The sequence below is a fragment of the Allorhizobium undicola ORS 992 = ATCC 700741 genome, from assembly GCF_000621665.1.
GTDB classification, from domain to species: Bacteria; Pseudomonadota; Alphaproteobacteria; order Rhizobiales; family Rhizobiaceae; genus Allorhizobium; species Allorhizobium undicola.
This window is the reverse complement of record NZ_JHXQ01000015.1, coordinates 1-115,343: the sequence shown is the minus strand read 5'-3', so window position 1 is coordinate 115,343 and position 115,343 is coordinate 1. Positions and strand designations below refer to the sequence as shown.

General features: G+C 58.4%; 87 protein-coding genes and 1 pseudogene (1 of these 88 running past the window's edge). 44 read left to right on the top strand and 44 right to left on the bottom strand.

Annotated features, from left to right (window positions below; all coding sequences use genetic code 11):
• Together T424_RS0113830 and T424_RS0113825 are read left to right on the top strand one after the other, a co-directional pair.
• Positions 1-330: the 3' portion of an ActS/PrrB/RegB family redox-sensitive histidine kinase gene (locus T424_RS0113830; protein ID WP_084268505.1), read on the top strand. 1,002 nt of this gene lie to the left of the window's left edge; 330 of the gene's 1,332 nt are visible here — the last part of the coding sequence; its start codon lies off the left edge, out of view; the stop codon is at positions 328-330.
• A 55-nt stretch (positions 331-385) separates the two neighbouring features.
• Entirely contained in the window at positions 386-967 is a 582-nt protein-coding gene (locus tag T424_RS0113825; protein WP_027488261.1) for an ActR/PrrA/RegA family redox response regulator transcription factor, read from the top strand.
• Positions 968-1,034: 67 nt separating this feature from the next.
• Here T424_RS0113825 and T424_RS0113820 read toward each other — a convergent pair whose 3' ends face one another.
• Positions 1,035-1,514 (bottom strand): MmcB family DNA repair protein, encoded by a 480-nt coding sequence (locus T424_RS0113820; protein ID WP_027488260.1) that lies wholly within the window; start codon positions 1,512-1,514, stop codon positions 1,035-1,037.
• Between the two features lie 179 nt (positions 1,515-1,693).
• Between T424_RS0113820 and T424_RS0113815 the strand changes: the two genes are divergently transcribed.
• Positions 1,694-2,398, top strand: a complete 705-nt coding sequence (locus T424_RS0113815) for a L,D-transpeptidase (protein WP_027488259.1) — start codon at positions 1,694-1,696, stop codon at positions 2,396-2,398.
• Between the two features lie 263 nt (positions 2,399-2,661).
• On the opposite strand, the gene T424_RS0113810 is transcribed toward T424_RS0113815, so the two are convergent.
• The 7 genes from T424_RS0113810 to hslV all read right to left on the bottom strand — a co-directional run bounded on the left by T424_RS0113810 (position 2,662) and on the right by hslV (position 14,513).
• On the bottom strand, positions 2,662-4,830 hold the full coding sequence (locus tag T424_RS0113810) for a malate synthase G (RefSeq protein WP_027488258.1): 2,169 nt from the start codon (positions 4,828-4,830) through the stop codon (positions 2,662-2,664).
• Between the two features lie 183 nt (positions 4,831-5,013).
• Positions 5,014-5,946 (bottom strand): O-fucosyltransferase family protein, encoded by a 933-nt coding sequence (locus T424_RS0113805; protein WP_027488257.1) that lies wholly within the window; start codon positions 5,944-5,946, stop codon positions 5,014-5,016.
• 82 nt (positions 5,947-6,028) lie between these two features.
• Positions 6,029-6,943 carry an O-fucosyltransferase family protein gene (locus tag T424_RS0113800; RefSeq protein WP_027488256.1) on the bottom strand — a complete coding sequence of 305 codons (915 nt, stop codon included), beginning with the start codon at positions 6,941-6,943 and terminating at the stop codon, positions 6,029-6,031.
• A gap of 458 nt (positions 6,944-7,401) precedes the next feature.
• Complete coding sequence (locus T424_RS0113795; RefSeq protein ID WP_154664910.1) at positions 7,402-11,205, bottom strand: glycosyltransferase; 3,804 nt, start codon at positions 11,203-11,205, stop codon at positions 7,402-7,404.
• Between the two features lie 248 nt (positions 11,206-11,453).
• Positions 11,454-12,395, bottom strand: a complete 942-nt coding sequence (locus T424_RS0113790) for a DUF1402 family protein (RefSeq protein ID WP_027488254.1) — start codon at positions 12,393-12,395, stop codon at positions 11,454-11,456.
• Positions 12,396-12,614: 219 nt separating this feature from the next.
• The gene (gene hslU / locus T424_RS0113785; RefSeq protein ID WP_027488253.1) at positions 12,615-13,922 is read right to left on the bottom strand and encodes an ATP-dependent protease ATPase subunit HslU; all 1,308 of its coding nucleotides are present in this window, start codon (positions 13,920-13,922) and stop codon (positions 12,615-12,617) included.
• A gap of 30 nt (positions 13,923-13,952) precedes the next feature.
• The gene (gene hslV / locus T424_RS0113780; protein WP_027488252.1) at positions 13,953-14,513 is read right to left on the bottom strand and encodes an ATP-dependent protease subunit HslV; all 561 of its coding nucleotides are present in this window, start codon (positions 14,511-14,513) and stop codon (positions 13,953-13,955) included.
• Positions 14,514-14,688: 175 nt separating this feature from the next.
• Here hslV and hisB point away from each other — a divergent pair, with 175 nt between their 5' ends.
• The 7 genes from hisB to coaA all read left to right on the top strand — a co-directional run bounded on the left by hisB (position 14,689) and on the right by coaA (position 19,597).
• Complete coding sequence (hisB, locus tag T424_RS0113775) at positions 14,689-15,285, top strand: imidazoleglycerol-phosphate dehydratase HisB (RefSeq protein ID WP_027488251.1); 597 nt, start codon at positions 14,689-14,691, stop codon at positions 15,283-15,285.
• Between the two features lie 14 nt (positions 15,286-15,299).
• Complete coding sequence (gene hisH, locus T424_RS0113770; RefSeq protein ID WP_027488250.1) at positions 15,300-15,950, top strand: imidazole glycerol phosphate synthase subunit HisH; 651 nt, start codon at positions 15,300-15,302, stop codon at positions 15,948-15,950.
• Between the two features lie 240 nt (positions 15,951-16,190).
• Positions 16,191-16,748 carry a hypothetical protein gene (locus T424_RS21010; protein WP_051558982.1) on the top strand — a complete coding sequence of 186 codons (558 nt, stop codon included), beginning with the start codon at positions 16,191-16,193 and terminating at the stop codon, positions 16,746-16,748.
• A 12-nt stretch (positions 16,749-16,760) separates the two neighbouring features.
• The gene (gene hisA / locus T424_RS0113760) at positions 16,761-17,495 is read left to right on the top strand and encodes a 1-(5-phosphoribosyl)-5-[(5-phosphoribosylamino)methylideneamino]imidazole-4-carboxamide isomerase (RefSeq protein WP_027488249.1); all 735 of its coding nucleotides are present in this window, start codon (positions 16,761-16,763) and stop codon (positions 17,493-17,495) included.
• The gene (gene hisF, locus T424_RS0113755; RefSeq protein WP_027488248.1) at positions 17,492-18,274 is read left to right on the top strand and encodes an imidazole glycerol phosphate synthase subunit HisF; all 783 of its coding nucleotides are present in this window, start codon (positions 17,492-17,494) and stop codon (positions 18,272-18,274) included. Before hisA ends, hisF begins: the two co-directional genes overlap by 4 nt.
• Positions 18,275-18,284: 10 nt before the next feature.
• Positions 18,285-18,608, top strand: coding sequence for a phosphoribosyl-ATP diphosphatase (locus T424_RS0113750; RefSeq protein ID WP_027488247.1), 324 nt, complete (start codon positions 18,285-18,287; stop codon positions 18,606-18,608).
• Positions 18,605-19,597: a type I pantothenate kinase gene (gene coaA / locus T424_RS0113745; RefSeq protein WP_027488246.1), complete on the top strand. Its 993-nt coding sequence runs from the start codon at positions 18,605-18,607 to the stop codon at positions 19,595-19,597. The genes T424_RS0113750 and coaA overlap by 4 nt, the downstream gene beginning before the upstream one ends.
• A gap of 59 nt (positions 19,598-19,656) precedes the next feature.
• On the opposite strand, the gene arfB is transcribed toward coaA, so the two are convergent.
• Together arfB and T424_RS0113735 are read right to left on the bottom strand one after the other, a co-directional pair.
• Entirely contained in the window at positions 19,657-20,091 is a 435-nt protein-coding gene (gene arfB / locus T424_RS0113740; RefSeq protein ID WP_027488245.1) for an alternative ribosome rescue aminoacyl-tRNA hydrolase ArfB, read from the bottom strand.
• Between the two features lie 106 nt (positions 20,092-20,197).
• Positions 20,198-21,808 (bottom strand): phosphoenolpyruvate carboxykinase, encoded by a 1,611-nt coding sequence (locus tag T424_RS0113735; RefSeq protein ID WP_027488244.1) that lies wholly within the window; start codon positions 21,806-21,808, stop codon positions 20,198-20,200.
• 315 nt (positions 21,809-22,123) lie between these two features.
• Here T424_RS0113735 and T424_RS0113730 point away from each other — a divergent pair, with 315 nt between their 5' ends.
• The 12 genes from T424_RS0113730 (at position 22,124) to trxA (ending at position 40,284) form a co-directional block, all read left to right on the top strand.
• Positions 22,124-22,846: a response regulator transcription factor gene (locus tag T424_RS0113730; RefSeq protein WP_027488243.1), complete on the top strand. Its 723-nt coding sequence runs from the start codon at positions 22,124-22,126 to the stop codon at positions 22,844-22,846.
• 104 nt (positions 22,847-22,950) lie between these two features.
• Positions 22,951-24,735, top strand: coding sequence for a sensor histidine kinase (locus T424_RS0113725; protein WP_051558981.1), 1,785 nt, complete (start codon positions 22,951-22,953; stop codon positions 24,733-24,735).
• On the top strand, positions 24,725-25,183 hold the full coding sequence (locus T424_RS0113720; RefSeq protein WP_027488241.1) for an HPr kinase/phosphorylase: 459 nt from the start codon (positions 24,725-24,727) through the stop codon (positions 25,181-25,183). Before T424_RS0113725 ends, T424_RS0113720 begins: the two co-directional genes overlap by 11 nt.
• A 222-nt stretch (positions 25,184-25,405) precedes the next feature.
• Positions 25,406-25,807, top strand: coding sequence for a PTS sugar transporter subunit IIA (locus tag T424_RS0113715; protein ID WP_027488240.1), 402 nt, complete (start codon positions 25,406-25,408; stop codon positions 25,805-25,807).
• Positions 25,808-25,819: 12 nt separating this feature from the next.
• Positions 25,820-26,095: an HPr family phosphocarrier protein gene (locus tag T424_RS0113710; RefSeq protein WP_027488239.1), complete on the top strand. Its 276-nt coding sequence runs from the start codon at positions 25,820-25,822 to the stop codon at positions 26,093-26,095.
• 159 nt (positions 26,096-26,254) lie between these two features.
• Entirely contained in the window at positions 26,255-27,655 is a 1,401-nt protein-coding gene (gene ahcY, locus T424_RS0113705) for an adenosylhomocysteinase (protein ID WP_027488238.1), read from the top strand.
• 547 nt (positions 27,656-28,202) lie between these two features.
• Entirely contained in the window at positions 28,203-30,743 is a 2,541-nt protein-coding gene (locus T424_RS0113700; RefSeq protein WP_027488237.1) for a sensor histidine kinase, read from the top strand.
• On the top strand, positions 30,740-32,251 hold the full coding sequence (gene tsaE, locus T424_RS0113695) for a tRNA (adenosine(37)-N6)-threonylcarbamoyltransferase complex ATPase subunit type 1 TsaE (protein WP_027488236.1): 1,512 nt from the start codon (positions 30,740-30,742) through the stop codon (positions 32,249-32,251). The genes T424_RS0113700 and tsaE overlap by 4 nt, the downstream gene beginning before the upstream one ends.
• 79 nt (positions 32,252-32,330) lie before the next feature.
• On the top strand, positions 32,331-33,077 hold the full coding sequence (locus tag T424_RS0113690) for a nucleotidyltransferase family protein (protein ID WP_027488235.1): 747 nt from the start codon (positions 32,331-32,333) through the stop codon (positions 33,075-33,077).
• 3 nt (positions 33,078-33,080) lie between these two features.
• Positions 33,081-36,260, top strand: a complete 3,180-nt coding sequence (gene addB / locus T424_RS0113685; RefSeq protein WP_027488234.1) for a double-strand break repair protein AddB — start codon at positions 33,081-33,083, stop codon at positions 36,258-36,260.
• Positions 36,253-39,798, top strand: a complete 3,546-nt coding sequence (gene addA / locus T424_RS0113680) for a double-strand break repair helicase AddA (protein ID WP_027488233.1) — start codon at positions 36,253-36,255, stop codon at positions 39,796-39,798. The genes addB and addA overlap by 8 nt, the downstream gene beginning before the upstream one ends.
• A gap of 165 nt (positions 39,799-39,963) precedes the next feature.
• Entirely contained in the window at positions 39,964-40,284 is a 321-nt protein-coding gene (trxA, locus tag T424_RS0113675; protein WP_027488232.1) for a thioredoxin, read from the top strand.
• Positions 40,285-40,420: 136 nt separating this feature from the next.
• On the opposite strand, the gene T424_RS0113670 is transcribed toward trxA, so the two are convergent.
• The 8 genes from T424_RS0113670 to T424_RS0113635 form a co-directional block, all read right to left on the bottom strand.
• Positions 40,421-41,764, bottom strand: coding sequence for a bifunctional folylpolyglutamate synthase/dihydrofolate synthase (locus T424_RS0113670; RefSeq protein WP_027488231.1), 1,344 nt, complete (start codon positions 41,762-41,764; stop codon positions 40,421-40,423).
• A 119-nt stretch (positions 41,765-41,883) separates the two neighbouring features.
• A complete protein-coding gene (gene accD / locus T424_RS0113665; protein WP_027488230.1) occupies positions 41,884-42,792 on the bottom strand; it encodes an acetyl-CoA carboxylase, carboxyltransferase subunit beta in 909 nt (302 codons plus the stop codon).
• 40 nt (positions 42,793-42,832) lie between these two features.
• Complete coding sequence (trpA, locus tag T424_RS0113660) at positions 42,833-43,672, bottom strand: tryptophan synthase subunit alpha (protein ID WP_027488229.1); 840 nt, start codon at positions 43,670-43,672, stop codon at positions 42,833-42,835.
• 1 nt (position 43,673) lies between these two features.
• The gene (gene trpB, locus T424_RS0113655; protein WP_027488228.1) at positions 43,674-44,894 is read right to left on the bottom strand and encodes a tryptophan synthase subunit beta; all 1,221 of its coding nucleotides are present in this window, start codon (positions 44,892-44,894) and stop codon (positions 43,674-43,676) included.
• Between the two features lie 23 nt (positions 44,895-44,917).
• Positions 44,918-45,565: a phosphoribosylanthranilate isomerase gene (locus T424_RS0113650; protein WP_027488227.1), complete on the bottom strand. Its 648-nt coding sequence runs from the start codon at positions 45,563-45,565 to the stop codon at positions 44,918-44,920.
• 44 nt (positions 45,566-45,609) lie between these two features.
• Positions 45,610-46,374, bottom strand: coding sequence for a M48 family metallopeptidase (locus T424_RS0113645; protein WP_037067683.1), 765 nt, complete (start codon positions 46,372-46,374; stop codon positions 45,610-45,612).
• A gap of 90 nt (positions 46,375-46,464) precedes the next feature.
• Positions 46,465-46,893, bottom strand: coding sequence for a DUF2852 domain-containing protein (locus tag T424_RS0113640; RefSeq protein WP_027488225.1), 429 nt, complete (start codon positions 46,891-46,893; stop codon positions 46,465-46,467).
• Positions 46,894-47,026: 133 nt separating this feature from the next.
• Complete coding sequence (locus tag T424_RS0113635; protein WP_027488224.1) at positions 47,027-48,307, bottom strand: polyhydroxyalkanoate depolymerase; 1,281 nt, start codon at positions 48,305-48,307, stop codon at positions 47,027-47,029.
• A gap of 366 nt (positions 48,308-48,673) precedes the next feature.
• Here T424_RS0113635 and T424_RS0113630 point away from each other — a divergent pair, with 366 nt between their 5' ends.
• Positions 48,674-49,270: a nitroreductase family protein gene (locus T424_RS0113630; RefSeq protein ID WP_027488223.1), complete on the top strand. Its 597-nt coding sequence runs from the start codon at positions 48,674-48,676 to the stop codon at positions 49,268-49,270.
• A gap of 222 nt (positions 49,271-49,492) precedes the next feature.
• Here the strand turns inward: T424_RS0113630 and gyrB are convergent, their stop codons facing one another.
• The 5 genes from gyrB to T424_RS0113605 all read right to left on the bottom strand — a co-directional run bounded on the left by gyrB (position 49,493) and on the right by T424_RS0113605 (position 54,860).
• Positions 49,493-51,928 (bottom strand): DNA topoisomerase (ATP-hydrolyzing) subunit B, encoded by a 2,436-nt coding sequence (gyrB, locus tag T424_RS0113625; protein ID WP_027488222.1) that lies wholly within the window; start codon positions 51,926-51,928, stop codon positions 49,493-49,495.
• A gap of 199 nt (positions 51,929-52,127) precedes the next feature.
• Entirely contained in the window at positions 52,128-52,493 is a 366-nt protein-coding gene (locus tag T424_RS0113620) for a helix-turn-helix domain-containing protein (protein WP_027488221.1), read from the bottom strand.
• The gene (locus T424_RS0113615; RefSeq protein ID WP_027488220.1) at positions 52,490-53,053 is read right to left on the bottom strand and encodes a Smr/MutS family protein; all 564 of its coding nucleotides are present in this window, start codon (positions 53,051-53,053) and stop codon (positions 52,490-52,492) included. The genes T424_RS0113620 and T424_RS0113615 overlap by 4 nt, the downstream gene beginning before the upstream one ends.
• The gene (mltA, locus tag T424_RS0113610) at positions 53,047-54,171 is read right to left on the bottom strand and encodes a murein transglycosylase A (protein WP_027488219.1); all 1,125 of its coding nucleotides are present in this window, start codon (positions 54,169-54,171) and stop codon (positions 53,047-53,049) included. Before mltA ends, T424_RS0113615 begins: the two co-directional genes overlap by 7 nt.
• Positions 54,168-54,860: a Tim44/TimA family putative adaptor protein gene (locus T424_RS0113605; RefSeq protein WP_027488218.1), complete on the bottom strand. Its 693-nt coding sequence runs from the start codon at positions 54,858-54,860 to the stop codon at positions 54,168-54,170. Before T424_RS0113605 ends, mltA begins: the two co-directional genes overlap by 4 nt.
• A 120-nt stretch (positions 54,861-54,980) precedes the next feature.
• Here T424_RS0113605 and T424_RS0113600 point away from each other — a divergent pair, with 120 nt between their 5' ends.
• Complete coding sequence (locus T424_RS0113600; protein ID WP_051558980.1) at positions 54,981-55,487, top strand: FxsA family protein; 507 nt, start codon at positions 54,981-54,983, stop codon at positions 55,485-55,487.
• 93 nt (positions 55,488-55,580) lie between these two features.
• On the top strand, positions 55,581-56,039 hold the full coding sequence (gene secB, locus T424_RS0113595) for a protein-export chaperone SecB (protein ID WP_027488216.1): 459 nt from the start codon (positions 55,581-55,583) through the stop codon (positions 56,037-56,039).
• Between the two features lie 191 nt (positions 56,040-56,230).
• Here the strand turns inward: secB and dnaQ are convergent, their stop codons facing one another.
• From dnaQ to T424_RS0113570, 5 genes are all read right to left on the bottom strand, one after another.
• The gene (gene dnaQ, locus T424_RS0113590; protein WP_027488215.1) at positions 56,231-56,941 is read right to left on the bottom strand and encodes a DNA polymerase III subunit epsilon; all 711 of its coding nucleotides are present in this window, start codon (positions 56,939-56,941) and stop codon (positions 56,231-56,233) included.
• 2 nt (positions 56,942-56,943) lie between these two features.
• Positions 56,944-57,534 (bottom strand): dephospho-CoA kinase, encoded by a 591-nt coding sequence (gene coaE / locus T424_RS0113585; protein WP_027488214.1) that lies wholly within the window; start codon positions 57,532-57,534, stop codon positions 56,944-56,946.
• The gene (locus T424_RS0113580) at positions 57,531-58,391 is read right to left on the bottom strand and encodes a shikimate dehydrogenase (protein ID WP_027488213.1); all 861 of its coding nucleotides are present in this window, start codon (positions 58,389-58,391) and stop codon (positions 57,531-57,533) included. Before T424_RS0113580 ends, coaE begins: the two co-directional genes overlap by 4 nt.
• Positions 58,388-58,984, bottom strand: a complete 597-nt coding sequence (locus T424_RS0113575) for a Maf-like protein (RefSeq protein ID WP_037067680.1) — start codon at positions 58,982-58,984, stop codon at positions 58,388-58,390. Before T424_RS0113575 ends, T424_RS0113580 begins: the two co-directional genes overlap by 4 nt.
• Positions 58,985-59,100: 116 nt before the next feature.
• Positions 59,101-59,922 (bottom strand): pyruvate, water dikinase regulatory protein, encoded by an 822-nt coding sequence (locus T424_RS0113570; RefSeq protein WP_027488211.1) that lies wholly within the window; start codon positions 59,920-59,922, stop codon positions 59,101-59,103.
• 401 nt (positions 59,923-60,323) lie between these two features.
• On the opposite strand from T424_RS0113570, the gene hemE reads away from it, so the two are divergent.
• From hemE to T424_RS0113520, 8 genes are all read left to right on the top strand, one after another.
• Positions 60,324-61,358 (top strand): uroporphyrinogen decarboxylase, encoded by a 1,035-nt coding sequence (gene hemE, locus T424_RS0113565; protein ID WP_027488210.1) that lies wholly within the window; start codon positions 60,324-60,326, stop codon positions 61,356-61,358.
• Positions 61,355-61,894 carry a protoporphyrinogen oxidase HemJ gene (gene hemJ, locus T424_RS0113560; protein ID WP_027488209.1) on the top strand — a complete coding sequence of 180 codons (540 nt, stop codon included), beginning with the start codon at positions 61,355-61,357 and terminating at the stop codon, positions 61,892-61,894. Before hemE ends, hemJ begins: the two co-directional genes overlap by 4 nt.
• Before the next feature lie 290 nt (positions 61,895-62,184).
• Entirely contained in the window at positions 62,185-63,450 is a 1,266-nt protein-coding gene (gene rho / locus T424_RS0113550) for a transcription termination factor Rho (RefSeq protein ID WP_027488208.1), read from the top strand.
• A gap of 150 nt (positions 63,451-63,600) precedes the next feature.
• On the top strand, positions 63,601-64,923 hold the full coding sequence (mnmE, locus tag T424_RS0113545; RefSeq protein WP_027488207.1) for a tRNA uridine-5-carboxymethylaminomethyl(34) synthesis GTPase MnmE: 1,323 nt from the start codon (positions 63,601-63,603) through the stop codon (positions 64,921-64,923).
• A gap of 39 nt (positions 64,924-64,962) precedes the next feature.
• Positions 64,963-66,831, top strand: a complete 1,869-nt coding sequence (gene mnmG, locus T424_RS0113540) for a tRNA uridine-5-carboxymethylaminomethyl(34) synthesis enzyme MnmG (RefSeq protein WP_027488206.1) — start codon at positions 64,963-64,965, stop codon at positions 66,829-66,831.
• A 4-nt stretch (positions 66,832-66,835) separates the two neighbouring features.
• Positions 66,836-67,471, top strand: coding sequence for a 16S rRNA (guanine(527)-N(7))-methyltransferase RsmG (rsmG, locus tag T424_RS0113535; protein ID WP_037067704.1), 636 nt, complete (start codon positions 66,836-66,838; stop codon positions 67,469-67,471).
• A 16-nt stretch (positions 67,472-67,487) separates the two neighbouring features.
• Entirely contained in the window at positions 67,488-68,282 is a 795-nt protein-coding gene (locus tag T424_RS0113530; protein ID WP_027488204.1) for a ParA family protein, read from the top strand.
• Between the two features lie 224 nt (positions 68,283-68,506).
• Positions 68,507-69,382 carry a ParB/RepB/Spo0J family partition protein gene (locus T424_RS0113520; protein WP_027488203.1) on the top strand — a complete coding sequence of 292 codons (876 nt, stop codon included), beginning with the start codon at positions 68,507-68,509 and terminating at the stop codon, positions 69,380-69,382.
• 181 nt (positions 69,383-69,563) lie between these two features.
• On the opposite strand, the gene holA is transcribed toward T424_RS0113520, so the two are convergent.
• The 3 genes from holA to leuS form a co-directional block, all read right to left on the bottom strand.
• Positions 69,564-70,604 carry a DNA polymerase III subunit delta gene (gene holA / locus T424_RS0113515; RefSeq protein ID WP_027488202.1) on the bottom strand — a complete coding sequence of 347 codons (1,041 nt, stop codon included), beginning with the start codon at positions 70,602-70,604 and terminating at the stop codon, positions 69,564-69,566.
• A 114-nt stretch (positions 70,605-70,718) separates the two neighbouring features.
• A complete protein-coding gene (gene lptE, locus T424_RS0113510; protein WP_027488201.1) occupies positions 70,719-71,237 on the bottom strand; it encodes an LPS assembly lipoprotein LptE in 519 nt (172 codons plus the stop codon).
• Entirely contained in the window at positions 71,227-73,854 is a 2,628-nt protein-coding gene (leuS, locus tag T424_RS0113505) for a leucine--tRNA ligase (RefSeq protein ID WP_027488200.1), read from the bottom strand. The genes lptE and leuS overlap by 11 nt, the downstream gene beginning before the upstream one ends.
• A gap of 132 nt (positions 73,855-73,986) precedes the next feature.
• On the opposite strand from leuS, the gene T424_RS0113500 reads away from it, so the two are divergent.
• Positions 73,987-74,646, top strand: coding sequence for a YggS family pyridoxal phosphate-dependent enzyme (locus tag T424_RS0113500; protein ID WP_027488199.1), 660 nt, complete (start codon positions 73,987-73,989; stop codon positions 74,644-74,646).
• A gap of 65 nt (positions 74,647-74,711) precedes the next feature.
• Here T424_RS0113500 and pyc read toward each other — a convergent pair whose 3' ends face one another.
• Complete coding sequence (gene pyc / locus T424_RS0113495; RefSeq protein WP_027488198.1) at positions 74,712-78,173, bottom strand: pyruvate carboxylase; 3,462 nt, start codon at positions 78,171-78,173, stop codon at positions 74,712-74,714.
• Positions 78,174-78,372: 199 nt separating this feature from the next.
• On the bottom strand, positions 78,373-79,107 hold the full coding sequence (locus T424_RS0113490; protein ID WP_027488197.1) for a LuxR family transcriptional regulator: 735 nt from the start codon (positions 79,105-79,107) through the stop codon (positions 78,373-78,375).
• Between the two features lie 250 nt (positions 79,108-79,357).
• On the opposite strand from T424_RS0113490, the gene T424_RS0113485 reads away from it, so the two are divergent.
• Positions 79,358-81,109, top strand: a complete 1,752-nt coding sequence (locus T424_RS0113485; RefSeq protein ID WP_027488196.1) for a glucan ABC transporter ATP-binding protein/ permease — start codon at positions 79,358-79,360, stop codon at positions 81,107-81,109.
• 623 nt (positions 81,110-81,732) lie between these two features.
• Positions 81,733-90,234: a GH36-type glycosyl hydrolase domain-containing protein gene (locus T424_RS0113480; RefSeq protein ID WP_027488195.1), complete on the top strand. Its 8,502-nt coding sequence runs from the start codon at positions 81,733-81,735 to the stop codon at positions 90,232-90,234.
• A 218-nt stretch (positions 90,235-90,452) separates the two neighbouring features.
• On the opposite strand, the gene T424_RS0113475 is transcribed toward T424_RS0113480, so the two are convergent.
• Both T424_RS0113475 and T424_RS0113470 read right to left on the bottom strand, forming a co-directional pair.
• The gene (locus T424_RS0113475; protein WP_027488194.1) at positions 90,453-91,832 is read right to left on the bottom strand and encodes an MFS transporter; all 1,380 of its coding nucleotides are present in this window, start codon (positions 91,830-91,832) and stop codon (positions 90,453-90,455) included.
• 45 nt (positions 91,833-91,877) lie between these two features.
• Positions 91,878-96,635 (bottom strand): NAD-glutamate dehydrogenase, encoded by a 4,758-nt coding sequence (locus T424_RS0113470; protein ID WP_027488193.1) that lies wholly within the window; start codon positions 96,633-96,635, stop codon positions 91,878-91,880.
• Positions 96,636-96,995: 360 nt separating this feature from the next.
• On the opposite strand from T424_RS0113470, the gene pdxY reads away from it, so the two are divergent.
• Together pdxY and T424_RS0113455 are read left to right on the top strand one after the other, a co-directional pair.
• On the top strand, positions 96,996-97,904 hold the full coding sequence (pdxY, locus tag T424_RS0113460; protein ID WP_027488192.1) for a pyridoxal kinase PdxY: 909 nt from the start codon (positions 96,996-96,998) through the stop codon (positions 97,902-97,904).
• A 9-nt stretch (positions 97,905-97,913) separates the two neighbouring features.
• Positions 97,914-98,555: a carbonic anhydrase gene (locus T424_RS0113455; protein WP_027488191.1), complete on the top strand. Its 642-nt coding sequence runs from the start codon at positions 97,914-97,916 to the stop codon at positions 98,553-98,555.
• 159 nt (positions 98,556-98,714) lie between these two features.
• Here T424_RS0113455 and T424_RS0113450 read toward each other — a convergent pair whose 3' ends face one another.
• Together T424_RS0113450 and T424_RS0113445 are read right to left on the bottom strand one after the other, a co-directional pair.
• Positions 98,715-99,539, bottom strand: coding sequence for a lytic murein transglycosylase (locus T424_RS0113450; protein WP_027488190.1), 825 nt, complete (start codon positions 99,537-99,539; stop codon positions 98,715-98,717).
• Between the two features lie 166 nt (positions 99,540-99,705).
• Positions 99,706-100,737 (bottom strand): aspartate-semialdehyde dehydrogenase, encoded by a 1,032-nt coding sequence (locus T424_RS0113445; protein WP_027488189.1) that lies wholly within the window; start codon positions 100,735-100,737, stop codon positions 99,706-99,708.
• A 611-nt stretch (positions 100,738-101,348) separates the two neighbouring features.
• Here T424_RS0113445 and T424_RS0113435 point away from each other — a divergent pair.
• Positions 101,349-103,232, top strand: a complete 1,884-nt coding sequence (locus T424_RS0113435) for an MFS transporter (protein WP_027488188.1) — start codon at positions 101,349-101,351, stop codon at positions 103,230-103,232.
• Positions 103,233-103,352: 120 nt separating this feature from the next.
• Here the strand turns inward: T424_RS0113435 and T424_RS21005 are convergent, their stop codons facing one another.
• The 4 genes from T424_RS21005 to T424_RS0113415 all read right to left on the bottom strand — a co-directional run bounded on the left by T424_RS21005 (position 103,353) and on the right by T424_RS0113415 (position 106,704).
• Positions 103,353-104,102 (bottom strand): phosphatase PAP2 family protein, encoded by a 750-nt coding sequence (locus tag T424_RS21005; RefSeq protein ID WP_245269561.1) that lies wholly within the window; start codon positions 104,100-104,102, stop codon positions 103,353-103,355.
• Positions 104,103-104,444: 342 nt separating this feature from the next.
• Positions 104,445-105,554, bottom strand: a complete 1,110-nt coding sequence (gene leuB / locus T424_RS0113425; RefSeq protein ID WP_027488187.1) for a 3-isopropylmalate dehydrogenase — start codon at positions 105,552-105,554, stop codon at positions 104,445-104,447.
• 200 nt (positions 105,555-105,754) lie between these two features.
• Complete coding sequence (leuD, locus tag T424_RS0113420; protein WP_027488186.1) at positions 105,755-106,360, bottom strand: 3-isopropylmalate dehydratase small subunit; 606 nt, start codon at positions 106,358-106,360, stop codon at positions 105,755-105,757.
• 95 nt (positions 106,361-106,455) lie between these two features.
• Positions 106,456-106,704, bottom strand: coding sequence for a hypothetical protein (locus T424_RS0113415; RefSeq protein ID WP_245269559.1), 249 nt, complete (start codon positions 106,702-106,704; stop codon positions 106,456-106,458).
• A gap of 116 nt (positions 106,705-106,820) precedes the next feature.
• Between T424_RS0113415 and T424_RS0113410 the strand changes: the two genes are divergently transcribed.
• Together T424_RS0113410 and T424_RS0113405 are read left to right on the top strand one after the other, a co-directional pair.
• Positions 106,821-107,687 carry an HpcH/HpaI aldolase/citrate lyase family protein gene (locus tag T424_RS0113410; RefSeq protein WP_027488184.1) on the top strand — a complete coding sequence of 289 codons (867 nt, stop codon included), beginning with the start codon at positions 106,821-106,823 and terminating at the stop codon, positions 107,685-107,687.
• Positions 107,688-107,702: 15 nt separating this feature from the next.
• Entirely contained in the window at positions 107,703-107,909 is a 207-nt protein-coding gene (locus tag T424_RS0113405) for a DUF1737 domain-containing protein (RefSeq protein WP_027488183.1), read from the top strand.
• A gap of 162 nt (positions 107,910-108,071) precedes the next feature.
• On the opposite strand, the gene T424_RS0113400 is transcribed toward T424_RS0113405, so the two are convergent.
• Both T424_RS0113400 and acs read right to left on the bottom strand, forming a co-directional pair.
• Complete coding sequence (locus T424_RS0113400) at positions 108,072-108,515, bottom strand: metallopeptidase family protein (RefSeq protein ID WP_027488182.1); 444 nt, start codon at positions 108,513-108,515, stop codon at positions 108,072-108,074.
• A gap of 169 nt (positions 108,516-108,684) precedes the next feature.
• Positions 108,685-110,646, bottom strand: coding sequence for an acetate--CoA ligase (gene acs / locus T424_RS0113395; RefSeq protein ID WP_027488181.1), 1,962 nt, complete (start codon positions 110,644-110,646; stop codon positions 108,685-108,687).
• Positions 110,647-110,906: 260 nt separating this feature from the next.
• Between acs and T424_RS0113390 the strand changes: the two genes are divergently transcribed.
• Positions 110,907-111,602, top strand: a complete 696-nt coding sequence (locus tag T424_RS0113390) for a DUF1013 domain-containing protein (RefSeq protein ID WP_027488180.1) — start codon at positions 110,907-110,909, stop codon at positions 111,600-111,602.
• Between the two features lie 269 nt (positions 111,603-111,871).
• Here T424_RS0113390 and T424_RS21000 read toward each other — a convergent pair whose 3' ends face one another.
• Positions 111,872-113,809, bottom strand: coding sequence for a glycosyltransferase family 2 protein (locus T424_RS21000; RefSeq protein WP_245269557.1), 1,938 nt, complete (start codon positions 113,807-113,809; stop codon positions 111,872-111,874).
• 877 nt (positions 113,810-114,686) lie between these two features.
• Between T424_RS21000 and T424_RS0113375 the strand changes: the two genes are divergently transcribed.
• Positions 114,687-114,959, top strand: a complete 273-nt coding sequence (locus tag T424_RS0113375) for a helix-turn-helix transcriptional regulator (protein WP_027488179.1) — start codon at positions 114,687-114,689, stop codon at positions 114,957-114,959.
• 178 nt (positions 114,960-115,137) lie between these two features.
• Positions 115,138-115,343 (top strand): annotated as a pseudogene (locus T424_RS22955) (IS21 family transposase); the annotation flags it as partial.

Genomic DNA, 115,343 nt, shown 5'->3' with positions numbered 1-115,343 from the left:
CTTGGCAATCTCATCGAAAATGCCGTGGGCTATGCGTCCCACGAAGTCACAATCTCCGTGCAACACGATAAAAATCACGTGAAACTGCTGATCGAAGACGATGGAGAAGGCTTCACACCGGATATATTGTTACGCATCGGCGAGCCCTATGTGACCAGCCGCAAGGGTGACAGCCGCGCGGGCGGGCTCGGCCTTGGGTTGTTCATTGCCAAGACGCTGCTGGAGCGGTCCGGGGCGCAATTGAGTTTTGAAAACCGCGAGGCACCGCAAAAGGGTGCGCGGGTCGGCATCATCTGGCCACGCCATGCCATGGAGATGCACGGGGTTTGACTTTCCCTGCCGGGCGGGTCAGGACAGAGGCAGACAGAACACAGAGACGAAAGACATGACCGACGACAGCTTGAAACAGCACGGCACAGTACAGGACAATGCCGGTCTTGGTCCCGATCCAAGCCTGCTGATCGTCGATGACGATGCGCCCTTCCTGCGGCGTCTGGCGCGGGCCATGGAAAGCCGGGGCTTTACCGTGGAGATGGCCGGATCCGTGGCGGAAGGAATTGCCAGAGCCAAGGCCGCGCCGCCGCAATATGCGGTGATCGATCTGCGGCTGGGCGATGGCAACGGTCTCGATGTGATTCAGGCAATTCGCGAGCAGCGCGACGATACGCATATCATCGTGCTGACCGGCTATGGCAATATCGCCACAGCCGTGACCGCCGTGAAGCTTGGCGCGGTCGATTATCTTTCAAAGCCGGCCGATGCCGACGACGTGTTCAATGCGCTGACGCAGAGACCGGGCGAAAAGGCCGATGTACCGGAAAATCCCATGTCTGCCGACCGCGTTCGCTGGGAGCATATCCAGCGCGTGTACGAAGCCTGCGAACGCAACGTATCGGAAACGGCGCGGCGGCTGAACATGCATCGGCGCACTTTGCAGCGCATTCTGGCCAAGCGCGCTCCGAAATAACTTAACTTTATGCCGGAAAAGGCGGACGTTGCTTGAATGCTGCCGGGTTAGGCAGCGCCTTGCGCTTTCAGGCTCTGCCGCCAGCCTCCCACTCTGCCCTCATCAGACGGGCGGCGGCACTGCGCGCATAGTTGAGCATCAGCGCCTTGCGCGTTGAAGGAGGCAGACGATGCTCGGGAGCATCGCGCATCAGATGGGCACCGTAACCATCGGAGAGAAACAGGCCGCAATCATCCGGAAAAATATCCAGCGGCACATCCGGCAAGGTTGCGAAAAACAGCCGGTCGCAATGCTGGCGATAGTCCGGCCACTTGCGGTCCACGCGAAAGTCCTCGATCGAGGATTTGATTTCGATGATCCATACCTCGCCCTTATCCGAAAGGCTGATGAGGTCCGCCCTGCGCCCGCCGGGCAGTGAAAGTTCCGGCAACACGCAATGACGCATCCCGTCCAGCAGAATCTGCACACCGCGGCGAATCATTAAGGCGCGCTCGGACTGGCGCCCGTCTATTAATGGTGTCTTAACGCCAATACTAAGAATGGTCATAAAAACTGCCCTTCCCGCACCCGGAAATGTTGCAAAAAAGCCATCCTTGCGCAATTTGCGGCGCAAGGCCCGTTGCGGCGCCTTCATGGCCTTGCCAAGCGGAGCTTAATAAAAAATAACCCTCTCTTAAAGATGGTATATCGCGTCATCTCCCGTCCTGTCATTTCAACGAGATCTTCATGCGCATTCGCAATGCATTGACCGTGTTTGGTCTTCTTTCGACCCTGGCCATCACCGGCTGCACCACCACGTCCGAGAACAAGGCCAAGACCGCCGAAGCCGCGCCCGTTGCAGCGCCGGTCAAGGTGGCCGAGGTGGAAACGGCCCATATCTTCTCCGACGCCTATGGCCCGGTGACGGATGCCGGCTATTCCCTGCCCGCCATCCCGATCCAGAAGGTCAATCCGAAGTTCCAGCGCCAGATCGTCGAGTACGACACGCAGGAGCTTCCGGGCACGATCATCGTCAACACGCATGATCGTTTCCTTTATTATGTTCTGTCAGGCGGCAAGGCCGTTCGCTACGGTATCGGCGTTGGCAAGGAAGGCTTTGCCTGGGCCGGTGAAGCGCATATTGCCTGGAAGCAGGCATGGCCCACCTGGCATCCGCCGAAGGAAATGGCCGCCCGCAAGCCGGAAGTGGCCAGATATGTCGAAAACGGCATGGGACCGAGCATCAGCAACCCGCTGGGCGCTCGCGCCATGTATCTGTTCAACGACAAGGGGCAGGATACGCTTTTCCGCATTCACGGAACGCCGGAATGGGCTTCCATCGGCACCGCCGCCTCTTCGGGCTGCATCCGCATGATGAACCAGGATGTGATCGATCTTTACGAGCGCGTGCGTCCCGGCAAGGGCGCGAAGGTTATCGTTCAGCAGTCCTGATCTTTGCCAACGACACTGTCCAAGGCGCTTTTCGGTTGGAAAGGCGCTTTCAAAAAAGCCGCCGGAGTGATCCGGCGGCTTTTTTGTTGGAGCACGTCCAGCGAAATCGCGTTACAGCGCCGTGCGTTTTATCAAACGCACAAAGGACGCTGTAACACTTTAAATCTGCGGCATGATTTTCACCTTAAATCGATTCCGATTTAAGGAATTATGCAGTAGCGGTTTTGCGTCCGGACTGCGTGAAAACAAAAGCGTGGAGCGCGTCAAACCATAACGGCTTTGGCTTCGCGGCGGCGTTTGTGCAGAACGGGTTCGGTATAGCCGTTTGGCTGTTCGCGCCCCTTCAGGACAAGGTCGAGCGCTGCCTGAAAGGCCACGGAACCAGTGAAATCGGCAGCCATGGGCCTGTAGAATGGATCGCTGGCGTTTTGCGCATCGACGATTGCGGCCATGCGCTGCATGGTCTCGATGACCTGCGCCTCACTGACGATGCCGTGACGCAGCCAGTTTGCCATATGCTGCGCGGAAATGCGCAATGTGGCGCGGTCTTCCATCAGGCCAATATTATTGATGTCCGGCACCTTTGAGCAACCGACGCCCTGATCCACCCAACGTACGACATAGCCGAGAATGCCCTGGGCGTTATTGTCCAGCTCGCGCTGGATCTCATCCGCCGTCCAGTTTGGCCGGGTTGCGACCGGCACGGAGAGAATGTCCGCAAGGAGTGCGCGGGGGCGGCTTTTGAGGCCCTCCTGCACGGCGGCCACATTGATCTTGTGATAATGCGTCACATGCAGCGTTGCGGCTGTGGGGGATGGCACCCAGGCGGTATTTGCCCCGGCCTTTGGATGGGCGATCTTCTGCTCGAGCATGGCAGCCATCAGATCCGGCATGGCCCACATGCCCTTGCCAATTTGCGCATGGCCTGACAGCCCGCACGCCAGACCAATATCGACATTCCAGTTTTCATAGGCGGCGATCCAGGCGGCCTGCTTCATATCGCCCTTGCGGATCATCGGCCCCGCTTCCATGGAGGAATGAATTTCATCGCCGGTGCGATCGAGGAAGCCGGTATTGATGAACACCACCCGCTCCCGCGCCGCGCGGATGCATTCCTTGAGATTGACCGTGGTGCGCCGCTCCTCATCCATGATGCCCATCTTGATGGTATTGGGCGCCATGCCAAGCGCCTGCTCGACGCGGGCGAAGGTGTCCACGGCAAACGCCACTTCTTCCGGGCCATGCATTTTTGGCTTTACGACATAGAGCGAACCGGCGCGGGAATTCTGCCGCCGGCCGTTGGGGCCAACATCGTGCATGGCGATCAGGGCCGTAATCATCGCGTCCATCAGGCCTTCGGGCACTTCCTGGCCGTCACGATCCAGTATGGCCGGGTTGCTCATCAGATGGCCGACATTGCGCACCAGCATCAGGGATCGGCAATGCAGCCTGAAGGGCTTGCCGTCCGGAGCGGTGAACTGCAAATCCGGGTTGAGGCTGCGGGTAAAGACGTGGTCGCCCTTGGTGATGATCTCTTCAAGATCACCCTTCATCAGGCCCAGCCAGTTTTCATAGACCAGCACCTTGTCCTCGGCATCGACCGCGGCCACGGAATCCTCGCAATCCATGATGGTCGTCAGGGCCGATTCGAGGCGGATGTCATCGATATGCGCCTTATCGACCGCGCCAATGCGGCCTGTGGGCACGATGCAGATTTCCACATGCAGCCCGTTGCGCTTGAGCAGAATCGAGCCCGGCTGCTGCGCCTGCCCGCCATATCCAACGAATTGCGAGGGATCGGCGAGGCCCGTGGCACGGTTTCCTTCCAGCGTGACATGCAGGGCCGCATCGCTCACCGCAAGGCCAATCACCTCTGCCCATCGGCCCGCTGCCAATGGGACAGAATGATCGAGAAACTCCCGCGCCCAGGCAATGACCTTTTGCCCACGCTTCGGGTTATAGCCCTGCCCCTTTTCAGCCCCATCCTCCTCGGAAATGGCATCCGTACCGTAAAGCGCATCATAGAGAGAGCCCCAACGCGCATTGGCGGCGTTCAGCGCATAACGGGCATTCATGACCGGCACGACAAGCTGCGGCCCGGCAATGGTGGACATCTCAAGGTCTACATTGGCCGTGGAAATCGAAAAATCCGGACCTTCGGGCAGAATATAGCCAATCTCCCGAAGAAAAGCCTCGTAAGCAGCAAGATCGGCAGGCGCGCCATTTTGCCTGTACCAGGCATCCAGCTTTTCCTGAAAGGCATCGCGCTTTTGCAGCAACTGCCGATTGACGGGCGCAAGGTCATGAATCAATTGCGAAAAGGAGCGAAAGAAACCTTCCTGCTCCACGCCCGTTCCCGGCAGGGCTTCCTCCACCAGAAAGTCGTAGAGCGCCTGTTCGAACGCCAGACCAAATTTTTCGACACGCGCCATCACGACCTCCAGTATCCGCTTACAAACGCAGGGGTGCAACCAAAAGTGTGTTTTGTTGCGCCTCACCTTAAGTAGGTAGCATCAATGGTTTTAGGGAAGTGTCAACGGGGCAAAAATGCCAAAAATTTATTCCGGAATGGAAAGAATGTTACAGGGCTATGGCTGAATAGCCGCAGCCGACCGTCACTCCAGCGACCCTTCGTTTCCAATTCTCATGATTGCCCGCGCCGGGTTGATCATTCTGCCACAATCCCATCGACGCTCTATTTTTTCCGAAGCGGCATCAAAAACATAATGCTCGGGAGCGGAAGATATTTCGAAAGCCTTCACCATACAGAGAATGTTGGAAAACGTTGAGCGTGGCGTGCCGACATACTTGTTCAGCTTTAAACATATGCCAAAGTCAATGACACTTCGCTGTAAACGGGACGTGCAGTTTATAACAAAATCCGACTTGAAGATGAGGTCAATACCCCGCTCCTTTGCATCTTGGCGAATCACGTCGGGAGGGATCGTCAAATCATCCTCGTCACAGCACGCAAATATCGTAGTGATGCCCTCCTCAGAGGCAGCGATTTTGTCGAAAATCCGATAATGGTTCAAGACGGTTTCACAGCCACCTTTAACCGCGCCATCCCGCCAGCCCTTTCGTTGGGCGTAAGCCAACCAGTCCCTTTCGATACGCAACTGCATCGCTGCTACTTGAGGCGGAAGACTGTTAGTGATTCTATCAATCTCACCTTGCAATGCAGGGGTGGGCGCAAAGGCCGCAAACGCTTTAGCAACCGGACTTCGTTCAATCCCGGAGCATCCGGCTTCCTGGTCAATCGCCTCTTGTGCTGCCTTGATATAATCAGCATTTCCAAGCCTGATGAAATCACCCTGCCTTGGATGGGTTAGAGCAAACTGGGTAGACATCAGCGCAGGATCAAAAACATCGCAAAGCGGAATATATTGATCGCCTATCCCTTCTTCCGTGGGAGTAAAATCGAAAATCGACTCCGGCAGCGTGGAAATGCCTCCGCTCATAGAGGCGAGATGCGTCATTCCGAAAAAGACCAGCTTTACGTTATTGAGACCGGCAGTTCGGACAGGCGCAATGTAATGAGGGATCATAGAACAGCTCCCAAGCATGGATGCCACCGAATAGGGTTCTTACACCCCTCTACGTGGCTCACATCGTCGGACTATTCTCACTCTAACGGACGATTTCGGCGGGAGAATGGAAACGACCGAAGTCATTGCGGGCAACCGTCACATCGCCGGGCGCATCATAAATAAAGTGATTTGGCTTCCCTTTGATTTCAAAGGATTTGGTCAGACATAGCAGGTTTGAAAATGTGGAAAGGCTCAGGCCTATGTACGTATCGAGCTTCAAGCATATGCCGAAATCAACCAAGCTTCTCTTGAGGCGCGAATCCAAAAAAGCAGTAGATATTTCTGACTTAAAAATTACACTTAATCCAAATTTGCCTGCCATATCAGATATTTCTGATTTTTTATGCATTAGGTCATCTTCATCACAACATAGAAATAATGTTGTAATCTCCCCATCCTTATCATTATTTCTAATTTTCTCAAATATTCTCCGCGGGTTCAAGATAAGCTCTCGACCCGAATCAAGTTTAATTCCACGAGATCTGCGAGAGTTTAAATGGTTTTTCCAGTCTCTCTCCACCCTCAACTGTACACCAGCCGTGCCCTTTGGCATCTCGCCAACCAAACGATTTATCTCACACTGTATATTAGCCACAGGCTTCAACGCGGAAAGAATGCGCGCGGTTTCATTGCACATTAATTCCTCAGGAGGAAGACCACCTTCCTCCTTGATTTTCTTAGACCCGGAGGCAAAACAATCAGAAAATGAAAGTATTGTTCCGGCTATTTCATTTGTTATTTGGATGATTTCTTCTAATTCATCCATTGCATAAACTTCATTGGTTTTTATGAAATTTGTGCCTCGACCCTCAACTGTCGGTGTCCAGTCATGAATTATATCTGGGATATTTACTATACCGTCGTATTTTTTAGCTTCAACAATCAAGCCAAGAATCGACATCTTTTGGTTGTTTAAGCCGCCTGTAATCTTTTCCACGCCAAAGACATTTTTCATCAAACAGATACACCCACAGCAAGCGACTTTCGCAAAACAATCAACCTACGCATCGAAATTCGGTATTCTTTCAGCGTTCAACAAGATTTTTAATCTCTCTATTGAAAAATAAAGAGACAATTCACCTGCTCGCTTAATTTCATCCCATCGCAATTCACCGTTTTCTAAACTACACCATTAAATGCGTTTCGATCAAGCCCTTGAAGGTGTTGGCTTACGATTCGAGCTCTCGGTAAGGAAACAAAGGCGAAGAGGCTACTGACCGAAAACATCACATGACCACGCATCAATGTTTTCCTGAATGCAATCACGAGCAAATCGTATGGTGAGTCTCAAGGAATTGCCGGCAAAACCACAAAGCCCCCAGGTCGCAGCATCGGATATCGCTAACGGAACTATGGCTCCAATGCGAGGGCAGATGCCAGATCCAGATGAAACCATCTTGTTCTGGCATCAAATCAGATTACACGCGCATCACTCAAACTACCAAGCATTGCATCATAGTCCTGCAAACTAGAGTTCAGCATATGCGTGGAAAGCACCCATTTCCGCAAAACCATGCGGATTTCCGGGGAAATCATTCCCTGCTCAATTGCAGACAAAATCGCCTTCTCCCAAGCAGCCTCATCCGCCGATACAAGCTGCAAAAGTGGTGCATCAATGTGATGTTGCGGCATATCGGACGCCAGAACCGGCAGCCCAAGGGCAGCATAGTCCAGAATCTTTAGCGCGCTCTTGCATCGGTTAAAGGGCGTATCGACAAGGGGCGCGAGACCAAAATCGCACTTTGCAGCGATTTTCCGCAGCCACGGCACGAAACGATCATACTCTCTTTGCTCTACAGGTGGATTGACACACTCAATCCACTTATAAGCCGCGAGGCGCTCTGGCTGGCCCGTCACCCCGACAATGGTCAGCCGGAAATTGGCAAAACGTTCAGCAGCCTTCGCGAGGATAGGAAGAATCATCTCCAGATCGGCATCATGAGTCCGCGTCCCCATGTACAATGCCCTTACAACACCATCATCTGGCCTCTGATTCGGTTTGATCCTCCAAAGACGATCGCTCAGACGATTTGGAACGAGCCGAATAGTCCGAGCCATAGGCTCGTAACGCTTTACCAACTCCTCGGTGGAAACGGTGACGACCGCAGCGTCCTGCACGAGACGCGTTATTGAATCTTTATGAGAAGAATATTCGATCTTCGCGTCGGGCCGATTTGCATGAGCCAGCAAGTCGTCATCGATTTCGTAGACAAATGGAATGCTCGCAGAATTCAGCACCGAGACAAGCTCATCCACCAGTTCAGGCGGTATGGCCGTTCTCTGAATGATAGCCGCATCGATAGTTCTCGAGCGCGCCGATGCCAAGAGGGTGTTCGGCAACATTCGCACGTAAACAACGCCCCGATCAGCGCTGTTTATCGTCCTTTCCCAGACACGGATGTAGGTTGAAGCATAAGCCGTTTCCAGCTTGGGATGGGCCGGGCAAACCACGGCAATACGCGGCTTTCGCTGCATTTCTTGCGAAACCGGCTTTCGGGCCAATAAAGCAGAGTAAATTTCGTAATAACGAGAGGCCATCATCCTTGTCGTGTTGGCAGCACCTTCCTCTTTTTGCCAAAGCATAACAGCATCGTCCGCCCGCGCTTGCTCTTCCTCATCGTAAGACACACTTAAAATGGAATTGTACAAGGCTTCTATGTTCGAATGATCCATGACCCAGCCGCCGCCACAAGCGCGCACGCGGCCAGCCAAGGTCGGAAAATCAAAGACGATCGTGGGAATGCCGGCGTGCCAGAGTTCGGTGAGCGTATGGCAGTAAGTTTCGTCCCAGATGGAAAAGACCGCCCCTAGATGCGGTGCAATCGCCTTTACCTTGGATGCGAAGGATTCTCGGGAATAACGTCCGTGCATGACAATACGCGGATGGGGACGCCGGGAAATATTTGGAACACCACCCAGAATATGAAATTCAATCCTGCCCTCGGTATCGAAGTCCACCAGATTATAAATAATCTGCAAACCCTTGCCGTTGTTGATATTCCCCGGCACCAAAATCTTGATGGGCTTGGACTCATCCGGCTGCTGGCGCAGCGAATGGAATTTATCGAAATCGCGGCCATGCGGGATGACAAAGAACCGGTCGCGATCCACATTTGGCAAGGCCTGGCAGATCAATTCCCGGGCATGTTCGGAGGTGGTGACGAAAGCATCCGAAACGCTGACGGCGCGATCGAACTTGCGCCGCCAGGTTTCCAGCCACGTGCCCGTGGGCAGGGGAATGGTGTCTCCCGGCCACAATCCTTCGCGCGTCTGGTTCATTTCCGGCGTGAAGTAATTCCCCAGGAAAACATCCGCGTCGTCGATCAGCTTGATCGTCGGCGTGAGCGTGTAATAATCATGGAAGGACGTAACCGTCTTTCGGCCCAGCCTGCCAGCCAGCGACGGCAGCGAGAGGCTGTGCCAGGCAAGATGGCGGATATGAACGATATCAATGTCATATTCAAACAGCCAGCCAAAGACGACGGCATCATATTCCGCAGAATAGTGCGAAACAGGATCAATAGCCGTTTCCAGACGATGAGACCTCAGGAGCTTGAATTCCCCATCCACAAGATGGCTCAGCTCGATCGTCTGGCGGTCGCAGCGCAGAAGCCAGGCATCGATGGAGCCATTCAGTCCCTGTGCCAGATCCTTGTTTGTTTGCGGTGTTCCGCCCGTGACAGTTGAAATGACGAACAGAATGCGGGGCAGGGTCGTGGCGCCGGTTGCCGCGCTGTTATAGGCAAGCTGCCCATTATAGCGGGCAATGCGAACCTTTTCGCCCTTTTCGAAGACGGCGATGGCCGGTCTATATTCGGGATAACGCGCCCGGATAACCGACGAGCTTTCCGCAAGCAGCTGCGTCTTGGTGTCTCCGAAGCTCTTGGACCGATCATGGAAAACATAGGTCCGGTCGTCGATCACGTGTTTCCAGCCGGCATGAAGGGCTCTCATGCAGAAATCGTTTTCCTCGCCATAGCCCCGCGGGAAAGCGCTGTCATCCAGCATTCCGACCTCATCCAGGCAGGTGCGGCGGATCAACATGCAAAAGCCGTTGCCGGTCGGGACCTCCGGATAGACACCCGCGCTGGCGCGGCGGAAAGAACGGGAGAAGGTGATTTCATCGATGCCCGGAGGCAATTCGTTATCATTGCCGATCTTCGGCGCGGAAAACGCGCCGGCACGGTCCGACATGGCTGTTACCGTTGCAACGCGCGGCGAGGAGGCCGCCGCCATCAACATGCCCTCCAGCCAGCCCGGCGTCACGCGCGCATCAGAATTCAGCAGCAGAACGTCATTGCGGCCAGCTTCCGTGATGCCGCGATTGGCGGTACGCGTAAAGCCCAGATTGGTCTCGTTGTGCAGGATGCGCAGGCGAGAATTATCCGCATGGCGCGCAAGGATCGTCTCGATCTCGGGATCGGTCGATTTATCGTTGATCAGCAGGATTTCGGCATGTTCCGGCGTCCATGCCAAAAGACGCTCGATACAAACCTCCAGATCGCGCGGTGCATTATAGATCGGAACAACGATCGTAACCCCGTTTCTCACAAGATCGTCTGGATGAATATGCCGGGATGAAAGGGGGGCGTCGTTCTGAACGGAAAACCGCTTGGACACCGAGCCGTCCGGCAACCGGAAATGAATATGGTACTGCCCTGGCCGCATGAAGCGGATGGGGTTATCCATTTCAAGGCCGCTGAAGCCCGTGGACATGCCCTTGTTGCGCAAATCCGGTCTGAAGCTATCGGCCACATAAGAGCCAAAGGAAATACCGTTGATGAAAAGCTCAAGCTTGACGGGTGTAGATCTATCGCTAGCGTTGACGCACCAGCCGCGAATCCTCGTATTCGTCAGGGAATCCAGCCGCAGGCGATAGCCCGAAAAGTCCAGTGAATCACTTTCCAACGCCCAGGATCGCCCCTCGGACCTTCCCCACTTGATGTAGTGAAGCAGCGGATTTACCCCGGCGCGGGCAACATCCGGATTTGCGACAAGGTAGCCTTTGGAACTGAATTTCGCGCTCGGATCGCGCCCCTCTCCCGCTCCGAAGCGCAAGTAATGCAGAGCCGCCTTTTGTCGCGCACGCTTCACATCCGGATAGGTTTCCAGATACCAGGCTTCATCAAAGAATTCGCTAGCCCGGATGGCCTCAGCAGCACGCAATTGCTTTAACAAGGTCAAACTTCTGCGAAGGATGCGGCTATATTCCGTCAATGGAAATCAACTCCATAAATTGCGTTAGGGCGCGGATGGCACCCGACCATCCTTCGTTTTACCAGCGGCCCGCATCCTATAGTCACCATGCCGTTGACAGGTGGACTACACTATACCTGATCCTAGCCATCCACTTCATCACATATAAAATAGAGAATAAAGTGCAACCGCTTTGACGGTAACGCGACAAGACCTCAACATGCATTTTACCAACACCAGAGGAGCAGCTCCCCAGAGTTCGCTATCCGTTACAACAGCTTCTCAAGCTCGGGCAACTTGTCGTTGACCAGCCACCCGTAATAATTTTCTTCCGGCCATGAAAATCCACCGCCGGTATTGCGGCGGGCCAGGGCGCGGGCACGCGCGGTGGAATCACCAACGTTGAACAATGTTGCCGTCAGGCCGGGATTGTCGGAAATGTCCACATTGGCGATTTCCCGATAGTCGTCGATGGAGCGGCGAATGATGGCGGCCATATAGGCCAGCGAGATGTCGGGATCCATGATGGCCCGGTAGACATTGCCTGCATCCTTTTCATCCAGCTTCGGATAACCGGACTTTTCATGGACCATGTCGGTCAGCATCATGGCGGTCAGTGGATTGATCTGGCCAAGGCCAAAGGTCTGGCCCGCATAAAATGGCTGGAAAAACACCGCGCTGAAGCGATTATCGGGAAATTTCCTGCCATCCACCTTCTTGCCGCGAAAATCATCGTCCCACACATTTTCACGGCAGGTCCACAGGCGGTAGCTGTCGCTGAATTTCGCGCATTCGGCAAATTGCGGCCTGTCTACAAAGCTGTCGATGTCCTCGCCGTCATAAGCAAAGCGAAAGGAATTTCCGGCGTATGAGGCAGCCTTCACGTAATAGGTCTGCAATGTATCATAGGCATCGACATTATAGGTGTGTTCACCCACCAGCGCTCCAACCATATGAATAGGATCTATGCCATATTGACCGGAGGTTTTCTTGATCTTGGCGATCAGTTGCTTGTCGCGCGAAAGAAGGTCGCGGATCTTTTCGTATTTGGCATCAAAACTGCTCTTGGTTTCACGGGTGCGTTGTTTCGATGCCCCCGGAATGGGCGGCTGGTCGCTGTTCCGGTTCCCCGGAGGCACCACCCGCACATCGGCAAATGCCGATCCCGCGCAAGCGATGGAAACGAAAACGGCCAGAATGAAGCGACGCAGCATACCCAATCCCTGAAGGTGCCAAACGCGAAGGGCAGGAGCCCTGCATGGTAGCGCCGTCTTAACCAAGAAAGCGCGCTGCGTCGACTCCTGCCGTCCTTCATGGCCGAGTTAAGGCAGAAAATCCTGCCTTCATGCATTTTCAGGAAGCCGACAGTCGCCCTGCCGCTCCAGAATGCGTGCCAATAGGAGCGTTAAAGCCCTTACATCCATCAAACCTCACAAAATGAAGCGCGAAAGATCGACATCGGCGGCAATGTCATCGACATGTTCATGTACATAGGCCGAATCAATCATGACCTTCGAACCACCGCGGTCCGGCGCATTAAAGGAAATATCGTCCAGAACGCGCTCCATCACAGTTTGCAGGCGCCGCGCGCCGATATTTTCCACCGACGAATTAAGCTTGACCGCAACATCGGCCAGCGCATCGATGGCGTCTTCCGTGAAATCCAGCTCCAGCGTTTCCGTAGCCATCAGCGCCTTGTACTGACGGATGAGGCTGGCTTCGGTTTCCGTCAGGATGCGGCGGAAATCTTCCTTGGAGAGTGGCTTCAATTCAACGCGAATTGGCAATCGTCCCTGAAGCTCCGGCAGAAGATCGGAAGGCTTTGAAACGTGGAAGGCCCCGGATGCGATAAACAGAATATGATCGGTCTTCACCGGCCCGTATTTGGTGGCGACCGTCGTTCCCTCCACCAGCGGCAGCAGATCGCGCTGCACGCCTTCCCGTGAAACGCCAGCGCCCAGCCCGCCATCGCGCGCGGCAATCTTGTCGATCTCGTCGAGGAAAACGATGCCGTCATTTTCCACGGACCGCACCGCCTCGCGCTGGATGACCTCATTGTCGATCAGCTTGTCGGATTCGTCGCGGATCAGATCCTGATAGGAGGCCTTCACCGTGGTACGCACCTTCTTGGTGCGCCCGCCCATGGCCTTGCCGAACATGTCCGAGAGGTTGAGAATGCCGACATTGGCCCCCGGCATTCCCGGAATTTCAAAACCGGACATGCCATTGCCGCTATCGGCCACTTCGATCTCGATTTCCTTGTCGTCCATTTCACCGGCGCGCAGCTTCTTGCGGAAACTGTCACGGGTGGCGGGAGAGGCCGTGGCGCCGACCAGCGCATCCAGCACCCGCTCCTCGGCGCCTGCATGGGCCTTGGCCTGCACTTCCTGCCGCTTCTTTTCGCGCACCAGGCCAATGCCCACTTCCACGAGGTCGCGGATGATCTGCTCCACGTCACGGCCGACATAGCCGACCTCGGTGAATTTCGTGGCTTCGACCTTGATAAAGGGTGCGCCCGCCAGCTTGGCGAGCCGGCGGGAAATTTCGGTCTTGCCGACGCCGGTCGGGCCGATCATCAGAATGTTCTTCGGCATCACCTCGTCGCGCAGGCTCTCATCCAGTTGCTGGCGGCGCCAGCGGTTGCGAAGCGCGATCGCCACGGCACGCTTGGCGTCGTTCTGGCCGATAATGTAGCGGTCCAGTTCCGAAACGATTTCGCGGGGAGAAAAAGTCGTCATGGGGAATATGTCCTGGGAAATGGAATGGGATCAGGCGTCGGCGTCGAGGGTTTCGACAAGAACGCTGTGATTGGTGTAGACGCAGATGTCACCGGCGATCTTCATGGCCTTGCGGGCAATTTCTTCCGCGGAAAGGTCCGTATCGATCAGCGCCAGTGCCGCCGCCAGCGCATAATTGCCGCCGGAACCGATGGCGATGGTGCCGTGTTCAGGCTCCAGCACATCGCCATTGCCGGTAATAGCAAGCGTCACGGACTTGTCCGCGACCAGCATCATCGCTTCCAGGTTGCGCAGATATTTGTCGGTGCGCCAGTCCTTGGCAAGCTCCACGGCCGCTCTCATCAACTGGCCGGGATATTGCTCCAGCTTGCGCTCCAGCCGCTCCAGCAGCGTGAAAGCATCCGCCGTGGCACCGGCAAAACCGGCGATAACCTGACCCTTGCCGATGCGGCGCACCTTGCGGGCATTGCCCTTCATTACCGTCTGGCCCAGGCTGACCTGCCCGTCACCGGCGATCACCACTTTGCCGCCCTTGCGGACCGTGATGATGGTCGTGCCGTGCATGGTTCCATAGGGATTGTGTTCGCTCATGATCCGTCCATTCGTTTGAGGCCCGGCGCAACGGCTTTGGGCCTTGTGTTGTTTTCTATGTAAGCGGCCATGGCTGAAATGCAAACGCGACAACACCGCCGAGGGTTTTGCAAGGATTGCTGGATATTTGACGGAGCCCCTGATAAGGAGCAGCAGAGTTTCCAAGGAGTAGACAATGGCTGAAGGCCGCACAGCAAATGTTGCCCGCAAGACCAACGAAACCTCGGTGTCCGTATCCGTCAATCTCGACGGCACCGGCACATCGAAAATCTCGACGGGCGTTGGCTTTTTCGACCATATGCTGGAGCAGCTTTCCCGCCATTCGCTGATCGATATGGAGATCGATGTGAAGGGCGACCTGCATATCGACGACCATCACACCGTCGAAGATACCGGCATTGCCATTGGCCAGGCCATTTCCAAGGCGCTTGGCGAGCGGCGCGGCATCATGCGCTATGCCTCGCTGGATCTCGCCATGGATGAAACCATGACCAAGGCGGCCATCGATGTTTCGGGCCGTCCCTTCCTCGTCTGGAACGTCAGTTTCTCGGCGCCGAAAATCGGCAGTTTCGATACCGAACTGGTGCGGGAATTCTTCCAGGCGCTGGCGCAGAATGCCGGGATCACGCTGCATATTCTCAACCACTACGGCGCCAACAACCACCATATCGCCGAAACCTGCTTCAAGGCGGTGGCGCGGGTGCTGCGCACGGCGCTGGAAATCGACCCGCGTCAGGCGGGCCGCATCCCTTCTACCAAGGGCACTCTTTGAGAATTGAAACGACCATGCGTGTAGCAATCATCGATTATGGATCGGGCAATCTTCGCTCTGCCACCAAAGCCTTCGAGCGCGCCGCCCGCGAACTGGGCCTTGATGCCGAAATCGACCTGACAGACAAGGCCGAACGTGTCGCCTCCGCCGATCGCATCGTGCTGCCGGGCGTCGGCGCCTATGCCGATTGCAAGGCGGGCCTCGATGCCGTGCCGGGAATGCATGAGGCGCTGAGTGAAGCCGTTACCGGCAAGGGCCGTCCTTTCCTCGGCATCTGCGTCGGAATGCAGCTCATGTCGGCGCGCGGGCTGGAAAAGACCGTGACGGAAGGGCTTGGCTGGATTGCCGGTGACGTCCGGGAAATGACGCCTGCCGATCCGGCCCTCAAGATCCCGCAGATTGGCTGGAACACGCTGACGCTGCACCACCCCCACCCGCTGTTCGATAACATCCCCACCGGCCCCGACGGGCTGCACGCCTATTTCGTGCATTCCTACCATCTGGCTGCGGAGAAGCCGGAAGAGGTGATCGCCACCACCGATTACGGCGGCGCGATGACCGCCTTTGTCGGACGCGACAACATGGCAGGCGCGCAATTCCATCCGGAGAAAAGCCAGGCACTTGGCCTGCGGCTGATCGCAAATTTCCTGCGCTGGGCGCCCTAATCCACTTTGAAGCAATACTTGTCAGATTATATATTGATACAAGGCAGGCTTGCGCACGGAGAACGAGATGGAAAAAAAGGGAACAAATAGCAGTATATCTTATACGATAAAACCGACGAAGCCCGGCAAAGCAACATTTTCAAATGTTGTTCTGCCTAACGGCCAGATCATACGTCATGTTGACGAGCAAGTTCACAAACGAGCCCTTTCCAATGCCTCTAGAATTTATAAGGAAAAGGCATGAATTCTTCGCATGATCTTTCAGAAGATTTAAATTCTGAGAGTGCCAGGGAGGCTGGCTACAACAAAGTTCTCGAGTACTATATTGAGGATTTTGGTTCTGGTGAATTGGATCTGGTCGGCATCCTGGCCTATGGTCTCTACAAACGGCAAAAACGGGATTGGATCGTTCAATATAAAACCCTGAACGCGGGTCGCAAGCCTTCGACGCAAGAGGTTTACGCCGTGACCAGCAGCTACCTTACTGAAGATTTGAAAAACACACTTCGTAATCGAGCATCTGACATCTTGAGTGGCTACGCTGACACATATGTTCAGGCGATAGACCCTCAAATCAGGATTGATGCTCTAAACTCCGAGGCGCTCAGACAAGCTAGAGATATAGAAACTGCCATCAAAAATCAGTCTACATTCTGGTCACAGGTCTGGGTCGGTATTGTTTCTACAGCGATATGGACGCTCTTCATCACCGCCATTGCTCTGACCGTTGCTTTTTTCGGTTCGGACATTCTGGATGCAATTAAATCCATCCGCGATACCGTAAGCTCAAACCAATAAAGCAGTTATGACATGATCCTATTTCCCGCTATCGATCTGAAAGACGGCCAGTGCGTTCGCCTCAAGCTTGGCGACATGGACCAGGCCACGGTCTATAATCCCGACCCTGCCGCGCAGGCCAAGGCCTTTGAGGATCAGGGCTTCGAATGGCTGCATGTGGTGGATCTGAACGGTGCCTTTGCCGGTGAAAGCGTCAATGGCGCGGCGGTGGATGCCATTCTCAAAGCCACGAAAAATCCCGTGCAGCTTGGCGGCGGCATTCGCACGCTGGCGCATATCGAAAGCTGGCTGGCGCGGGGACTTTCCCGCGTCATTCTCGGCACCGTGGCGGTGCGTGATCCGGCTCTGGTCATCGAGGCCTGCAAGCTGTTTCCGGGCAAGGTCGCGGTCGGCATCGACGCCAAGGGCGGCAAGGTGGCCGTGGAAGGCTGGGCGGAAGCCTCCGAGCTCGGCGTGATCGAGCTTGCGAAGAAATTCGAAGGCGCCGGTGTTGCCGCCATCATCTATACCGATATCGACCGCGATGGCATCCTGACCGGCATCAACTGGGATGCGACACTGGAGCTGGCCGAAGCCGTTTCCATTCCGGTGATCGCCTCCGGCGGCCTTGCCTCGCTTGACGATATTCGTCGCATGGTCATGCCGGACGCCCGCAAACTGGAAGGTGCGATTTCCGGCCGTGCGCTTTATGATGGCCGGATCGATCCGAAAGAGGCGCTGGCCATCATCAAGGAAGCTGCGAAATGACACTCAAGGCACGCATTATTCCCTGTCTCGACGTGAAGGATGGCCGCGTCGTCAAGGGCGTCAATTTCGTCGATCTCATCGATGCCGGTGATCCGGTGGAGGCGGCGAAGGCCTATGATGCGGCAGGCGCCGACGAGCTTTGCTTTCTCGACATCACCGCCTCTTCCGACAATCGCGACACGATTTTCGACGTGGTGGCGCGCACGGCGGATCACTGTTTCATGCCGGTCACGGTCGGCGGCGGGGTTCGCGCCGTGGCCGACATCCGCAAGCTGCTGCTTTGCGGGGCGGACAAGGTTTCCATCAATTCGGCTGCCGTGAAAAATCCGGATTTCGTGGCGGAGGCCGCCGACAAGTTCGGCAATCAATGCATCGTCGTTTCCATCGACGCCAAGAAGGTGTCGGCTGCGGGGGAGACGGATCGCTGGGAAATCTTTACCCATGGAGGCCGCCAGCCAACCGGCATTAACGCCGTGGAGTTTGCCATTCGCATGGTGGAGCGCGGCGCGGGCGAATTGCTGGTGACATCCATGGACCGCGATGGAACCAAGAGCGGTTATGACCTCACACTCACCCGAACCATTGCCGATGCCGTGCGGGTGCCGGTGATTGCGTCCGGTGGCGTTGGCACGCTGGATCATCTGGTGGATGGCGTGAAGGAAGGCCATGCGACGGCTGTTCTGGCTGCTTCCATCTTCCACTTCGGCACCTATTCCATCGGCGAGGCCAAGGCCTACATGGCCGAACGGGGAATAGCCATGCGGCAGGATCAGGCATAAGAGATCGACGATGACGACATTCACCCTTGCCGATCTTGAACGGATCGTCGCAACCCGCGCCAAGGCCGAACCGGACCAAAGCTGGACAGCAAAGCTTTTTGCGGCCGGGCAGGACAAGGCCGCAAAGAAGCTGGGCGAAGAAGCCATAGAGGCGGTGATGGCGGCGGTGAAAGGTGATCGCGCCAATCTTGTCTATGAAAGTGCTGATCTGCTTTATCATCTCATGGTCGTATTGAAAATTGCGGACATACCGTTAGAAGCGGTGATGGAAGAGCTTCAACGACGCACAGGCCAATCCGGCCTCAGCGAGAAGGCAAGCCGGCAGGACCCATGACGACAGCGATCAAGGAATTCGAGGCGGAGGAGACCCTTGATCATTTCCAGGCGGGAAGCTACTCGCCCTATCTTTTCTTTTCATCGGAAGAATGGGCGCATTTTCGCGCCGATACGCCGCTGACCCTCACACTGGACGAGGTGCACCGGCTGCGGTCTCTGGACGACCCGATCGACCTTGCCGAAGTGCGGCGCATCTATCTGTCGCTTTCACGGCTTTTGTCGGCGCATGTGGAATCGTCGCAGCTTCTGTCCAAGCAGCGTAATCGTTTCCTCAGCACCAATGTTGAAAAAACGCCGTTCATCATCGGCATTGCCGGATCTGTGGCCGTGGGCAAATCCACCACCGCCCGCATCCTCAAGGAATTGCTGGCGCGCTGGCCCTCGAGCCCCAAGGTGGATCTCGTGACCACCGACGGCTTTCTCTATTCCAACGACGAACTGGTGAGGGACAACCGGCTGCAACGCAAGGGTTTTCCCGAAAGTTACAATACGGGGTCGCTGCTGCGTTTTCTCTCGGCGATCAAGGCGGGACAGCCGAATGTCAAGGCACCGCTTTATTCGCACCTCACCTATGACGTGCTGCCGGACGACTATCGCATCATCGACCGTCCGGACATTCTGATTTTCGAGGGCATCAACGTGCTGCAATCACGCGATCTTCCGCGTGACGGCAAGATCGTGCCAATGGTGTCCGATTTCTTCGATTTCTCGATCTATATCGATGCCGAAGAGACGCTGATTCACAACTGGTATGTGAAGCGCTTCATGAAGCTTCGGCAGACAGCCTTTCGCGATCCGAATTCCTACTTCCATCGCTACGCTTCGATCAGTGAGGAAGAGGCGCTGACCATTGCCGAAACACTGTGGGCCAACATCAATCTCATCAATTTGCGGGAAAACATTCTTCCCACCCGCCCGCGCGCCGACCTTATTCTGCGCAAGGGCGAGAATCACCTGATCGAACAGGTCGCATTGCGAAAACTTTGATGAAGTGTCGGCCGGATTACGCTGGAACCTGACCGACCTTGTATCAAGGATTATCTTCACTAATCCTTGTCAGGCTTGGAACGCATCTTCTTGATCTCCCCCCTGCCCGACTTTTCCTTGAGCCTTCGCTCTATCGAGCCCCTGGTGGGTTTTGTCTTGCGCCGCGGCGGAGGTGGTGGTTTCGCGGCCTCCAGAATCAATTCCTTCAGGCGCTCGCGCGCATCCTCCCGGTTACGCTCCTGGCTACGGAAGCGGCTGGCCTCGATCATCAGCACGCCCTCCTTGGAGAGCCTGCGCCCGGCCAACCTGATGGCACTGGCCTTCACCCTTTCTGGCAGATTGGGCGAACTTGCCAGCGGAAAGAACAATTGCACCGCTGTCGAAACCTTGTTGACATTCTGCCCGCCGGGTCCTCCGGCCAGCACGAATTGCTCGGTCAGTTCCCAACCGGCAAGGGTAATCCTGTCATTGATGTAAAGCGGGTCACTGGCCATGAGGCTTCATAGCAAAGACCGCCGGAAAAGGAAAATCCGGCAAATTGCTTTGCCGGATTCCCGATAAACTATCGATCCATTGCCGGATAGACCGGCAAAGATAGGCTTATTCAGCAGCCACGCCCAGAACCGGGGCTGCATCGCGGACGTTGCTGTCCACATGCGCCTCGAACTTTTCGAAATTGGCGATGAACATGCCAACAAGCTTCTTGGCCTGCGCATCGTAATCCGCGCCGTTCGCCCAGGTGGAGCGCGGGTCGAGGATCTTCGTATCGACGCCTTCGACCGAAACCGGCACGGCAAAGCCGAAATTGGCATCTGTGCGGAATTCGGCCTTTTTGAGCTCGCCCGAAAGAGCAGCCGTCAGCAAGGCGCGCGTTGCCTTGATCGGCATACGATGGCCCACGCCATAGGCGCCGCCGGTCCAGCCGGTATTGACCAGCCAGCAATCGACATTGTGCCTGGCGATCAGTTCCTTGAGCAGATTGCCGTATTCCGCCGGATGGCGCGGCATGAAAGGCGCGCCGAAGCAGGTGGAGAAGGTTGCTTCCGGCTCGGTCACGCCACGCTCCGTACCGGCAACCTTGGCGGTGTAGCCGGAAAGGAAGTGGTACATGGCCTGCTCAGGCGTCAGCTTGGCAATGGGCGGCATGACGCCGAAGGCATCCGCCGTCAGCATGATAATGGTTTTCGGATGCGGGGCGCGCCCGGTTTCCGAGGCATTCGGAATGAAGTTCAGCGGATAGGCACAACGGGTATTTTCCGTCTTCGAGCCGTCGTTGAAATCCGGCACGCGGTTTTCATCGAGAACGACGTTTTCCAGCACGGTGCCGAAGCGCTTGGTGGTCGCGTAGATCTCGGGCTCGGCCTCTGCGGAAAGGCGGATGGTCTTGGCATAGCAGCCGCCTTCAAAGTTGAAGATGCCGTCTTCGCCCCAGCCATGCTCGTCGTCACCGATCAGCGTGCGCGACGGATCGGCCGAAAGCGTGGTTTTGCCGGTGCCGGAGAGACCGAAGAATACAGCCGAATCGCCTGCCGGGCCCACATTGGCCGAGCAATGCATGGGCATGACCTGCTTTGCGGGCAGGAAATAATTGAGCGCGGTGAAAACCGACTTCTTCATTTCACCGGCATAGAAGGTGCCGGCGATCAGCACGATCTTGCGGGTGAAATCGCAGGCGATCACCGTTTCCGTGCGGCAGCCATGGCGGGCGGGATCTGCCTTGAAGCTCGGCAGATCGATGATGGTGAAGCTCGGCACGAAGGAGGCAAGCGCCTCACGCGCGGGGCGGATCAGCAGATTGCGAATGAACAGCGAATGCCAGGCAAGCTCCGTGACCACGCGGGTGGGCAATGCATTGGCCGCATCGGCGCCGCCGATCAGATCCTGCACGAAGAGTTCCTTGCCGGCCACATGCGCCAGCATATCCTTGTGCAGGATGTCGAAATGCTCAACCGAGAGCGGCTTGTTGTTGTCCCACCAGATCTGGCTATCGGTGTTTTCGTCGCGAACGACGAATTTGTCCTTCGGCGAACGGCCGGTATGCTGGCCGGTCTCGGCGCAAAGGGCGCCGTCAGCCGTCAGTACGGCTTCGCCCCGACGGATCGAATGCTCGTAAAGCGCGCTGGGAAGAAGGTTATAATGGACGCGAGCGGCCTGTCCGAGACCGATTGCTTCCACGCCGACCCCGGGATTTTTCACTCCAAGCTCCTCCATAACGCACTTCCTTTCATCGAAACGGGAGAGATGAACTGGCCTGAAACTAGAGAACGGATTTTCAAAATGCAAGCCGTTAATTTCTGAAATATCTAATAAATTCAGGTATTTAATCGTTTTAAACTGATATGCCAGATTTTAAATCGTTTCGCGATTGGCTCGATTTCTCATGCTGCACTGCACTGTCTGGCTGTAGCCTCCATCAACCACCCTTTATCTTTGCCACAATTTGTTCCACCTTTACCCTCATGAACATGGTCCATGGCAGCGGACAAGGCGCCGCCTGCCCGCCAAACAGGACGGAGAACATAAGCAATGCAGACGATTGCCCTGGTTGACGACGACCGGAACATCCTGACTTCCGTATCCATCGCGCTGGAAGCTGAGGGATACAAGGTCGAGACCTATACGGACGGGGCTTCGGCACTGGACGGCCTTCTGGCACGCCCGCCGCATCTGGCGATTTTCGACATCAAGATGCCGCGCATGGATGGCATGGAGCTCTTGCGCCGCCTGCGGCAGAAGTCAGACCTGCCGGTGATTTTCCTGACCTCCAAGGATGAGGAGATCGATGAACTGTTCGGCCTGAAAATGGGCGCGGACGACTTCATCACCAAGCCCTTTTCCCAACGCCTGTTGGTGGAACGGGTGCGCGCCATCCTGCGCCGTGCCGCCAATCGCGAGCTTGCCGCCACCGGGCAGGGACAGAAGCCCGGCCAGGAAGTGCAGGCCCGCAACCTCGAACGTGGCCAGCTCGTCATGGACCAGGAACGCCATACCTGCACCTGGAAGGGCGATCCGGTCACGCTGACCGTCACGGAATTTCTCATTCTCCATTCGCTGGCGCAGCGCCCCGGCGTGGTCAAGAGCCGCGATGCGCTGATGGATGCCGCCTATGACGAGCAGGTCTATGTGGACGACCGCACCATCGACAGCCACATCAAGCGGCTGCGCAAGAAGTTCAAGATGGTGGATACGGATTTCGACATGATCGAAACCCTCTACGGCGTTGGCTACCGCTTCCGTGAATCGGCGTGACGTTTGCGCGGCTTTGCGGCAAGGAGATTTGCAAGTAAAAGCCCGTTGATTCGGCGCGGCAAGGCTGCCGCGTCCGTGAAAGGTTGATCTTGGCAAGGCTGGATATGGACAGGGATATGGAGGCAGGCGACGCTCCGCGCGCATCGCTGCGCCTTTCCTTTTCGCATCCCTTCACGCTTATTCGCCGGATTTTCGGTAATGCCGTCTTCTCAAGCCTGACCCGCCGCATCGTTTTCTTCAATCTGGCCGCATTGATCGTTCTTGTCGGCGGCATCATGTATCTCAACCAGTTCCGTGAAGGCTTGATCGACGCCCGCGTCGAGAGCCTCACGACACAGGGACAGATCATTGCGGGCGCCATTGCCGCCTCCGCTTCGGTGGATACGAATTCCATCACCATCGATCCGCAGAAACTGCTGGAGTTGCAGGCGGGCGAAAGCATCACGCCGATGCCCAACAATAATGAGGAAGATCTTGACTTCCCCATCAAGCCCGAGAAAGTGGCGCCGGTGTTGCGGCAGCTCATCTCGCCCACCCGCACCAGGGCGCGTCTTTTCGATGCCGATGCCAATCTGCTGCTGGATTCGCGCCATCTCTATTCTCGCGGCCAGGTGTTGCGCTATGATCTGCCTCCGGTGGATTCAGAAAGCAGCACCGTCACCGGCTGGTTCATCCGGCTGTTCAACCGCCTGCTGCAACCGCGCGGCGTCGGGCTCTATCGGGAGGCTCCCGGCGGCGATGGCTCCATCTATCCAGAGGTGACGAACGCCCTGTCCGGGGTCAGCGGCTATGTGGTGCGCATCAACGAACAGGGCGAGCAGATCGTCTCCGTCGCCGTGCCGGTCCAGCGTTTCCGGGCCGTGCTGGGCGTGCTTCTGCTCTCGACGCAGGCAGGCGACATCGACAAGATCGTTCATGCGGAGCGCCTGGCTATTCTCAGGGTTTTCGGCGTGGCGACGCTGGTGAACATCGTTCTGTCGCTGCTTCTGTCTTCCACCATCGCCAATCCCCTGCGCAGGCTTTCCGCCGCAGCGATCCGGGTGCGGCGCGGCGCCAAGGAGCGCGAGGAAATTCCCGATTTTTCCGTCCGCCAGGATGAGATCGGCAATCTTTCCATTGCGCTCAGGGAAATGACCACGGCGCTCTACGACCGGATCGACGCCATCGAGAGCTTCGCGGCCGATGTCAGCCACGAACTGAAGAACCCCCTGACATCGCTGCGCAGCGCGGTGGAAACCCTGCCTCTGGCCAAGACGGACGCCTCCAAGCAAAGGCTTCTGGATGTGATCCAGCATGACGTGCGCCGCCTGGACCGTCTGATCAGCGACATTTCCGACGCATCCCGCCTGGATGCGGAGCTTGCCCGTTCCGACGCCAAGCCCGTCGATCTCGAAATTGCCCTGACCAATCTGGTGGAGATTTCCCGCCAGATCAGCAGCGCGAAAAAAAAGGTGGAGATAGAGCTGAAGGTCGAGCAGAAACCGGGCCTCAAGCCGCGCTTCATCGTAAACGGACACGACCTGCGGATTGGCCAGATCGTTACCAACCTCATCGAGAACGCCCGCTCCTTCGTGCCCGAGGGCGAGGGCCGGATCACCGTGAAGCTGTCGCGCACCCGCACCCGCTGCGTGGTGCAGGTGGAAGACAATGGCCCGGGCATTCAGGCCGAAGACATCGACCGGATTTTCGAACGCTTTTATACAGACCGCCCCGAAGGCGAAAGCTTCGGGCAGAACTCGGGACTGGGATTGTCCATCAGCCGCCAGATCGCCGAAGCGCATGGCGGCTCGCTGCGCGCGGAAAACGTGAAGCGTGAGGAAGACGGCACCATCACCGGCGCGCGTTTCATTCTCAGCCTGCCCGCTGATCCCTCCACCCATGAAAAATAAGTGGCCCAATATTCACGCCACGGCAATCGAGATCGGCGGCTGCGGCTTCCTGATCTGCGGACCGTCTGGAGCGGGCAAATCGCGTCTTGCCCTGGAGCTTCTCAGTCTTGCCGCCATGGCAGGGGTGGAAGCGGCGCTCGTGGCCGATGATCAGGTGCTTGTCGAGATTGGCGGGCAAGGTGAGGTGATCGCCCACCGGCCCGCTGCTATTGAAGGGCTGATCGAAGCCCGCTTCACCGGGATTCTTCGCCTCCCCAGTATTCCCTCAAGCCGCATCGGCCATGTCATCCTGCCCCTGAAAAATCCGGGGGATGCCGACAGGCTGCCGCCGGAGAATGAGCGTTTCGAAGTGGTACAGGGTGTTTTCCTTCCGGTCATCCGGCTGCTTCCGGGCATGATCGCCAATCTGACGGTTCTTCGCCTGCGCGCCGGATTCCATGACCATTGAAGGGTAGGATGCGATTTTTGGCTTGCACTTCGGACGTTCATGGCCAAGATGGCCTTCCCGTTGTATTGCGGCTGCGAAGGCGGGAGGCAAACAGGCCTCCCTTTGCGCAAATGCCGGCGGAATGAGGATTGCGGGCGCGGATCTTTCAGAAAGGCCCTGTGTAGACGAAGTCGTCGCAGTGCGCTAAGGGGCGCTCGGAATTGATGAGGGAGCTATAAGCGAATGATCGGACTTGTGCTTGTCACCCATGGCAAGCTGGCTGAAGAGTTTCATTCTGCCGTGGAGCATGTCGTTGGTCCGCAGAAGTTCATCGAGACGATCTGTATCGGTCCGGAGGATGACATGGACCAGCGGCGCCAGGATATTCTGGATGCCGTGGGCCGCGCCGATGACGGCAGTGGCGTCATCATCCTCACGGACATGTTCGGCGGCACTCCTTCCAACCTCGCCATATCTGCCATGAGCGCCGGACGCATCGAGGTGATTGCCGGGATGAACCTGCCAATGCTCATCAAGCTTGCTGGCGTGCGCGGCGAAAACGACATGGAAAAGGCCCTTGTCAGCGCCTCCGATGCCGGTCGGAAGTATATCAATGTGGCCAGCCGCGTGTTGAGCGGCAAATAGGATCCACCTCCCATGTCCAGTTTTTCCCGTGAATTGCTGATCATCAACAAGCGCGGACTGCACGCGCGGGCCTCTGCCAAATTCGTTCAAACCGTGCAGACCTTCAACGCCGATGTCAGCGTCAGCAAGGACGGAATGACCGTGGGCGGCACCTCGATCATGGGATTGATGATGCTGGCCGCCAGCCCGGGATGCACCATTGTGGTTTCCACCAGCGGCGAAGAGGCCGAAAAGGCGATTGACGCGCTTGAAGCGCTGGTGGCCGACAAATTCGGCGAGGAAATGTAAACCACGTCTGCACATAAAGATATAAAGACCTCTTTATGTGATTATTGCTTCCTTTCCGTTTCCCTGCTAGACAGGTGTGAGGATGCGCGTTTCGCGCGCGCCGAAGTTTGCTGCCGCCCTTGCGGGTATTGCGGCGTTTCACAGCTGTTTGGAGACACCATGAGCACGGACAAGGATTACATCGTCGCGGATATCGGCCTGGCTGATTTCGGTCGCAAGGAACTCGACATCGCCGAAACGGAAATGCCCGGCCTTATGGCAACGCGCGCCGAATTGGGCGCGGCGCAGCCGCTGAAGGGCGCGCGCATCAGCGGCTCCCTGCACATGACGATCCAGACCGCCGTTCTGATCGAAACGCTGACGGCGCTGGGCGCGGACGTGCGCTGGGCCTCGTGCAACATCTTCTCCACGCAGGACCATGCGGCTGCGGCCATTGCCGCGTCGGGCGTGCCGGTCTTTGCCGTGAAGGGCGAGACGCTGACGGAATACTGGGATTACACCGACCGGATTTTCCAGTGGGCAGATGGCGGCTTTTCCAACATGATCCTCGACGATGGCGGCGATGCCACCATGTATATCCTGCTGGGTGCCCGCGCCGAAGCTGGCGAGGATGTGCTTTCCAATCCGCATTCCGAAGAGGAAGAAATCCTTTTCGCGCAGATCAAGAAGCGTCTGGCTGCCAGCCCCGGCTGGTTCACCAAGCAGCGCGCCGCCATTCGCGGCGTTTCGGAAGAAACCACCACCGGCGTCAACCGCCTCTATCAGCTTGCCCGTCAGGGTCTGCTCCCCTTCCCGGCCATCAATGTCAACGATTCGGTCACGAAGTCGAAGTTCGATAACAAATATGGCTGCAAGGAATCGCTGGTGGACGGCATCCGCCGCGCAACCGACGTGATGATGGCTGGCAAGGTCGCCGTCGTTTGCGGCTATGGCGATGTCGGCAAGGGTTCCGCCGCCTCGCTTCAGGGTGCGGGCGCGCGCGTGAAGGTGACGGAGATCGACCCGATCTGCGCCCTTCAGGCCGCCATGGACGGTTTTGAAGTTGTCCAGCTCGAAGACGTCGTGTCCAGCGCCGACATCTTCATCACCACCACCGGCAACAAGGACGTGATCCGCCTTGAGCATATGCGCGCCATGAAGGACATGGCCATTGTCGGCAATATCGGCCACTTCGATAATGAAATTCAGGTTGCCGCGCTGAAGAACCTGAAGTGGACGAACATCAAGCCGCAGGTGGACATGATCGAATTCCCCGGCGGCAACCGGATGATCCTGCTGTCGGAAGGCCGCCTGCTGAACCTCGGCAATGCCACGGGCCACCCCTCCTTCGTGATGAGCGCCTCCTTCACGAACCAGGTTCTGGCGCAGATCGAGCTGTTCACTAAGCCGGATGCCTACAAGAATGAGGTTTACGTCCTGCCCAAGCATCTGGATGAGAAGGTCGCCCGCCTGCATCTGGCCAAGCTGGGCGTGAAGCTCACCGAGCTCTCCGACGAGCAGGCCGCCTATATCGGCGTTACCCCGGCGGGCCCGTTCAAGTCGAACCACTACCGCTACTGAGTTTTCCTCAGAGCCCTACGAAATGTGGTGGCTGTGGCAGAATTTCTGCCGCAGCCCTTTCGGGCACGAATTTTCCTCCTCCCACGTCTCCGCGGTTCAAGCGGTGAGCTTTCTCCCTTTAAATTCAGGGAGTTCATGGCCCGCTTACCCCCGCAATGCCAGGCGGGACCGTTTCTCTCTTCCCGCTCCATCTTATCCACAGTAATGTTTTCTCACTTGATTCGAACATGGTTAAGACAATGCCCGCGCAAGCGGCGTGTGGTTTCATAACGGGACGAACAAGCTTGAAATGTCTATCGAGAATGCGGTTTCGATGGCGGGAGGCATGAAGATGCCTTCAATCCTGCCGGCTCCGATCCCTCTGACATTTGCTTGCGGCAAATGGGATCAAGCCGTTTCATCGGAGAAAGGCTTCACGCCCTGACCGATGAAAAAGCATTTCGCGGAATTGTGTGCGGCGGTTTCCGGCCGGAATGCTCGAAAGTAACTTTGGGTTCAGGCGCGGGGGCAAGATCGCGGCGGAACCCGGCACGGAGACAGACCGGAAATGGCACTTTGGAACTTCTATCCGCTTATACGGGGAAAAGCGGATAAGGCAGGCTGCGCGGCCTTTGCGCGCCACGGGGTGAAAAACACGCTGAAGCGTCTGACGCTTCGCGCCAGCACCATGCTGACGGCATTCAACGCCTCTGCCGCATTGGCGCAGGACAGCAATGCGGCCGGTATCGCTACGCTCTCTTCGTCGGAAATGGTCGGCTTTGCGCTGGTGATCGGCGCGATTTCCGCAACGCTTCTGTCCACGCTCTGGCTTGTTCGCCAGCGAAACAGCATCGAGGTCGAGAGCCGGGAGATGCGCTCCGCTCTTTCCGATGCCAACCAGCGCATCTCCCGCTATCAGGCGCTGATTGCCGATAAAAACCGGCGCATCGTCATCTGGGACGGCAATGCCGAGCGCGCAGAACATCTGGGCCAGTTGCCGCTGGAAACCGGCGCACCGGCCTCTGAAACGGATTTTCTGGCCTTTGGCCGCTGGCTGAAACCCGCTTCCGCAGCGGAGCTGGATACAGCCATCGAAATGCTGCGCTTCAATGCCCGCAGCTTCGACCTGATCGTTGAAACCTACCGCGATGAAGTGCTGGAAGTACAGGGCCGGGTTTCGGGCGGACGCGCCTTTGCGCGCTTCGTGGCGCTGAATAACCTGCGCGCCGAACTGGCCGAACTGAAAATCGAAAAGGCCCGTCTTTCCACCGCAATCCATACGTTTGAAAGCCTGCTGGAAGCGGTGGAGCAACCCGTCTGGCAGCGCGATGCAGCGGGCCGCTTGCTCTGGGTCAATCAGGCCTATAGCGATGCCGTGGAAGCCTTGACGCCGGATCAGGCCGTGCATGAGGGCCGTGAAATCCTCAATACCATCACGCGGGAAACGATCCGCGCCACCGTCACGCCGGAATCGCCCTATCACGAAACCGTTTCCACCGTGGTGCACGGCAATCGCACCTTCTACGATGTCGTCGATACCAAGACCCCCACCGGGTCATGCGGCATGGCTGTGGACGTTTCGCGCGAGGAAGCACTGCGCGAGGAACTGAACCGCACGCTGAAGAGCCATGCCGAAACGCTGGACCATCTCGCAACCCCGGTCGCGATTTTCGACGGCGAGCGGCGGCTGCAATTCTATAATCAGGCCTTCCAGCAGCTCTGGGGCCTCGATCTGGGCTTTCTGGAATCGCGTCCGGATCACGGCGAATTGCTGGACCGGCTGCGAGCGGCTGGCAAGCTGCCGGAACAATTGAGCTGGAAGAGCTGGAAAGAAAGCATTCTCGCCGTCTACCGCTCGATCGATACGGAAACGGCATTGTGGCACCTGCCCAATGGCCAGACGCTACGGGTGATTGCCTCTGCCCATCCGCAAGGGGGCGCGACCTGGGTTTTCGAAAATCTCACCGAACAGGTGGACCTCGAAACCCGCTACAATACGCTGGTGCGCGTTCAGGGCGAGACCATCGATCATCTTTCCGAAGGTGTCGCGGTCTTTGGGCCGGATGGACGCATTCGCCTGTCCAACCCCGCCTTCCGGGCGCTTTGGGGCATCACCGAAGCCGAGGCCGCGCCCGATACCCATATTCGCGCCATCGAAGCCGCCTGCGCACCGTCCTACGACAAGCCGGATGGCTGGCGCGCCTTCGGCCAGATGATTACCAGCTTCGAGGATGAGCGCCCCTCCAGCCAGGGAACGATCGAACTTCTCTCCGGTCTCGTACTGGATTATGCGGTCATCCCGCTGCCCAATGCCCAGACCATGCTGACCTTCGTGAATATCACGGACAGCGTGCGCGCCGAACGTGCCCTGCTTGAAAAGAACGAAGCACTGCGCAAGGCCGACGAACTGAAAAACGATTTCGTTCAGCACGTATCCTATGAATTGCGCTCGCCGCTCACCAACATCATCGGCTTCACCGATCTGTTGAAATCAGAGGCCATGGGGCCCCTCAACCAGCGGCAGGCAGAATATGTGGACCATATTTCCACCTCTTCCGCAGTCCTTCTCACCATCGTCAACGATATTCTCGATCTCGCCACCGTCGATGCCGGGATCATGCGGCTCAACTATTCCGAAATCGACCTGACCGATCTCCTGGATGACGTCTCCATGCAGATGACCGATCGCTTGCAGGAAGGCGGGGTGACGCTGGACATCATCGCTCCCAACCAGCTCGGCCAGATTGTTGCCGATCAGCAGCGGTTGAAGCAGATCCTGATCAAGATCCTGACGAATGCCGTCAATTTCTCGCCGGATGGCGGCGCCGTGGTGCTGAAATGCTGGCGCGACGGTTCGGATTTCGTTTTTTCCGTCACAGATACGGGTTGCGGCATCCCTGAGGACCTGCTGCCTTCGGTCTTCCAGCGTTTCTCCTCCAGCCCGAAGAGCGGCAAGAAGTCCGGCGCAGGTCTCGGTCTTTCCATTGTTGAAAGCTTTGTGCATCTGCACAAGGGCACCGTTTCGATCAACAGCGTTCCCGATCAGGGCACCACGGTCCTTTGCCGGATTCCAACCGGCACGATCGTCCAATCCGTCGCGGCAGAATGAGCGGGATCGCTTACACCCTTTCCGTGGACCTGCCCCATGAAGCCGCGACCCGGCAATTGGGCGAGGATCTTGCGCTGGCGCTGACCCGTGGCGACTGCCTCGCGCTTGAGGGCGATCTGGGAGCTGGCAAATCGACGCTCGCCCGCGCCATGATCCGTGCGCTGGCGGGCAATTCGGATATGGACGTGCCAAGCCCCACTTTCACGCTTGTGCAGCTCTATGACCTGTTGCCGCCCGTGGCGCATTTCGATCTTTACCGGCTGGGCGATTCCTCCGAACTGGATGAACTCGGCTTTGATGACGCGCTGGAGGACGGCATATGCCTGGTCGAATGGCCAAAGCGGGCAGAAGACCGGCTGGGGAAAGGCGTCATCTGGCTCTCCTATGACTTTACGCCCGATGGCGGCAGGCGCGTCACTTTTACCGGGGCAGAGGCGAAAATAAGCCGGATTCGGCGCACTCTCTCAATTCGCCAATTCCTGACCGAAAACGGCATGACCGGTGCCGAACGGCGCTTCCTGAGTGGCGATGCCGATTATCGCGCCTATGAATATATCAGCGTCCCCGACCGGCCGCGACGCATTCTCATGGACAGCCCGCAACGTCCGCCAACGCCGGTCATCCGCGATGGCAAAACCTATCCGGAGCTTGTGCATCTGGCACAGGATTGCCGTGCCTTCATTGCAATAGACCAGCTTCTGAACGACATGGGCGCTTTGGTGCCCGAGATTTTTGCCGCGGATCCGGCGCAAGGCCTGCTGTTGATTGAAGATCTCGGTGAAGAGGGCGTGCTGGATGAAAATGGCGAACCGATTGCCGAGCGATACCGCGCGGCCATGGAGGTTCTGGCCCATCTTCATCGGCAGAATGTTTCACGTGAAATTCAGATCGGACCGCACCATACCCACAGGATTCCGGACTTCGACGCCGCCGCCATGGGCTTTGAAACGGAGTTATTGCTGGACTGGTACTTGCCGTGGAAATTGGACCGACAGGCCACCGGCCCGGAAAGACAGCACTATCACGCCATCTGGGCCGATCTCATAAGCCGGATTCACGACCACAGCAGTCTTGTTCTGCGGGACGTACACTCTCCCAATCTGCTCTGGCAGCCGGAACGTCAGGGACTTCACCGCATTGGCCTGATCGACTTTCAGGATGCGATGATCGGTCCTGCGGCTTACGACCTTGCTTCGCTTGTTCAGGATGCGCGGGTAACGATCGAGCCAGACCTGCAACAGCAATTGCTGGATCATTATCTGGCACTGCGTAAATCCCAAGCCGGATTCGACAGCGATGCCCTGGCTCAGGATTTCGCCATCATGGCGGCGCAACGCAATTGCAAGCTGCTGGGACTATGGGTGCGGCTGATGAAGCGGGATGGCAAGCCCGGCTATATGCAGCACATGCCGCGCACGCAACGCTATCTTGCCAGCGTTTTGACCCATCAGGTCATGACGCCGCTCAAAACATGGCTGGAAAACCTGGGATTGAGCGTGGAAAGCTGAGGCTGCATTTCCGTCCCTGTGGTTCGCCCCGACCAACTGCGGTAGAAATGCGAAAGAGCCGCAGACTGATTCGAGATCCATGACCATCCATCACGCCATGGTGCTGGCCGCAGGGCTTGGCACGCGAATGCGCCCCATTACCGAAACCATGCCCAAGCCGCTGGTAAAAGTGGCAGGCAAAGCCCTGATCGATTACGCGCTGGACCATTTGCAACAGGCAGGCGTCACGACAGCCGTCGTCAATCTCCATCATTTCGCCGATCAGATGCAGGCGCATCTCAAGAGCCGTGACCATCCGCGCATCATCCTTTCCGACGAACAGGCTGCCCTGATGAATTCCGGCGGCGGCCTTGCCAAAGGCATCCGGCTTCTGCCCACCGGCCCGATTTTGGTGATGAATGCAGACCTGTTCTGGATTGGCGAGGCAGCCGGAAACAAGACCAACCTGCAACGGCTTGCCGACTTTTTCGATCCGGCCCGCATGGATATGGCCATGCTCTGCGTGTCACTTGCCCGCACCACCGGCCATAACGGCAAGGTGGATTTTCAGATGGCTGAGGATGGACGGTTGACCCGCTATCAACCGGGCGACAGCCATGGCGTGGTCTATGCCGGCGCCATTGCCATGCACAGTTCCCTGCTGGACGATGCTCCCGAAGAGGCCTTCAACCTCAACATCTATTTCGACCGCGCCATTGCCAGGGGACGCCTTTACGGGCTGGAACTCGAAGGCCATTGGCTGACGGTCGGCACGCCGGAGGCGATTGGCGAGGCGGAAGACGAAATGCGCAGGCAGGGCGTCATTCCTGCAAACGGCAACCTTTGACCCATGGCCTTTCACGCACCGAAAATCTGGACTATCCCTCCTGCCAAACCCTTTCTGCGGCTGCTGGCCCAGGCGGTTTGCGATGGCCGTCTCTGCCCCGGCTTCCGTTACGATCCGGACGACCCTCTTTCGCTCTCCAAAGTCACGATCCTTGTGCCCACGCGGCGCGCCGTGCGTGTGCTGCGGGCCGAATTCGTGGAGGTTCTGGGCGGACGGGCCGCGATCCTGCCGCAGATCCGGCCGCTTGGGGAGGCAGAGGAGGATTCGGGCTTTTTCGACGCCGATACCCCTGCCCTGCTCGACCTCAATCCGCCGATCAGCAATACGGTACGGCTTCTGGAGCTGGCGCAGCTTATTCTTGCCTGGCGCAACAAGCTGCCGGAAATCGTCCGCTCCATCCATGCCGATACGCCGCTCGTGGCCCCGGCAAGCCCCGCCGATGCCGTCTGGCTTGCGCGTGCGCTGGTGGAGCTGATCGATGCGGTGGAAACCGAAGAGCGCGACTGGGCCGATCTCGAAAAGCTCGACGCGCAGAATTTCGCCAGTTGGTGGCAATTGACGCTGGCCTTTCTTGGCATTGCCAGCGCCTTTTGGCCGGCAAGGCTGGAAGAGCTGAACCGCTCCTCGCCCGTCAGGCACCGCAATGCGCTGCTGAGGGAAATGCGCGACAGGCTGGCGCATCTGCCCACCGATGCGCCGGTGATCGTTGCCGGTTCCACCGGCTCCATTCCGGCCGCTTCTGAATTGATTGTGTCGGTCTCGAAACTGCTGCAAGGCGTCATCGTGCTGCCGGGACTCGATCAGTCCATGCCGGAAGACCACTGGCAATGGGTGGGCGGCGAACAGCCCCCCGGCCTGCCGCCGGAACCCACCGCCCGCACGCATCCGCAATATGGCCTGCACCGCCTGCTGGGTAAGCTGCATGTGCTGCGGCGCGATGTGGAGGTACTGGAAGCGGCGGATGCGCGCCTGAAGGATCGCGCCGAAATCATTTCCCGCGCGCTTGCTCCCGCCAAGGCCACCGATGACTGGACGCGCTGGCGCGAGGATTTCGGCGCAAGCCGCATCGAGGCTGCCTTTGCCGATGTCAGCCTGATCGAAGCCGCCAATGAGCGTGAAGAATCCATCGCCATTGCCGTTGCCATCCGCCTTGCGCTGGAGGAAGAGGGCGCCGATGGCCAAAGCCGTGCCGCGCTGATCACGCCCGACCGTAATCTTGCCCGTCGCGTTGCCTCGGAACTGACGCGCTTCGGCATTCTGGCCGATGATTCGGCGGGCACGCCTTTTTCAGCCACGCCGCAGGGCACGCTCATGGCCTTGTTGCTTGAGGCCATCCTGCGTCCCGGCGATCCGGTGGCAATCGTCTCGCTGCTCAAGCACCCGCTGGCGCGCTTCGGGCTTGACGAACAGGCCTTCCGCAAGGCCGCCGATGCGCTGGAGGTGATTGCGTTGCGCGGCGGCACCGCCCCGCTCGATATTGCCGAGCTGCAACCGCTTTTCGATCAGGCCCTAGCCGATCTTGCCGAGGCGCGGCATGTGCCGGTCTGGCAAAGCGCCGTAGCGGAAGAGGATGTGGCGCTTGCCCGCGATCTTGCCGGGCGCATCGCGCAGGCCGTGGAGCCCCTGGCAGGCCACGTCCTTGCCCGCGAGGACGGCTCACGCTTCACCAGCCGCCTGACGCTGAAGGATTGGGCAGCCCGCAGCGGGCGCGTGCTGGAAGCCGTGGTCAAGGACGAGCGACAGGATCTCGCATCCCTTTGGGCCGATGAGGCGGGCGATGTGCTGGCGCGGCTCCTTGGCGAAATCATGGAAACCGATGGCCAGATGAGCGCCGATGGCCCGCAATGGATCGACATCATGGCCGCACTGACCGCCAGCGAATCGGTAAAGCCCAAGGCGTTGCGCAATCCGCGCGTCTTCATCTTCGGAGCGCTGGAAGCGCGGCTGCAAAGCGTCGATACCATGATCCTCGGCGGCATGAACGAGGGCTCATGGCCCGGCACCACCACCAACAATCCCTTCCTGTCACGCGGCATGAAGACCGATATGGGTCTGGAACCACCCGAACGGCAAATCGGCCAGCTTGCCCATGATTTCGAAATGGCCAATGGCACGAAACGGTTGATCTACAGCCGCGCCCTTCGGCAAGGTTCGGCCCCTACGGTCGCCTCGCGCTTTCTCAAGCGGCTTCTGGCGCTGGGCGGCACCGGCTTTGCCTCCACGCTGAAATCCCGCGGTGAACACTTCCGCCATTTCGCCGAAATGCTGGATCAGGGTCCGCCGCAAAAACCGGCGGATCGGCCGGAGCCCCGCCCGCCGCTGGAGCTTCAGCCAAAAAGCTATTCCTTCAGCGAGGTGGGGCAGCTCAGGCGCGATCCCTATTCCATCTATGCGCGGCGGATTCTCAAGCTCGATCCGGTCGATCCCTTCAACGCCGATCCGGGCGCGGCCGAACGCGGCACGCTCTACCACGCCATCATCGAACGTTTCGTCTGCGAAATGCCGCCGAAGCTTGGGCCGGATTCGGAGATCCTGATGGGCCGTATCGCCGATGAACTGTTTGCGGCGGAAAGACTACCCCCTCATATCGCCCTTGTCTGGCGCAAGCGCTTCGACGAGGTGGGCCGCGCTTTCATCGACTGGCAGCGGAAACGCGAACCGGCACGGCTTTATACGGAAGCTGGCGCGGGCTCCGATGTCGAGGAAATCGGCATTCGCCTCACCGGCATTGCCGACCGCATCGATGTGCGGGCGGGTTATGCCGACATCATCGATTACAAGACAGGCTCGAACCCGAGCCCGACGCAGGCGCGGGCGCTTCTCGACCCACAACTGGCGCTTGAGGCCGCGGTGCTGATGCGCGGCGGCTTCAAGACGGTTGGTGCGTTGAAGCCGCAAGACCTCATCTATGTCCGGCTTCGCCCCGGCGGCCGCTTCGATGCGGAAACCGTCAATAACGAGCTGACCGGAAGGGGCGACAAGGCGAAATCCGCCCATGATCTGGCCGAAGAGGCCATGGACCAGTTGATCCGTTTCGTCTCGCTGCTGCAAAGCGGCAAACGGGGCTTCGTCTCCCGGCTCCTGCCCTTCCAGCAAAACGATCTGAGCGGCGATTACGACCACCTGGCCCGTGTGGCGGAATGGTCCACGGCGGAACAGACGGAGGAAAGCGGCGATGAGTGAGCTGGATAGCCTGCCCTCCAATAACAGCCCGCTGGAATGGATCGACTGGACCACACGCCAGCAGACGCTGGCCTCCGATCCCGGTGGCTCGGCCTGGGTGTCGGCCAATGCCGGATCGGGCAAGACGCATGTGCTGACGCAGCGTGTCATTCGCCTGCTTCTGGCGGGCGCGCGCCCCTCGGCCATTCTGTGCCTGACCTATACCAAGGCTGCCGCCTCGGAAATGTCGAACCGCGTGTTCGACCGGCTGGCGGAATGGGCCACATTGCCGGATGAGGATCTTGCCAGACGCATCGAGCAGATCGAGCGGAAGCGTCCCGATCGCATCAAGATTGCCGAGGCAAGACGTCTGTTTGCACGGGCGCTGGAAACGCCGGGCGGCTTGAAAATCCAGACCATCCACGCCTTTTGCGAGGCGCTGCTGCATCAGTTTCCGCTTGAAGCCAATGTGGCCGGGCATTTCTCGGTGCTGGATGACCGCGCCGCCTCCGTGCTGCTGGCCGAAGCTCGCCGCTCGCTTCTCACCGCCACGGCGCTGGAGGGGAATGCCGACCTTGCGGAGGCCTTTGCGGAAGTCTTGAGCATTGGCGATGAATTCGGGCTGGAAAACCTGCTGACGGAAATTATCGCCAATCGCCATGCGGTGCGGGATTTCCTGCATCGCGCCATGACGCGGGGCGGCGTGAATACGGTCTTGCGAAACAGCCTTGGCCTTGGCGCAAACGAAACTGAACAGGGCTGTGCCGAGGCCTATTGGCCGCTGCCCGGCCTCAATGGGGCACGGCTTTCTTCCTATCTGGAGCTTGCCTTTGCCAAGGGTGGCGTGACGGTAAAGGGCGTGGCAGAGCTTCTGGAACAGGCTGTGCGGCAAAGTGATCCTTTCCTTCGCGCCGACCATCTGGAGAAAGCCTTCTTCACCGCCGCAGGCAAGCCCAAGGCCGATAGCTCGCTGCTTGCCAAGGCAATGAAGGATGCCGATCCCGGCCTGATCGATGCAGTTTCCAGCGCCCGCGACCATGTGGTGGCCGCACGGGAAAGGCTGCGGCTGTTCCGGCTCTACAAGGCCACGCACGCCGCCCTGACCTTGGCGGCGCGGCTGGACCAGGATTACGAGGAGCTGAAAAAGCGCAGCAGCCAGCTCGATTTCGAAGACCTGATTGCCCGCAGCGCCGAACTTTTGACCCGAAGCGATGTCGGTCCCTGGGTGCATTACAAGCTGGATCAGGGCATAGACCACATTCTCGTGGACGAGGCGCAGGATACCAGCCCCGTGCAATGGTCGGTTATTCGCTCGCTGCGGGAGGATTTCTTTTCCGGCACGTCTGCCCGCACGCTCCTGCGCAGCTTTTTTGCGGTGGGGGATGAAAAGCAGTCGATCTACTCGTTCCAGGGCGCAAGGCCCGAACGTTTCTCGCTCGAAGCCCGCGATGCCGAAAGGCAGGTGAGACAGGCGGATGGCACCTTCCATTCCATTCGCCTGCCGCTCTCTTTCCGCTCCACCGAAGCCGTGCTTTCGGCGGTGGATCAGGTATTTTCCGTGCCTGCCAATGCCCGCGGGCTTTCAGCCCTTGGGGACGAGGTGGTGCATCGTTCCAGCCGCAACGGCCATCCCGGAACGGTGGAAGTCTGGGATATGATCAGGCCGGAGGCGTCGGAGAGCGAGGAGGACTGGACTGCCCCCTTCGACTCCACCCCGGAAAGCGCTCCCTCCGCCATGCTGGCACGGCGCATTGCGGGCCGCATCGAGGCGATGATCGGGCATGAAACCATCATCGAAAAAGACCGCGAGCGCCCCATCGAACCGGGAGACATCCTCATTCTGGTGCGCAAGCGCGGCAGCTTCGTCAATGCGCTGACCCGCGCGCTGAAGCGGCGCAACAATATTCCCGTGGCCGGTGCCGACCGGCTGAAACTCACGGGCCATATTGCCGTGCAGGATCTCATGGCGCTTGGCCGGTTCGTGCTTCTGGCCTCCGATGATCTGTCGCTGGCAGCCTTGTTGAAGAGCCCGCTTTTCGACCTGACCGAGGACGATGTCTTCGAAGTGGCGGCGAAACGCGAAGAGACCACCGTTCTGGCTGAAATTCGCCGTTTGGCCGAAGCCGGTGCCGGACATTGGCCAAGCGTGCTGGACCGGCTGGAGCATTATCGGGCATTGGGCGCCAAGGCGCAGCCGCATGATTTCTATGCCCGCGTGCTGGGGCCAATGGGCGGCAGACGGGCCTTTCTGGCACGCCTTGGCAGCGAGGTCAGCGATATTCTCGATGAATTCCTGACTTTCGCCCTTTCGCATGAGCAAAGCGGCCTGCCCGGATTGCAATCCTTCATCACCACGCTGGAGCAGGAAGGCCCGGAGGTAAAGCGCGAGCAGGACAAGGAGCGCAGCGAAGTGCGCATCATGACCGTTCACGCCTCCAAGGGGCTGGAAGCGCCCGTGGTGTTTCTGGTGGATGACGGCTCGAAGGCCTTCAACCACAGCCATCTCGCCAAGTTCCGCATGGTGCCTGGCGATCAGATGGAGTTTCCCGTTTGGGCGCCCGTCAAGGCACTGGAGACCGCCGTGACCGCTGCCGACAAGGCGCGGCTGCAACAGGCAACGGAGGAGGAATATCGCCGCCTTCTTTATGTGGGCATGACCCGCGCCGCCGACCGGTTGATCGTGTGCGGCTATCGCGGCAAGAAGGACCAGCCGGATACCTGGCATGAGATGATTTCCACAGCCCTGCCGCTTGATGACGCCCATTGCAAGCCGCACCTCTATCAGGCTGCCGAGGGCGAATGGCAGGGCCTGCTGTGGAGCCTGCCGGATCGTGGCCGTGAATTCGAACGGCATGAAGCTCGTCAGACAATCGCGATGCGGCCGCAGTTGCCGCAGGCGCTGCTGACGCCCGCCCCGCCCGCTCCACCTGTACCGCGGCCTTTGAGCCCTTCGGGCGCCGGGCTGACGGTGAATGACGAGGATGGCGACCTGATGCTGACCTCGCCGCTTTTCGACGAGGGCGAGGACATGGGCCTTGCCATGCAGAGGGGCCGTCTGGTGCACCGAATGCTGCAAATCCTGCCTGCCCTGCCCGAAACGGAACGCCATGATGCCGCCACGCGCTATGCCGGACGCGCCGCCCGTTTCTGGCCGCGCCCTGAGCGCGAGGCACTGGTCGCCTCCGTCATGACCATTCTGGCCCTGCCCGATCTTTCGCCCGTGTTTTCGCACGAGGCGCAGGCCGAATTGACGGTGATGGGCACGATCCGGCTGGGGCGCGAAGTGCGCGCCGTTTCCGCCCGCGTGGACCGAATGACGGTGACGGCGGATCGCGTCATTATTGTCGATTACAAGACCAACCGCAAACCGCCCCGCAGAGCGCAGGACGCCCCCTTTTCACATGTGGCGCAGCTTGCCATCTACCGGGAGCTGCTGCGTCCGCTTTATCGTGGTAAGCCTGTGGAATGCCTGCTGGTCTATACGGAAGGGCCGGTCCTGATCCGGCTTGACGACGAAATGCTTGACCGCGCGCTCGACAGTCTCGTTCGTGAAGCCTGATCTTTTGGCGGCGGGCTTCGTCGTCGTTTCGATCGGTTTCCACCGCCGGTGGCGCAAGACGGCACGCAATTCCCGCCGGACATGGCAGGCAGGTAAAAGAGAACATTGAAATAAGGGGGGCATCCGTCCTATATGACAACCAATACCCCTTCCAAGGAGCAGCCAATGGCTACCATTAAAGTTGACAGTTCGAATTTCGATGCGGAAGTCCTGCAATCCGCCGAGCCTGTTGTCGTTGACTTCTGGGCGGAGTGGTGCGGTCCCTGCAAGATGATTGCCCCCAGCCTTGAAGAGATTGCCACGGAAATGGCCGGCAAGGTCAAAGTGGCCAAGATCAACATTGACGAAAATCCGGATCTCGCCGCCAAGTTCGGCGTGCGCTCCATCCCGACGCTTGCCATGTTCAAGGGTGGCGAAGTGGCCGACATCAAGGTTGGCGCCGCGCCGAAGACCGCGCTGTCCAGCTGGATTTCCAGCGCCGCCTGAGATTGCGGGCAAAAGACATGCAAAAGGCCCGGTGAAAACCGGGCTTTTTTATTTGCCTTTTCAGGAAAGGTGAAAACCGGTTTTCGCCAAACGATGAAACCATCGCAGGAAATTACCGACATGCAGCCCCGGTGCTTCAGGCTGGCGGCGTGCCATTTTCCGCCAATGCCGCGCCGACGAGATAGAGCGAGCCGCCGATCAGGATGCGCGGCGGGATAGGATCGCCAGCCGTGCGTTCGCCAATGGCGGCGAGGGCTTCAGAGAGCGAAGAGACTGGCTCGGCGATAACGCCTGCATCGCAGGCGAAGTTAGCCAGCACCACCGGATCGAGCCCGGCATCGCTGCTGTCGATTGGTACGGTGAAGGCTTGTTTCGCCAATCCTTCGAAGGCCTTGAAATAGCCAAGCGGCTCCTTGGTGTTCAGCATTCCGGCGATGAGATAAAGCGGGCGCGGCTGGCGTTCCTCGAAGCCTGCCAGCGCTTCGGCAATCACCTCACCGGCGCCCGGATTATGTCCGCCATCCACCCACAATTCCGCATTGGCGGGTGCCTGGCGCACCAGCTTGCCCCAGCTCAACCTTTGCAGGCGGCCCGGCCATTCCACATCGGCCATGGCGACATCGGCCATGGCTTCCGTGACACCAAAACCCGCCGCCTTCACGGCGCGGATGGCGGCAGCGGCATTGGCATATTGGTGGCGCCCCGGCAGACGCGGCAGCGCAAGGTCCATAAGGCCCGTTTCGTCCTGATAAATCAGGCGGCCATGCTCCTCGAAGGAGATAAAATCCTGACCGAAGACAAAATGCGGGCAACCCAGCCGTTCCGCAGTTTCGATCAGCACGTCGCGGGCCGCCTCATAGGGCTGCTGGCCGATGACGACGGGGCAGGATTTTTTCATGATACCCGCCTTCTCGGCGGCTATAAGCTCCACGCTGTCTCCCAGATAGGCCTGATGATCCAGCGAGATCGGCATGATGACGGAGACTGCTGGATCATCCACCACATTGGTACAATCAAGCCGCCCGCCCATGCCAACTTCCATGATGACGGCATCGGCCGGATTTTCCGAAAACAGCACGAAGGCGGTGGCGGTGAGGAGTTCGAAAACCGTGATGGCCTGCCCGTCATTGGCCTTGGCAACACGGGTCAGCGCATCCGCCAGCATGGTATCCTCCACCAGCCGTCCCCGGCCCCCGGCGACACCGATACGGTAGCGCTCATGCCAGTTGACGAGATGCGGTGATGTGTGGACATGCACGGACTTGCCACCGGCTTCCAGCAGCGCCCGGCTGAAAGCGCTGACGGAACCCTTGCCGTTCGTACCGGCGACATGAATGACCGGGGGAAGCCGGTTCTGCGGATTGCCAAGGGTCTCGAGAAGCCGTCGCATCCGCCCGAGCGTCATGTCGAAGCCCTTGGGATGCAGGCCCATCAACTCGTTGATAATCCGTTCAGCCTCGCTTTGGGCTTTATCACTCATGGCGGCAGTCCGAGGGGATTGGCGTGGCGGAAAGCCATGCGGGAGGAAAGAAAAGGCCCGCACGGGCGGGCCTGAAGCATCGGACCGACATTATAGCGGTCCGATGTTCCGGTCATCCATCAGGCGGAAACGGCGCGGGAGGCCTCGACCACCGTCATCTTGCCAGCCTGCGGCTCGACAGGCTGCTTCATCATGATCTTCAACATGCGGGCCAGGGTTTCGGGAATATCGTGGCGCTTTACCACCATATCGACCATGCCATGCTCCAGCAGATATTCCGAGGTCTGGAACCCTTCCGGCAGCTTTTCACGAATGGTCTGCTCAATCACGCGCTTGCCTGCAAAGCAGATTTCAGCGCCGGGCTCGGCAATGTGTACATCGCCCAGCATGGCGTAGGAGGCGGTAACGCCGCCCGTGGTCGGATTGGTGAGAACCACGATATAGGGCAGGCCCGCTTCCTTCAGCATGTTGAGCGCAACGGTGGTGCGCGGCAATTGCATCAGCGAGAGAATGCCTTCCTGCATCCGCGCACCGCCCGAAGCCGGGAACATGACCAGCGGGCACTTTTCCTTCAAGGCGCGCTCGAAAGCCTTCACGATAGCCTCCCCGGCGGCAATGCCGAGCGAACCGCCCATGAAGTTGAACTCATGCACAACGGCAACGAGCTTGAGGCCCTTCACCATGCCGAGACCGGCGACGATCGTGTCTTCCTGCTCGGTCTTGGTGCGGCTGTCCTTGAGACGGTCGGCATATTTCTTGGAGTCGCGGAACTTCAGCGGATCCTGCGCCACCTTTGGCTGGGTGAAGGCTTCGTAATGTCCGCCGTCGAAAAGATCGGCAAGGCGGGCCTTGGCAGGCATCTTCATGTGATAGCCGGAGGCCGGAATGACCCACTTGTTCTCTTCCAGATCCTTGTGGAAGACCATTTCCCCGGTTTCCGGGCATTTGATCCAGAGATTATCCGGCACATCGCGACGGCCCAGCATGGAATTGATGCGCGGCCGAACGTAATTGGTGATCCAGTTCACTTTGAATACTCCTTACTGCAATGGCGCCATTTTACGGGCGCTACTCGGCCGCCGCAAGACGGGCGGTTCTGACGCCGCTGGCCAGCCCCTTGACCAGCGTTACCACTGCCTGCACCGTATCGGCCGTTGCACGGTCGTTCTTGTCGAGGCTCAAGGCCACCTGATTGACGATGGCCGTTCCCACGACCACGCCATCAGCGCTTGAACCGATGAGGCGGGCATGTTCCGCGGTCTTCACCCCGAAGCCGACGCAAATCGGCAGATCGGTATGCGATTTGAGGCGCTGAACAGCGCCCGCAACGCGCGAGGGATCCGGCAGCGCAGAGCCTGTAATGCCGTTCATCGAAACGTAATATACAAAGCCGGACGTGTTGTTAAGCACGGTCGGCAAGCGCTTGTCGTCGGTTGTCGGCGTGGCAAGGCGGATGAAGTTGATGTCACGCTTGCGGGCGGGAATGCACAGCTCGTCATCCATTTCCGGCGGCAGGTCCACGACGATCAAACCGTCTATGCCAGCCGCCAGCGCGTCGTCGAGAAAGCGCTCGACGCCATAGATGTAAATGGGATTGTAGTAGCCCATCATCACGATCGGGGTTGCCTGATCGGCCTCGCGGAATCTCCGGGCCAGATCCAGTGTTTTCACCAGGGTCTGACCGGCCTTCAAAGCCCGCTGACCGGCCAACTGAATGGCCGGGCCGTCGGCCATCGGGTCGGAAAAGGGCATACCCAGTTCGATCACGTCGGCACCGGCCTCCGGCAGGGCCTTCATGATGGCCAGCGACGTGTCGAAATCCGGATCGCCGCCCATGAAATAGGTGACGAGCGCCGGGCGGCCTTCCGCCTTCAGGTCACGGAAGCGTTTGTCCATACGTGCGGTCATATCAGAGCCCCATTCCCAGAATCTTGCCGACGGTGAAGATGTCCTTGTCTCCGCGTCCGCAGAGGTTCATCAGAATGATCTCGTCCTTGCCCATCTTCGGAGCGCGTTTGATGACTTCCGCCAGCGCATGGCTTGGCTCCAGCGCCGGAATAATGCCTTCCGTGCGGGTCAGCATCTGGAAGGCTTCCAGCGCCTCATGGTCCATGATCGGCACATATTCCACACGGCCCATGTCCTTCAGCCAGGCGTGTTCCGGGCCAATGCCGGGATAATCGAGACCGGCGGAAATGGAATGGCCTTCCTTGATCTGCCCATCGCTGTCCTGCAACAGATAGGTACGGTTGCCATGCAGGACACCGGGCGAACCAGCCGTTAGCGAAGCGCAATGCTCGTCACCGTCCAGGCCCTTGCCGCCAGCTTCGACGCCAACGATCTTCACGCCCGCGTCATCCAGGAAAGGATGGAAGAGGCCGATAGCGTTGGAACCACCGCCAACCGCAGCGACCAGCATATCCGGCAGGCGCCCTTCGGCGGCCATCATCTGTTCGCGCGTTTCCTTGCCGATTACCGACTGGAACTCGCGCACCATCTCCGGATAGGGATGCGGTCCTGCCGCCGTGCCGATCATGTAATAAGTGTCATCGACATTCGTGACCCAGTCGCGCAGCGCCTCGTTCATGGCGTCTTTCAGCGTACCGTGACCGGAGGTGACAGGCTTTACCTCCGCTCCCAAAAGCTTCATGCGGAAGACATTCGGGGCCTGACGCTCGACATCGGTCGCGCCCATATAGACGACACAGGGAATGCCAAAGCGAGCCGCAACCGTAGCCGAGGCAACGCCGTGCTGGCCCGCACCTGTTTCCGCGATGATGCGCTTCTTGCCCATACGCTTTGCAAGCAGGATCTGCCCAAGGCAATTGTTGATCTTGTGCGAACCGGTGTGATTGAGCTCGTCGCGTTTGAAGTAGATCTTCGCACCGCCCAATTCTGCCGTCAGCCGCTCAGCGAAATAAAGCGGGCTTGGACGGCCGGTGTAATGTGTGTTCAGGTGTTGAAGTTCTGCCTGGAACTCAGCGTCATTTTTGGCCTTCTCCCATTCTGCCTGAAGGTCGAGAATGAGTGGCATGAGTGTCTCTGCCACAAAACGCCCGCCGAAAATACCGAAGCGGCCATCTTCATCGGGGCCAGCCCGGAAGGAATTGGGATTTGGGCTCTCAGTCACCTTGCACTCCTCGAAACCGGCTCTCAGCCTTTTGCCTGCCGCACGGCGGCAAAAAATTCTTCCATCATCTGCATGTCCTTCACGCCCGCCGCGCTCTCGACGCCGGAGGAAACATCCAGACCTCTCGCGCCCGTTTGCTCCAGGGCCTGCGCTACATTGGCTTTGTTCAGGCCACCCGAAAGCATGTAATCCACGCTCTCGTCAAGATTTTGTAGCAAACGCCAGTCGAACGAAACCCCGTTGCCGCCCGGCAGTTCCGAACCGGCCGGCGGCTTGGCATCGAACAGGAAACGATCCGCCACCCCGATATAGGGCTCGATGCGCTTCAGATCATCGGGATCGCGAATGGAAAACGCCTTCATCAGCGGCAGGCCGTAAAGCGCTTTCAGCGTCAGCATCTGCTCCGGACTTTCATGACCGTGCAATTGCAGAATGTCCGGCTTCAGCAGATAAACGATGTCGTCCATGTCATCGGGATCGGCATCCACCGTCACGGCAACGATCTTTGCCTTGCCGCGCGCCTTTTCGGCAATGTGTCCGGCGAGATCGGGCTCGATATTGCGAGGGCTTTTTTCAAAGAAAATGAAGCCGATATGGGTAGCACCCAGAGAAACCGCCTTTTCAACGGCCTCTTCGGTCTTCAATCCGCAAATCTTTATATCCGGTTTCATGGCAGCGAAGTGGCATGAAATGCCGATGGAGTCGAGTAAAAACGTCAATCGAACTCGATGGCGTGAAGTTCGCTGCCATGGCGCTTCAACCACGCCTTGGCCTCGTCCATGCCCGGACATAATTCGCGGCACAAAGCCCAGAAGCCGGGGCCATGGTTCATTTCCCTCAGATGCGCCACTTCATGCGCTGCCAGATAATCGATGACGGCAGGCGGCGCCATGACGATGCGCCAGGAAAAGCTCAAATTGCCCTGCCAGGAACACGAACCCCAGCGGCTCCTCGTATCCTTCATGGTCAGACCGTTCGCCGCCTTGCCGAGGCGGCGGGTGTGGACCGCCACAAGCCTCTCGAGATCGCCTTTGGCCTCTTTTTTCAGAAAGGCCGAAAGCCGCCGCCCCAAATGTTCCTCAAGACCGCTGACCCGGATCACCGGCACGCCGTCTTCCATGGCGGTTTCCGTCACGCCGCGCAAATGTCCGGTATGGACAATGCGATGTGGCACGCCGCGCAACAGGATTTCACCGCCCGCCCTCAGACTGTTATCCTTGTCGTAGCGGGCGAGCCTTGCGGCGATCCAGCCGCGATGCCGGTCGAGAAACTCGGAAATATCCGCCTCGCGCAGGCCCTTGGGAACCGTCATTCGAAGGGCCCGGCCACCCGGTTCGATCCGCAACGTCAATCGGCGGGCGCGGACATTTTCGCGAATGGTCACGGTCACATCGCGGCCAGCGACATCGACCACCCGCTCGCGGAGCGCGGAAGGTGTCCTGGTTCTGCGGGCAGGTCTTTGCAGGAACATGGGAAGCATGTGCCGAGATAGAGGACCGGGCTTCGACATTGTCAATAAAAAACGCCGATACCCTTGGCACCGGCGCCTGTTTTTGCAGACAGGACATGCTCAGTTCTGGTCGGATGGACCCGTCTGTCCCGACTGTCTGACGGAGCGTTCGCGCAGGAAGCGATCAAATTCTTCCTGGTCCCGCGCACGGCGCAATTCCCGCATATAGCTTTCGAATTCCTCCCGCATGGCATCGAGCTTGCGGCGTTCTTCTTCAATGCGCTCCAGTTCGGCGCGGCGCCAATCGTCGAAGGCGACGTTGCCGCTTTGGGGCCAGCGGGCCGCAGACCCCATCTTGAAGCCCCGGCATTTTTCTCTCATGCCGTCTGCGGCCTCGTTTGCGGATTTCTTGAACGTCTCGAAGCGATCGCCGAAGAGGATATAGGCCAGCATGGCAAGGCCGAGCGGCCAGAACACCATGAAGCCAAGCACCATGAGAGCAACGGTTGCCGGCGTCCAGGCCGGACGCAGCAATGCTGACTGGTTCATTCCATCATCCTCACATCTTGCCGGAAGCCCCATGCTACCGGACAAATTCGAGATGGGAACGGCAAACGGACCGTTCAAGAAACGGCCCGTCGAATTTCAGCAGCAGACGAAAAATGTGATCGACACAACGCCGTCAGGCGCTCTTTCCGCCCTTGATGACCCGCTTTACCACGCCGGATGCGGCGGGCCGGGAATGTTCCTTGGCAAAGGAGACGATGCGCGGGGCAATTTCCTTGCGGAAGCGCGAACCGTTGAACACACCGTAATGGCCAACATCGGGCTGCATGTAATGCATCCGCTTGGTATCGGGAATATTCACGCACAGATCCTGCGCGGCCTTGGTCTGGCCGGGGCCGGAAATGTCGTCGTTTTCACCTTCCACCGTCAATAGTGCCGTATTGCGAATGGCGGCGAGATCGACCGGCTTGCCCCGATGGGTCATTTCGCCCTTGGGCAGCGAATGCTTCATGAAAACGGTATCGACGGTCTGGAGATAGAATTCCGCCGTCAGATCCATCACCGCCAGATATTCATCGTAAAAATCGCGGTGCTTTTCGGCGGGCTCGCCATCATTCTTCACGAGATGCATGAAGAAGTCCTTGTGGGCGATCATGTGCCGGTCAAGGTTCATGGACATGAAGCCCGACAATTGCAGGAAGCCGGGATAGACCGGCCGCATGAAGCCCGGCTGCGGCCACGGCACCGGCATGATGACATTTTCCTGGAACCATTCCAGCGGCTTGTTTTTCGCCAGTTCGTTGACGGCCGTCGGGTTGATGCGTGTATCGATAGGCCCGCCCATCAGCGTCATGGTTGCCGGATGAAGCGGGTCGTTCTCGGCCTCCATACGGGCAACCGCCGCCAGAACCGGAACCGAGGGCTGACAGACGCCGACGACATTGGTGCCCGGGCCAAGATGATGCAGCATCTCGATCACGTAATCGATATAATCGTCGAGATCGAAATTGCCGTCCGTCATCGGCACCATCCGGGCATCGATCCAGTCGGTGATATAGACATTGGCATGAGGCAAAAGCGCCTCGACCGTGCCGCGCAACAGTGTTGCATAATGGCCGGACATCGGCGCCACCAGCAGAATCTTCGGATCATCCGGACGCGGCGTCTTCAAGGAGCGGTTGAAGTGGATGAGATTGCAGAAGGGCTTTTTCCACGTCACCACTTCCGTGACCTGCACGGGCGCACCGTCGATCATCGTGGTCGGCAGCCCGAATTCCGGCTTGCCATATCGGCGCGTGGTGCGCTCGAACACTTCCAGGCTGGCCGCCATGGTCCGGCCAAGCACGGTGTGCGACAGCGGATTGAGAGGATTGGCAATGGCCAGCCGCATGGCATCGGCTGTTGCCCGGAAGGGCGCCATGGCAGCATGATTCATTTCATAAAGCTGATAGAACATTGCAGGCTTATCCTTGCCTCAAGGGTTTCCCGACCAGCCCGGAAGCCGCTGCCCGATATTGCAGGGCATTGCAGCGTGGCAAACTGATGTGTCTCAAGGAATATGGCGCAAAGAAGTTAACTTTTCCAGCCAGACAAAATCCGGGGTTTCCTGTGGCCAAGGCCTGCCCATTCATCGAAACGAGGAATTTCTCGAGAGGTAACGTTTCGGGAAGGGCGAGACTATTCCTTCTCTCCTTTTCGTTGGCGCAACAGGGGTTATATAGTGTCAGGCTTGCGGGTATGCGCTTGAACGCCCAATCCCCTGCCCGCGCGTCCCGTGAATCCGTTTCTTTTCCATACCGCATCAAAAAAGGATTTTATCTCCATGACGGCCAGCAATAACCGCAGCTCTGAATATGATATTGACCCGCTTTTTCTCGACCGTTGGTCGCCGCGCGCCTTCTCGGGCGAAGCCATGAGCAAGGAAGCGCTGTTCGCCATTCTCGAAGCGGGCCACTGGGCACCCTCGGCGTTCAACATGCAGCCCTGGCGTTTCGTTTACGCGCTGAAGGGCGATGCCCACTTCGACACATTGCTGGGCGGTTTGATCGAGTTCAATCAGGGCTGGGCCAAAAACGCATCCGCGCTGGTTTATGTCGTCTCCGACACCCTCAGCCGCCCCGCTGACGGTTCTGCGCCCAAGCCTTCGCGCAGCCACAGCTTCGATGCAGGCGCAGCCTGGGGTTATATGGCGCTTCAAGCCGTGAAATCCGGCTATTATGCCCACGCCATGACAGGTGTTGATTTCGACAAGGCAAGCTCGGTTCTTGGCGTTCCCGGCGAATACAGGATCGAAGCTGCCGTGGCCATCGGCAAGCTGGGAGACAAGTCCGTTCTGCCAGAAGGCCTTCAGGCTCGTGAAGTGCCCAATAACCGCAAGCCGCTGGCAGAGGTGGCTTTCGAGGGCAAGTTCAAGGCCTGACAAGACTTTTGGAGCGGTTCATTGTTTCACGGAAACATTGAGCTGCTCTCCCCGGCTGGTTCATGCCGTCGCTGCGGAATGTTTCACGTGAATCACGTTAACCATTCTTTTCCCCGGCACCACGGACAGAGCGCTTTCACAGCGGCGATCGGAACATGCCAAAACGAAAGCGGCGCCACACGGGCGCCACTCTGATTCAGCCGGTCATTGTCATTACCCGGATCAGATGTCCAGATTGGCAACGCTCAGCGCGTTTTCCTGAATGAAGTCACGGCGCGGCTCGACTTCATCGCCCATGAGACGGGCAAACAGACCATCGGCATCGGTGGCGTCATTGACACGCACCTGCAAAAGCGAGCGGACATTCGGGTCCAGCGTGGTTTCCCAAAGCTGCTCGGCGTTCATTTCGCCCAGCCCCTTGTATCGCTGCATCGAAAGACCCTTGCGCCCGAAGGAGAAGACTGCATCCAGCAGGCTGCGCGGGCCGGAAATGTCCTGCTGCCCGTCCTTGCGGGTCAGAACCGGCGGCGCGGCATAAATGTCCTTGAGACGCGGCGCGAGCTGATCGATGTGGCGGGCATCCGCAGAACCGATCAGGGCAACGTCGAGCGTGGCAACTTCCTTCACGCCACGCACCATGCGCTCGAAACGCAGGCCGCCTTCATTGGTCACATGGCCGGTCCAGCCGCGTTCCGTTTCCTCGGCAATGAGGTCGAGACGCTTGGCGACTTCGGCCGCCGTTTGTTCGGCCAGCTCTTTGTTTGCGGTCAGCTCATGGTTCATGGCGCCGACGATAGCCGCCTGTTCCACGACCGTACGATTGTAGCGCGAATGGAGACCATCCAGCAGCGAGCGCAGCTTCAGCGCATCTCCAATGACTTCCCGCAGATCCTGGCCGACACGCACTTCGCCCGAACCGAGCTTCAGCGATGCATCTTCAAGGCCCTGCGTGATCAGATAGTCTTCCAGCGCCTTTTCATCCTTCAGATACTGAATGGATTTGCCGCGTGTTACCTTATAAAGCGGCGGCTGGGCGATGTAGAGATGACCACGCTCGATCAGCTCCGGCATCTGCCGGAAGAAGAAGGTGAGCAGCAGCGTGCGAATATGCGCGCCATCCACGTCGGCATCGGTCATGATGATGATCTTGTGGTAACGCAGCTTGTCTGCGTTGAACTCATCCTTGCCGATAGAGGTGCCGAGCGCGGTAATCAGCGTGCCGATTTCCTGGCTGGACAGCATCTTGTCGAAGCGTGCCCGCTCGACATTGAGGATCTTGCCGCGCAGCGGCAGAATGGCCTGTGTTTCACGCGAGCGGCCCTGTTTGGCGGAGCCGCCAGCCGAGTCACCCTCGACGAGGAAGAGTTCCGATTTCGACGGATCGCGCTCGGAGCAGTCGGCGAGCTTGCCCGGCAGCGAGGCAATGTCGAGCGCGCCCTTGCGGCGGGTCAGTTCGCGGGCCTTGCGGGCGGCTTCACGGGCCACGGCGGCCTCCACCACCTTGCCGACGAGAATCTTTGCTTCGGAAGGATGCTCTTCCAGCCAGGTGGACAGCGCCTCGTTGACCAGATTTTCCACCACGGGGCGAACTTCGGAGGAAACCAGCTTGTCCTTGGTCTGAGACGAAAACTTCGGATCCGGCACCTTGACCGACAGCACGGCGCTCAGGCCTTCACGGCAATCGTCGCCGGTGAGCGAGACCTTCTCCTTCTTGATAATGCCGGAGCTATCGGCATAGGAGGTGATCTGCCGGGTCAATGCGCCACGGAAACCGGCCATATGCGTGCCGCCATCGCGCTGGGGAATGTTGTTGGTGAAGCACAGCACGTTTTCATGGTAGCTGTCATTCCACCACATCGCCACTTCGACGGTGATGCCGTCCTTTTCGCCCTTGATATAGACAGGCTTGTCCACCAGCGATTTCTTGGAGCGGTCGAGATAACGCACGAAAGCCTCAAGGCCGCCGTCATAGATCATCTCTTCCTGACGGATGTCGGATTTGCGCTTGTCGGTCAGCAGAATGCGCACGCCCGAATTCAGGAAGGCCAGTTCGCGCAGCCGGTGTTCCAGCGTGCCGTAGTCAAATTCGGTCTTCGTGAAGGTTTCGGCGCTGGGCAGAAAGGTGACTTCCGTGCCGGAGCGCCCTTCATAGCTGCCCGTCACCGCCAGCGGCGCATCGGCAACGCCATGGGTGAAGCTCATTTCATGCACCTTGCCGCTGCGGCGGATGCGCAGGCTGAGCTTGACGGAAAGCGCATTGACCACCGACACGCCGACGCCGTGCAGACCGCCGGAAACCTTATAGGAATTCTGGTCGAATTTGCCGCCCGCATGAAGCTGGGTCATGATGACTTCCGCAGCCGAAACGCCTTCGGAAGAGTGAATATCCGTGGGAATGCCGCGACCATTGTCCGTGACCGTTACCGACCCGTCCGCATTGAGCGTGACCGTGACGATATCGGCATGACCGGCCAGCGCCTCGTCGATGGCGTTGTCCACGACTTCGTAGACCATGTGGTGCAGGCCCGAACCGTCATCGGTATCGCCGATATACATGCCGGGCCGCTTGCGGACCGCATCCAGGCCCTTCAGCACCTTGATGGAGTCTGCGCCATATTCAGCGCTGGCGCCATTTTGGGGATCGGTCATTTCACTCATCGGCGATCTTTCCAGTATCAGCAGGCCGGGACCGGCAGAGGTTCGCAATTCACTTCAATGCATCATCCGGCTACCGCTGGCAGGCGAGAAATATGCTTTCGCGAATCACGCGATTGTCTTAACCCCGGACTATAGGAACTTTGCGGCGACTTCCAAATCGGTAGCGCCACCTGAGGTGAGAAATCAGGGGATTTCGCGGCTATTTCCGCCGAACGGCCCTGTTCAGCACGGCTTGCATCTCCTCTAGCACATCCGGCGGCAGGGTGCGAATCATCCGTGAGAGGTTATTGGCAAAAGCCGTATAGGCCGCGGGCATTCCCGCCGTGTCCACCACCACGCGCGGATGCGAGGCATCGGCATCGGCAAAAAGCGCTTCCGCCTCATCCCAGATGATATTGAAATAGCCGGCTATGCGCTGAAGAAGATCGAAGCTTGGCCTGCCGCGCCGTCCATGTTCCAGCGCCGAGAGATAGGCCGGGCTGACGCCGATCGCTTTCGCCATCTGTTTCTGCGTCACGCCCTTTTCCTCCCGCAGACGGCGCACCGCGTCTCCGAAGGGGGTCATGATGCTTCTCCCCTGCGCCGTGCAAGGCGGACATAAAGTGCACCCTCCCCGCCGTGATGCTGGGCCGCTGGCTCATGCGAGGAAATCAGAAAGCGAAATTCCGGCTTGGAAAACCACATCGGCACGGCACGTTTCAAGGCGCCCTCACTGCCCATGGAACTACCCTTTCCGGTAATCACCAGCACATGCCGCAGCCCGCGTTCATGGGCGCGCATCAGAAAATCCAGCAGCATCGCATGGGCTTCGCTCTGGATCATGCCATGCAGGTCTATCCGCGCCTCAAGCGGCAATTTACCCCGCGAGAGCTTGCGCTTCACCGGCTTTTCCAGCGGATGATGCCGACCTGACGGCTTTGGCGCAACGGCAGGCTGTTCAGCGGATGGCTGAAGCGAGGAAGGTGCCAGCATTTCCGCCGGACTGGCCTTGGCCATCTCCTCCTCAAGGGAAAACAGATCTTCGAAAGCGGTCAATTCTTCCAGACGTCCGGGCATGGGACGGGTGGAGCGTGCAACCTTTCCCCACAGAATGCGGTCTTCCGCGCTGATCACCTTCTTCACCATGCGCCGAACCTCACCGCTGCATCGCGAGGAACGAGAAGGTAAAAATCCGCTTCGTTTCGCACCGCGCCTGCACGTTCGCCTGCCTCAAAGCCGGATCCCGTGAATATATCGCCCCGCGCAGGACCGACGATGGCCGAACCGGTATCCAGTGCCAGCATCAAACGGGCAAAGGCCCGGCCCTCATCCAGCCGGGTCAGGCTTGGCGAATGAACGAAAAACGGAAAACCGAATGTGTGGATCAACCGATCCACGGCAAGCGAGCGTCCGGCCAGAAGCGGCACCTTGGCGGCGGCTACCGGCCCGCGATCCGCATCTTCCACCTCCGCCTCGCGGAAGAAAATATAGGATCGATTATGCCACATCACCTCGTCGGCCTGTTCAGGATGATCCGCGAGCCACCGACGAATCGCCTGCATCGACATGCGCTCGAGCGGGATCTCTCCGCGTTGCAACAACACCCCCCCAATGGCGGAAAAAGGATGCCCCGCCTTGGCGGCATAGGTGATGCGGCGCATGGCGCCGTCTGGATAAACAAGGCGCGCGGCACCTTGAACATGGGCAAAGAACACATCGATGCGGGAGCGCGCCCAGGCAATCTCCAGACCCCGCCCCTGCAAAAATCCTTCATCGATCGCCCGGCGGTCGGGATAGACCGTTATGCCTCCATTTTCCGCGTGTCCGAACATGTAGCCGGAGTCCATAAAGGCGGGACGATTGGCGTCGTCAAGATCGACGAGATCGTCCGGGCGGCGGTAGAAGGGATGGCGAAAGAGGGAATCCGGCCGATCGGAGACATCGACCTCTGGCTCGTAATATGCGGTTACAAAGCCGGATTCTCCATCCTTCCTGCGGATTTGAAAGACGCGGCAATGGCGTTCGAAAAAGCGGCGGGCAGCCTCAGCCGTGGCGGGGCGCGCTCGCCGGGCGGCCTCAAGGAGGGGCAGGAGATCGGCGGTTGAAAGGCCGAGGCGCCCCGTGCGGTAAGGCTTTCCCTTATCCAAATGGGCAAGGCAGTCTTCCATGACGCGAAAAAGGCTGGTGGGATCATCATCCCTCCAGCCAGGAATTGCATCGAATGCCGTCTGTTCCAAACGAAATGGAAGATCGGATGCCATCATTGTTCGGATTCGGTTGCGATAAGCTTCCAGTTCGGATCGCGTGAACGGCTGTCACGGGCGAAGGTCCAGATGTCGTTGACGTCGCCGACATTCTCGGCATCGCCATCGATCAGGGTGCCATTGCGGTCATAGGTGGCGGAGATAAGCTGGCTGACGATGCGAACCGTGAGCTGCTCTTCCTGGTCTTTCAAACCGGCGCTGAGGATTTCGGCCTTCTCGATACCCACGAAGGTCGTCTTCAGCAATTCGCCCTGGCGTTCACGCTCGCTGATCGCCGCATCGAACCCGTCATAGACTTCTTTCGACAACAGGCTCTTCAGGGTCTTGCGGTCGCCATTGGCGAAGGCCACCACCACCATCTCATAGGCAATTTTCGCACCTTTGAGGAATTCCTGCGGAACAAAGGACGGATCGACATCGGCCACCTGCCGCAACTGGCCATTGATCGCCGATCCGGGTTCTGCAAAGGCATCGATGGCGGCATAGCGGTTTTCCGCTTCGCCATCTTCGCGACGAGAAACCGTGACAACCTTGCTGTCATCGGCCGGGGCGGCAGAGCTATTGCGCTGAAAGGGATCGACAGGAGGCTTTTCATTGCCCGTTCGACGGCCAAGCACACTGCGAAGCTGGAAAAAAATCAGCACCGCTGCGGCAAGGAAAAACAATGTTACAAAATCATTTGAGCCCATGGACCGTCGAACCGCCGTTTAATTTCTTCGTTGAAGATACCATATAGTTTGTTCATCTGCCTTATTCAAAGGGGCAGGAACGCTGAAACAGGTCTAAAACCGGCCATGTTAGGAGACAGGATGTATCTACCGGCTGCTTTATTGCTTCTGCTGCCTCTGGCTGAAATTGCCGGCTTTGTGCTGATGGGGCAATGGATCGGGGTCTTGCCGACGCTGGGGCTGGTCATTGCTTCAGGCGTGATTGGTGTACTGGTTCTCAAGCAGCAGGGCGTCACGCTCGTAAACCGGCTGCGGCAACGCCAGGCCACATCGCCCGAAGCGATGGCCCGCGACGCGATGGAGGGCACGGCACAGATGTTCGGCGGGCTCCTCCTCGTCATTCCTGGTTTTCTCACCGATATTCTCGGCATCATGCTGCTTATTCCGATGGTAAGGACACGGCTTTGGGACTTTTTACGACCGCAGATCGTGACGGTGCGCAACAGCCGCCGAACCCGCACCGAGGCTCGTTCCGGCAGCCAGCATGGCGCATCGGCCAATATGGTGATCGATCTCGATCACTCCGATTTCGAGCGCCAGCCGGGCAAGCCTGATACGCCATGGAACAATCGTCCACCCGAAAGCTGAGTTTGCGGGCGCCATGGTTCTGGGGCGCAAGGGTTGTGAGGGGTTAGCCAAAATGCTAGATGGCCCAGACCAAATCAGCGTTGAGGAAGCCCAATGGCCAACGAAAACAGCACTGAGGGCCCGTCCCTCAATATCCTTGCCCAGTACATCAAGGATCTTTCCTTTGAAAATCCGGGTGCCCCGCACTCGCTTCAGGCCCGTGACAAGGCTCCGGCAATCAACATCAATGTCAATGTGAACGCCAACGCGCTTTCCGAAACGGATTTCGATGTCGTGCTTTCGCTCAGCGCCGAAGCACGTGAAGGCGAAAAGCCGGTTTTCGCGACCGAACTCGTCTATGGTGGTGTTTTCCGCATTACGGGTTTCCCGCAGGAGCATATGCTGCCGGTTCTTTTCATCGAGTGCCCGCGCCTGCTGTTCCCCTTCGCCCGCCAGATCATTGCCGACGCCACGCGCAATGGCGGCTTCCCGCCGCTGATGATCGATCCCATCGATTTCGCGCAGATGTTTGCCCAGCGCGTTGCCGCCGAACAGGGCCGTACCGACAACTGAGCGGAATTTTTCGGACGAAAAAAAAGCGAGGCATTCCGGTGCCTCGCTTTTTTCGTGGTCTTTTCGAAAGCCCTATTCCGTATTGCTGCCGGAGGGACCGGCATACAGCGCCGTGCGTTTTATCAAACGCACAAAGGACGCTGTAACACTTTAAATCTGCTGCATAATTTTCACCTTAAATAGATTCCGATTTAAGGAATTATGCAGTAGGTGTTCCAGATGGCCTTTGCCCCAAGCCGCTGCAACAGTTTTGCATGGCGGGCCTTTTCGTCTTCGCTCAACCGGGATGGAAGTGCACGGGGCCTGGGTGGAAGAGCAATTGTGACCTCCTGCTGTTCCTCGTTTTGCCGCCGTTGCTGATTGCCGCCCTGCTCAAGGCCGAAGGTAGCCTGCCGGCCCCCCAGCATCTCGATATAGACTTCCGCCAGCAATTCGGAGTCAAGCAAGGCGCCGTGCTTGGTTCGATGCGAGTTGTCGATGCCGTAGCGACGGCAGAGCGCATCCAGCGTATTCGGCCCCATCGGGTGCTTGCGGCGCGCGAGCGCCAGCGTATCGATGACCATATCCCCGGCAATCGGCGGACGGTTGAGGCGAGCAAGCTCGGCGTTGATGAAGCCCATATCGAAGGTCGCATTGTGGGCCACCCATTTCGCACCTTCGAAAAAAGCCAGGATTTCATCGACCACCTCGTCGAAACGCGGCTTGTCCTTCAGGAAATCATCTGTGATGCCGTGAACGGCCAAAGCATCGGGATGAACGGTCTTGTCGCCGGGATTGATGTAGAAATGCAGGGTGCGGCCGGTGGGGAAGTGATTGAAGAGTTCCACGCCACCGATTTCGATGACCCGATCCGATTTGTTTTCAAGACCGGTGGTTTCCGTATCGAATACAATTTCCCGCATGGTCAGTTTTCTTCCTGTAAGAGGCTGGAGAGGATTTCGCGAACCTGCCTTCTGGCCGCATCCACTCCCTCGCCGGTATCGATTATGAAATCCGCCCGCGCGCGTTTTTCTGCATCCGGCATTTGCCGGGACAGCACGAAATCAAGCTTTTCTTCCGTCCAGCCCGGCCGTGCCAGAACGCGCCGACGCTGCTCCTGTGCAGGGCAACTGACAACGGCCACCTTGTCCAGCCTCTTTTCGGCGCCGCTTTCATAAAGCAGGGGAATATCGAGGACAACCAGCCTTGCGCCCGCCTTTTCCTGGTCCTCGAGAAAGCGAAGTTCACGCCCGCGCACGAGCGGATGAACCACGGCCTCCAGGCGTGCAAGCGCCTCTGGCTGCTGCGCTAACAGGCGCGAAAGGATTGCCCTGTCGATCACGCCGCCGATGACGGCAGCAGGAAATAGCCTGCCCACAGGTTCAACGGCCTCTGCCCGATAAAGATCATGCACCGTGGCATCGGCATCGTGAACGGCAATGCCCTCATCCTTGAACATCGCCGCAGTGGTGGATTTCCCCATGCCGATGGAGCCGGTAAGTCCGAGCCTGATCACCCATGCGCCTCCAGATCGGCCTCGACGCGCTGCCTGAGTTCGGGCGTGACCTCTGGCCTGCGGCCAAACCATTTTTCAAAGCCGGGAACCGCCTGATGCAGCAACATGCCAAGACCATCGACGGTCGCCAACCCCGCTGCCTCCGCCTCTCGCAACATCTGGGTTTTCAGCGGAACATAGACAATATCGGTAACGATGGCACTGGCCGCCAGCCTGTCCCAGCGGATCTTCGGGAAAGCCTCGCCTTTCATGCCAAGCGAGCTGGTGTTGATGAAAAGATCAGCCCCGCCCAAAACCTCATCCAGAGCCGCCATGCCATGTGCAAACACTCTTTCTCCGAAGAGATGCGCCAGCTCCTGCGCCCGCTGGACCGTTCTGTTCACCACGTGAATTTCGCGAATGCCGCGATCCCGCACCGCTTGAATGATGGCCCGGCTTGCTCCCCCTGCCCCAAGCACCACCGCTTTATCGGCCTTTGCCCAATCCGGCTGGTGCTGGTCGAGATTGGCCGCAAAACCATAAGCGTCGGTGTTGGTGGCACACACCTTTCCCTCCTCCACCCACAAGGTATTGGCTGCGCCGATTTCTCTGGCGATGTCATCGACGTGATCGGCCAGACGGCAGGCCTCTTCCTTGTGCGGTATGGTAATGTTTCCACCCCGATAGCCGGATTCCCCGCTGCGCAACCCCGCAATGAAAGCGTGAAAATCCTCGGGCGAAACCTCGACGGCTGCATAAGAGCCGAAGAGATTGAATTGTTGCAGCCAGTAACCGTGGATGATCGGCGAGCGCGAATGCCGTATTGGATAGCCGGCAACGAAAGCACGGGGCGAAATGGTTTCACGTGAATCATTCATTGGTCGATCTCACCCTGCAAGCGCAGTTGCGTCAGAAGCGGCACGAGCGGCACGCCGACGATTGTAAAGTAATCGCCTTCGATAGCGGAGAAAAGCTGAATGCCCAAACCTTCCACCTGATAGGCGCCGACACTTTTTAACACTGCATCGCCAGCGCGATCCAGATAGGCTTCAAGCCATGTGTCCGAGAAATCCCGAACCGTCAGATGCGCCTTGCTGACATGCTGCCAAAGCACTTCCCCATCCCGTGCAAGGGCCAAAGCGCTGTTGAGAACATGCGTCTTGCCCCGCAGCGAGGCCAGATGCTCGCGGGCGCCGTTGCGGTCGGCAGGCTTGTGATAAACGCGATTTCCAAGGCTCATCGTCTGGTCGCCGCCGATCACCAGAGCTCCGGACATGCGGCGGCTGACGGCCAGAGCCTTTTCCCGTCCCAGCAGAAGCGCCAACTCGTCCGGCAGCAAGGACTGGTGCTCCGCCCGGCTTTCGATCTCGCGTTCATCGACGCCGGGAGCTGCAACATCGAAGGTCAATCCTGCCTGCGTTAGCAATTGCCGGCGAAATGGACTGGTGGAAGCAAGAACAAGTTGGCTCATGAGGGCAATCCGATCTGCAATTTTTTAACGAGAGAGGCCACGATCCGGCGTCAGCATCTGGCCTTCGACTTGTTTCCCCAAGCCTCTTTCACGGGAAACATCGAAGAGGGAGCGGGTTAGACCAGCTTCTGGCGCAACGCAATGATTGCGGCTGCCGTTTCTTCGATCGAGCGGCGCGTGACATCAATGATCGGCCAGTTATGCCGCGCACAAAGCATACGGGCATATTTCAACTCCTCAACGATACTGGCGCGATCGGTATAATCACCGGGATCGAAGCCCTGCACATGTCCCAGTTCCCGATGTCCGCGCACCTGCGAGATCCGGTCGGAGGTGGCGATCAATCCGATGATCAGCGGTTTTTTGGCATTCAAAAGCGCCTGCGGCAGCGGCGCTCCCGGCACAATGGGAATATTCGCGGCCTTGATGCCGCGATTGGCGAGATAGATCGAGGTTGGGGTTTTGGAGGTTCGGCTGATCCCGACAAGGACAACATCGGCCTGTTCGTAATCCTCCTGCATCTGGCCGTCGTCATGATCCATGGCGTAATTGAGGGCTTCGATGCGGGCAAAATAATCGGCATTCATTCGATATTGCGCGCCGACCCTGCGCCGGGAGAGTGGGCCCAGATAGGTCTGAAACGTCCCAATGACGGGCTCCAGTACATTGACACTCGGCACACCGAGACTGCTACATCCCTCATCGATCAGAGCCGCAAGCTCCTGATCGACCATGGTGTAAAGCACAATGCCCGGTTCGCGATCGATCGCTTCCAGCACGGCGCTCATTTGCCGCTTGTTGCGGATCAGGGGATAGACATGCTCGATGGGTGAGCAATGGGAAAATTGCACGGCCGCGGCGCGCCCCGCCGAGATCAACGTCTCGCCCGTGGAGTCCGAAATCAGATGCAAATGAAAGAAATTTTTTCTGTTCTCCACGCTATCCTGAGCCACCTGTTGAAAAGCCGGGATAAAAGGAGCTAGCCGCAGGCCACCGCCTCTGACAAGGGGAAAGACCCCGCTTTTTCCACAGAAGTAACCCGTCGGGACATCGCTCAGCGAGGTTTGTGGATAAGACTCATGATGAGCAGACTGCGGTAAATTGTCCACCGCTTTTCCACAGCCGCGAGAAAATGTCTGAATTCTTATGCTATTGGAAAAATTGACTTATTTATAATTTCCTCAGCGGCACTGTGAATTTGCCGCGCTTTGTCCCATCTCTTGGGGGCCTATCGTCCGGAGGCGCCTTTTGTGTGGAGTGGCTTTAAACCTTGCTACCCACAGACTCTTAGAAATAGAAAAAAGAAAGATTCTCTCTTTTAAGATTTGAAAGGGCTCTCATGAGCGCGGTGCCACGGAAAGTACTGAGCGTATTGAAGGGTGAAACCATCACCCCCCCGCCAATCTGGCTGATGCGCCAGGCCGGTCGCTATCTTCCCGAATATCGCGCAACGCGCGCCAGGGCCGGTAGTTTCCTCGACCTTTGTTATAATCCCGAGCTTGCCACGGAGGTGACGCTTCAGCCGATCCGCCGCTATGGCTTCGATGCGGCCATTCTATTTTCCGACATCCTCGTGATCCCGGATGCTTTGAAGCGCAACGTTACCTTTACTGAAGGCCACGGGCCGCAGATGACCCCCATACAGGCCGATGAGATCGACAGCCTGAAGGGTATGGAGATTTTCCCGCATCTGGATCCGGTTCTTGCAGCGGTTTCCGGTATTCGCGCCGGCCTGCCGGAAGAAACCACGCTGCTCGGTTTCTGCGGTGCGCCCTGGACGGTGGCGACCTATATGATCGCCGGACATGGCACGCCAGACCAGGCCCCGGCGCGGCTCTTTGCCTATCGGCATCGAAAGGCCTTTCTGACCCTTCTGGATCTGTTGGCCGACCTATCCGCGGCCTATCTGGTACGCCAGATCAAGGCGGGAGCCGATGCCGTGCAGATTTTCGATTCCTGGGCAGGCGTTCTTGGAGAAGACGAGTTCGAGGATTTCTGCATTCGTCCGGTTCAGCGCATGATAGCAGCGGTAAAGGCTGAATGCCCCGCTACCCCGGTGATTGCTTTTGCAAAGGGCGCTGGCTATCTGCTCAAGACCTATCGCCGCAAGACCGGCGCCGATGCAATTGGTCTCGACTGGTCCGTGCCGCTGGCTTTTGCACGCGAGCTTCAGCAGGAGGGGCCGGTGCAGGGCAATCTCGATCCCATGCGCGTCGTAGCCGGCGGGGCGGCAATGCTGGAGGGTGCCGATCGCATTCTCGATGCGCTGGGACATGGGCCGCTGATTTTCAATCTTGGCCATGGCATCACCCCGCAGGCGGATCCTGACGCGGTTTCGCAGCTTGTGGCTCACATCCGGAAGGACATGGCATGAGTGAGCGCCAGACCGATGCAAGGCAGGGAAACAAGGCCGCAAAACGCGCCCTGACGGCGCTGATGCTTTTCGTGCTGACAGGCCTGTTTATTTACAGCGCTTCATCCGAGCAGTCCTATCTCTGGCTGAAGGCCTTGCATGTCATCGCAATCATTTCCTGGATGGCGGGGTTGCTGTATCTGCCTCGCCTCTTCATCTACCATTTCGACGCCCCGAAGGGATCGGAACAGGCTCAGACCTTTTCCGTCATGGAGCGACGGCTGATCAATGTCATCATGCGTCCTGCCATGGCGGTCTCGTGGATCCTTGGCCTTTATCTCGCATGGTCGGTTTACGGTTTTCACGGTGGCTGGTTACATGCGAAACTGGCTGCGGTTGTTTGTCTCACCGGGGCCAATGAATATCTGGGGATCGCGTCGCGTTCCTTCGCGCGGGGCGCGTATCCCCGCTCGCCATCTTTCTGGCGCGCTTTCAACGAAATTCCGACGGTTTTGATGATCGTCATCGTTATTCTGGTCATCGTAAAACCGTTTTGATGCGGCACGTTCCGGCGAAACGGGAGAATTGCCGGGGCCAATGCCAGTTTTGAACCTGACCATCCCCGGCACATGCTCGAGCCAAAACGCGAGCCTGCAAGTGATCCATGGGAGGTTGTTGTCGTTGAAATGCGTTTTAACCGGCAGGCCCTCTTGCGGAAATCAAGGCACATCGCTATTTTCCCAATCACTTCATCCTAGCGGCTTTTATTTTATTGCGCTGTCGGTCCTGCCGAAAGACCCGAAACGCCGCAGACATTTCCCAATACTCTTCCAACGTGGTCCCCTTCATGGCTGAAATGAAGCTTCAAGAACTCAAGAGCAAATCACCTACCGATTTGCTCACCTTCGCCGAATCGCTCGAGGTCGAAAACGCCAGCACCATGCGCAAGCAGGAGCTGATGTTTGCGATTCTCAAGATGCTGGCCAGCCAGGACGTGGAAATCATCGGCGAAGGCGTTGTCGAGGTCTTGCAGGACGGCTTCGGTTTTCTGCGCTCGGCCAATGCGAACTACCTTCCCGGCCCGGACGATATTTACATATCCCCCTCGCAGATCCGCCGTTTTTCTCTGAAAACCGGCGATACGGTGGAAGGCCCCATTCGCGGCCCGAAGGAAGGCGAGCGCTACTTCGCCCTGCTCAAGGTCAACACCATCAACTTCGAGGATCCGGAGAAGATCCGGCATAAGGTTCATTTCGATAACCTGACGCCGCTCTATCCGAATGAACGATTCAAGATGGAACTTGAGGTTCCGACCTCCAAGGATCTTTCGCCGCGGGTAATCGACCTTGTCGCGCCGCTGGGCAAGGGCCAACGTGCCCTGATCGTTGCGCCGCCGCGCACAGGTAAAACGGTGTTGTTGCAGAACATCGCCCATTCCATCACCGCAAATCATCCCGAATGTTATCTCATCGTCCTGCTGATCGACGAGCGTCCGGAAGAAGTGACCGACATGCAGCGCTCCGTGCGGGGCGAGGTGGTCTCTTCCACCTTTGACGAACCCGCGGTTCGTCACGTTCAGGTGGCCGAAATGGTGATCGAAAAGGCCAAGCGGCTCGTCGAACATGGTCGCGACGTCGTGATCCTGCTCGACTCCATCACGCGATTGGGGCGCGCCTATAACACCGTTGTCCCTTCCTCCGGCAAGGTTCTGACGGGCGGTGTCGATGCCAACGCGCTCCAGCGTCCAAAACGCTTCTTTGGCGCAGCGCGTAATATCGAGGAAGGCGGCTCGCTGACCATTATCGCAACCGCGCTGATCGATACCGGCAGCCGCATGGATGAAGTCATCTTCGAAGAGTTCAAGGGCACCGGTAACTCGGAAATCGTTCTTGACCGTAAGGTTGCCGACAAGCGCATCTTCCCCGCCATGGATATTCTCAAATCCGGCACGCGTAAGGAAGACCTGCTCGTGCCAAGACAGGACTTGCAGAAAATCTTCGTTCTTCGCCGGATTCTTGCGCCGATGGGAACCACGGATGCAATCGAGTTCCTCATCGACAAGCTGAAGCAGACAAAGAACAACGGTGACTTCTTCGAGTCGATGAATACCTGACGGCAGGCGGGACCGGATATTGTTCGGCCCCATGCTGCCAAAAATTTTTAGTAGCCGGATTCCTTGGCCTTCGATCGTGTGATCGAAGGCCAATTGCATTTTCGCTCATGACGATGGCGGACGGCAATTTTACATTCAGGCGGTGATCGAATGCGATTTCAGGATAACGACACCATCATAGCCCTTTCGTCGGGCGCGCTACCGGCGGGAATTGCTGTCATTCGCTTTTCCGGTCTGCGCACTCGTCATCTCCTGGAAAGCTTTTGCGGCTCCGTGCCGGAGCCGCGATACGCCGCCTTCAGATCGATTCGAAACCGCAACGGACTTCTGCTCGATCAGGGCCTCGCGTTGTTCTTCCCAGGGCCGCATTCCTTTACTGGTGAGGATAGCGGCGAATTTCATGTCCATGGAAGTCGGGCCGTCGTTGCATCGCTTCTGGCCGAAATGGCGAGCATTGCCGGGTGCAGACTGGCGGAGGCTGGCGAATTCTCACGCCGCGCTTTCGAAAATGGCAAGCTTGACCTGCTTGAAATCGAGGGTTTGGCGGATCTTCTGGCCTCTGAAACAGAAATGCAGCGGCGGCAGGCCATTGCGCAGGCGGAGGGTGGGGCCACAAGGCTTTATGCAAGCTGGCGGGAGAAGCTGGTGCATTGCCGGGCAATGATCGAGGCGGAACTTGATTTCGCCGACGAGGACGACATTCCCGGCTCTGTGTCACAACGGATCTGGCCAGAGCTCCGCGACCTCCTGGTGCTTTTGCGGCGTGCGGTGGCCGGTGAAAAACAGGGCGAGATCATTCGGGATGGCTATCATGTGGTTATCGCCGGTGCACCCAACGCCGGTAAATCCAGTTTGATGAATGGTCTTGCCGGGCGCGAAGTTGCTATTGTCACCCATTACGCCGGGACAACACGCGACATTCTTCAAGTCGATCTCGATCTTGAAGGTTATGTAGTTCGTCTGTATGACACGGCAGGAATTCGCTCGACCGACGAGGTGGTTGAAAAAGAGGGTATCCGACGCGCCTTGATCAAGGTGCAGGAAGCTGATCTTGTACTCTACCTTCATGACATGACCTCGGATCATGACGAGCTTGATCTGCCAGCTTCCGTGCCTGTCATCAAAATCGGTACGAAGTGCGATCTTGGGTCGAGAAAAGATCTTACCGGGTTCGAGCGGAGCATTTGTACGACCGATCAGACTGACCTCGACTGGCTGAAGCATCGCATTCTGGAATCGATTCGCTCCCGGTTTGAATTTGGCGAAGGCATTGTGCCAAGCCGGTTGCGGCATGTGGAGCAACTTAAAACGGCCGCTGAATTCGTCGAGGCGAGTCTCGTGGAAGATCTCGGCCTTGAAGTCCGGGCAGATTTTCTTCGCAGCGCAAGTGATGCACTGGAAAGATTGATCGGTCGAGTCGATACCGAAACATTGCTTGGAAAAATCTTTTCGGAGTTCTGTGTCGGAAAATGATTCACGTGAAACACAATGGAAAATTGCTGAGAGACGCTTATGGGCAAAGATCGGTTTGATGTCATTGTCATTGGTGGTGGCCATGCCGGCGCAGAAGCCGCCGCCGCTGCGGCACGCCTTGGAGCAGAGACTGCACTTGTTACGCATAAGCGCGAAACCATTGGAACAATGTCCTGTAACCCGGCAATCGGAGGCTTGGGAAAAGGCCATCTGGTGCGAGAAGTCGATGCTCTGGGCGGCATTATGGGTCTCTGTGCAGATGCCGGTGGCATCCAGTTTCGCCTGTTGAATCGCAAGAAGGGCCCAGCTGTGCGCGGGCCTCGCACCCAGGCAGACCGAAAGCTCTATAAGGCTGCGGTTCAGCACGAAATCGAGTCGTTTCCGAAATTGTCAGTGATCGAGGGAGACGCCTTCGACCTCATCCTGCGCGACGGTGTTCTTTCGGGCGTGACCCTTGCCAGCGGCCAATCGCTTTTTGCAGCCACTGTTGTCCTGACCACGGGCACGTTTCTTCGCGGACTTATTCACATAGGCCAAAAGAAAATTCCAGCGGGTCGGGTTGGTGAAGCGCCTTCCATGGGTCTGAGTGAGACCCTTGGTCGCCTTGGTCTCAGTCTTGGCCGGTTGAAAACCGGCACCCCTGCCCGGCTTGATGGAAGGACGATCGATTGGGCGGGCCTTGATATGCAGGCCGCTGACGCAGAACCTGTGCCTTTCTCCTTCATGACCGACCGGATCGCCAACCCGCAAATTGAATGCGGTATCACCAGAACGACCGATAAAACCCATCAAATCATTCGCGACAATATTCATTTGTCGGCTATGTATTCCGGCCAGATCGAAGGTGTCGGCCCCCGATATTGCCCTTCCATCGAAGACAAGATCATGCGCTTTGGAGACCGTGATGGGCACCAGATTTTTCTGGAACCTGAAGGACTGGATGATCCGACGATCTACCCTAACGGTATTTCCACGTCTTTGCCCGAGTCTGTCCAGGAGGAGTTCATGCGCACCCTTCCGGGGTTGGAGCAGGTGACGATCCTCCAACACGCCTATGCAATCGAATATGACCATGTGGATCCACGCGAATTGCATCAGACACTGGAGCTTAAAAAATTGCCGGGTCTATTCCTGGCGGGTCAAATCAACGGGACGACTGGCTATGAAGAAGCCGCTGCGCAAGGCCTGGTGGCCGGTTTGAATGCGGCGCGAAAGGCTGCTGGTCAGGACGAAGTCATTTTCAGCCGGTCAGAATCCTATATCGGTGTGATGATTGACGATCTTACCAGCCGGGGTGTCGCTGAGCCATACCGAATGTTTACATCTCGCGCTGAGTTCCGCCTGTCGCTACGGGCTGATAATGCCGATATGCGGCTCACACCAAAAGGCATTGAATTGGGACTGGTCAACGGGGCGAGGAAGGCGAAATTCGAGCAGTATCGCAGGGAATTCGAACATGCCCTCGCCTTGCTCTCTGAAAGACAGATGACTCCGCCGGAAGCAGCATTACACAATATCACAATCAACCAGGATGGAAGGCGCCGCACGGGGCTGGAACTGCTGGCTTATCCGGAAATGTCGGTCGAGCGTTTGACCGGGGTCTGGCCTGAGCTTAAAGCACTAAATCCCAAGCTTCGTGAAGCATTGGAAATTCACGCTTCATATTCCGTCTACATGGACCGACAAAATGCTGAAATTGCAGCAACCCGTCGCGAGGAAGACAAGGCAATTCCGGAGGATTTCGATTTTTCTGGAATGTCTGGTCTTTCCAATGAGTTGAAGCAAAAGCTGATAAAGGCAAGGCCCGCTAATCTGCTGCAAGCATCGCGGATTGATGGTATGACACCAGCGGCATTGTCGCTTCTGGTGGCCTATTTGAATAAGGATAAATTACGCCATGCCGTCTGATGCCATGTCGATCAACCGTTTCAATAGCCTGACGCAGCTGAATGTTTCACGTGAAACCTTTGAGCGTCTCGAGTGCTTCGTCCAGCTTTTTCAGAAATGGTCTAAGGTTATCAACCTGGCAGCGCCTTCCACCTTGGAGCAAGTGTGGCAGCGTCATGTTATCGATAGCGCGCAGCTCTTCAAACTGGCGCCGCCACAGCAGCATTGGCTTGATTTGGGGAGTGGCGGCGGATTTCCAGGCATCATCACAGCTATACTTCTGGCAGAACAGGGTGATGGCTGGGTTGATTTGGTTGAAAGCAACCATAAAAAAGCGGGCTTCCTTCGCAACGCATTGCTGGAAACCGGTGGTCGAGGCAAGGTTCATCCAGTGCGTATTGAGGAGGCGGTTGCGCTCGTTCCCGGTTGCGAGATCATTTCGGCCCGCGCCCTTGCGGAACTGGATAAGCTGCTCGAATATGGCTTCGTGTGGGTGGAGCCGGACAAAAAGGTTAAATTGCTTTTGCATAAAGGACGGGATTACGACGCGGAAATTAAGAAAGCGCGTGGCCGTTGGAGCTTCGATCTGGTAATACATCCTAGCGTGCTGGAGCCAGACTCAGTCATTCTCGAAATCGAGGGCCTGGCGCGCATCCGTTAAGGGCTCGGGTGTCACGATGGCTATCGAAAAAAACCGGATCATTACAATTGCAAACCAGAAGGGCGGTGTCGGGAAAACCACGACCGCCATCAACCTCGCAACGGCCCTCGCGGCTATTGGTGAGCGCGTCCTGATCGTTGATCTTGATCCGCAGGGCAATGCGAGTACGGGTCTGGGTATCGAGCGTCGTGACCGGAAACTCTCATCTTATGACCTTCTGGTCGGCAGCCACTCTATTGCGGAAACCGTTCTCGAAACAGCGGTGCCCAATCTATCGATTATCCCCTCGACGTTGGACCTTCTTGGCCTCGAAATGGAAATCGCGCAGCATAGCGATCGCGTCTTCAGGCTGAAAAAGGCCTTGGCATCAAGCGAGGGACTTGCATACTCCTATGTTCTCGTTGACTGCCCTCCGTCGTTCAATTTGCTGACGATGAATGCAATGGCGGCCGCGCATTCTATTCTGGTTCCGCTTCAATGCGAATTTTTTGCGCTGGAAGGGTTGAGCCAGCTTCTTGAGACGATCAATCAGGTTCGGCGTAGCGTGAATCCAACGCTCGACATTCAGGGTATCGTCCTGACCATGTTCGACTCTCGTAACAATCTTGCGCAGCAAGTGGTCAGCGATGTCCGAACGCATTTGGGTGAAAAGGTTTACCACACTCTTATTCCAAGGAATGTGCGTGTTTCCGAGGCGCCATCTTACGGCAAGCCTGCGATTCTTTACGATTTGAAATGCGCGGGAAGCCAGGCCTATCTCCAGCTGGCCTCTGAGGTCATCCAACGCGAACGCCAGCGTAAAGCTGCCTGATTTCATGTCAGCGAACGGGGTGGGTTCATCAGAGGGCATGAACCTAACCACATGGCTGTGGTGGTCGCAAATGCATCCCGGTCTTGGGAAAATTCGAATATTCCAACTATGCTAATAGTTTAAGATATTCGTAAACTGTATAGGCCGGCTTAAGCGGTGGCGGTTCCGCGCCTTTGCGGACCTGGATGTACATTATCAATAATTGCTCGAGTGAGGTGAAGTTCATGAGCGATGACGTTTCCAAACGCCGATTGGGTCGCGGGCTTGCGGCATTGATTGGAGAGATGGACCAACCTGTTCCGGTTGGTAATGAGGAAAAACCCTCCGTCGCCGCCGACCGTCTGGTTCCGATTGAGTTCGTCAGTCGAAACCCGCGCAACCCTCGCCGCTATTTTGATGAAACGGTTTTGCAAGAACTTGCCGGGTCTATCCGTCAGCATGGCATTGTTCAGCCTGTTGTGGTTCGTACAATTCAGTCGGACCGATTCGAAATTATTGCTGGAGAGCGCCGCTGGCGGGCGGCGCAACTTGCGGGCCTTGTCGAAATTCCCGTCATCGTTCGTGATGTTGATGACCGCACCGCTCTCGAACTGGCGATCGTTGAAAACGTACAGCGAGCCGATCTCAATCCGCTTGAAGAGGCCCTCGGCTACGAGCAGTTGATTGCCGACTATGGTTATACGCAAAATGATCTCGGCGAGATTATCGGCAAAAGCCGGAGCCATGTCGCAAATAGCCTTCGCCTGTTGAAGCTGCCTGACCCGGTTCGCGACATGCTGGCGGAGGGGTCCCTCTCAGCCGGCCACGCGCGCGCGCTTGTCTCCACGTCTGATCCAACGCAGCTGGCGCGCCAGATTGTCACCAAAGGAATGTCGGTTCGTGAGGCCGAAAAGCTGGCTCAGAATGATATTCGCGGGCCATCGCAGCCGAAGGTTATTGCTTCGAAAGATTCAGATACGGTTGCTCTCGAGCGCTCGCTTTCGGATCGCCTTGGTCTTGAAGTCCTCATCAACCACAAGGGCGGTGGCGGACAAATGCGTATCAATTACAAAACGCTGGAGCAGCTAGAGGAAATTTGCCGCCTTCTTGAGGCGCGATAGTTTTCTGCTGCCCCTCGATTCTGTCTCAATTTCGAAAATTGGACAGGTTTGATGTGGTTGAGATATTCAAAACGCTTTTGACACCGAGTGTCGAAGATGCTGCGGTGTAATTCCTTGCATCAATGTCCATCTCAGAAACAGGCAGGAGTAAATTCCTGTCTTGATATAGGATGAAGTGCTCCTATCTGCCGCGTCTGGCTGCTTGTAGCGTAATGGCCAGCAATGTTTGAAGGGCAATCGTGTCCTCGAGACTTGCTTGTTTTCTGGTTGCGAGGATTGCACCCTGGAGCCGTTTCAACTCGACAGCAAGGGCGTCGGATGTCCAGTTTCTCAGTGATTTTTCGATCAATGGCTTGCGCTTGAAATGAATATTGCGGCCTGCTGTTTGCAAAACCTGTGCAGGCTGCTGGCGTTTTTCTTCCATCTCGGAACGCATGAAATCCAATTGCTGGAACTGCTTCAGGCAGGCCTGAAGTACCAGAAAGATTGGCGTCTTGGACGTTGAAATTTTCTGCACCGCGTGCAGTAACTGGTCCGGATTACCCGCTAAAACGGCATCCACGGCCTCATCGGTGGAGGTCGCGCTGGCATCGCCAATGATGGCAGCGACATGGGCCTCATCGATCAGTTCGTCATTCATGCAGTAGAGCAGGAGCTTGCTGATTTCATTTCGAGATGCCCGTCGATCCCCACCGAGACAATCGAGAAGGAGAGAGCGGGCATCCGGGGTGATGCGCTTCCCGGCAGCCGCCATTTCGGCGTCTACGAGTGCGTTCAGTGCCCGTGAATCGTCCTGATAGCACGCCACCGTTGCGATGTTGCGAGCGCCCTCACCGGCTTTGCGAACGGCCGAGGTCTTTTTAAGATCACCGGCTTCCAGAATTAGAGAGCTTCCCTCAAGAGCTGATTCCGAGAGGATCTTCAATCCGTCGGCAATACCCTTTTCGTTGGAAACGTTTTTTACCCAGATTAGCTTTTCTCCGCCAAAAAGTCCGAGAGAATTCATCTCATCGATCAGCCGTCCCGGATCTGCCTGAACCTCATGGCTATCGAGCTTGATAATGGCAAACGGATCATTGAGATCGACGCCGGTGTTCTTTGCAAGGGCTGCGGCACGTTCGGAGACAAGCCCCACATCTGGGCCGTAAATGAGAAAAAGGCGATAATGCCGTGCTGATTTCTGGAGAAAGCCGTCGAATTCGTGCGACTTGATTTCAGTCATGATGCGTCCCGACGACCAAGGCGGATACAGCATGTCGTGATGCTGCATCCACGCGTGCTATTGGCGGCGTGGATCACCCTTGGAAATCCCCGCCGTTGGAACCGGAGCTGACGTTTACTTCGCCAGTACGGCTGCGAGGTCCGCGCTGATCAGCTCTGCCAGTTCGTGGGCCGCCCGGTCCTCGGCATCACGTTTGGCGCGCAGCTTGGCAAATTCCTGCGTGGGAAGATCCAGCAAAGCAACGCTCTGGCGATGGGCAATGCGCAGGACCGAGCCGTCCGTTGCTTTCTTGAGCGTATAGTCAGCACTTACTGTCACGCGACCTGCGGTCGCCTTGTCGGCGCTGCTGTCATAGAGAACATCCTGCGACTGTGTTTGCACGTTCATATCGACAAGATATTCCGGATGGGCCGGCTCCCCCTGCCCGCCTGCGGCAAGAAAGATCAGGCGGTTGCGCACTTCCTGCCCTACGCGGTCCTTGGCGGCGGAAAAGGAAATCGATGCCAGCATTCGGCGCGTGCTTTTGTCTTCGCTGTAAAGCGGGCGCACCTGGCAACCCGCAAGCGCGGTAACGAGGCCGAGCGAAACGAGAAGCAAGGCGCGGCGGCTTTGGTTGGAGGTGTCAGACGACAATGTTCACAATCCTTTGAGGAACAACGATAATTTTCTTCGGGTTCTGACCCTGAAGAATGGCCTGCACGGCCTCCAGACCAAGCACTGCCGCTTGGACGGCATTCTGATCCGCATCGCGGCTGATTGTCAATTCCGCACGTTTCTTGCCATTGATCTGGATCGGCAGTGTCACATCGTTTTCCGCCACCAGTTCCGGATCGAATGCGGGCCAGGCTGCCTTGGCAACCATGCCCTCTTTGCCAAGAACGGCCCAGCATTCCTCGGCGAGGTGGGGGGTCATCGGGGCAATGATCTGGATAAGAATTTCCGTCGCATCGCGTACGGCTGCGGTAAAGGATTCACCCGCTTTGCCGCCCGCAACCTGCGTCAGCGGGTTGGCAAGGGCATTCACGAATTCATAGATGCGGGCCACGGATTTGTTGAAGGCCAGCTTGTCAAGATCGGCCTGTACGGCGGCCAGCGTCTTGTGTGCGATTTGCGAAACAGCCCTGCCCTCACCTTCCTTAGCCGGAGTCGCCGGAACGGAAGCCAGAGTCGCAGCTGCCTCCGACACGAGGCGCCATACGCGCTGGACAAAACGATGGGCACCTTCGACGCCCGCCTCGGACCAGATCACGTCACGATCCGGCGGTGAATCGGACAGCACGAAGAAGCGGGCGGTATCGGCGCCGTAGGAACCCAGAATGTCATCAGGATCGACGACATTCTTCTTGGACTTCGACATCTTCTCGATCGAGCCGATGATCACTTCCTCGCCGGTCGTCAGCAGATAGGCCTTGCGGACCCCATCCACGTCGTCGATGCGAATATCGGCAGGCGCAACCCACTGGCCCGTCAGGCCCTCGCCAAGACGATAGGTTTCATGCACCACCATGCCCTGCGTGAACAGGCCCTTGAAGGGCTCGCTCATGTTGACGTGGCCGGTTTCGCGCATGGCGCGGGTGAAGAAGCGCGAATAGAGAAGGTGCAGGATCGCGTGTTCGATCCCGCCAATATACTGATCGACCGGCAGCCAGCGATTGGCGACAGCCGGGTCGGTGGGATTGTCTTCCCAAGGTGCGGTGAAGCGGGTGTAATACCAGCTGGAATCCACGAAAGTATCCATGGTGTCCGTTTCACGCCGGGCAGGCTTGCCGCAGCAGGGGCAATTGACGTGCCGCCAGGTGGCGTGGCGGTCCAGGGGATTGCCCGGAACGTCGAAGGTCACATCGTCAGGCAGTTTTACCGGCAAGTCCTTTTTCGGTACCGGCACGACACCGCAGACTTCGCAGTGGATAACCGGGATAGGGCAGCCCCAATAGCGCTGGCGGGAAATACCCCAGTCACGCAGCCGGAAATTGACCTTGCGCTCACCCACGGGCTCGTCGCCCAGCATGGTGCTTGCCAGCTTGGTTGCGACGGCCTCGAAGGCCTCCGTAGTGGTCATGCCATCGAGGAAGCGGGAATTGATCATCACGCCGTCGCCGTCATAGGCCGTATCACCGACGGTGAAGCTTGCGGCATCCCCGTCCTTCGGCATCACGACCGGCACGACCGGCAGATCGTATTTGCGGGCGAAATCAAGGTCGCGCTGGTCGCCGGAAGGGCAGCCGAAAATAGCGCCCGTGCCGTAATCCATCAGCACGAAATTCGCGACATAGACCGGCAGTTCCCAGGAGGGATCGAGCGGATGGCGCACCTTCACGCCCGTATCGATGCCCTTCTTTTCTGCGGTTTCCAATGCGGCGAGCGAGGTTCCGGCCCGGCGGCATTCATCGCAGAACTCGGCAACCGCCTGATCGCCTTCAGAAACGGCCTTTGCAAGCGGGTGGTCCGCGGCGATGGCGAGGAAGGAGGCGCCAAACAGCGTATCGGGCCGGGTGGTGTAAACCTTCACATCGGCAAAGCCGGAAGGCGCACCGGCGGCCACTTCCCAGCGCACAGTCAAGCCTTCCGAGCGGCCTATCCAGTTCTTCTGCATCAGGCGCACTTTTTCAGGCCACTGGTCCAGCGTATCCAGCGCGTCGAGTAGATCCTGTGCGAAATCGGTGATCTTGAAGAACCACTGTGTCAGCTCGCGCTGCTCCACCAGCGCGCCGGAACGCCAGCCACGGCCATCGATAACCTGCTCATTGGCCAGCACCGTCTGATCCACCGGATCCCAGTTGACCTTGGACTGTTTGCGGTAGACGAGGCCCTTTTCCATCATGTCGATGAAGAGCGCCTGCTGCCGGTGGTAATAGTCCACATCGCAAGTGGCAAATTCCCGTGACCAGTCCAGCGACAGGCCCATGGATTTGAGCTGGCTGCGCATGGTGGCGATGTTCTGATAGGTCCAATCCTTGGGGTGAACCTTGTTTTGCATGGCGGCGTTTTCGGCCGGCATACCGAAGGCGTCCCAACCCATGGGATGCAGAACATTATAACCACGGGCGCGTTTATAGCGGGCGACGACATCGCCCATGGCGTAGTTGCGCACGTGACCCATGTGAATGCGCCCCGAGGGATAGGGGAACATCTCCAGCACGTAATATTTCTCGCGCGGGTCGCTGTTATCGGTTTCGAAAACCTTGGCTTCGGCCCACTTTGCCTGCCAGCGAGGTTCCGCATCACGCGGGTTATAACGTTCTGTGCTCATGGGAATGCTTGTCCGGCTGCATTATCGATAAGGCTGGACCTTCACCATGAAAAGCAGGAAGCGTCAAGCTTTGCGGGGCTTGCCTTTTCACGTCGGTGCCGCAAAAAGAAAGCGAAAGGAACGGGTGAGACCATGAGCATTGAAGAAAGACTGGACGAGGTTACGGCAAAAATCCGGCTGGCCGAGGAGGAAGCGAAGCGCGATCCCGGCTGCGTGCAGCTCGTGGCCGTTTCCAAAACTTTCGATGCAGAAGCCATTCGCCCTGCCCTTGCCCATGGCCAGCGGGTTTTCGGCGAGAACCGCGTGCAGGAAGCACAAGGCAAATGGCCTGATCTCAAGGGTGAATTCGACGGTGTGGAGCTGCATCTGATCGGGCCGCTGCAATCCAACAAGGCGGCGGATGCGGTGGCCTTGTTCGATGTGATCGAGACGGTGGACCGTGAAAAGATCGCGCGCGCACTTTCAGAGGAAATGCTGAAACAGGGCCGGCATCCAAAGCTTTATGTGCAGGTCAATACCGGCAACGAGCCGCAAAAGGCAGGCATCGCGCCGGAAGAAGCCCTCGCCTTTGTTGGGCTTTGCCGCAACGATCTTGGTCTTACCATCGAAGGCCTGATGTGCATCCCGCCCGCAGAGGAAAACCCCGGTCCGCATTTTGCGCTGCTGCAAAAGCTGGCGACGGAATGTGGCCTTGACCGGCTTTCCATGGGAATGTCGGGAGATTACGAAACGGCGGTTGCCTTTGGTGCAACGTCTGTGCGGGTCGGTTCGGCCATTTTCGGCAGCCGCTGAGCTGCCAAAAACGATGCAATGACAGGGATGCTCCGGCCAGCGCCAACTGGCCGGAGGGAAATGAATCAAGCCTGGAAGACGATCAGCAGATCCTTGGCGTCGATCTGGTCGGCGGGCTTTACCAGCACTTCCGCCACCACGGCATCGCGGTCGGCATGAAGGGCGGTTTCCATCTTCATCGCTTCGATGGAGAGCAGCACGTCACCGGTTTTCACGCTCTGGCCGGGAGACACGAAAACGCGGCTGATGACGCCCGGCATCGGCGCCCCAAGCTGGGCCGCATTGCCGCTGTCTGCCTTCTGGCGTATGGCCGCGCCGGAAGCACCATGGGCGCGGTCCGGTACCTTGATGCGGCGTGGCTGGCCGTTCAGTTCGAAAAACACCGTGACCATGCCTTGGGCATCCGGGGCGCTGGCGGCCTGATTGACGATGACCAGTGTCTTGCCGCGTTCGATTTCGGCAAACAGTTCCTCGCCATCCGCCATGCCGTAGAAATAGGCTGGCGTGGGCAGAACCGAAACGGGGCCGTAGGTTTCGGAAGCCACGGCGAAATCCGTGAAGACCTTGGGATACATCAGATAAGAGGCGAATTCGAAATCGCTGACCGGGCGTTCCAGCTTCGTTTCGATCGTCTTGCGCTCGGCGTCGAGGTCGGCCTCCTTCAGCAGGGAGCCGGGTCGCACCGTATAGGGCTTGTCACCCTTGAGCGCCTTTTTCTGCAAGGCGTCGGGCCATCCGCCCGGAGGCTGGCCCAGATCGCCGCGCAGCATGGAAACGACGGAATCGGGGAAGGCAATGTCCTTGTCCGGGTTCTCCACATCCGCCACCGTCAGATCCTGCGCCACCATCATCAGCGCCATGTCGCCCACCACCTTGGAGGAGGGCGTGACCTTCACGATATCGCCGAACATGCGATTGGCATCGGCATAGGCCTGCGCCACCTCGTGCCAGCGGGTTTCCAGCCCCAGGGAGCGGGCCTGTTCCTTGAGGTTGGTAAACTGTCCACCCGGCATTTCATGCAGATAGACCTCCGACGCCGGACCCTTGAGATCGCTTTCGAAGGCGGCATATTGCGCCCGTACCGCTTCCCAATAGAAGGAAATGCGGCGGATCCATTCGGGATCGAGGCCTGGATCGCGATCGGTGCCCGACAGGGCTTCGACGATGGAGCCAAGGCAGGGCTGCGAGGTATTGCCGGAAAAGGCATCCATGGCCGCATCCACTGCATCCACCCCCGCTTCCACGGCGGCAAGAATCGTGGCCGCGGCAATGCCGGAGGTGTCATGCGTGTGGAAGTGGATCGGCAGGTCCGTTGCCTCGCGCAGCGCCTTGAACAGAACCTTCGCAGCGGCGGGCTTCAAAAGGCCGGCCATGTCCTTGACGGCGATGATGTGCGCGCCCGCCTTTTCCAGCTCGGCAGCAAGAGCGGTGTAATATTTCAGGTCGTATTTCGGACGCGCGCTGTTCAGCAGATCGCCGGTATAGCAGATGGTGGCTTCGCAGAGCTTGTTCTCTTCCTGCACGGCATCCATGGAGACGCGCATGTTTTCCACCCAGTTCAGGCAGTCGAACACGCGGAAAAGGTCGATGCCGCCACGGGCGGCCTGCCGCACGAAATACTTCACCACATTATCGGGATAATTGGTGTAACCAACACCATTTGCGCCGCGCAGCAGCATTTGCAAAAGAATGTTGGGAGCGCCTTCCCGCACCAGCGCCAGCCGCTCCCACGGGTCTTCCGTCAGAAAGCGCATCGAAACGTCGAAGGTTGCGCCGCCCCAGCATTCCAGCGAGAAAAGATTGGGCAGGGCGCGCGCATAGATCGGCGCGATACGGGCAATGTCATGGGTACGCATACGGGTGGCCAGCAGCGACTGGTGTCCATCCCGCATGGTGGTATCTGTCATCAATACCCGGCTTTCGCCGCGCATCCATTGGGCAAAGCCCTTGGGTCCCAGTGCGTCCAGCTTCTGCTTGGTTCCGGCTGGAACCTCCGCCTCGATATAGGGCAGAACCGGCTTTGCCGCCTTTTCGGAAGGCTTGGGCCGGCCCTTCACCTCCGGATGCCCGTTGACCGACACATCCGCCAGATAGGTCAAAAGCTTGGTGGCGCGGTCCTGCCGCTTGACCTGGGCAAAGAGTTCCGGTGTCGTATCGATGAAGCGGGTGGTGTAGGTGTTGTCCCGGAAGCTCGGATGGCCGATGATCGCTTCAAGGAAGGTCAGATTGGTGGCGACGCCACGAATCCGGAATTCCCGCAGCGCCCGGTCCATGCGGCTGATCGCTTCCTGTGGCGAGCCGCCCGAAGCCGTGACCTTGACCAGCAACGGATCGTAATAACGGGTGATGATGGCGCCGGTATAGGCGGTGCCGCCATCCAGACGGATGCCGAAGCCCGCCGCCGAGCGATAGGCGGTGATGCGGCCATAATCCGGAATGAAGTTGTGTTCGGGATCTTCGGTGGTGATGCGGCATTGCAGGGCATGGCCATTCAGGCGAATGTTTTCCTGCGCAGGAACACCCGATTCCGGCGTGCCGATGGCTGCGCCTTCCAGAATGTGAATCTGCGCCTTGACGATGTCGATGCCGGTCACGACTTCGGTAACGGTATGCTCCACCTGAATGCGTGGATTGACCTCGATGAAGTAGAATTTTCCGGTGTCGGCATCCATCAGATATTCGACGGTGCCTGCGCCGATATAATGGGTGGCAGCGGCGATTTTCAGCGAATAGGCGGCCAGTTCCTGCCGCTGCGCTTCCGACAGGTAAGGGGCGGGCGCCCGTTCCACGACCTTCTGGTTGCGGCGCTGGATGGAGCAATCGCGCTCGAAAAGATGAACCACATTGCCATGCGTGTCGCCGAGAACCTGGCTTTCGACGTGGCGGGCGCGTTCCACCAGCTTTTCGAGATAGACCTCGTCCTTGCCGAAGGCGGCCTTGGCTTCGCGCTTGGCTTCCGTCACTTCGCGGATCAGATCCTTGGGATCGCGAATGGCGCGCATTCCGCGCCCGCCGCCGCCCCACGAGGCCTTCAGCATGACGGGATAGCCGATTTCTTCCGCAAGGCGGTGAATTTCCGCCTCGTCATCGGGCAGCGGATCGGTTGCCGGAACCACCGGAACGCCGACGGAAATCGCCAGGTTGCGCGCGGCGACCTTGTTGCCAAGCTGACGCATGGTATCGGCGGTCGGGCCGATGAAAATGATACCTGCATCGTTGCAGGCCTCGACGAATTCAGGACTTTCGGAAAGAAGGCCGTAACCGGGATGAATGGCGTCGGCGCCGGAAAGTTTGGCGACACGGATGATTTCGGGAATGGAAAGATAGCTTTCTATCGGCCCAAGATCGCGTTTGAGATGGGGCCCGCGTCCGACCTGGTAGCTTTCATCGGCCTTGAAGCGATGCAGCGAAAGCTTGTCTTCTTCTGCCCAGACGGCGACCGTTTTGATCCCCAGTTCGTTTGCGGCGCGAAATACGCGGATGGCGATTTCGGATCGGTTTGCGACCAGGATTTTGGAAATGGGCACTGCGACCTCCTCATCAACAGCAATCATCTTGTGCACTGCACGATGATGCATAGAGAACTGTTTTAAAAGACGCAATTTGCCCAAACGGTACGGTAAAGCAAATTTCAATGTTTTATGATCTAATATTGCAGCCCTGATGTATTTATTGCATCAGGGCTGATATAATCCGGGCGCTACCCGCTATGTTTCACCGAAATCGTCAGGTGATCAGGCCAAGCCTGAGCGCCAGCGCCACCATATGCTGACGGTTCTTGGCGTTCAGCTTGCTTTGCAATTCATTCACGTACCAGTCCACCGTATGGTTCGAGATGTCCAGAAGGCGGCTCATCTCGTTGGAGGTCATCCCCTCGCCCAGATAGTTGAGGATCTCCAGTTCGCGCCGGGTCAGTCTGGCATCCACCTTGGGGAGGATCTGGCCTGGCGTACCGGCAATATCGCAAAGCGCCCAGAAGGCGCATTTGGCCGCGCTGTCGAACAGCACGACTTCCAGCGGCGACAGTTCAAGGTTCGGTCCCCCCATGGTCAGATTGCCCAGCAAGCCGCCGCGCCCATGGACGGGAAAGACGTAACCATCCTCCAGACCCATGCGATGGGCTTCCGACATCATGCGCTGCATACGCTTGAAGTGGGGGTCATCGCGATAGACCTCCAGCGCCTCGCTCCAGCGAAACGGCTTCTGTGCCTGGGCCAGATACCGGATCGAAGGATCGATCAGGACGAATTTCTTGGTGACATAGATTTGCGGCCACTTATCGGGCCAACGGCCCGCCAGGACCAGCGAAAGCGGGTTCTGATCAGGCTTGGGCGTACGGACAATGCCAAAATAAGCAATGCCATAGGCCTCCAGGAGGTTGTCGAATTCCAACAATAACTCTTCGCGTGTTCGGCAGTTTTGCGAAGCAATCATAAATTGTAACAAATGATTAACGCTCACGCTTTCTCCAATTCCGATCTTTATCAACAATCCCTGTAAATTCACGGTTTCCGTGCGACCAACTGGCATTGTTAATCTTATGCGTGCGTTAATTTTGTAATCCTAGATTTCGCACTGTCTGTCACGGATAAAAGTCAAATCCCTCGAAAATTATGAGGAAAAGCCGTTTTCGTATAGGCAGCGTTCAGGTTCGCCCGGTTAAAATCCTGACCGAACGACCAAAGCGAACGAGAACGGAGAGTTTGAAGGCGTGTCCCTTTTCCAAATATACTGGCGAGCCCTGCAATATCTCGGCGCCTATCGGCTGAAGGTCAGCGTCGTCGTTGCCGCCAACATTACTCTGGCAGTCATCACGATTGCTGAGCCTGTGCTGTTCGGCTGGATCATCGACGCGATCTCCAGCGGCAAGCCCGTCAACAACATCCTGTTGATGTGGGGCGGCTTCGGCGTGTTCAACACCATTGCTTTCGTGCTGGTGGCGCGCGAGGCCGACCGTCTGGCGCATGGCCGCCGCGCCAGTCTTTTGACGGAGGCGTTTGGGCGCATCATCTCCATGCCGCTGAGCTGGCATCACCAGCGCGGCACCTCCAATGCGCTGCACACCCTTCTGCGCGCCAGCGAGACGCTGTTCGGCCTCTGGCTGGAATTCATGCGCACGCATCTGGCCACGGCCGTGGCGCTTGCCCTGCTCATTCCCACTGCATTTTCCATGGATGTCCGGCTTTCCATCGTTCTGATGGTGCTGGGGCTGATCTATGTCATCATCGGCAAGACGGTGATGAACAAGACCAAGGATGGCCAGGCCTCGGTGGAAAGCCATTATCACACCGTGTTCTCGCATGTGAGCGATTCCATCAGCAATGTCTCGGTCGTGCATAGTTACAACCGGATCGAGGCCGAGACCCGCGCCCTGAAAACCTTCACCAACGATCTTCTCAATGCCCAGTATCCCGTGCTGGACTGGTGGGCCATTGCAAGCGGCCTGAACCGCATCGCCTCGACCGCCTCCATGCTCATCATTCTGGTGATCGGCACGGTTCTGGTGCAGCAGGGCGAGCTGAAGGTGGGTGACGTCATTGCCTTTATCGGCTTTGCCAACCTGCTCATCGCCCGTCTCGACCAGATGCGGCAGTTTTCCACGCAGATCTTCGAGGCGCGCGCCAAGCTGGAGGATTTCTACACGCTGGAAGATTCCGTTCAGGCCCGCGAGGAGGTGAAGGGCGCGCGCGATCTCGGTCAGGTGCGCGGCGATGTCGAATTCCGCCATGTCTCCTTCGATTTCGCCAATACCACGCAGGGCGTGAAGGATGTCAATTTCTCGGTCAAGGCGGGACAGACCATCGCGATCGTCGGCCCCACGGGGGCGGGAAAGACCACGCTGGTCAATCTGCTGCAACGGGTGCATGAGCCGCAATCCGGGCAGATCCTGATCGATGGGGTGGATGTTGGAACGGTTACGCGCCAGTCGCTGCGCAATGCCATTGCCACCGTGTTTCAGGATGCCGGGCTTCTCAACCGCTCCATTGCCGACAATATCCGGCTGGGCCGCGAAAATGCGACGGATGAGGACGTGTTGAAGGCGGCTGAAGCCGCCGCTGCCACGGAGTTCATCGAAAGCCGCCTCAACGGCTTCGAGACGGAGGTGGGCGAGCGCGGAAACCGGCTGTCCGGCGGCGAGCGCCAGCGCATTGCCATTGCCCGCGCGATCTTGAAAAATGCCCCCATTCTGGTGCTGGACGAAGCGACCAGTGCTCTGGATGTGGAGACGGAAGCCCGCGTCAAGGACGCCATCGACCGCCTGCGCAAGGATCGCACGACCTTCATCATCGCGCATCGCCTTTCGACAGTCAGGGATGCCGATATGGTCCTTTTCCTCGATCATGGCCGGATCATTGAAATGGGCGGTTACGAGGAGCTGAGCGCCAAGGGCGGGCGGTTTGCGGCACTGTTGCAAACCAGCGGCCTGCTCAAGGAAGACGAGAAGCTCGCCGTCAACGCCTGACGCAAAGGAACAAGGGGCAGGAGGGTCCGTCGCCGAAAGGTGGCGGGCCCTTCTTCATGCGTCCCGCACAAGCCTGGGACGGATTGCCATGGCTTTCGTTCAGCTTGGGTTCAAGCTTGGGCGGGCAGTGTGGCGGCCTTGATGGAGGAGGGTTCCTGCTCCATGGTAAATGAAGCCTTAAAGGTTTTCTGTGAAAAGGATGGTATGCACGTTCAGTTGACAGGTTTGCGCCGCTTGGCCCATCGAGAATATTCCTGGTTTGTCCGAGTTCGTGAAAGCTCGGCCTGCCGGGCTTTTGCCGTTGGAACATTGCTGGCCTCATCGCCCGCCTCCAATCGCCTTGCCTTGCAGGGCAGAGGCTTTCGGTCGATGTTGCTTTATCCCCTTTTCACATGGCCGGTTTCGGCGTTTCGGTCCCATGCCCCGAACGGGAGCTGCATACAGCGCCGTGCGTTTTATCAAACGCACAAAGGACGCTGTAACAGTTTAAATCTGCTGCATAATTTTCACCTTAAATCGATTCCGATATAAGGAATTATGCAGTAGCGACATGATACACCTTTGACGCTGAGTTTCAGGCCCCGCCCCCCCATTCAATCCTTCTGGTAGCAGATACGAGAACCATGTCCTCATCCATCACGCCCACCGCCGCGCCCAAAGAGGCCGAGAGCAAGATCCTCGACTATAACGATTCGATTCGCGCGCCTTACCTGACAATCGACGAATTGCGGGACAAGGCACGGGTACTGGCAACGGAACCGTTAAAGGAATTGCCGGGCTATGCGCATTTCGATTTTTTCGAGCGCCATAAGGAAAACGAACGGGAAATTCTGAGGGTCTACCGGACGGTTGCCGTCGATGTGGAAGCGGGTGCGACGATTACCCCTGCCGCCGAATGGTTGCTGGACAACCACTACATCATCGAAGAGGCCATTCAGGAGGTCCGCCGTGACTTCCCGCGGAAATTCTATCGGCAATTGCCGATGATCCGCTTCAACGGCACGGAAATCCCTCGCGTCATGGCGCTGGCCTGGACCTATGTGGCCCACACCCACAGCACCGTCACCCGCGAAACGCTGATGGCGCTGGCCGAGGGCTATCAATCGGTGCAGCCGCTGGAAATCGGTGAACTCTGGGCTCTGCCTTCCATGGTGCGTTTCGTGCTGGTGGATAATCTGCGCCGCATTTCCACGCGGGTGGAACGTTCGCGCCAGATGCGCCGCAAGGCCAACGAGGCTGCCGATGAGGTTATCCGCCTGAACGATGAAGCGGCCTGTGCCCTCTATCTGAAAACGCTGGAAGGGGTTGCCGACGACAACACCTTCGCCACGCAGTTCCTCTACCGCCTGCGCAATGGCTCTCAGACCTCGGCCATGGCCATCGAATGGCTGGAAAAGCATCTGGAAGCGGCCGGACGCACGCCCGAAGAGGCGATGACGGCCGAGCATAACCGGCTTGCCTCGGGCAATGTGTCCATGGGCAGCATCATCAAGGGCCTGCGCACCATCGACGATACGGAATGGTCGGTCTGGGTCGAGGAAATCAGCCACGTCGATAAGATCCTGCGCAATCACAGCGATTACGAGGCGCTGGATTTCGGCTCGCGCAACAGCTACCGCACGACGATCGAAAAGCTTGCCCGCCGCTCCGACAAGACGGAATTGCAGATTGCCGAAGCGGCGATCGCCCTTTCGCAGCAGGTCTCCACTGCCGAAGGGCAGGCAGGGCTCGATGCGCCTTCCAACGTTGGCAGCTTTCTGGTGGGCGACCAGCGTGAGGTGCTGGAAAAGGCCATTGGCTACCGGGTGCCTTTCCATGCCCGCATTACGCGCACCTTCAAGCGCCTGCATTGGCTGGCCATTGCCGCCCCCGTCCTGGCGCTGACGGCGCTGGCGCTGGCGCTGGTGGCTGGCTATCTTGTTGCCGCCGGTCTTTCGGTGGCCGTCATCGTGCTTCTGGTGCTGTTGTTTGCTCTTCCTGCTTCGGAAGGGGCCACGGGCCTGTTCAACACCCTCGTCACCTTCATTCTCAAGCCCGCACGCCTTGTGGGCTATGAATTCAAGGAGGGTATTCCGGAAGAGGCCCGCACGCTGGTGGCGGTGCCTTGCCTGATTTCCAAGCGCGACCATGTGGACGAACTGGTGCGTAACCTCGAGGTTCATTATCTCACCAACCCGCGCGGGGAGATCTATTTCTCGCTGCTCAGCGACTGGCCGGACAGCAAGGTCGAGGAAACCGAAGCCGACATCGAAGTGCTGGATTACGCCAAGCGCGAGGTGGCGGCCCTCAATGCCCGCTATAATGCCGATGGCAAGACGCGCTTCTACCTGCTGCATCGCCGCCGCCTCTACAACCCCCAGGAAGAATGCTGGATGGGCTGGGAGCGCAAGCGTGGCAAGCTGCACGAGCTGAACCTGCTTCTGCGCGGCGACAATGATACGTCCTATCTGCCGGGCGCCAATATGGTGCCGGAGGGCGTGCAATATGTGATGACGCTGGACGCCGACACCCGCCTGATGCGTGATGCCGTCACCAAGCTGGTCGGCAAGCTCTATCACCCGATCAATCGCCCCGTGCATGACGAAAAGACCGGCCGCGTCGTCAGCGGTTACGGCATTCTCCAGCCGCGCGTGACACCATCGCTGACCACCGGCGAGGATGCTTCCGTCTTCCAGCGTGTCTTTTCGATCAATCGCGGTCTCGACCCTTACGTCTTCACCGTCTCCGACGTCTATCAGGACATCACTGGCGAAGGCACCTTCACCGGCAAGGGCCTCTACCATGTCGATGCCTTCGAGCGGGCCATCAAGGGCCGGATCGACGAAAACACCATTCTCAGCCACGACCTTCTGGAAGGTTCCTTTGCCCGTTGCGCGCTGGTGACGGATGTCGAGCTGGTCGAGGATTTCCCGACCCGCTACGAGGTGGAAATCTCCCGCCAGCATCGCTGGGCACGCGGCGACTGGCAGCTTCTGCCCTATATCTTCGATCCGGGCCGGGGCATTACCGCGCTCGGCCGCTGGAAAATGGTCGATAACCTGCGCCGTTCGCTGACGCCTATCGCCTGGTTTGCCGCCTCGATCATCGGCTGGCTGGTGATGGATCCGGTGACGATGCTGATCTGGCAGTTGCTGCTGATCTTCAGCCTCTTCGTCGCGCCGACCATTTCGCTCATCAACGCGCTGGTGCCGCGCCAGACCGACATTGTGCCGGCTGCGCATTTCCAGTCGCTGTGGAACGACGCCAAGGGTGCTAATGCGCAGGTTGCGCTGCGCATCGTCTTCATCGCCGACATGGCCTGCATGATGGCCGATGCCATCATTCGCTCGGCCTACCGTCTGGCCGTTACCCGCAAGTTCCTGCTGGAGTGGCGCACCGCGGCCTCCATCCAGTCGGCGGCGCAGGGCAGCATCCTCACCTATTACAAGACCATGCGCTATGCCCCGGCGCTGGCCGTTCTGGCCTTTGCCATCGCCTTCTGCTTTACCGGCTATGGCGCGCTGATCGGCCTGCCCTTCACGCTGATGTGGGTGCTTTCGCCGGTAATCGCCTGGTATGTCAGCCAGTCCGCCGAAACGGAAGACCGGCTGTTCGTGCCACAGGAAACCGTGCAGGAGTTGCGTCTGATCGCCAGGCGCACCTGGCGCTATTACGAAACCTTCGCCAATGCGGGCGAACATTTCCTGCCGCCGGACAATTTCCAGGAAACGCCTGAGCCCGTCGTTGCGCGGCGCACCTCGCCCACGAATATCGGCGTCTATCTGCTCTCCATCGTCTCTGGCCGTCATTTCGGCTGGCTGAGCTTCGAGCAGACCATCGAAAAGCTGGAGCAGACCATCGGAACCGTCGAAAAGATGGATAAATTCCGGGGCCATCTCTACAACTGGTACCATACCGACACGCTGAAAGCGCTCGGCAACCGCTACATCTCGGCGGTGGACAGCGGCAACCTCGCAGGCCATCTCATTGCGGTTTCCTCGGCCTGCCGTCATTGGGCGGAAGCGCCCTCCGCCCACCTTCAGGGCAATCTCGACGGTATCGGCGATGTCGGCTCGATCCTCATGGAAACGCTGAAGGAACTGCCGGATGACCGCAAGATGGTTCGTCCGCTGCGCCGCCGCCTGCATGAACGCATCGTCGGCTTCAACAACGCGCTGGCAGCGGTGAAGCGCGAGCATGAATTCGCCACCATCCGGGTCATAAACCTCGCCGTTCTTGCCCGCGACGTGCTGAAGCTCGCCCAGAACCTGCATCACGAAGTGCGCTCGGACCGCACGACGGAAATCACACGCTGGGCCGAATCGCTGGTCGCGGTCTGCGAGGCGCATATTGCCGATGCCTCCTTCGACCTTTCCAATATCGAGCCGCTTCGTCAGCGGCTGGCCAGCCTGCGCGACCGTGCCCGCAGCCTTGCCTTCTCGATGGATTTCGCCTTCCTGTTCCGCAAGGAGCGTCGTCTTCTGTCCATCGGCTACCGCGTCGAAACCATGGAGCTGGACGAGGCCTGCTATGACCTTCTGGCATCGGAAGCCCGCCTCACCTCGCTTTTCGCCATTGCCAAGGGCGACCTGCCCACCGAACATTGGTACAAGCTCGGCCGTCAGGTCGTGCCGATCGGTTCCAAGGCGGCGCTGGTGTCGTGGTCCGGTTCGATGTTCGAATATCTCATGCCGCCGCTGGTCATGCAGGAGCGTCATGGCGGCATTCTGAACCAGACGAACAATCTGATCGTCAAGGAGCAGATGAACCACGGCAAGCGGCTGAATATCCCCTGGGGCATTTCTGAAGCGGCCTTCAATGCCCGCGACCACGCGCTGGCCTATCAATATACCAATTTCGGTGTGCCGACGCTGGGTCTCAAACGCGGCCTTGGCCAGAACGCGGTCATTGCCCCTTATGCATCTATCCTCGCCAGCCAGTACGATCCTAAGGCGGCGGCGGAAAACCTGCGCAAGCTTCGGGCGCTGGGCGCGCTCGGTCAGTACGGCTATCACGATGCGGTGGACTTCACGCCCACCCGCGTGCCGAAGGGCAAGCCCTGCGCGGTGGTCTACAATTACTACGCCCACCATCACGGCATGTCGATCGCAGCCATTGCCAACGTGACCTTCAACGGCCTGCTGCGTGAACTCTTCCACTCCGATCCGGTGATCGAAGCCGCCGAACTGCTGTTGCAGGAAAAGGCGCCGCGTGAAATTCCGGTGATGAGCGGCAAATATGAGCCGCAGACCCCCGGCAAGGGGCAGGCCGACCTGATGCGGCCGGAAGTGCGCACGATTACCGATCCGTTGTCGAAGGACCGCGAACTGGTGCTGCTGTCGAACGGCCATTATTCGGTGATGCTGACGGCCACCGGATCCGGCTTCTCGCGCTGGAACGGCCTGTCGGTATCGCGCTGGAAGGCCGACCCGACGGAAGACCGCAACGGCACTTTCATCTTCCTGCGCGATACGGCGTCTGGCGAATGGTGGTCCACGACCGCCACGCCGCGCCGCGCCATGGAGGAAAAAGCCCGAGTGGTCTTTACCGACGACAAGGCCGAGTTCACCAAGACAGTGGGAGACATTACCTCCACGGTCGAATGCGTGGTCGGCTCCGAGCATGATGCGGAAGGTCGCCGGGTCACGCTGCTGAACACCGGTAGCGAGGATCGCTTCATCGAAGTCACCTCCTATATGGAGCCTGTGCTGTCGAGCGACGACAACGACAACGCCCACCCGGCCTTCTCGCGCATGTTCGTGAAGACCGAACTTGGCCGTCGCGGTGACGTGATCCGTGTCGAGCGCAACAAGCGTTCGCCGAGCGACCCCAACATGTGCATTGCCCATCTGGTATCGGATGAGTCCGGCTCTGGCCGTACGACCGAATTCGAGACCGATCGCTATCGCTTCATCGGCCGTGGCCGCACGCTTGCCAATGCGGCAGCCTTCGAGCCGGGGGCAACACTCTCCGGCACGGACGGCTTTACGCTCGATCCGATTGTCTCGCTGCGCCGTGTGGTGCGGGTTCCGGCTGGCAAGAAGGTCAGTCTCGTCTATTGGACGATTGCCGCTCCAAGCCGTCAGGAAGTGGATACGGCCATCGAGCAGTATCGTCACGCCGAGGCCTTCAATCAGGAAATGCTGCACGCCTGGACTAGAACGCAGGTGGAGATGCGCCATATCGGCATCACCTCGCAGCAGGCGGCTGCCTTCCAGCATCTCGGCCGTTACCTTGTCTATCCGGACATGCATCTGCGTGCCGATCCGGAAACGGTGCGCGCCGGTCTCGCCTCGCAGTCGGCGCTGTGGCCAAACGCGATCTCGGGCGATTACCCGATGTTTGCGCTGCGCATCAACGACGAGATGGACACGGAAGTCGTCAAGGAAGCGCTTTCCGCCCAGGACTACCTGCAACGCCATGGCGTCGTGGCCGATCTCGTGATCCTGAACGAGCGGGCCGAATCTTACGCACAGGATATGCAGCACGCGCTGGAACAGCTTGCCGAGGGGCTGAAGCACAAGCAGGCCGAAAACGGAATGCAGCATGTCTTCACCGTTCGCCGTGACCTGATGGACGATAGCGGCTGGAATGCCGTTCTGGCCGCCGCCCGCGTGGTCCTCCACGCCCGCAACGGCAAGATTTCCGACCAGGTCACGCGCGCTGCCGAACTCTTCTCCGCCCCGCGCGGTCTGGAGGCAACGGAGGCCGACTGGTATCCGCCGGTGCCGAGCGTGCAGGCGAGGGACGAAGCCCCCGTCATCAGCATGGACGGCAGCGATCTCGACTTCTGGAACGGCTATGGCGGCTTTGCCGACGAAGGGCGTGAATATGTCATTCGTCTGGCACCGGGCCAGTCCACGCCGCATCCGTGGATCAACGTCATTTCCAACGACAATTTCGGCTTCCACGTCGCTGCCGAAGGCTCCGGCTTCACCTGGAGCAGCAATTCGCGTGACTACCAGCTGACGCCCTGGACCAATGATGCCGTCACCAACCGCACCGGAGAGGCCTTCTATGTGGCCGATCTGGACAGCGGCGAGGTGGTGAGCCCCATTCAGGCCGCCAGCAACCGTCGCGATGCCGGTTTCGAAACCCGTCACGGTCTCGGCTATTCGGTGTTCAGCACCGAGGCCGCCGATCTTGCGGTGGAACTGGCAATGACCGTCGATCAGGAAAAGCCGGTGCGCTTCACCAGGCTCACCGTTCGCAATACCGGCTCGGCTGCGCGCCGTTTGCGGTCTTATGGCTATGTCGAATGGATCCTTGGCAATAATCCGCAAAAGACCGCGCCCTTCGTGCTGACCTCGAAGGACGAGGAAAGCGGTGCGCTGTTTGCCACCAACCCATACAGCATCGATTATTCGGGCCGGATCGCTTTCTTCGCTGGCATCGAGCAGGCGTCGGGCTTTGCTTCAAGCCGTCGGGAATTCATCGGGCGGCATGGGACTGTGGCAATGCCGCAGGCGGTCATGCGCGGGCAGCGCCTCTCTGGCTCCATCGATCCGGAAGGCGATCCTTGCGCGGCTCTTGCCTTCGACATCGAGCTTCAGCCGGGCGAGGAAAAGACCATTACCCTCATCATGGGCGATGCGCCGACGGTGCAGGAGGCGCGCGCACTGATTGCCGATGCGAAGGCCAAGGGCTTTGCGACGGCACTCAACGAGGCGAAGAGCTTCTGGAGCGGCTTCACCGGCAATATCAAGGTGAAGACCGGCGACAAGTCCTTCGACCACATGGTCAATCACTGGCTGCCCTACCAGACGCTTGCCTGCCGTATCAAGGCGCGCGCAGGCTTCTATCAGGCCTCCGGCGCCTATGGCTTCCGCGACCAGTTGCAGGACAGTCTGGCCTTCCTCACCACCCGGCCGGAACTGGCGCGTCGCCAGATCCTCAATGCCGCCTCCCGTCAGTTCAAGGAAGGCGACGTGCAGCATTGGTGGCTGCCGCATAATGGCGCTGGCATTCGCAGCACCATTTCGGACGACGTGGTGTGGCTGGGCTATGCCATCCATGCCTATGTCACCTCGACGGGTGAAAAATCGCTGCTGGACGAGGACGTCAGCTTCCTCGACGGTCCGACGCTGGCGCTTGGCCGTCACGACGCCTTCTTCAAGCCGGATATTTCCGACGAGAAGGCCCCGCTTTACGAACATGCCGCCCGCGCGCTCGACCTTGCCGTCAGCCGCACCGGCACCAATGGCTTGCCGCTGATCCTTGGCGGCGACTGGAATGACGGCATGAACCGGGTCGGTATTGCTGGCCGCGGGGAAAGTGTATGGCTTGGCTGGTTCCTCGCCAATGCGTTGACCGTGTTCCTGCCCTTTGCCGAGGAGCGCAATGATGGCGAGCGCAGCAGGCGCTGGAAGAAGCATCTCGAAACGCTGAAGGCCGCGCTTGAAAAGGCGGGTTGGGATGGCGAACACTATCGCCGTGGCTATTTCGACGATGGCGATCCGCTGGGTTCGGACCAATCCGACGAATGCCGTATCGACGCCATTGCCCAGTCCTGGTCGGTGCTGTCGGGCTTTGCCGAACCGGATCGCCAGCACAAGGCCATGGATGCGGTGGAAAAGCGTCTCATCGACGACGAGGCGGGGATTGTCCGCCTGTTCACGCCCGCCTTCGAAAAGAGCCGTCAGGATCCGGGCTATATCAAGTCCTATCCGCCCGGCGTGCGTGAAAATGGCGGGCAATATACCCATGCCGCCATCTGGACGGGTCTGGCGCTTGCCAGGCTTGGCCGCACCGACAAGGCGTGGAAGGTATTCTCCATGCTGAACCCGGTTCACCATGCCGAAACCGCTGAGGCCGCCGATGTCTACCGTGTGGAGCCTTACGTGGTGGCCGCCGATGTTTATGGCGGACCGGGTTACGAGGGACGTGGTGGCTGGAGCTGGTATACCGGCTCGGCAGGCTGGCTCTACCGCTTTGCGGTGGAAGGCTTCCTCGGCATCCATCGCGAAGGCGATAGCCTGCTGATCAAGCCCGCACTGCCGACTGGCATGGATGCTTATGAGGCAGAGGTGACGGTGGGCGGCAAGACGGTTGCGCTGAAAGCCAGCCGGATGGGCGAAGGCTACAGCCTCACCGCGAACGGTGTGTCCGTCGAGGGCGGCGCGGAAGGCTTCCGCATCAGTCTTTGATACCAAGGCTCGAAGATGCTGACGCATCCTCGCCTTGAAGAGATTTCGAATATCTCAACTGCGGCAAAGGCTTGAGATATTCGAAAAGGGAATACCAAGAGTCATTTTCAATGACCCCTGGTATGAGACTGTGGATGGATGAAAATGAAAAGCCGGGATTGTTCCCGGCTTTTTTGTCGATCTTCACGAAAACCAGACCCTCGCTTCCTGAAAACGCTCTATGGGCGGCCCGCCGGGTAGGGGGTTCGCAACAGCAGGATTAGTCCGGCCAGCAGGAAGATGAGCAGGCTTGCCATGCCGATCCGGGCCGAGGCAAACAGGCCGGTGAGGATCGAGAAGGAGAGGGTTGCCATGAAGCTGGTGGCGCGCCCTGAGAGGGCGTAAATGCCGAAATAGCGGCCTGCCTCTTCCACACTGATGCTGCGGGCCAGAAACGAGCGTGAGGAGGCCTGTACGGGGCCAAAGGCAAGGCCGATCAATACGCCGTAGAGAATATAGACCTTTTCCGCCATGGTGCCGAACAAGGCGCCGGTACTGTCCGTGGAGAGCGGAACGAGGCCAAAAGCGGTGAAGCCGGTGCCGGTGGAAACGATGCCAAGCGTGGCGATGGTCAGCAGCACAAGACTGATGACGATCATGGTCTTGGAGCCAAGGGCGGCATCCAGACGGCTGGCAACGAGGCAGCCGAAGATTGCCACGATATTCAGAATGATACCGTAAATGCCGATTTCCATCGTGGACCAGCCGAACATGCCCGCCGCGAAAACGCCGCCGAGAATGAGAAGGCCGTTGACGCCATCCTGATAGATCATCCGCGCGATGAGAAAGTGCAAAATACCGCGCCGTTGCCGCACCTCGCGCCAGGTGCGGGCAAGATCCGCCAGTCCTTCCTTCACGGCCTGCCGCAGGGGCTCGCCCTTCTGGCGATCCGGCGTGAAAAAGAACATGGGCAGGATGAAGAGCAGATACCATAGCGCCGAAACCGGGCCGGTGATGCGGGCATCCTCGCCCTTTGCGGGATCAAGCCCGAACAGCGGCGCGCCGCCGAGAATGGTCTTGCCTGTCTCCGGGCTTGCCGCCACGAATAGCACGACCGCAATCAGCACGATCATACCGCCCAGATAGCCAAGCCCCCAGGCCGTGTTGGAAATGCGGCCGACATCCTTGGGCGCAACCAGCGTCGGCATCATCGAATCGTTGAAAACGATGGAAAACTCCGCCGCAATCGAGGCAAGGCTGAACAAGACCAGCGGCAGTAAAACGGGAGAGCCGGGAGCGGCCTGCCACAACAGAACCAGAGACACGATCTTGATGATTGCAAAGAAGCCGATCCACGGCTTGCGCGAGCCGCTGCGGTCGGCAATCGAGCCAAGTATGGGGGAGAGGAGGGCGATGACAATGGAAGCGGCCGTCGCCGCATTGCTCCAGGCCGCCTGCGCGCTGACTGGATCACTGGTCAGCCTGGAGACGAAATAGGGGCCGAAAATAAAGGTTGTCACCACCGTGAAAAAGGGCTGGGCTGCCCAGTCGAACAGCATCCAGCCCCATATTCCTGCCTTGCCGACGGGTTTCTCCGCCGTTTGAAATGCCTGTGTCATGTCCCTGCCGCCTGATTTGAAGCATCTGCGGCCGGGACATTGGCATTACGCCTTCACCTGCGCAACATCGGTCAGCAGACTGGCGGCGACAGTGAAGCGCGATAGCGTGGGGTCGCCTTCGCTCAAGGCAATCAGCTCGCTGCCGAGACGATTGATTCTGAGCGCATCGGCGGCCCGCCATGCAGCTACCGCATCCCTGCTGCCGCCATGCTCCGTCAGCGCATTGATGACAATGCTGCGCCGGGCAGAGAGGATGAAATCCAGACTGCGCAGCAGGGCAAGACTGTCATAATGATCGTTGGTGGTGATCTTCTCCACCTGCGACAACAGCTTGCCGATGCGGAAGATCTGGCTGACGGTGTGGTAGCCTTCGGCAGCCTTTTGCAGGGAGGCGTCTGCCCGTTCGGCGATGACCATGATTTCCGGCACCACGGGCAGTGCCTTGAGATCGGCGATGGCGCGGGCAAGATCGTCCGGAACGCCCTGACCGATCATGGTCTGACGATCGGCTTCGATCTGCGAGGCGAAGTCCTCCGGCGTGACCGAGCGGCTGAGGCCACGATAGGTACGAATGGCTGCCTTGACCTTCTTTGCGGCCTCCGCAAGATCGCCGGAGGCAAGCCCCGTATCCACGCCAAGCTTGGTGAAGGCGCGATAGACCTGTTCGATACGGGCATAGAGATCGTTTTGCACATCGCCTGCCACTTTCCCGTCCAGCGCATCGATCCTGTCCCAGTAATCCGGCAGGTCGAGGCCGTCCCGTGCAATCAGGGCCGCCTTCACGATGGTATCGGTCCGCGCACCCGTGGCATCGGCCATGCGGACGATAAACCCCGGCCCGCCGCGATTGATGACATGGTTGGCAAGCAGGGTGGCAATGATTTCCCGGCGAAGACGATGGCCGGAAATATCGGCGGCATGGGCCTTGCGCATCTTTTTCGGGAAATAGCTTTCCAGAATGGCGGCGCAATAGGGCTCATCCGGCAGCGAGCTGTCCACCAGATCGTCGAACAGCGAAATCTTGGCATAGGACAGCAGGACGCCGATCTCCGCGCGGGTCAGTGCCTTGCCCGCACCATAGCGCTCGGCAATGGCGGCATCGTCGGGCAGGGTTTCCACCTTGCGGTTCAACCGGCCGGAGGCTTCCAGCACGCTCATGAGACGTGAAAGGTCTTCGCGATTGGCGCCACCATGGCGCTCAGTCAGTGAGATGGCCAGCGATTGCAGATAGTTGTTGCGCAGGACCAGTTCTGCCACCTCGTCGGTCATGGAGGCCAGCAGCTTGTTGCGCGCGGGCATGTCCAGCCTGCCCGACGCCACGGCTGTCGAAAGGGCAATCTTGATATTCACCTCGACGTCGGAGGAATTGACGCCCGCCGAATTGTCGATGGCGTCGGAATTACAACGCCCGCCCTTCAGCCCGAAGGCAATGCGGCCCTTCTGGGTCACGCCGAGATTGGCACCTTCGCCGATGACCTTGGCGCGCACCTCGTCGGCGGACACGCGGATGGCGTCATTGGCACGGTCGCCCACGTCGAGATCGGTTTCGGACAGAGCCTTTACGTAGGTGCCGATGCCGCCGAACCATAGAAGATCGACGTCGGCCTTCAAAATGGCGGTCATGATCTCGAAAGGCGTCGCTACCGTCTTGTCGAGGCCGATCGCTTCGGCCGCTTCGCGGGTCAGGGTCACGGATTTTTCCGAGCGCGAAATGATCATCGCGCCTTTGGAAAGCACCTTGCGGTCATAATCCTGCCAGCTCGACCGCGGCAGATCGAACATGCGCTTGCGCTCCGCAAAGGACTTTTCCATGTCCGGATCGGGGTCGATGAGAATGTCGCGGTGGTCGAAAGCGGCCACCAGCCGGATCTTGCGCGACAGCAACATGCCGTTGCCGAACACGTCGCCCGACATGTCACCCACGCCCACCACCCGGAACGGCGTTGTCTGGATGTCGATGTCCATTTCCCGGAAGTGGCGCTTTACCGCCTCCCAGGCGCCGCGGGCGGTGATGCCCATTTTCTTGTGGTCGTAGCCAACCGAACCGCCCGATGCAAAGGCGTCGTCCAGCCAGAAGCCCGCCTCCCGCGCCAGACCATTGGCGGTATCGGAAAAGGTGGCCGTGCCCTTGTCGGCGGCGACGACGAAATAAGGGTCGTCACCATCCAGCCGGACCGTGTCGGCAGGCGGCACCACCTCGCCATCGCGGATATTGTCGGTAATCGACAAGAGCGTGCGGATATAGGTCATGTAGGCTTGACGGCCAAGACGCAGAAATTCCTCGCGATTGGCGGGGCTTGGCAACTGGCGTGGATAAAAGCCCCCCTTGGCGCCCACCGGCACGATGACGGCATTTTTTACCTGCTGCGCCTTGACCAGGCCAAGAACCTCCGTGCGGTAATCCTGAGCGCGGTCCGACCAGCGCAGTCCGCCGCGCGCCACCTTGCCGAAGCGCAGATGCACGCCCTCTACCTCCGCCCCATAAACGAAAATTTCGCGGAATGGGCGCGGTTCCGGCAGGCCGTCCAGCAATTGCGGATCGAATTTGAAGGCGAGCATCGGCCTGATGCGCGCACCTTCGATCCTCTGGAAATAATTGGTGCGCAATGTCCCGTCGATGGCATTCTGGTAGCGGCGAAGAATCCGGTCTTCATCAAGGCTGGGCACGGCGGCCAAGGCTTCCTCGATTTCGCCGCGCAGTTCGGCCAGCCGTTTCATGCGGGTCTTGTCGGAGAGCTTCGGATCGAAGGATTGCAGGAAAAGCTTGAGCAGCTGGCTGGCGATAGTCGGGTATTTGTTGAGGGTATCGGCAATATAGGTGCCGGAAAAAACCAGACCGCACTGGCGAAGATAGGCGGCATAGGCCCGCAATACGGCAACCTCGGCCACGGACAGCCCGGCATTGAGCACGAGCCGGTTAAAGGGATCATTATCCACCACGCCGGCAAAGGCCGCAAGAAACGCTTCTTCCACCGCTGGCGCCTGTTCCGTGAGGCTGAAGCTGCCGCCAGAGCGCAAGCTCAGCTCCATGTCGTGCAGAACCACCTTGTTGGTGCCGGTGCCGGTGGTAACGGAAAGATCGAAGGTTCGCTCACTGACGACATTGAAGCCGAGATTTTCCAGAAGCGGCACGCGCCGCGACAAGGGCAGGTGATCGCCTGCGTGGAAAACCTTGAGGTAGAGCGCGTGGCCATCGCCTTCCATGCGCTGGTGGAAGGCGATGGAAGCCGAAGAGCCGCTCAGGCATTGAGCCACGTGTTTCAGGTCGGCCACCGCTTCCTCAGGCGAGAAGGCCTCTTCGAAAGCCTGTGTTACCGTCAGTTTCGGGGCGCCATCCGGCGCAAGCGCCTGGAACCTGTCGTCCCAGCGGGTGGTGATGGCCTTCACGGCCTCTTCCAGCCTCGCCTGGGGAATGCGCGGCGTCTTGCCTTCCGAACGGCCGATGATGAAATGCACCCGCGCCACCCCGCCTTCCGGAAAGGCAGGATAATAGGCCGAGACCCGGCCCTCATAGATGTCCTTGAAGAAATTGCCGATGCGCTCTCGGATCAGGGAGTTGTAATCCTCACGCGGCACATAGACGAGCAGCGAGACGAAGCGGTCGAAATGGTCGATACGCGGCAGCACCCGCACTCTTGGCCGTTCGGCAAGATCGATGATCTGCTCGCAGAAGCGGGCCAGAAGATCGGCATCGATCTGGAAGAGATCGTCACGCGGATAGGATTCCAGCGTGTTTTGCAAAAGGCGCCCGGAGTGGCTCAAGGGGTCGAAGCCGAAATGGCTCACCACCTTCTCGGCCTTGGCCCGCAACAGGGGAATGTGATTGACCGAGCCGGTATAGGCCGTAGCCGTGAACAGGCCGACAATGCGCAGCTCGCCGACGACCTTGCCGTTTTCGTCGAAGCGCTTCACACCGACATAATCCATGTAGGCGCGCCGATGCACGACGGATTTCACATTGGCCTTGGTGACGATCAGATCCTCCGGTCCCTGAAGGAAGGCCAGGATTTCCGGTGTTGTCGTCACCTGGTTGCGGCCCTGGCGCAGCACCAGCACATCGGGATCGGAGAGAATGCCGAGACCGCGGCCCTTGCCGCGCTCCACCGTGGCAGCCGCGCCCTCGCCGGAATAGATATATTCGCGCATACCGAGGAAAGTGAAGTTGTCGTCGCGAAGCCAGTTCAGGAAGGCAAGGGCTTCATCCCGCTCGCTCTTTCGGCGCGGCGTCGGCTGGGCGGTGAGTTCGCCGATGGCGGTATCGAGAAGCGCCAGCATGGGTTGCCAGTCGGCATAGGTCTGCCGCACCTGCGCCAGCACATGCTCCAGCCTGTCTGCAAGCCCCTTTGCCTGCTCTTCGGACAGGGGTGCAAGATGCAACTGTATATAGCTGATGCGGTTGGCGGGATCGGTGTCCGGCTCGGCCAGAACCCAGCTTTCGTCCGATTTTACCAGGATCGGGTGAATGGCAAGGGAGATGTCCCGGAACTGGCTGGTCACTTCCCCCATGACGGAATCGTAGAGGAATGGTTTGTTGCGGTCCACGATGGACAGCACGCTGAGCGGCGCCCCGTCGGCTGCCACGCCCTCGACGGTCCGGATGGTGATCTGTGCCGCCTTTCCGTCCCAGTGGGCGAGGTCTTCTGCCGCACGGCGGCTGGCAGCGGCCAGCATGGTGGCCGTGTAATTTTGCAGGTCGTCATTGCTGGCGCGGCTGAACAGCGCCTCCGGCTCGACCGCGCCCGCCCCGGCTGAACGGGCATCCGCGAAGAGCTGCTCCCTTTTGACCCGCTTTGCTACCACCATTCTGTGCCTCCACCCGTTTGGCTTATGTTCTTCCACTGTGGACGAACAATGTTTGCGAAAATATGTATTTTCCTGCGAATCAGGCAATTTCGACCTGTTTTATGCTTTTTGGCGTCGGTTTTGTCCGAATTTGGGTTCGTTCCGGTGATTTTTTATGCGGTTTGCCGGAAAATTTCGCAATTTTTCCGTAAAATCGAAAAATTCGCCGGTGGGAATTTCTGCCTTCGACAGGCAAGGCGGCATCTGGTAATTGGCCTGTCAAGTGCAAGGGGTCAGTTTTCCCGCTCGGTCCGGGTTTGCGTCTTCCAAAGGCTGATGCGCCTGCCGGATCGCGGGCGGTTTGCATCGAAAGGAGTGCCGATGACACAGAATGCGCCGCGCACGGCCATCATCTCCGTGTCCAGCCATGTCATTCGCGGAACGGTCGGAAACCGCGCCTCGGCTTTTGCGCTGGAGGCGCTCGGCTTTCCGGTCTGGTCCATGCCGACCGTCGTGCTGCCCTGGCATCCCGGCCATGGCCCTTCGACCCGCATGACATTTCCCGACGACATGTTCGAAAAGGCGGTGGACGATCTGGTGGCCGCACCATGGATTGGCGAGGTGAGGGCGGTGATGACCGGCTATTTCGGCTCACCTGCCCAGCCAGCCGTCATGGCGCGGCTGATCCGCAGGCTCCGGGAGGTCAATCCGGCGCTCGTCTATCTTTGCGATCCGGTCATGGGTGATTTCAATGGCCTGTACGTGCCGCAGGCAACGGCGGAGGCCATTCGCGACCATCTCATGCCGCTGGCAACGATTGCCACGCCCAACCGCTTCGAATTCGGCTGGCTGACGGGCAGGACGTTCGAAAGCAATGCCGAGATGGCCGGGGCAGCTGGCGATCTTGGCGTGGAAACGCTGGTCGTCACCTCGGCCTTTCCGATGATGGCCAAAAGCACCGGCACCTTGCTGCTATCGGGCAAAGCCGCGCTTCTGGCCGAACACCGGCTGGTGGAAAAGGCGCCCAACGGCTTGGGGGATCTTTTTTCGGCCCTGTTTCTGGCTCAAAGACTGCGCGGACCGGATGAGGAGGCCCTGCGCCTTGCCACGGCCAGCGTGCTGGAGGTTCTGCAAAAGACCGTTCAGCAGCAGGCCGACGAACTGGTGCTGGAAAGCGCGCAGGAAAGCCTTGCCCGGCCGCTTGCCTCGGTTTCCCTGCGCCATCTGGTGGTGCCCTCGAAAAACACCCGGAAAAGTCTGGGAATTGCCAATCCTGTTGCATCGCGGTAGATCATCCTCATGCAAAACTTTCCATCCTATCTCCTGAACGGTTATCGCAGCTTCATGAACGGCCGGTATGTCGATGAGCGGGAACGCTATCGCCAACTGGCTGATCAGGGCCAGCGTCCCCAAACGATGATCGTCGCCTGCTGCGATTCGCGGTCGGCGCCGGAAACCATTTTCGACTGCGGCCCCGGCGAGATGTTCGTGGTGCGCAATGTTGCAAACATGGTGCCTCCCTATGAGCCGGACGGGCAGTATCACTCCACCTCCGCAGCGCTGGAATTTGCGGTGCAGAGTCTCAAGGTGGAGAATATCGTGGTCATGGGACATGGGCGCTGCGGCGGTATCCGCGCAGCTCTCGATCCGAATGCGGAACCGCTGGCGCCCGGCGATTTCATCGGAAAATGGATGAACCTCGTGCGTCCCGCCGCAACCCAGATCCAGAATGCTTCCGGCATGACCGATGCCGAGCGGCAGACGGCGATGGAACGCATCTCCATCCGCAATTCCATCGAAAACCTGCGAACCTTCCCTTACGTGCGCAAGCTCGAGGAAGAGGGAAAGCTTGCCATTCACGGCGCCTGGTTCGACATTTCCAACGGCGAATTGTGGGTAATGGATCCCGAAAGCCGCGATTTCGTACGGCTCGATCCCTGATATGACAAAGGCTTTACGGCCTTTGTGAAAGCGGGGTTTCGCCTTTTGAAATGCCCTGAAAAGTAAAAGCCCGGCGCGTCCTGATGGTTGTCAAAACCGTGGGACGAGCCGGGCTTTTTCGTTTCATGCGGTCATCGCCATGCGTTCAGGGCAATCTTGTCAGGGCTTGTCGATTTCCTTGCCGATATAGGCAAGTGCCTGCTGATAGACGGTTGCCGCGTTCCAGCCGCCCATGGCGGTGAAGTTCGGCTCGCCGGGCTGATAGCCCTGTCCGGCCTGCCATCCATGACCCTTCAGGAAGTTCGCCGTGGAATACATGGCATCGGCGCGCGAATGGATCAGGTCGATATGGCGGTCGCCATCGCCATCGACGCCATAAAGCGTCACGTTTTTCGGCAGGAACTGGGTCTGGCCGATTTCACCATGGGCAGCCCCACGGGAATTGACATCCAGATCGCCATCGGCAACCAGTTTCAGCGCTGAATAGAGCTGATCGCGGAAATAATCGCTGCGGCGGCAGTCGAAGGCAAGCGTCGAGACAGCCGACAATGTGTGCTCATTGCCCATATAGTTGCCAAAGCCGGTTTCCATGCCCCAGATGGCGATCAGCGGACCGGCGGGAACGCCGAAGCGGCGCTCGATATTGGCAAACATCTCGGCATTGGCGCGCTTCATGGACTTGCCGCGGCTGATAATGGCCGCGCCGCCGCGCTTCTTCATGAATTCGTCGAAGGAGAGCTTGAAGCTTTTCTGTCCACGATCGGCCCTTATGGTCGGGACATTGTAATGGACATTGGCAAAGGCCCGATCCAGCACCGAGCGGCTGATGCCCTGGCCCTGAGCCTCGACCTTGAAGCCTTCCACCCATTGTTCGAAACCGGCAGCCGTGTTGCTGCACGCGGGTGCCGCCGCAGCCGCGCCTCCAAGGGCACATATCGAAACCACGGCCAGAAGGGTGGCCTTGCAAAACGTCTTCATCCCCATCGCGTCCTCTTGTTCGGCAAATACGGCTCCGCAGAGCACTTCGCTTCGATCCATTAGACCCCAAGCGTTTATACTTCGTGTAAACCATAAAAGCCGACGGCCGGACCAGCTGATCCGACCGTCAAAAGCGTGTGATTGGCGCGTTTTCCCGCACCTGTGACATAAATCAGGCAGCAGCCTTCGGCTTGATCAGGCCGCGATTGACGAGAAGCTCGGCAATCTGCACGGCATTGAGGGCGGCACCCTTGCGCAGATTGTCGGAAACGACCCACATGTTCAGGCCGTTTTCAACGGTTGCGTCTTCGCGGATACGCGAAATATAGGTGGCGTCTTCACCGGCGCTTTCGACCGGGGTGATGTAGCCGCCGTTTTCGTGCTTGTCGATGACGAGGCAACCGGGGGCTTCGCGCAGAATGTCACGGGCCTGATCGGCGGTGATTTCCTTTTCGAACTCGATGTTCACCGATTCCGAGTGGCCGATGAAGACGGGAACGCGAACCGCGGTGCAAGTCACCTTGATCTTCGGGTCCAGCATCTTCTTGGTTTCGGCCAGCACCTTCCATTCTTCCTTGGTGTAGCCGTCTTCCATGAAGGTGTCGATGTGGGGAATGACGTTGAAGGCAATGCGCTTGGTGAACTTCTTGTTCTCGATCGGATCGGCGACGAAGACGGCGCGCGTCTGGGTGAACAGCTCGTCCATGCCTTCCTTGCCTGCCCCGGAAACCGACTGGTAGGTGGAAACCACGACGCGCTTGATGGTGGCGGCTTCATGCAGAGGCTTCAAGGCCACGACGAGCTGCGCGGTCGAGCAATTCGGGTTTGCAATGATATTCTTCTTCGTGAAGCCGTTGACGGCATCCGGATTGACTTCCGGCACGATCAGCGGAACCTCGGCGTCGTAGCGCCAGGCGGACGAGTTGTCGATGACGACGCAGCCCTGCTGGCCGATCTTCGGCGACCACTTCTGCGAAACCGTGCCGCCTGCGGACATGAGGCAAATGTCGGTATCGGAAAAATCGTAGGTTTCCAGGTTCTTGACCTTGAGAACCTTGTCGCCGAAGGAGACTTCCGTGCCCTGCGACCGCGCCGAGGCAAGGGCCACGACTTCATCGGCCGGGAAACCGCGTTCTGCCAGAATGTTCAACATCTCGCGGCCGACATTGCCGGTGGCGCCTGCGATTGCAACTTTGAAACCCATAATACCTGCTCTCTTTCTGTCTCTCCTCGGCTTTGGTGAGGGGGAAGCGCGGGCATTCCGCGTTCTTCCTGTCCCCGGCCTTGCCGGGGAGAGAGCGGTGGGCCAGAGACGTCAGACGGTTTTAATCGTCGTTTTGGCCGTGATGGTCTGGGGATAGGCAAAGGCATGAAGGGCCGCGGCACGATATGCCCGGCTTTCCTCGACTGACATGATGATACGCGCGTGGTTCATCTGCTTTTCCTTCCGCACCTGCCTTTATACCCTTTTATCCGCCTGTCAAGAAATTCGCCCGGCCTGCCGGTACGCCGCATGAAATTTTTCCGGAAATGTCGAGGCAGGCATTATACCAAGGCGCGAAGATGCTGACGCATCCTCGCCTTGATGGAATTTCGAATATCCCAACTGGGTCAGCCGTTTGCGATATTCGAAAAGGGAATACCAACGGTCATCTTCAATGACCCTTGGTATTAGACGAAAGTCATAAGCCCAAAGCATCTCTCTCGATTGTCGCGGATTTCTGTCACCTTAACGATAATTCACCGGCCATGACACAAAGCCTCGGAGGAGGGGGCGTCAAGGTTCGGCGGAGAACTCTTTGAGGAGGATCAACAATGGTAAATGTCGCTGCCACGCATGGCGCATCCCGCGGCATGACCGCCGAAGAGCGCAAGGTCATCTTTGCTTCGTCTCTCGGCACCGTGTTCGAATGGTATGACTTCTATCTCTACGGCTCATTGGCCCTTTACATCGGTGCGACGTTTTTTTCGCAATATCCGGAGGCCACACGCAACATCTTTACATTGCTTGCCTTTGCGGCGGGCTTTCTGGTGCGCCCCTTCGGCGCGCTGGTTTTCGGGCGGCTCGGCGATCTCGTCGGGCGCAAATACACCTTTCTCGTCACCATCCTCATCATGGGCGGTTCAACCTTTCTGGTGGGCATTCTGCCCGGTTCGGCCACGATCGGCATTGCCGCACCCATCATCCTGATCCTGCTGCGCATGTTGCAGGGCCTGGCGCTTGGCGGGGAATATGGCGGTGCGGCCACCTACGTGGCAGAACATGCCCCTCCCGGCCGGCGTGGCTTCTACACGTCGTGGATCCAGACCACGGCAACCATGGGACTTTTCCTGTCGCTGGTCATCATTCTGGCCATCCAGACCTATCTGGGCCGTGATGAATTTGCCGCCTGGGGCTGGCGCATTCCATTCCTGCTGTCGGTTCTTTTGCTCGGCGTATCCGTCTGGATCCGGATGCAGATGAACGAATCGCCTGCCTTCAAAAAGATGAAGGAAGAGGGCACCCAGTCGAAAGCGCCGATTTCGGAAGCTTTTGGCCAGTGGAAAAATGCCAAATTCGCCATTCTCGCCCTGTTCGGCGCCGTCGCCGGTCAGGCTGTCGTCTGGTATTGCGGGCAGTTCTACGCGCTCTTCTTCCTTCAGAACGTGCTGAAGGTCGATGCGCAGGCCGCAAACATCATGGTTGCCATCGCTCTTGCGCTTGGCACGCTGTTCTTCGTGGTCTTCGGCTGGCTCTCCGACAAGATCGGGCGCAAGCCTATCATCATGGCGGGTCTGCTTCTGGCGGTCGTCACTTATTTCCCGCTGTTCAAGGCCATGACCTGGGCGGGTAATCCGGCTCTCGCACAGGCGCAGGCAACGGTGAAGGCCGTGGTGACAGCCGATCCGGCCGATTGCAATTTCCAGTTCAACCCCACGGGAACGGCGAAATTCACCACGTCCTGCGATATTGCCACGGCACTTCTCACCCGGAATTCCGTGCCGTATGAAGTGGTTGCAGGCGCCGCGGGTTCGGCTGCCAGCATCAAGATCGGCGATGCCGTGATCCAGAGTTATGACAGCGTGAAGGCTGGAGCAGATGGCAAGGCACTGGACAGCGCCATGCAGAAAAGCGTCAACGTCGCCCTTCACGCTGCCGGCTATCCGCTGGTGCGCGGGCCCGCAATGGTGCCCGATGTCAAGCTGAACGCCTTCATTGCCGCAAACCCCGAACTTGGCCTGAATGCGCAGGCCGTGCGCGATGGCGCGGGCGCGCCGGTGCCGGTGGACAAACTGGTTGCGGACAAGCTGCTGACCAAGGACGAGGCCGCTGCCGCAGGCGTTCAATCCATGCCGGTTTATACCATTGCCAATGGTGGCGCCTTCAAGATGGTGGCCGATCCCGCGCAGGTCAAATGGGTGCCGCTGGTTGCCGTGCTGACGGTTTTGGTCATCTATGTGACCATGGTCTATGGCCCCATTGCCGCGATGCTGGTGGAAATGTTCCCCACCCGCATTCGTTATACGGGCATGTCGCTGCCCTATCATATCGGCAATGGCTGGTTCGGGGGTCTGCTTCCGGCCACGGCCTTTGCGATGAGCGCGGCCAAGGGCGATATTTATTACGGCCTCTGGTATCCCATCATCATCGCCGGCATGTCCTTCGTGATCGGTATGATCTTCCTGAAGGAAACCAAGGATAACGATATAGACGCCTGACCTTACAGCGCCGTGCGTTTTAACAAACGCACAAAGGACGCTGTAACACTTTAAATCTGCTGCATAATTTTCACCTTAAATAGATTCCGATTTAAGGAATTATGCAGTAGGGGTCTGACATCAAGCCATGCCCGGAGCGGATGCTTCGGGCATGGTCGTTTGCGGTATATGCCTCATGGCATCACCGTTGGCGGCTGTGGGCCTTTTTGCCGTCTTGTTGTTTGGCAGAAGGCGTTGCCGCAGCATCAGGCCAGACTGCCCATGACGCCGAAAGACAAGCCGGTAACGGGCAAAGCACAGCGCCATTGCCCAGGTAAACCAGGCGCCGAAGGCAAGGCCTGCCAATACATCGCTGGGGTAATGCGCCCCCACCATCACCCGCGCCATTCCGCACCACAGGGCCGCGACCGCGAAAAACAGCCGGTAGCGCGGCGCAAGCAGGGCAAGGATCATGAAAACCGCCCCGATCGTCGTGGAGTGACCGGATGGAAAGCTTTCAAAACCGGAACGTCCGGCAAAGGGCATGAAGTGAAAGGGATCTTCAACGGCAAATTCTCCCGGTCTTGCCCGGCCAATGGCCCGCTTGAGCAGATTTGCCAAAAGCCCGGACAGCGCGATGCTGAGAAAGCAATAAAGGCCGAGCAGGCTGAAAAACATGGCCCGCGCCCTTGCACGCCGGAATTGCGAAGTCACAGCCCCCGTCATACCTTCAAGCGCGAGGAAGGCTGAAATCAGCAGGCACCAGCCGGAATTTCCAACATCGGAGAGAAGATGCGCCCAGGCGCGGGCGGTGGGATCGGCAAAGCGGCCCATGCTGCCGGTGGCCCTGTCGAATACCAGACAGGCGAGTGCCACGAGGCTGAAGGTCATAAGAAAACAGGTCGAAGCCCGGCAGCAGGGCAAGGCCGCCCCAGACCGGCATGTCTTGATCCGCCCTGCAATCCTGCCGGTTTGCGTAAGAAAAACCGGATTCCACTTTTTCAGGACATGCTTCAGCAGACGCGCCATTCCGCCATTCCGTCATTCAATGATCGCGACGGATGATAAGAGTGCTGCATTTCGGGTATATGACAGCCCGCCGATGGAAACCGGCGGGCCGTATTAGAGCGGCTCATTGTTTCATGGAAACATTGATCCGCTCTAACTAATTGTTTTTACGCATTTTCAGACGGAAAACCGGCTTCCACTTTTCCTGAAAATGCTCTAGATGTCTTACTTCACCAGCGTTTTGAATTCGGCAAGAATTGCATCGCCCATGGCGGTCGTGCCGACCTTTGTGCAGCCTTCGGCCATGATGTCGCCGGTGCGGATGCCCTTGTCGAGAACATTGGCGATGGCCTTTTCCAGGGCGTCGGCTTCCTTGACCATATTGAAGGAATAACGAAGGCACATGGCGAAGGAGGCGATCATGGCGATCGGGTTGGCAATGCCCTGACCGGCAATGTCCGGTGCCGAGCCATGCACGGGCTCGTAAAGCGCCTTGCGCTTGCCAGTCTTGGCATCCGGCGCGCCGAGCGATGCCGAAGGCAGCATTCCCAGCGAGCCGGTCAGCATTGCGGCAACGTCGGAGAGCATGTCGCCAAACAGGTTGTCGGTGACGATGACGTCGAACTGCTTGGGCGCGCGCACCAGCTGCATCCCGCCGGCATCGGCCAGCATATGCTCAAGCTTCACGTCGGAATATTTTGCCTTGTGGGTTTCGCTCACCACCTGATTCCAGAGCACGCCCGATTTCATGACGTTGCGCTTTTCCATGGAGCAGACCGTGTTGCGGCGCGTACGGGCCATTTCGAAGGCCACGGCCGAGATGCGCTCGATCTCATAGGTGTCGTAGACCTGTGTGTCCACGGCGCGCTTCTGGCCATTGCCCAGATCGGTAATGGTCTTGGGTTCGCCGAAATAGACGCCGCCGGTCAATTCGCGGATGATGAGAATGTCGAGGCCTTCCACCAGCTCCGGCTTCAGCGACGAGGCGGAAGCAAGCGCCGGATAGCAGATGGCCGGACGCAGGTTGGCAAACAGTTCCAGATCCTTGCGCAGGCGCAGCAGGCCTGCTTCCGGGCGGGCTTCATAGGCAACGTTATCCCATTTCGGGCCGCCGACGGCGCCGAACAGCACGGCATCGGCCGCCATGGCCTTCGCCATGTCGCCTTCGCTGATGGCAGCCCCATGGGCATCGTAGGCGCAGCCGCCGACAAGCCCCTCATCGGTTTCGAAACCCGCCGCCAGATCCTCATTCATATAGGAGATGATCTTGCGGACTTCGTTCATTGCCTCCGGACCGATACCGTCACCGGGAAGCAGGAAAAGCGTGCGCGCCATGGCTGGAACCTCTTCTGATCAAGTTGAGGCGTTTTATCGGCCCTGAACGCCCAATTCAAGGACAGCTTGCGGTTCAGCGGTACGCCTTGCGGGCATAAGGCAAAGGGAAAGCCCGTTATGCGGCATAAGCGTGCGATGAAAGAAAAAGCGGCCCGGAAAGGCCGCTTCAAACTCAAACCGCAGCGCTTGGCCCACGCATCTCAGACCCAGGGGCGCTCGGCGCTGTTCTGGGCTTCGAAGGTGTTGATAGAAGACGCTTTTTCCAGCGTCAGGCCGATGTCGTCCAGGCCGTTCAGCAGGCAGTGACGCTTGAATGCGTCGATCTCGAAGGCGATCTTGCCGCCATCGGGGCCGGAAATCTCCTGGGCTTCGAGGTCAACGGTCAGAACGGCATTGGCCCCGCGCTGGGCGTCGTCCATCAGCTTGTCCAGGTTTTCCTGGCTGACGACGATGGGGAGAATGCCGTTCTTGAAACAGTTATTGTAGAAAATATCGGCAAAGCTGGTGGAGATGACGCAGCGGATGCCGAAGTCGAGCAAAGCCCAGGGCGCATGTTCGCGCGAGGAGCCGCAGCCGAAATTGTCACCGGCCACGAGGATCTTGGCATCCTGATAGGCGGGCTTGTTGAGAACGAAATCCGGGTTGGCCGAGCCGTCGTCCAGATAGCGAGCTTCAGCGAACAGGCCCGTACCAAGGCCGGTGCGCTTGATCGTCTTCAGATAATCCTTGGGGATAATCATGTCGGTGTCGATGTTGACGACCGGCAATGGCGCTGCAACGCCCGTGAGTTTTGTGAACTTGTCCATGCGGCTTTTACCTTCCGACCTGCTCTGTTTGAGCCTGCCATAACGGAAAAACGCGAGGATTTGAAGGGGAATCTGCTTCGCGTCCTCGCCGGGCCTCACAGGTCGATGATGGTGCCCCGCCCATCGTTCCACACGCGCATTTCGCGCCGGGGCTGGTTGCTTGCGCGGGCGCGGGCATAGACAGGCACGGGTTTGGCCTTCATCGCCAGCGAGCGCCAGACAAGCGTGGCCGTCATCACCGCGCCGGCAAGCAGCGCCAGAGAAACGGTGAGAAAAGCTGTGGCCATCAGACCGGCAAGGCCAAGGGCGACAAGACCGAACATGCGAAGATTGTGCATCGTCATAATCCTTTCACAGGGTGAAGGTGGGGCTTCTCCTGAGGCTTTGCAAGGGGTAAGGACGAGAGGGCGGCCGGGATTGTGGAGGCTGCGGCAAGGTGACGCGATCAGGCGAGAGGACTATGACCAGGCTGACCCCGAAATCCCTAAGGCGTTCCGTTCTCAGCATTCCTGCCATCAATCGGCGCGCGCTCGAAAAAAGCCGGACGCTGGAGGCAGACGGTTACATTGTGGACCTTGAGGATTCCGTCGCTGAAAGCCGCAAGGGAGAGGCGCGCGAGCTGGTAGAGACCTATTACCACAACCATCTGCCGCAAAATGCCGAAGTGGTGCTGCGCATCAATGGGGAAGGGCCTTTTCAGGAAGACGATCTTGCTCTCGTCAGGCGGCTCGGCGCTGTCACGGTGCTGGTGCCGAAGGTCGAGAGCATGGAGGCGCTGTTGAAAGTCCGCACCGCAATCGGTGCCGAACCACGTCTGTGGGCCATGGTGGAAACACCGCTCGGCGTCTTGAAGGCCGGGGAGATTGCCGGATACGCCAATACGCTTGGTATTGATTGTTTTGTTGTGGGCCTCAACGATCTGGTGAAGGAAAGCCGTATTACCCTGGAGCCCGGCCGAAGCAATGTCATCGCCTGGTTGATGCAGGTGGTACTGGCCGCGCGCGCCTATGGCCTGAGCGTGCTGGACAGCGTTTGCAACGATTTCAACGATCTTGCCGCCTTCGAGGCCGAATGCGCCATGGGCCGCACGATTGGTTTCGATGGAAAGATGTTGATTCACCCAGCCCAGATCGAAGCGGCCAATCGCCAGTTTTCACCCACTGACAGCGAGATTGCCGAGGCGCAGGAGATCGTTGCGGCTTTCGACGCACCGGAAGCCGCAGGCCTCAACGTCATCAACCGCAATGGCCGGATGATCGAGCGTCTCCACGCCGATCAGGCCCGCGCGCTTTTGCTGAAATATGCTCTTATTCACTCCCGCAACTGAACAGGTGAAACAGCCATGAAGCTCTACCGTTTCCTTACCGGTCCCGATGACGCCTCCTTTTGCCACCGCGTGACCGACGCGCTCAACAAGGGTTGGGAACTGCATGGTGCGCCGAGCCTGTCGTTCAATGCCGCGACAAACCAGATGTATTGCGGTCAGGCCGTCGTAAAGACGGTGGAGGGCAAGGACTATGATCCGAGCATGAAGCTGGGCGAGCAGTAAAGCCTTGGAGAGCGCCGTGCGTTTTATTAAACGCGGGGCGCTCTAAGCTTTTGTTTTCCCGCATTTCCGGACGGAAAACCGTGACTACACTTTTCTCGGGACAATGCTCTAAACCCGTTGTGTAATTTTTACCGTCAACCGCTTCCGGTTTACGCAACCACGTCAGTTGTCGCGCAGCGCCGTATCGTCGGCGCTCGCCTCGATCCGCTCCATATCGTCATCGCTCAGGCCGAAATGGTGGCCGATTTCGTGGATCAGGACATGAGTGATGATGTCGCCCAGCGTTTCCTCGTTTTCGGCCCAGTAATCCAGAATAGGGCGGCGGTAGAGGATGATGCGGTTCGGCAACTCTCCGGTTTCCATGCTGAAGCGTTCGGTAATGCCCTTGCCTTCAAACAGGCCGAGAAGATCGAAGGGCGTTTCCAGCGCCATGTCTTCAAATACCTCGTCGGTCGGAAAATCGGCAATTTCAATGATGAGATTGCCGGTAAGCTCCCGAAATTCTTTCGGCAGGTTGCCAAAGGCTTCGATGGCCAGAGACTCGAAGGTGCTTATTGTCGGCGCATGTTTTTCACGCCAGTCTTCGGATTGATCGACCCGAGCCATATATACTCCTGAAGCGCGCAAGGCTTGCGCGCCAAACACTTTTCAAGCGGCGTTTTACAGAAAAACGCCTCCTGTTACACCTCGTTGAACCACCATATAGGGTGTTTTCGCAGGTTTTGCGAGTGGCAGGGCGCAGACACCCCCGGCCTGACGGCCGGGGCGCTCTCGCTCAGGCCGCCGCTGCCGCCTTGTTCTGACGATTGGCGATAAGATCGTCCACCACGGCGGGATCGGCCAGCGTCGATGTATCGCCAAGGGCGCCGAAATCGTCTTCGGCAATCTTGCGCAGAATACGGCGCATGATCTTGCCGGATCGCGTTTTGGGCAGGCCCGGAGCAAACTGGATCTTGTCCGGCGAGGCGATCGGGCCGATTTCTGCCCGCACATGCTTGATCAATTGCTGGCGAAGCTCTTCATTGCCTTCGTGACCTGCCATGAGTGTGACGTAGCAATAGATGCCCTGCCCCTTGATGGCGTGCGGATAGCCGACAACGGCGGCTTCCGAGACGAGATGGTGGGAGACGAGCGCCGATTCCACCTCCGCGGTGCCGAGGCGATGGCCGGAAACGTTCAGAACGTCATCGACGCGGCCGGTGATCCAGTAATAGCCATCCTCGTCGCGCCGGCAGCCGTCGCCCGTGAAATATTTGCCCTTGTAGGTGGAAAAATAGGTCTGAACGAAACGGTTGTGATCGCCGTAAATCGTTCTTGCCTGTCCGGGCCAGCTGTCGGTGATGCACAGATTGCCGTCTGTTGCGCCTTCCAGCGGCTTGCCTTCATTGTCCACCAGCTGTGGCTTGATACCGAAAAAGGGCCGGGTTGCCGATCCGGGCTTCAGATCCGTTGCGCCGGGCAGGGGGCTTATCAGAATTCCGCCGGTTTCCGTCTGCCACCATGTATCGACGATGGGGCAGCGCTGGTCGCCCACCACATTATAATACCATTCCCAGGCTTCCGGGTTGATCGGCTCGCCCACCGAGCCCATCAGCCGGAGCGAGGAGCGAGACGAGCGCTTCACGAACTCGTCGCCCGCGCCCATGAGCGAGCGGATGGCGGTGGGGGCGGTGTAGAAGATGTTGACCTTGTGCTTGTCGATCACCTCCCAGAATCGGCCCTGATCGGGGAAATTCGGCACGCCTTCGAACATCAGGCTGGTGGCGCAGTTGGCCAGCGGCCCGTAGACGATATAGGAATGACCCGTAACCCAGCCGACATCGGCGGTGCACCAGTAGATCTCGCCATCCTTGTAATCGAAGACATATTCATGCGTCATCGCGGCGTAGACGAGGTAGCCGCCCGTGGTGTGCAGCACACCCTTGGGCTTGCCGGTGGAGCCGGAGGTATAAAGAATGAACAGCGGGTCTTCGGCCCGCATCTTCACCGGAGGGCATTCGGGCTTAACCTTGGCGATTTCCTGGTGATACCAATAGTCGCGGCCGGGCGCCCAGCCCACCTTGCCGCCGGTGCGGCGCACGACCAGCACCTTGTTGACGATCACGAAATTGCGGGCCGCAATATCGATGGCGACATCGGCATTTTCCTTGAGCGGCACGGGTTTGCCGCCGCGCACGCCCTCATCGCAGGTGATGACGAAGGTGGATTCGCAATCGACGATGCGCCCGGCCAGGGCTTCCGGCGAAAAGCCGCCGAACACCACGGAATGCACGGCCCCGATCCGCGCGCAGGCCAGCATGGCATAGGCGGCCTCCGGGATCATCGGCATGTAGATGGTGACGCGATCACCCTTCTTCACGCCGTGTGCCTTCATGACATTGGCGAGGCGGCAGACATTCTCGTAAAGCTGGTTATAGGTGATCTTCTTGTCGATATAGGGGTTGTCGCCTTCCCAGATGATGGCGGTGCGTTCGCCATGCGTTTTCAGGTGCCGGTCGATGCAATTATAGGAGACGTTGGTTACGCCGTCCTCGAACCACTTGATCGAGACCTTGCCCTTGAAACTGGTGTTCTTGGCCTTGGTATAAGGCTTGAACCAGTCGATCCGCTTGCCATGCTTCATCCAGAATTTTTCCGGATCCTCGATGCTTTCCTCGTACCATTTCTCATACTTGTCCTTGTCGATCAGCGCTTGCGCCCTGGCCGATTTGAGAACGGGATAGGTCTTGGCAGACATGCGGCTCCTCCTTCAGCTTTCCAGCCGTTCACAAGGCCCTTCGAAGCCCGATTTTCACGGCCCGCGAAGCTCCTCTCTTCGCTTATCATGCTGATTCATATCAGGTTCGAAGGCGGCGGCAATTAGACAATGGTTACGGTACGCCGAAAGAATTGCAATTCTGCGTCACTCGGGATATATAATCCTCGAACTCCCGGAAATTGTGGTTAATTCCACGCCCCGCGACCACCGGCGCGGGACGCAGAGAAGGATTGTATTCCATGGCCCAGACATTGCTCATGCCCAAGGCAACGGCCGTATGGCTCGTTGATAACACGGCGCTGTCCTTCGATCAGATCGCTACCTTCTGCAAGCTGCATCCGCTTGAAGTGAAGGCGATTGCCGACGGTGAAGCAGCCCAGGGCATCAAGGGCCTCGATCCGATTGCAACCGGCCAGCTTTCGCGCGACGAGATTGCCCGCGGCGAGAAGGACATTCACTATCGCCTGAAGATTTCCGAGCCGAAGGTGCGCGTGCCCGACAACAAGCGGCGTGGCCCGCGCTATACGCCGGTTTCCAAGCGTCAGGACCGTCCCAACGCCATTCTCTGGCTGGTGCGCAACCATCCTGAACTGAAAGACGCGCAGATTTCCCGCCTTGTCGGCACGACCAAGGCAACCATCGAGCAGATCCGCGAGCGTACCCACTGGAACTCGGCCAATCTGACGCCGATGGATCCGGTGACGCTTGGCCTGTGCAGCCAGATCGATCTGGACATGGAAGTGGAAAAGGCTTCCAAGGGCCGCCCGCTGCCAACGGCTGCCGAACTCGGCGCCACGCTGCAATCGGCATCCGAAACGGAGCATCTGGATTTCTACGCCGACGAGGAAAAGGAAATCGACGCCAATGCGGTTTTCGCCAAGCTGCAATCGCTGAAGTCAGACCGCCCGCAGGAAGAGGAAGACGATCAGTATTGATTGTCCGTACTACCGAAAGCATGTCGCGAAAAACCGCGCAGCGGTTTTTCGATAACGACATACGAAAAAACAATGACTTAAAGCGACAGGACCGAATCTGAAAGATCGCGACACGCTTTATTTTTGAACGGCGGAAGAGCAATCTTCGGCCGTTTTTCTGTTTCAATGACCCTTGGTGTAATTGCTTAAACTGATTCCGGATCAAGGAATTATGCAGGAATGGCAAAGACCATTTCGTCTTCGGCGAACCTGTGTTCATCGGACGCGCTCTATATCGCTTCGGTCTTTTCCGGCGGCGGTTCTTGCAAAAGCAGCCGCAATCTCTCCTCGGCTCCGGTAGCCTGCGCAGTTCTCAGTGGTTCCGCAATGGGGGGACGCGGCCGGGCCCTGTGCGGTGTCTTGTTCCAGAAAAACGGTTTTGTCCGCAATTCCAGCGCCGCCTTCCAGGCCGAATAGGATGTCATCAGCCAATAAAACGGAATGGCAAAGTAGCGAAGGCCAAGTTTTTTCCGTTCATGGCCGGTCATGGCCCCGCGGCCCAGGGTCATGAAAATCGCGTAGCTTCCGAGAATATTGGTCATGTCCACCCAGAACATGATGACATCGCGCCATGGCAGCGGGGTGGATGCCGGTTGCAGCATGACGCAAAGATTGGTGGCGAAGAAAATGAGGATTGCAGGGTGAAACAGCGAGGAAAGCAGCATTCCCCCGATCATCAGCTGAAACATGAAAAACGCCCTCAACCCCATGTCGCGGCAGGTGCGCAAGGGGTGGCGCATCATGATGAGCCAGGTTTGCAGCCAGCCCTTGAACCAGCGGCTGCGCTGGCCGATCCAGATCCTTGCGGAAATCGGGGCATCTTCCAGGGTCTGGCAGCGTAAGGTCTGGCAGCGATAGCCCGCCCGGTAAAGGCGCAAGCCCAGATCGGCGTCCTCGGTGACGTTATAGGGATCCCAGCCGCCGATCCTGCGCAGAATGTCGGTGCGAAAATGGTTGGACGTGCCGCCCAGCGGCAAGGGCATGTGCAATCTGGCCAGCATGGGCAGCAAACCGCGAAACAGCGCGGCATATTCCAGTGCAAAGAGACTGCTGATCCAGCTTTCCTCGCCATTGGCGATGATAAGGGGCGCCTGTAGGCAGGCAATCTCGTCCGGACAGTTTGAAAACCGGGCATAGGCTTCCTTCAACTGCCCCGGATGCGGCCTGTCCTCGGCATCGTAGATGACCAGAAACGTACCGCGGGCACCGGCAAGCGCATAGTTCAACGCCTTGGGTTTCGTGCGGGGGCCGATGGCGGGCACCCGCACGATCTCGAACCAGGGTGGCAAGCTCAGCTTTTCCAGCGCTTCGAGTGTTTCATCATCGTCGGCTTCGCAGGCCAGTTTGACATCGAGCAGGGAGGGGGGCCAGTCCAGCCGTTTCAGCGCATCCACGAGCTGCGGGACCACGCTTTTCTCCCGATACATGGCCACCAGCACGGTATAAACTGGCAGCGGCGCATGGGGCAGAGGGTCGGGTCTTTGCGTGCGCCGCCGGGATTGATGGACCAATGTGGCGGCCCGAAGCGCCAACATGCTGAGATAGGCCGTTGACAGGACGACATGCAGCAACGGCAGGAACACGCTGGCCGAAATCACGAGACCACCCGCCAGACTGGACAGCGCCATGCCGGCCCAGAAGCCTTGCGGTCCGGTGACGACCTGACGGGCGGAATAGGCCGGCGCGTGGTTAAAAAGACTGTTGGACGCCTCTTCCGCGCGCCGCAGGCTGCCGATTTTCCACACGGCCCGGCGAAGCGCGCCGGGACTGGTGATCGCCATGCTTTGCCGGAGGGAGGGGAAGCGGCGCAACTGATCCTCCAGCTCCGCAAGCCGGCAGGCTTCGGGCACAAGCACGGTGACAGGCGGGCTTGCCGGTGGATAAAGCCGGACCATCCGGGGCGTTTGCAGCTGTATTTCCAGCTTGTCGCTGTAGAAGATCTGTTCGTGGGGAAGGCTTGGCAGATAAGGGAGCCCCAGGGCGGCGGCGAAGGCCGCGTAATACTCATCTTCATCCATCTCGCCTGAAACGAGAAGTTCCTGCTCCAGCCCGGTGCCGTTACATAAGGCCATGCGCGCCAGACGAATACGCAGAGAATGGGAGACGCCGATCCGCCCCATATGCTCAAGCTCAACCGCAACGGACCGCGCCGTCGCCCTTGCTCTCACGCCGGCCTGTGCTTTTGCAGGCAAAAAATGGAAGCCTGTCTTACCGCTTTGAAAATTCATATGTTTCAAGAAAAAATGTTGAGCAAAAACAAAATCTCGCCAGAACTATAAGCGAAAATCGCAAAAATTCAATCAAGGATTGTTTGCGATTGAGGAGGCGTTTAAGGCGTTCCGTCTACTGCATAATTCCTTAAATCGGAATCGATTTAAGGTGAAAATCATGCAGCAGTTTTAAAGTGTTACAGCGTCCTTTGTGCGTTTGATAAAACGCACGGCGCTGTAGGAACCAACTTAATGATGCAGCTGGGACAGGTAGCTCAACACTCAACTACTGCGTCGGAATGGAGAATCTCGGGCTGATTGAGAAAGACGACTCCACCAGTGGCAACATCAATTATCGGATTCGAGATCCGAAAGTCGTTCATGCGATCAGCAATGGCCTCGACATAACCAAAAGCGCGTGACGAAAACTAAAAATGAGGCGCTATGTGCCGCGACAGTGGCGTATAGTTCATTTTAGGCCACACCACTTCAGATTAAATCGAATTAATTGACAAAACGGGGTGCAGAAAACCCCTTGCACCCAAAGGAAACGATGGCGGAGAGGGTGGGCTCTCCGCCAAATAGGCCAGCGATACCTGAGAAACATGGGTTTCTCGTAAGCTTCTGCTCCCATTGGGCAAATTACGATACCCGCAAGTGTACCACACGCGATACCTAGATCTCAAGGACCTTATTTTTCGAGGTCGTGCGGGGACGCAAAACTTCCCGATCGGGTTGATTTTGGACGATGTCTTCGCCTGCTTCCCGATCGGTAAGGATCGTATTGATCTGGAAGAAATCTTCCTGTACGGTAAGCCAACTCAGGAGATGCGCGATGTTCAGGTCCGCACGCGATTTCGGCGCTGCCATTCGGGAAAAACGCAAGGCGCTTGGGTGGACGCAGACCGAGCTTGCCACCCGGTCCGGCACGGGCGAGCGCTTTATCGTCGAACTCGAATCCGGCAAGCCAAGCTGCCAGCTGGAAAAGTCCCTGATCGTCGCACGCACTGTCGGCATCGAAATCGGCGATCTCAGGACGGCCCAAGCCACACCGACCTCGACTGACGATGACCTGGACTTCCTGCCGACCTTCGGTGACGGTCGATGACGAAAATCTTCTATGAAGCCCTGCCCGTTGCCAGCCTGACCTTCGATAACGAGTGGCGACTGGTGTGATTAGGCATGGAATAAGGACCCCGCAAATGGGGTGATCGGCGTCCAAACGGGCCCCCCATCTGCGATGGGGTTACAACAGCCTCCGGTTTCATCGGAGGCTTTTTGTTTGGATGCTTATTGTGGAAACAATTCTGAAGATACGGCGGCTAGCCCATGTTCAGGGCAAGTCGATCAAGGCGATCTGCCGGGAGTTGGGCATATCGCGGAAAGTGGTGCGGAAGGTTTTGCGCACCGATGAGACGGAGTTCAAATACGAACGGACCCGTCAACCTCAGCCGAAGCTCGGCCCCTGGCGCGATCAGCTCGATGGAATGCT

What these genes read in the sequence shown, in the direction of transcription:
- T424_RS0113825 (WP_027488261.1), top strand. Translation starts at nt 386, where the DNA reads ATGACCGACGACAGCTTGAAACAGCACGGCACAGTACAGGACAATGCC.
- T424_RS0113820 (WP_027488260.1), bottom strand. Translation starts at nt 1,514, where the DNA reads ATGACCATTCTTAGTATTGGCGTTAAGACACCATTAATAGACGGGCGC.
- T424_RS0113815 (WP_027488259.1), top strand. Translation starts at nt 1,694, where the DNA reads ATGCGCATTCGCAATGCATTGACCGTGTTTGGTCTTCTTTCGACCCTG.
- T424_RS0113810 (WP_027488258.1), bottom strand. Translation starts at nt 4,830, where the DNA reads ATGGCGCGTGTCGAAAAATTTGGTCTGGCGTTCGAACAGGCGCTCTAC.
- T424_RS0113805 (WP_027488257.1), bottom strand. Translation starts at nt 5,946, where the DNA reads ATGATCCCTCATTACATTGCGCCTGTCCGAACTGCCGGTCTCAATAAC.
- T424_RS0113800 (WP_027488256.1), bottom strand. Translation starts at nt 6,943, where the DNA reads ATGAAAAATGTCTTTGGCGTGGAAAAGATTACAGGCGGCTTAAACAAC.
- hslU (WP_027488253.1), bottom strand. Translation starts at nt 13,922, where the DNA reads ATGACGACTTTTTCTCCCCGCGAAATCGTTTCGGAACTGGACCGCTAC.
- hslV (WP_027488252.1), bottom strand. Translation starts at nt 14,513, where the DNA reads ATGAGCGAACACAATCCCTATGGAACCATGCACGGCACGACCATCATC.
- hisB (WP_027488251.1), top strand. Translation starts at nt 14,689, where the DNA reads ATGGCTGAAGGCCGCACAGCAAATGTTGCCCGCAAGACCAACGAAACC.
- hisH (WP_027488250.1), top strand. Translation starts at nt 15,300, where the DNA reads ATGCGTGTAGCAATCATCGATTATGGATCGGGCAATCTTCGCTCTGCC.
- T424_RS21010 (WP_051558982.1), top strand. Translation starts at nt 16,191, where the DNA reads ATGAATTCTTCGCATGATCTTTCAGAAGATTTAAATTCTGAGAGTGCC.
- hisA (WP_027488249.1), top strand. Translation starts at nt 16,761, where the DNA reads ATGATCCTATTTCCCGCTATCGATCTGAAAGACGGCCAGTGCGTTCGC.
- hisF (WP_027488248.1), top strand. Translation starts at nt 17,492, where the DNA reads ATGACACTCAAGGCACGCATTATTCCCTGTCTCGACGTGAAGGATGGC.
- T424_RS0113750 (WP_027488247.1), top strand. Translation starts at nt 18,285, where the DNA reads ATGACGACATTCACCCTTGCCGATCTTGAACGGATCGTCGCAACCCGC.
- coaA (WP_027488246.1), top strand. Translation starts at nt 18,605, where the DNA reads ATGACGACAGCGATCAAGGAATTCGAGGCGGAGGAGACCCTTGATCAT.
- arfB (WP_027488245.1), bottom strand. Translation starts at nt 20,091, where the DNA reads ATGGCCAGTGACCCGCTTTACATCAATGACAGGATTACCCTTGCCGGT.
- T424_RS0113735 (WP_027488244.1), bottom strand. Translation starts at nt 21,808, where the DNA reads ATGGAGGAGCTTGGAGTGAAAAATCCCGGGGTCGGCGTGGAAGCAATC.
- T424_RS0113730 (WP_027488243.1), top strand. Translation starts at nt 22,124, where the DNA reads ATGCAGACGATTGCCCTGGTTGACGACGACCGGAACATCCTGACTTCC.
- T424_RS0113725 (WP_051558981.1), top strand. Translation starts at nt 22,951, where the DNA reads ATGGACAGGGATATGGAGGCAGGCGACGCTCCGCGCGCATCGCTGCGC.
- T424_RS0113720 (WP_027488241.1), top strand. Translation starts at nt 24,725, where the DNA reads ATGAAAAATAAGTGGCCCAATATTCACGCCACGGCAATCGAGATCGGC.
- T424_RS0113715 (WP_027488240.1), top strand. Translation starts at nt 25,406, where the DNA reads ATGATCGGACTTGTGCTTGTCACCCATGGCAAGCTGGCTGAAGAGTTT.
- T424_RS0113710 (WP_027488239.1), top strand. Translation starts at nt 25,820, where the DNA reads ATGTCCAGTTTTTCCCGTGAATTGCTGATCATCAACAAGCGCGGACTG.
- ahcY (WP_027488238.1), top strand. Translation starts at nt 26,255, where the DNA reads ATGAGCACGGACAAGGATTACATCGTCGCGGATATCGGCCTGGCTGAT.
- T424_RS0113700 (WP_027488237.1), top strand. Translation starts at nt 28,203, where the DNA reads ATGGCACTTTGGAACTTCTATCCGCTTATACGGGGAAAAGCGGATAAG.
- tsaE (WP_027488236.1), top strand. Translation starts at nt 30,740, where the DNA reads ATGAGCGGGATCGCTTACACCCTTTCCGTGGACCTGCCCCATGAAGCC.
- T424_RS0113690 (WP_027488235.1), top strand. Translation starts at nt 32,331, where the DNA reads ATGACCATCCATCACGCCATGGTGCTGGCCGCAGGGCTTGGCACGCGA.
- addB (WP_027488234.1), top strand. Translation starts at nt 33,081, where the DNA reads ATGGCCTTTCACGCACCGAAAATCTGGACTATCCCTCCTGCCAAACCC.
- addA (WP_027488233.1), top strand. Translation starts at nt 36,253, where the DNA reads ATGAGTGAGCTGGATAGCCTGCCCTCCAATAACAGCCCGCTGGAATGG.
- trxA (WP_027488232.1), top strand. Translation starts at nt 39,964, where the DNA reads ATGGCTACCATTAAAGTTGACAGTTCGAATTTCGATGCGGAAGTCCTG.
- T424_RS0113670 (WP_027488231.1), bottom strand. Translation starts at nt 41,764, where the DNA reads ATGAGTGATAAAGCCCAAAGCGAGGCTGAACGGATTATCAACGAGTTG.
- trpA (WP_027488229.1), bottom strand. Translation starts at nt 43,672, where the DNA reads ATGACCGCACGTATGGACAAACGCTTCCGTGACCTGAAGGCGGAAGGC.
- T424_RS0113650 (WP_027488227.1), bottom strand. Translation starts at nt 45,565, where the DNA reads ATGAAACCGGATATAAAGATTTGCGGATTGAAGACCGAAGAGGCCGTT.
- T424_RS0113645 (WP_037067683.1), bottom strand. Translation starts at nt 46,374, where the DNA reads ATGCTTCCCATGTTCCTGCAAAGACCTGCCCGCAGAACCAGGACACCT.
- T424_RS0113640 (WP_027488225.1), bottom strand. Translation starts at nt 46,893, where the DNA reads ATGAACCAGTCAGCATTGCTGCGTCCGGCCTGGACGCCGGCAACCGTT.
- T424_RS0113635 (WP_027488224.1), bottom strand. Translation starts at nt 48,307, where the DNA reads ATGTTCTATCAGCTTTATGAAATGAATCATGCTGCCATGGCGCCCTTC.
- T424_RS0113630 (WP_027488223.1), top strand. Translation starts at nt 48,674, where the DNA reads ATGACGGCCAGCAATAACCGCAGCTCTGAATATGATATTGACCCGCTT.
- gyrB (WP_027488222.1), bottom strand. Translation starts at nt 51,928, where the DNA reads ATGAGTGAAATGACCGATCCCCAAAATGGCGCCAGCGCTGAATATGGC.
- T424_RS0113620 (WP_027488221.1), bottom strand. Translation starts at nt 52,493, where the DNA reads ATGACCCCCTTCGGAGACGCGGTGCGCCGTCTGCGGGAGGAAAAGGGC.
- T424_RS0113615 (WP_027488220.1), bottom strand. Translation starts at nt 53,053, where the DNA reads ATGGTGAAGAAGGTGATCAGCGCGGAAGACCGCATTCTGTGGGGAAAG.
- mltA (WP_027488219.1), bottom strand. Translation starts at nt 54,171, where the DNA reads ATGATGGCATCCGATCTTCCATTTCGTTTGGAACAGACGGCATTCGAT.
- T424_RS0113605 (WP_027488218.1), bottom strand. Translation starts at nt 54,860, where the DNA reads ATGGGCTCAAATGATTTTGTAACATTGTTTTTCCTTGCCGCAGCGGTG.
- T424_RS0113600 (WP_051558980.1), top strand. Translation starts at nt 54,981, where the DNA reads ATGTATCTACCGGCTGCTTTATTGCTTCTGCTGCCTCTGGCTGAAATT.
- secB (WP_027488216.1), top strand. Translation starts at nt 55,581, where the DNA reads ATGGCCAACGAAAACAGCACTGAGGGCCCGTCCCTCAATATCCTTGCC.
- dnaQ (WP_027488215.1), bottom strand. Translation starts at nt 56,941, where the DNA reads ATGCGGGAAATTGTATTCGATACGGAAACCACCGGTCTTGAAAACAAA.
- T424_RS0113580 (WP_027488213.1), bottom strand. Translation starts at nt 58,391, where the DNA reads ATGAATGATTCACGTGAAACCATTTCGCCCCGTGCTTTCGTTGCCGGC.
- T424_RS0113575 (WP_037067680.1), bottom strand. Translation starts at nt 58,984, where the DNA reads ATGAGCCAACTTGTTCTTGCTTCCACCAGTCCATTTCGCCGGCAATTG.
- hemE (WP_027488210.1), top strand. Translation starts at nt 60,324, where the DNA reads ATGAGCGCGGTGCCACGGAAAGTACTGAGCGTATTGAAGGGTGAAACC.
- hemJ (WP_027488209.1), top strand. Translation starts at nt 61,355, where the DNA reads ATGAGTGAGCGCCAGACCGATGCAAGGCAGGGAAACAAGGCCGCAAAA.
- rho (WP_027488208.1), top strand. Translation starts at nt 62,185, where the DNA reads ATGGCTGAAATGAAGCTTCAAGAACTCAAGAGCAAATCACCTACCGAT.
- mnmE (WP_027488207.1), top strand. Translation starts at nt 63,601, where the DNA reads ATGCGATTTCAGGATAACGACACCATCATAGCCCTTTCGTCGGGCGCG.
- mnmG (WP_027488206.1), top strand. Translation starts at nt 64,963, where the DNA reads ATGGGCAAAGATCGGTTTGATGTCATTGTCATTGGTGGTGGCCATGCC.
- rsmG (WP_037067704.1), top strand. Translation starts at nt 66,836, where the DNA reads ATGTCGATCAACCGTTTCAATAGCCTGACGCAGCTGAATGTTTCACGT.
- T424_RS0113530 (WP_027488204.1), top strand. Translation starts at nt 67,488, where the DNA reads ATGGCTATCGAAAAAAACCGGATCATTACAATTGCAAACCAGAAGGGC.
- T424_RS0113520 (WP_027488203.1), top strand. Translation starts at nt 68,507, where the DNA reads ATGAGCGATGACGTTTCCAAACGCCGATTGGGTCGCGGGCTTGCGGCA.
- holA (WP_027488202.1), bottom strand. Translation starts at nt 70,604, where the DNA reads ATGACTGAAATCAAGTCGCACGAATTCGACGGCTTTCTCCAGAAATCA.
- leuS (WP_027488200.1), bottom strand. Translation starts at nt 73,854, where the DNA reads ATGAGCACAGAACGTTATAACCCGCGTGATGCGGAACCTCGCTGGCAG.
- T424_RS0113500 (WP_027488199.1), top strand. Translation starts at nt 73,987, where the DNA reads ATGAGCATTGAAGAAAGACTGGACGAGGTTACGGCAAAAATCCGGCTG.
- T424_RS0113480 (WP_027488195.1), top strand. Translation starts at nt 81,733, where the DNA reads ATGTCCTCATCCATCACGCCCACCGCCGCGCCCAAAGAGGCCGAGAGC.
- T424_RS0113475 (WP_027488194.1), bottom strand. Translation starts at nt 91,832, where the DNA reads ATGACACAGGCATTTCAAACGGCGGAGAAACCCGTCGGCAAGGCAGGA.
- T424_RS0113470 (WP_027488193.1), bottom strand. Translation starts at nt 96,635, where the DNA reads ATGGTGGTAGCAAAGCGGGTCAAAAGGGAGCAGCTCTTCGCGGATGCC.
- pdxY (WP_027488192.1), top strand. Translation starts at nt 96,996, where the DNA reads ATGACACAGAATGCGCCGCGCACGGCCATCATCTCCGTGTCCAGCCAT.
- T424_RS0113455 (WP_027488191.1), top strand. Translation starts at nt 97,914, where the DNA reads ATGCAAAACTTTCCATCCTATCTCCTGAACGGTTATCGCAGCTTCATG.
- T424_RS0113450 (WP_027488190.1), bottom strand. Translation starts at nt 99,539, where the DNA reads ATGGGGATGAAGACGTTTTGCAAGGCCACCCTTCTGGCCGTGGTTTCG.
- T424_RS0113445 (WP_027488189.1), bottom strand. Translation starts at nt 100,737, where the DNA reads ATGGGTTTCAAAGTTGCAATCGCAGGCGCCACCGGCAATGTCGGCCGC.
- T424_RS0113435 (WP_027488188.1), top strand. Translation starts at nt 101,349, where the DNA reads ATGGTAAATGTCGCTGCCACGCATGGCGCATCCCGCGGCATGACCGCC.
- T424_RS21005 (WP_245269561.1), bottom strand. Translation starts at nt 104,102, where the DNA reads ATGACCTTCAGCCTCGTGGCACTCGCCTGTCTGGTATTCGACAGGGCC.
- leuB (WP_027488187.1), bottom strand. Translation starts at nt 105,554, where the DNA reads ATGGCGCGCACGCTTTTCCTGCTTCCCGGTGACGGTATCGGTCCGGAG.
- leuD (WP_027488186.1), bottom strand. Translation starts at nt 106,360, where the DNA reads ATGGACAAGTTCACAAAACTCACGGGCGTTGCAGCGCCATTGCCGGTC.
- T424_RS0113415 (WP_245269559.1), bottom strand. Translation starts at nt 106,704, where the DNA reads ATGACGATGCACAATCTTCGCATGTTCGGTCTTGTCGCCCTTGGCCTT.
- T424_RS0113410 (WP_027488184.1), top strand. Translation starts at nt 106,821, where the DNA reads ATGACCAGGCTGACCCCGAAATCCCTAAGGCGTTCCGTTCTCAGCATT.
- T424_RS0113405 (WP_027488183.1), top strand. Translation starts at nt 107,703, where the DNA reads ATGAAGCTCTACCGTTTCCTTACCGGTCCCGATGACGCCTCCTTTTGC.
- T424_RS0113400 (WP_027488182.1), bottom strand. Translation starts at nt 108,515, where the DNA reads ATGGCTCGGGTCGATCAATCCGAAGACTGGCGTGAAAAACATGCGCCG.
- acs (WP_027488181.1), bottom strand. Translation starts at nt 110,646, where the DNA reads ATGTCTGCCAAGACCTATCCCGTTCTCAAATCGGCCAGGGCGCAAGCG.
- T424_RS0113390 (WP_027488180.1), top strand. Translation starts at nt 110,907, where the DNA reads ATGGCCCAGACATTGCTCATGCCCAAGGCAACGGCCGTATGGCTCGTT.
- T424_RS0113375 (WP_027488179.1), top strand. Translation starts at nt 114,687, where the DNA reads ATGTTCAGGTCCGCACGCGATTTCGGCGCTGCCATTCGGGAAAAACGC.